General features: G+C 38.1%; 107 protein-coding genes and 1 tRNA gene (2 of these 108 only partly in view). 77 read left to right on the forward strand and 31 right to left on the reverse strand.

Features of this window, described 5'->3' with window-relative positions; all coding sequences use genetic code 11:
* The 17 genes from OC533_RS08345 to dnaA all read right to left on the reverse strand — a co-directional run.
* On the reverse strand, positions 1-25 hold the 5' portion of the coding sequence (locus tag OC533_RS08345) for a 6-phospho-beta-glucosidase (RefSeq protein ID WP_003772707.1). The gene continues 1,409 nt to the left of window position 1, outside the view; only the first 25 of its 1,434 coding nucleotides appear in the window; it begins with the start codon at positions 23-25; the stop codon falls past the left edge of the window.
* A gap of 166 nt (positions 26-191) precedes the next feature.
* The gene (gene qoxD, locus OC533_RS08350) at positions 192-524 is read right to left on the reverse strand and encodes a cytochrome aa3 quinol oxidase subunit IV (protein WP_185501291.1); all 333 of its coding nucleotides are present in this window, start codon (positions 522-524) and stop codon (positions 192-194) included.
* 1 nt (position 525) lies between these two features.
* A complete protein-coding gene (gene qoxC / locus OC533_RS08355) occupies positions 526-1,137 on the reverse strand; it encodes a cytochrome aa3 quinol oxidase subunit III (protein WP_003772709.1) in 612 nt (203 codons plus the stop codon).
* A complete protein-coding gene (gene qoxB / locus OC533_RS08360) occupies positions 1,125-3,104 on the reverse strand; it encodes a cytochrome aa3 quinol oxidase subunit I (protein WP_185505059.1) in 1,980 nt (659 codons plus the stop codon). The genes qoxC and qoxB overlap by 13 nt, the downstream gene beginning before the upstream one ends.
* Positions 3,105-3,121: 17 nt before the next feature.
* Positions 3,122-4,228 carry a cytochrome aa3 quinol oxidase subunit II gene (qoxA, locus tag OC533_RS08365; RefSeq protein ID WP_185323947.1) on the reverse strand — a complete coding sequence of 369 codons (1,107 nt, stop codon included), beginning with the start codon at positions 4,226-4,228 and terminating at the stop codon, positions 3,122-3,124.
* Between the two features lie 342 nt (positions 4,229-4,570).
* The gene (locus OC533_RS08370; RefSeq protein ID WP_003743309.1) at positions 4,571-5,641 is read right to left on the reverse strand and encodes a phosphomevalonate kinase; all 1,071 of its coding nucleotides are present in this window, start codon (positions 5,639-5,641) and stop codon (positions 4,571-4,573) included.
* Complete coding sequence (gene mvaD / locus OC533_RS08375; RefSeq protein WP_185482446.1) at positions 5,631-6,602, reverse strand: diphosphomevalonate decarboxylase; 972 nt, start codon at positions 6,600-6,602, stop codon at positions 5,631-5,633. Before mvaD ends, OC533_RS08370 begins: the two co-directional genes overlap by 11 nt.
* Positions 6,559-7,527: a mevalonate kinase gene (mvk, locus tag OC533_RS08380; RefSeq protein WP_052690306.1), complete on the reverse strand. Its 969-nt coding sequence runs from the start codon at positions 7,525-7,527 to the stop codon at positions 6,559-6,561. Before mvk ends, mvaD begins: the two co-directional genes overlap by 44 nt.
* Before the next feature lie 141 nt (positions 7,528-7,668).
* Entirely contained in the window at positions 7,669-8,187 is a 519-nt protein-coding gene (gene speG, locus OC533_RS08385) for a spermidine N1-acetyltransferase (RefSeq protein ID WP_003725621.1), read from the reverse strand.
* A gap of 27 nt (positions 8,188-8,214) precedes the next feature.
* Positions 8,215-9,717, reverse strand: coding sequence for a cardiolipin synthase (gene cls, locus OC533_RS08390; RefSeq protein ID WP_262265245.1), 1,503 nt, complete (start codon positions 9,715-9,717; stop codon positions 8,215-8,217).
* 134 nt (positions 9,718-9,851) lie between these two features.
* Positions 9,852-12,380, reverse strand: coding sequence for a DNA gyrase subunit A (gene gyrA / locus OC533_RS08395; RefSeq protein ID WP_003772715.1), 2,529 nt, complete (start codon positions 12,378-12,380; stop codon positions 9,852-9,854).
* A gap of 94 nt (positions 12,381-12,474) precedes the next feature.
* The gene (gene gyrB, locus OC533_RS08400) at positions 12,475-14,415 is read right to left on the reverse strand and encodes a DNA topoisomerase (ATP-hydrolyzing) subunit B (RefSeq protein WP_003772716.1); all 1,941 of its coding nucleotides are present in this window, start codon (positions 14,413-14,415) and stop codon (positions 12,475-12,477) included.
* Between the two features lie 48 nt (positions 14,416-14,463).
* Positions 14,464-15,576 (reverse strand): DNA replication/repair protein RecF, encoded by a 1,113-nt coding sequence (gene recF / locus OC533_RS08405; protein ID WP_033533734.1) that lies wholly within the window; start codon positions 15,574-15,576, stop codon positions 14,464-14,466.
* Between the two features lie 6 nt (positions 15,577-15,582).
* Positions 15,583-15,801 (reverse strand): S4 domain-containing protein YaaA, encoded by a 219-nt coding sequence (yaaA, locus tag OC533_RS08410; RefSeq protein WP_010990152.1) that lies wholly within the window; start codon positions 15,799-15,801, stop codon positions 15,583-15,585.
* A 179-nt stretch (positions 15,802-15,980) separates the two neighbouring features.
* Positions 15,981-17,324, reverse strand: coding sequence for an MATE family efflux transporter (locus tag OC533_RS08415; RefSeq protein WP_033533735.1), 1,344 nt, complete (start codon positions 17,322-17,324; stop codon positions 15,981-15,983).
* Positions 17,325-17,432: 108 nt separating this feature from the next.
* On the reverse strand, positions 17,433-18,578 hold the full coding sequence (dnaN, locus tag OC533_RS08420; protein ID WP_003772721.1) for a DNA polymerase III subunit beta: 1,146 nt from the start codon (positions 18,576-18,578) through the stop codon (positions 17,433-17,435).
* Positions 18,579-18,771: 193 nt separating this feature from the next.
* Positions 18,772-20,127: a chromosomal replication initiator protein DnaA gene (dnaA, locus tag OC533_RS08425; RefSeq protein ID WP_003759425.1), complete on the reverse strand. Its 1,356-nt coding sequence runs from the start codon at positions 20,125-20,127 to the stop codon at positions 18,772-18,774.
* Positions 20,128-20,634: 507 nt separating this feature from the next.
* Here dnaA and OC533_RS08430 point away from each other — a divergent pair.
* The 6 genes from OC533_RS08430 to OC533_RS08455 all read left to right on the forward strand — a co-directional run bounded on the left by OC533_RS08430 (position 20,635) and on the right by OC533_RS08455 (position 23,893).
* A complete protein-coding gene (locus tag OC533_RS08430; RefSeq protein WP_033533736.1) occupies positions 20,635-21,105 on the forward strand; it encodes a hypothetical protein in 471 nt (156 codons plus the stop codon).
* 167 nt (positions 21,106-21,272) lie between these two features.
* Positions 21,273-21,407 (forward strand): 50S ribosomal protein L34, encoded by a 135-nt coding sequence (rpmH, locus tag OC533_RS08435; protein WP_003718062.1) that lies wholly within the window; start codon positions 21,273-21,275, stop codon positions 21,405-21,407.
* Positions 21,408-21,496: 89 nt separating this feature from the next.
* Positions 21,497-21,856: a ribonuclease P protein component gene (gene rnpA / locus OC533_RS08440; RefSeq protein ID WP_003759421.1), complete on the forward strand. Its 360-nt coding sequence runs from the start codon at positions 21,497-21,499 to the stop codon at positions 21,854-21,856.
* Between the two features lie 40 nt (positions 21,857-21,896).
* Positions 21,897-22,760, forward strand: a complete 864-nt coding sequence (gene yidC, locus OC533_RS08445) for a membrane protein insertase YidC (protein WP_262265246.1) — start codon at positions 21,897-21,899, stop codon at positions 22,758-22,760.
* Complete coding sequence (gene jag, locus OC533_RS08450; RefSeq protein ID WP_070752151.1) at positions 22,757-23,377, forward strand: RNA-binding cell elongation regulator Jag/EloR; 621 nt, start codon at positions 22,757-22,759, stop codon at positions 23,375-23,377. The genes yidC and jag overlap by 4 nt, the downstream gene beginning before the upstream one ends.
* A 54-nt stretch (positions 23,378-23,431) precedes the next feature.
* Positions 23,432-23,893 carry an ASCH domain-containing protein gene (locus tag OC533_RS08455; RefSeq protein WP_160464666.1) on the forward strand — a complete coding sequence of 154 codons (462 nt, stop codon included), beginning with the start codon at positions 23,432-23,434 and terminating at the stop codon, positions 23,891-23,893.
* A 60-nt stretch (positions 23,894-23,953) separates the two neighbouring features.
* Here the strand turns inward: OC533_RS08455 and OC533_RS08460 are convergent, their stop codons facing one another.
* Complete coding sequence (locus OC533_RS08460; protein ID WP_194323868.1) at positions 23,954-25,366, reverse strand: MFS transporter; 1,413 nt, start codon at positions 25,364-25,366, stop codon at positions 23,954-23,956.
* Positions 25,367-25,520: 154 nt separating this feature from the next.
* Between OC533_RS08460 and OC533_RS08465 the strand changes: the two genes are divergently transcribed.
* The gene (locus tag OC533_RS08465) at positions 25,521-26,063 is read left to right on the forward strand and encodes a GNAT family N-acetyltransferase (protein ID WP_070752156.1); all 543 of its coding nucleotides are present in this window, start codon (positions 25,521-25,523) and stop codon (positions 26,061-26,063) included.
* A gap of 180 nt (positions 26,064-26,243) precedes the next feature.
* Positions 26,244-28,238: a hypothetical protein gene (locus tag OC533_RS08470; RefSeq protein WP_003772733.1), complete on the forward strand. Its 1,995-nt coding sequence runs from the start codon at positions 26,244-26,246 to the stop codon at positions 28,236-28,238.
* Positions 28,239-28,283: 45 nt separating this feature from the next.
* Here the strand turns inward: OC533_RS08470 and OC533_RS08475 are convergent.
* Both OC533_RS08475 and OC533_RS08480 read right to left on the reverse strand, forming a co-directional pair.
* Positions 28,284-28,356: transfer RNA gene (locus tag OC533_RS08475), tRNA-Val, on the reverse strand.
* Between the two features lie 21 nt (positions 28,357-28,377).
* A complete protein-coding gene (locus OC533_RS08480; RefSeq protein ID WP_003764514.1) occupies positions 28,378-29,403 on the reverse strand; it encodes a LacI family DNA-binding transcriptional regulator in 1,026 nt (341 codons plus the stop codon).
* Positions 29,404-29,625: 222 nt separating this feature from the next.
* On the opposite strand from OC533_RS08480, the gene OC533_RS08485 reads away from it, so the two are divergent.
* From OC533_RS08485 to OC533_RS08535, 11 genes are all read left to right on the forward strand, one after another.
* Entirely contained in the window at positions 29,626-31,326 is a 1,701-nt protein-coding gene (locus OC533_RS08485) for a sugar phosphorylase (RefSeq protein ID WP_194330366.1), read from the forward strand.
* On the forward strand, positions 31,323-32,615 hold the full coding sequence (locus OC533_RS08490) for an ABC transporter substrate-binding protein (RefSeq protein ID WP_045553751.1): 1,293 nt from the start codon (positions 31,323-31,325) through the stop codon (positions 32,613-32,615). Before OC533_RS08485 ends, OC533_RS08490 begins: the two co-directional genes overlap by 4 nt.
* 75 nt (positions 32,616-32,690) lie before the next feature.
* Positions 32,691-33,572: a carbohydrate ABC transporter permease gene (locus tag OC533_RS08495; protein WP_003764662.1), complete on the forward strand. Its 882-nt coding sequence runs from the start codon at positions 32,691-32,693 to the stop codon at positions 33,570-33,572.
* Positions 33,559-34,410 carry a carbohydrate ABC transporter permease gene (locus OC533_RS08500; RefSeq protein WP_003727583.1) on the forward strand — a complete coding sequence of 284 codons (852 nt, stop codon included), beginning with the start codon at positions 33,559-33,561 and terminating at the stop codon, positions 34,408-34,410. The genes OC533_RS08495 and OC533_RS08500 overlap by 14 nt, the downstream gene beginning before the upstream one ends.
* Positions 34,411-34,428: 18 nt before the next feature.
* The gene (locus OC533_RS08505) at positions 34,429-35,481 is read left to right on the forward strand and encodes a zinc-dependent alcohol dehydrogenase (RefSeq protein WP_045553752.1); all 1,053 of its coding nucleotides are present in this window, start codon (positions 34,429-34,431) and stop codon (positions 35,479-35,481) included.
* Positions 35,482-35,493: 12 nt separating this feature from the next.
* Positions 35,494-36,288: a sugar phosphate isomerase/epimerase family protein gene (locus tag OC533_RS08510; RefSeq protein WP_194323874.1), complete on the forward strand. Its 795-nt coding sequence runs from the start codon at positions 35,494-35,496 to the stop codon at positions 36,286-36,288.
* Positions 36,289-36,344: 56 nt separating this feature from the next.
* Entirely contained in the window at positions 36,345-37,376 is a 1,032-nt protein-coding gene (locus tag OC533_RS08515) for a Gfo/Idh/MocA family protein (RefSeq protein ID WP_185325184.1), read from the forward strand.
* On the forward strand, positions 37,373-39,550 hold the full coding sequence (locus tag OC533_RS08520; RefSeq protein WP_194323876.1) for a glycoside hydrolase family 65 protein: 2,178 nt from the start codon (positions 37,373-37,375) through the stop codon (positions 39,548-39,550). Before OC533_RS08515 ends, OC533_RS08520 begins: the two co-directional genes overlap by 4 nt.
* A complete protein-coding gene (locus OC533_RS08525; RefSeq protein ID WP_194323878.1) occupies positions 39,547-40,668 on the forward strand; it encodes a glycerate kinase in 1,122 nt (373 codons plus the stop codon). Before OC533_RS08520 ends, OC533_RS08525 begins: the two co-directional genes overlap by 4 nt.
* Positions 40,665-41,327 (forward strand): beta-phosphoglucomutase, encoded by a 663-nt coding sequence (pgmB, locus tag OC533_RS08530; protein WP_003764497.1) that lies wholly within the window; start codon positions 40,665-40,667, stop codon positions 41,325-41,327. The genes OC533_RS08525 and pgmB overlap by 4 nt, the downstream gene beginning before the upstream one ends.
* Positions 41,328-41,449: 122 nt before the next feature.
* The gene (locus tag OC533_RS08535; protein WP_003764496.1) at positions 41,450-41,770 is read left to right on the forward strand and encodes a thioredoxin family protein; all 321 of its coding nucleotides are present in this window, start codon (positions 41,450-41,452) and stop codon (positions 41,768-41,770) included.
* 57 nt (positions 41,771-41,827) lie between these two features.
* On the opposite strand, the gene OC533_RS08540 is transcribed toward OC533_RS08535, so the two are convergent.
* Positions 41,828-42,427 carry a nitroreductase family protein gene (locus OC533_RS08540; RefSeq protein ID WP_003727590.1) on the reverse strand — a complete coding sequence of 200 codons (600 nt, stop codon included), beginning with the start codon at positions 42,425-42,427 and terminating at the stop codon, positions 41,828-41,830.
* Positions 42,428-42,620: 193 nt separating this feature from the next.
* Between OC533_RS08540 and OC533_RS08545 the strand changes: the two genes are divergently transcribed.
* From OC533_RS08545 to OC533_RS08600, 12 genes are all read left to right on the forward strand, one after another.
* A complete protein-coding gene (locus OC533_RS08545; RefSeq protein WP_033533748.1) occupies positions 42,621-42,974 on the forward strand; it encodes a hypothetical protein in 354 nt (117 codons plus the stop codon).
* Between the two features lie 103 nt (positions 42,975-43,077).
* Positions 43,078-43,500, forward strand: coding sequence for a MarR family winged helix-turn-helix transcriptional regulator (locus OC533_RS08550; protein WP_194322782.1), 423 nt, complete (start codon positions 43,078-43,080; stop codon positions 43,498-43,500).
* 13 nt (positions 43,501-43,513) lie between these two features.
* Positions 43,514-44,662, forward strand: a complete 1,149-nt coding sequence (locus OC533_RS08555) for a lmo2826 family MFS transporter (protein WP_194320307.1) — start codon at positions 43,514-43,516, stop codon at positions 44,660-44,662.
* A 370-nt stretch (positions 44,663-45,032) separates the two neighbouring features.
* Positions 45,033-46,124: a 3-phosphoserine/phosphohydroxythreonine transaminase gene (gene serC / locus OC533_RS08560; protein ID WP_033533750.1), complete on the forward strand. Its 1,092-nt coding sequence runs from the start codon at positions 45,033-45,035 to the stop codon at positions 46,122-46,124.
* Positions 46,117-47,304 carry a phosphoglycerate dehydrogenase gene (locus OC533_RS08565; protein WP_003764490.1) on the forward strand — a complete coding sequence of 396 codons (1,188 nt, stop codon included), beginning with the start codon at positions 46,117-46,119 and terminating at the stop codon, positions 47,302-47,304. Before serC ends, OC533_RS08565 begins: the two co-directional genes overlap by 8 nt.
* An 88-nt stretch (positions 47,305-47,392) precedes the next feature.
* Positions 47,393-48,634: a DUF1015 domain-containing protein gene (locus OC533_RS08570; RefSeq protein WP_010991476.1), complete on the forward strand. Its 1,242-nt coding sequence runs from the start codon at positions 47,393-47,395 to the stop codon at positions 48,632-48,634.
* A gap of 7 nt (positions 48,635-48,641) precedes the next feature.
* The gene (locus OC533_RS08575) at positions 48,642-48,965 is read left to right on the forward strand and encodes an arsenic metallochaperone ArsD family protein (RefSeq protein WP_194322781.1); all 324 of its coding nucleotides are present in this window, start codon (positions 48,642-48,644) and stop codon (positions 48,963-48,965) included.
* 128 nt (positions 48,966-49,093) lie between these two features.
* On the forward strand, positions 49,094-51,436 hold the full coding sequence (locus OC533_RS08580) for a helix-turn-helix domain-containing protein (RefSeq protein WP_194323880.1): 2,343 nt from the start codon (positions 49,094-49,096) through the stop codon (positions 51,434-51,436).
* Positions 51,437-51,630: 194 nt separating this feature from the next.
* Positions 51,631-52,833 (forward strand): M20 family metallopeptidase, encoded by a 1,203-nt coding sequence (locus tag OC533_RS08585; protein WP_033533808.1) that lies wholly within the window; start codon positions 51,631-51,633, stop codon positions 52,831-52,833.
* Positions 52,833-54,233 (forward strand): MFS transporter, encoded by a 1,401-nt coding sequence (locus OC533_RS08590; protein ID WP_003768773.1) that lies wholly within the window; start codon positions 52,833-52,835, stop codon positions 54,231-54,233. The genes OC533_RS08585 and OC533_RS08590 overlap by 1 nt, the downstream gene beginning before the upstream one ends.
* A gap of 15 nt (positions 54,234-54,248) precedes the next feature.
* Entirely contained in the window at positions 54,249-55,439 is a 1,191-nt protein-coding gene (locus OC533_RS08595; RefSeq protein ID WP_262265247.1) for a M20 family metallopeptidase, read from the forward strand.
* Between the two features lie 87 nt (positions 55,440-55,526).
* Entirely contained in the window at positions 55,527-56,732 is a 1,206-nt protein-coding gene (locus OC533_RS08600) for an MFS transporter (RefSeq protein ID WP_003772753.1), read from the forward strand.
* A 46-nt stretch (positions 56,733-56,778) separates the two neighbouring features.
* Here OC533_RS08600 and OC533_RS08605 read toward each other — a convergent pair whose 3' ends face one another.
* Positions 56,779-57,510 (reverse strand): SDR family oxidoreductase, encoded by a 732-nt coding sequence (locus OC533_RS08605; protein ID WP_194323881.1) that lies wholly within the window; start codon positions 57,508-57,510, stop codon positions 56,779-56,781.
* A gap of 160 nt (positions 57,511-57,670) precedes the next feature.
* Here OC533_RS08605 and OC533_RS08610 point away from each other — a divergent pair, with 160 nt between their 5' ends.
* The 3 genes from OC533_RS08610 to OC533_RS08620 are packed head-to-tail and all read left to right on the forward strand — an operon-like array spanning position 57,671 to position 59,482.
* On the forward strand, positions 57,671-58,198 hold the full coding sequence (locus OC533_RS08610) for a TetR/AcrR family transcriptional regulator (RefSeq protein ID WP_194322778.1): 528 nt from the start codon (positions 57,671-57,673) through the stop codon (positions 58,196-58,198).
* 19 nt (positions 58,199-58,217) lie between these two features.
* On the forward strand, positions 58,218-58,925 hold the full coding sequence (locus tag OC533_RS08615) for an SMUG2 DNA glycosylase family protein (RefSeq protein ID WP_185520993.1): 708 nt from the start codon (positions 58,218-58,220) through the stop codon (positions 58,923-58,925).
* A 26-nt stretch (positions 58,926-58,951) separates the two neighbouring features.
* Positions 58,952-59,482: a DUF4303 domain-containing protein gene (locus OC533_RS08620; protein ID WP_194323883.1), complete on the forward strand. Its 531-nt coding sequence runs from the start codon at positions 58,952-58,954 to the stop codon at positions 59,480-59,482.
* A gap of 50 nt (positions 59,483-59,532) precedes the next feature.
* Here OC533_RS08620 and OC533_RS08625 read toward each other — a convergent pair whose 3' ends face one another.
* The gene (locus tag OC533_RS08625) at positions 59,533-60,351 is read right to left on the reverse strand and encodes a D-alanyl-D-alanine carboxypeptidase PBPD2 (RefSeq protein WP_194323885.1); all 819 of its coding nucleotides are present in this window, start codon (positions 60,349-60,351) and stop codon (positions 59,533-59,535) included.
* Positions 60,352-60,708: 357 nt separating this feature from the next.
* Here OC533_RS08625 and mnmE point away from each other — a divergent pair, with 357 nt between their 5' ends.
* From mnmE to OC533_RS08760, 27 genes are all read left to right on the forward strand, one after another.
* A complete protein-coding gene (gene mnmE, locus OC533_RS08630) occupies positions 60,709-62,082 on the forward strand; it encodes a tRNA uridine-5-carboxymethylaminomethyl(34) synthesis GTPase MnmE (protein WP_003725840.1) in 1,374 nt (457 codons plus the stop codon).
* A gap of 24 nt (positions 62,083-62,106) precedes the next feature.
* Positions 62,107-63,996, forward strand: coding sequence for a tRNA uridine-5-carboxymethylaminomethyl(34) synthesis enzyme MnmG (gene mnmG / locus OC533_RS08635; protein ID WP_033533759.1), 1,890 nt, complete (start codon positions 62,107-62,109; stop codon positions 63,994-63,996).
* 158 nt (positions 63,997-64,154) lie between these two features.
* Positions 64,155-64,535, forward strand: coding sequence for a DUF1310 domain-containing protein (locus OC533_RS08640; RefSeq protein ID WP_194323887.1), 381 nt, complete (start codon positions 64,155-64,157; stop codon positions 64,533-64,535).
* A 24-nt stretch (positions 64,536-64,559) separates the two neighbouring features.
* Positions 64,560-64,949, forward strand: a complete 390-nt coding sequence (locus OC533_RS08645) for a DUF1310 family protein (RefSeq protein WP_070752200.1) — start codon at positions 64,560-64,562, stop codon at positions 64,947-64,949.
* A 99-nt stretch (positions 64,950-65,048) separates the two neighbouring features.
* The gene (locus OC533_RS08650) at positions 65,049-65,435 is read left to right on the forward strand and encodes a DUF1310 domain-containing protein (RefSeq protein ID WP_194323889.1); all 387 of its coding nucleotides are present in this window, start codon (positions 65,049-65,051) and stop codon (positions 65,433-65,435) included.
* A gap of 127 nt (positions 65,436-65,562) precedes the next feature.
* A complete protein-coding gene (locus OC533_RS08655; protein WP_185484579.1) occupies positions 65,563-65,952 on the forward strand; it encodes a DUF1310 domain-containing protein in 390 nt (129 codons plus the stop codon).
* Complete coding sequence (locus OC533_RS08660) at positions 65,952-67,235, forward strand: DUF2974 domain-containing protein (protein ID WP_194323891.1); 1,284 nt, start codon at positions 65,952-65,954, stop codon at positions 67,233-67,235. The genes OC533_RS08655 and OC533_RS08660 overlap by 1 nt, the downstream gene beginning before the upstream one ends.
* Positions 67,228-67,593, forward strand: a complete 366-nt coding sequence (locus OC533_RS08665) for a hypothetical protein (protein WP_003772765.1) — start codon at positions 67,228-67,230, stop codon at positions 67,591-67,593. Before OC533_RS08660 ends, OC533_RS08665 begins: the two co-directional genes overlap by 8 nt.
* 1 nt (position 67,594) lies before the next feature.
* Positions 67,595-67,861: a hypothetical protein gene (locus tag OC533_RS08670; RefSeq protein ID WP_003764445.1), complete on the forward strand. Its 267-nt coding sequence runs from the start codon at positions 67,595-67,597 to the stop codon at positions 67,859-67,861.
* Between the two features lie 162 nt (positions 67,862-68,023).
* A complete protein-coding gene (rsmG, locus tag OC533_RS08675) occupies positions 68,024-68,740 on the forward strand; it encodes a 16S rRNA (guanine(527)-N(7))-methyltransferase RsmG (protein WP_003772767.1) in 717 nt (238 codons plus the stop codon).
* A 201-nt stretch (positions 68,741-68,941) separates the two neighbouring features.
* Positions 68,942-69,637: an N-acetylmannosamine-6-phosphate 2-epimerase gene (locus OC533_RS08680; RefSeq protein ID WP_070752210.1), complete on the forward strand. Its 696-nt coding sequence runs from the start codon at positions 68,942-68,944 to the stop codon at positions 69,635-69,637.
* Between the two features lie 19 nt (positions 69,638-69,656).
* Positions 69,657-70,658: a Gfo/Idh/MocA family protein gene (locus OC533_RS08685; protein ID WP_033838374.1), complete on the forward strand. Its 1,002-nt coding sequence runs from the start codon at positions 69,657-69,659 to the stop codon at positions 70,656-70,658.
* Positions 70,659-70,691: 33 nt separating this feature from the next.
* Positions 70,692-72,098, forward strand: coding sequence for a PTS mannitol transporter subunit IICB (locus OC533_RS08690; RefSeq protein WP_194330363.1), 1,407 nt, complete (start codon positions 70,692-70,694; stop codon positions 72,096-72,098).
* 62 nt (positions 72,099-72,160) lie between these two features.
* Positions 72,161-72,817: an HAD family hydrolase gene (locus tag OC533_RS08695; RefSeq protein WP_194323894.1), complete on the forward strand. Its 657-nt coding sequence runs from the start codon at positions 72,161-72,163 to the stop codon at positions 72,815-72,817.
* Positions 72,818-72,829: 12 nt separating this feature from the next.
* Positions 72,830-73,276 carry a PTS sugar transporter subunit IIA gene (locus OC533_RS08700; RefSeq protein WP_003764438.1) on the forward strand — a complete coding sequence of 149 codons (447 nt, stop codon included), beginning with the start codon at positions 72,830-72,832 and terminating at the stop codon, positions 73,274-73,276.
* A 24-nt stretch (positions 73,277-73,300) separates the two neighbouring features.
* On the forward strand, positions 73,301-74,206 hold the full coding sequence (locus OC533_RS08705; RefSeq protein ID WP_010991452.1) for an ROK family protein: 906 nt from the start codon (positions 73,301-73,303) through the stop codon (positions 74,204-74,206).
* Positions 74,190-74,996, forward strand: a complete 807-nt coding sequence (locus OC533_RS08710) for a MurR/RpiR family transcriptional regulator (RefSeq protein WP_003772775.1) — start codon at positions 74,190-74,192, stop codon at positions 74,994-74,996. The genes OC533_RS08705 and OC533_RS08710 overlap by 17 nt, the downstream gene beginning before the upstream one ends.
* A gap of 180 nt (positions 74,997-75,176) precedes the next feature.
* A complete protein-coding gene (gene noc / locus OC533_RS08715; protein ID WP_194323896.1) occupies positions 75,177-76,031 on the forward strand; it encodes a nucleoid occlusion protein in 855 nt (284 codons plus the stop codon).
* Between the two features lie 11 nt (positions 76,032-76,042).
* Positions 76,043-76,342, forward strand: coding sequence for a hypothetical protein (locus tag OC533_RS08720; protein ID WP_033838389.1), 300 nt, complete (start codon positions 76,043-76,045; stop codon positions 76,340-76,342).
* Positions 76,343-76,507: 165 nt separating this feature from the next.
* Positions 76,508-77,266 (forward strand): helix-turn-helix domain-containing protein, encoded by a 759-nt coding sequence (locus OC533_RS08725; protein ID WP_077957546.1) that lies wholly within the window; start codon positions 76,508-76,510, stop codon positions 77,264-77,266.
* A gap of 224 nt (positions 77,267-77,490) precedes the next feature.
* A complete protein-coding gene (locus tag OC533_RS08730; protein ID WP_003722150.1) occupies positions 77,491-78,252 on the forward strand; it encodes a ParA family protein in 762 nt (253 codons plus the stop codon).
* A complete protein-coding gene (locus OC533_RS08735) occupies positions 78,245-79,096 on the forward strand; it encodes a ParB/RepB/Spo0J family partition protein (RefSeq protein ID WP_194323898.1) in 852 nt (283 codons plus the stop codon). Before OC533_RS08730 ends, OC533_RS08735 begins: the two co-directional genes overlap by 8 nt.
* A 6-nt stretch (positions 79,097-79,102) precedes the next feature.
* Positions 79,103-79,306, forward strand: coding sequence for a DUF951 domain-containing protein (locus tag OC533_RS08740; protein WP_077904843.1), 204 nt, complete (start codon positions 79,103-79,105; stop codon positions 79,304-79,306).
* Positions 79,307-79,455: 149 nt separating this feature from the next.
* Positions 79,456-80,922, forward strand: coding sequence for a catalase (locus tag OC533_RS08745; RefSeq protein WP_010991449.1), 1,467 nt, complete (start codon positions 79,456-79,458; stop codon positions 80,920-80,922).
* A 147-nt stretch (positions 80,923-81,069) separates the two neighbouring features.
* Complete coding sequence (gene ychF, locus OC533_RS08750) at positions 81,070-82,170, forward strand: redox-regulated ATPase YchF (protein WP_003722138.1); 1,101 nt, start codon at positions 81,070-81,072, stop codon at positions 82,168-82,170.
* A 174-nt stretch (positions 82,171-82,344) separates the two neighbouring features.
* Positions 82,345-82,824 (forward strand): SMI1/KNR4 family protein, encoded by a 480-nt coding sequence (locus tag OC533_RS08755; RefSeq protein ID WP_010991448.1) that lies wholly within the window; start codon positions 82,345-82,347, stop codon positions 82,822-82,824.
* 218 nt (positions 82,825-83,042) lie between these two features.
* Positions 83,043-83,552, forward strand: a complete 510-nt coding sequence (locus OC533_RS08760) for a DUF2545 family protein (RefSeq protein ID WP_194323900.1) — start codon at positions 83,043-83,045, stop codon at positions 83,550-83,552.
* A gap of 131 nt (positions 83,553-83,683) precedes the next feature.
* Here the strand turns inward: OC533_RS08760 and OC533_RS08765 are convergent, their stop codons facing one another.
* Positions 83,684-84,874 (reverse strand): multidrug effflux MFS transporter, encoded by a 1,191-nt coding sequence (locus OC533_RS08765; RefSeq protein ID WP_194323902.1) that lies wholly within the window; start codon positions 84,872-84,874, stop codon positions 83,684-83,686.
* Positions 84,875-85,387: 513 nt separating this feature from the next.
* Between OC533_RS08765 and OC533_RS08770 the strand changes: the two genes are divergently transcribed.
* Genes OC533_RS08770 through OC533_RS08780 form a run of 3 tightly spaced genes read left to right on the forward strand, consistent with a single transcriptional unit; the run spans position 85,388 to position 88,354 of the window.
* Entirely contained in the window at positions 85,388-87,556 is a 2,169-nt protein-coding gene (locus tag OC533_RS08770; protein ID WP_262265248.1) for a bacteriocin-associated integral membrane family protein, read from the forward strand.
* A complete protein-coding gene (locus OC533_RS08775) occupies positions 87,549-88,172 on the forward strand; it encodes an ATP-binding cassette domain-containing protein (RefSeq protein WP_194323906.1) in 624 nt (207 codons plus the stop codon). The genes OC533_RS08770 and OC533_RS08775 overlap by 8 nt, the downstream gene beginning before the upstream one ends.
* On the forward strand, positions 88,169-88,354 hold the full coding sequence (locus OC533_RS08780) for a bacteriocin-like WGxF protein (protein WP_045552755.1): 186 nt from the start codon (positions 88,169-88,171) through the stop codon (positions 88,352-88,354). Before OC533_RS08775 ends, OC533_RS08780 begins: the two co-directional genes overlap by 4 nt.
* A gap of 42 nt (positions 88,355-88,396) precedes the next feature.
* On the opposite strand, the gene gshAB is transcribed toward OC533_RS08780, so the two are convergent.
* Entirely contained in the window at positions 88,397-90,727 is a 2,331-nt protein-coding gene (gshAB, locus tag OC533_RS08785) for a bifunctional glutamate--cysteine ligase GshA/glutathione synthetase GshB (protein WP_194323908.1), read from the reverse strand.
* A gap of 163 nt (positions 90,728-90,890) precedes the next feature.
* Here gshAB and OC533_RS08790 point away from each other — a divergent pair, with 163 nt between their 5' ends.
* The 4 genes from OC533_RS08790 (at position 90,891) to OC533_RS08805 (ending at position 94,498) form a co-directional block, all read left to right on the forward strand.
* On the forward strand, positions 90,891-91,778 hold the full coding sequence (locus OC533_RS08790) for an ATP-binding cassette domain-containing protein (RefSeq protein WP_194321617.1): 888 nt from the start codon (positions 90,891-90,893) through the stop codon (positions 91,776-91,778).
* Positions 91,779-91,806: 28 nt separating this feature from the next.
* Positions 91,807-92,937: an ABC transporter permease subunit gene (locus tag OC533_RS08795; RefSeq protein ID WP_185550858.1), complete on the forward strand. Its 1,131-nt coding sequence runs from the start codon at positions 91,807-91,809 to the stop codon at positions 92,935-92,937.
* An 82-nt stretch (positions 92,938-93,019) separates the two neighbouring features.
* The gene (locus OC533_RS08800; RefSeq protein WP_033533809.1) at positions 93,020-93,664 is read left to right on the forward strand and encodes a DUF1129 domain-containing protein; all 645 of its coding nucleotides are present in this window, start codon (positions 93,020-93,022) and stop codon (positions 93,662-93,664) included.
* Positions 93,665-93,763: 99 nt separating this feature from the next.
* A complete protein-coding gene (locus OC533_RS08805) occupies positions 93,764-94,498 on the forward strand; it encodes a MurR/RpiR family transcriptional regulator (RefSeq protein ID WP_010991441.1) in 735 nt (244 codons plus the stop codon).
* A 39-nt stretch (positions 94,499-94,537) separates the two neighbouring features.
* On the opposite strand, the gene OC533_RS08810 is transcribed toward OC533_RS08805, so the two are convergent.
* From OC533_RS08810 to OC533_RS08835, 6 genes are read right to left on the reverse strand one after another with little or no spacing between them, the layout of a single operon-like run.
* Positions 94,538-94,846: a PTS lactose/cellobiose transporter subunit IIA gene (locus tag OC533_RS08810; RefSeq protein WP_003725346.1), complete on the reverse strand. Its 309-nt coding sequence runs from the start codon at positions 94,844-94,846 to the stop codon at positions 94,538-94,540.
* A complete protein-coding gene (gene bglK / locus OC533_RS08815; RefSeq protein WP_010991440.1) occupies positions 94,839-95,723 on the reverse strand; it encodes a beta-glucoside kinase in 885 nt (294 codons plus the stop codon). The genes OC533_RS08810 and bglK overlap by 8 nt, the downstream gene beginning before the upstream one ends.
* Positions 95,724-95,734: 11 nt before the next feature.
* Entirely contained in the window at positions 95,735-97,087 is a 1,353-nt protein-coding gene (locus OC533_RS08820) for a PTS sugar transporter subunit IIC (RefSeq protein ID WP_003725316.1), read from the reverse strand.
* Between the two features lie 33 nt (positions 97,088-97,120).
* Positions 97,121-97,423 (reverse strand): PTS sugar transporter subunit IIB, encoded by a 303-nt coding sequence (locus OC533_RS08825; RefSeq protein ID WP_003725315.1) that lies wholly within the window; start codon positions 97,421-97,423, stop codon positions 97,121-97,123.
* A gap of 45 nt (positions 97,424-97,468) precedes the next feature.
* Positions 97,469-98,923 carry a glycoside hydrolase family 1 protein gene (locus OC533_RS08830; RefSeq protein ID WP_003772804.1) on the reverse strand — a complete coding sequence of 485 codons (1,455 nt, stop codon included), beginning with the start codon at positions 98,921-98,923 and terminating at the stop codon, positions 97,469-97,471.
* The gene (locus tag OC533_RS08835; RefSeq protein WP_262265256.1) at positions 98,913-99,206 is read right to left on the reverse strand and encodes a hypothetical protein; all 294 of its coding nucleotides are present in this window, start codon (positions 99,204-99,206) and stop codon (positions 98,913-98,915) included. The genes OC533_RS08830 and OC533_RS08835 overlap by 11 nt, the downstream gene beginning before the upstream one ends.
* 234 nt (positions 99,207-99,440) lie before the next feature.
* On the opposite strand from OC533_RS08835, the gene abc-f reads away from it, so the two are divergent.
* The 9 genes from abc-f to OC533_RS08880 all read left to right on the forward strand — a co-directional run.
* A complete protein-coding gene (gene abc-f / locus OC533_RS08840) occupies positions 99,441-101,051 on the forward strand; it encodes a ribosomal protection-like ABC-F family protein (protein WP_194323910.1) in 1,611 nt (536 codons plus the stop codon).
* Positions 101,052-101,108: 57 nt separating this feature from the next.
* Positions 101,109-101,639: an ADP-ribose-binding protein gene (locus OC533_RS08845; RefSeq protein ID WP_070752237.1), complete on the forward strand. Its 531-nt coding sequence runs from the start codon at positions 101,109-101,111 to the stop codon at positions 101,637-101,639.
* Positions 101,640-101,928: 289 nt separating this feature from the next.
* Complete coding sequence (gene guaB / locus OC533_RS08850; RefSeq protein ID WP_003722118.1) at positions 101,929-103,395, forward strand: IMP dehydrogenase; 1,467 nt, start codon at positions 101,929-101,931, stop codon at positions 103,393-103,395.
* Positions 103,396-103,554: 159 nt separating this feature from the next.
* Positions 103,555-105,327 carry a DNA helicase RecQ gene (gene recQ / locus OC533_RS08855; RefSeq protein ID WP_262265249.1) on the forward strand — a complete coding sequence of 591 codons (1,773 nt, stop codon included), beginning with the start codon at positions 103,555-103,557 and terminating at the stop codon, positions 105,325-105,327.
* A gap of 22 nt (positions 105,328-105,349) precedes the next feature.
* On the forward strand, positions 105,350-107,503 hold the full coding sequence (locus OC533_RS08860; protein WP_194323914.1) for a DNA topoisomerase III: 2,154 nt from the start codon (positions 105,350-105,352) through the stop codon (positions 107,501-107,503).
* A gap of 108 nt (positions 107,504-107,611) precedes the next feature.
* Entirely contained in the window at positions 107,612-109,279 is a 1,668-nt protein-coding gene (locus OC533_RS08865) for a CocE/NonD family hydrolase (RefSeq protein WP_194323916.1), read from the forward strand.
* Between the two features lie 176 nt (positions 109,280-109,455).
* Positions 109,456-110,793, forward strand: coding sequence for a D-alanyl-D-alanine carboxypeptidase PBPD1 (gene pbpD1 / locus OC533_RS08870; protein WP_003772811.1), 1,338 nt, complete (start codon positions 109,456-109,458; stop codon positions 110,791-110,793).
* Positions 110,794-111,172: 379 nt separating this feature from the next.
* Positions 111,173-111,619, forward strand: coding sequence for a hypothetical protein (locus OC533_RS08875; RefSeq protein WP_033533772.1), 447 nt, complete (start codon positions 111,173-111,175; stop codon positions 111,617-111,619).
* 20 nt (positions 111,620-111,639) lie between these two features.
* On the forward strand, positions 111,640-115,343 hold the beginning of the coding sequence (locus OC533_RS08880; RefSeq protein WP_194323918.1) for an RHS repeat-associated core domain-containing protein. Its footprint extends 5,536 nt past the window's final position; 3,704 of the gene's 9,240 nt are visible here — the first part of the coding sequence; its start codon is at positions 111,640-111,642; its stop codon lies beyond the right edge, outside the window.

Raw genomic sequence — 115,343 nt, forward strand, 5'->3', positions numbered from 1 at the left:
CTTTAGGAAATTTTGATTCTGTCATTATGTGTAACTCCTCTCACGAATATAATTTACTTCTCCACTATAGAATATGTAATGCATTACATAGCAAGCAATAATTTTAAATTTTTTTTAGAAGAGCTGTTAATCCCTTTAAAAATGCAAAAAAACTGGTACAGAAAATGAATTCCATACCAGTCTTTTTTAAATTATAACAAATGATTCATATGGCCAATTTCCATTACCCAATAAGAACCAATAACTACGACAATCGCAATAAATGCTGCGAATAAAATGTTACCAATTTGAATTTTACCATCGCGGCCTTCAGTCATATGCATGAACATCAGAAGCTGTAGGGCTGCTTGAATGAACGCAAAGATGAAAATAATAACTACCTTAACATTTGTTGTTAGCGTCGAATAAATGGCTACCCAGACTGCTAGAAGCGTCAAAATAATCGATAGCGCGAAACCAACAATATGTTTCCAAGGAATGCCACCTTCAGCATGAGCTGCATTTGATTTATTATTTTGTGTCATATTAGTTCACCATCCCTAGCAAATAGACACCGGTGAAAATGAAAATCCACACAACATCAAGGAAATGCCAGTATAAACTGGAAATAAATACTTTTGATGCTGTTTTTGGCGTCAAACCATGCATTTTAATTTGAATCAGAATAAAACTAATCCAGAAAATCCCGACTGTTACGTGAAGTCCATGTGTCCCTAGTAGAACGAAGAATGCTGACCAGTAAGAACCGATTTGCATTGTAACGCCTTCTGTCACATAGTGTGCAAATTCATAAAGCTCAAAGCCAACAAAACCCGCACCAAGAATCAGTGTGATAATCGAGTAAATCGTCAACATTTTCACATTGCCTTTACGCATCTCACCAATTGCTAGACCACACGTAAAACTACTTGCTAATAGTAAAAATGTCATTATTAGTACAAGCCAAAGTTCGAACATTTCTGCTGGCGGATGACCCGCATTCGAGCCAGCCTTTCTCATAACAAAGTAAGTCGCAAAAAGCGTCGCAAACAATGCAATTTCGGCGCCAAGGAAAATCCAGAATCCAAGAATATTTAATCGACCTTGTTCTGATCTATATTCAATTGGCAGATTTTTGTTTGTTTCTACAGATTCCATGGGTTACCCTCCTTCACACCAGTCGCAAGTTCGCGCGCATTATGTTCTTCTGTTTCTTTAATTTCGTCCACTTCGACGTGGTAACCATCGTTATTTTGGAACGAACGGTAAATCATACATCCTAAAATACCGACTAGACCAAGAATTCCCATCCAATACCAGTAGAAGACTAGTCCGAAACCTGCAATGAAGAAGAAGACAGACATTACAAACCCAACCATGGTATTACTTGGCATATGGATTGGTTTATAATTTTTATCATTTACATATGGATCGCCTTTTTGTTTTCTATTCCAGAAATCATCCAAGTCATTCCATTCTGGTAAAACAGCAAAGTTATATTTTGGAGGAACTGCGGAACTTGTAGCCCATTCAAGCGTACGAGCATCCCACGGGTCACCAGTAACTTCACGTTTAGAGTTTTTATAGCTGTAGTAGATGTTGTAGCAAAGAACTAAGAATGCTACACCCATCAAGAATCCGCCCACTGTGGAAATAAAGTTAAGCGTTGTCCAGCCATCGCCTTGTACGTAAGTGTAAATACGACGCGGCATGCCATCTAGTCCTAGGAAATACTGCGGGAAGAAACAAACGTTAAATCCAACAACGAAAATCCAGAAGAACCATTTACCAATTTTTTCATTTAGTCTGTAACCGACCATTTTTGGATACCAGTATGTAAGCCCGGCAAAGCAGGAGAATACTGTCCCAGCAATTAATACGTAGTGGAAATGGGATACTAAGAAGTACGTATTGTGATATTGATAATCGGCCGCAGCCATCGCAAGCATAACCCCAGTTACCCCACCGACAACAAAGTTAGGGATAAAGGCAAGCGACCAAAGCATTGGCGTTGTAAAGGTTATTCGCCCTTTGTACATTGTAAAGAGCCAGTTGAATATCTTAATCCCGGTCGGTATCGCAATCATCATCGTTGTAATGGAGAAGAAGGAGTTAACAAGCGCCCCTGATCCCATTGTAAAGAAGTGATGGACCCAAACTAGGAAACTTAGTAAAGAAATAACTGCCATCGCGGCAACCATCGCCGGATAACCAAATAATTTTTTCCTTGAGAAAGTAGAAATAATCTCTGAGAAAATACCGAAAGCTGGCAAAATAACAATATATACTTCCGGATGCCCCCAAACCCAGAACAAGTTGGCCCACATCATTGGGAGCCCGCCATTCGTGAGTGTGAAGAATGCTGTCCCAAACAGTCGGTCAAATGACATCAAAGCAAGTGCCACTGTTAAAACTGGGAAAGCGAAAATAATAATCAAACTTGTAATTAATGAAGACCAAGTAAACATTGGCATTTTCATTAACGTCATACCTTTTGTACGCATTCTTAAAATCGTAACGAAAAAGTTAATCCCCGTCATCAGCGTACCAATACCAGCGATTTGAACGCCTAGAAGATAGAAGTTAATTCCATATCCCGCGCTAAAATCTGTCGCAAGTGGCGCATAGTTTGTCCAACCAGCATCTGGTGAACCACCAATTACGAATGATAAGTTAAATAGCATCGCTCCCATAAAGAACGTCCAAAAACTTAAGTTGTTTAAAAACGGAAATGCAACATCACGCGCACCAATTTGAAGTGGTACTGCGATGTTCATCAGTCCGATGATAAACGGCATCGCCATAAATAAAATCATAATTGTTCCGTGCGTAGAAAATACTTCATTGTAATGCTGTGCGTCTAAAAATTTCATATCCGGTAAAGCGAGCTGGGTACGCATCATTAGCGCATCCACACCACCACGGAAAAACATTAAGACAGCAGCAAGCAAGTACATAATACCTATTTTTTTATGATCAACGGAAGAAATCCACTCTTTCATGAGCCACTTCCATTTTTTTGTATAAGTTAGTAACGCAACAACACCAATACTTACAAGTACGATAGAAATCTGCGCACCTAAAATCATTGGGTCGCCAGTTACGATAAACTCATTCCATTTCATGCCTTATGTCCCCCCTTTTAGTTCCCTGCGTCATCCGATTCTTTTTTATTGAATTCATTTGTTTGGATGTCATCTTCCATTTTCTTCATTTCATCTTCGCGGTGTTTATCCTCATGGTAACCTTCGCCGTTTTTAATAATTTGTGGCTTCATATCATGACGCTCAAATTGCGGATTAGTTACTGTCACAGGACGAACCGGAAGCATTGGTTTATCAGAAATGGTTGATTTTGTGTTCGGATTATGTGGATTTGTCATTTCATAACCAAAACGTTTGTAGGCATAGAAAACATACTCTGGATCAGCTGCTACATCAACAAATGCTAAATGCGTACCAGAATAAGTTTTTTTCTTGGAGCTTCCAGGAATTAAAAGACGGTCATATGTGTCTTGCGTAATAACTGGCGAGTTCGCTTTTGTTTCTTTTGCCCATTTTTTGAAATCTTTTTCAGATTGAGCTACTACGTCAAAGCGTTGATCCGCAAAACCTTCACCATTGAAGTTTGCATTACGGCCTTTATACGTACCAACCTCATCTGCTTGTAAATATAAATTCATCGTCATTCCAGACATCGCATATTTTTGTCCACCTAATTGTGGTACCCAAAAACTTGTCATCGTATCTGCTGAAGTTAATTTAAACAGAACAGGACGGTCGGTTGGAATATTTACATAGTTGACCGTTTCAATTGACTCATCTGGATAACTAAAAATCCATTTCCAGTCTGCACTTGTTGCGTAAATAACAATTGGATCTTTATGCGAAGTCACTTTTGGTGCTTCTTCCCCTGCATAAATTGTTTTTACAGTCGGAATAGCCAGAGCAATAACGATAGCAACTGGAATTAATGTCCAAAAAATTTCCAGTTTTCTACTACCATGCATATCTGGCTCATAGTTTGAAATGTCTTTCCGTTCGCGGTATTTAACCAACATAATCGTAAACAATACAAAAATCGTCAAAACAATAACCAGCATAAATATAATCGAATAAATAATTAAGTCCGACTGACCTTTTGCAACTGGTCCTTTTGGATTAAGTACCGTCAAGTCACCACAACCACTTATAAGGCCGGTAACCCCAAGTAGTGCCGTAAGTAGCAAAGATTTAAGTACCTTTGACACCCGAATCCCCTCTTTTCCTTTTGATGTTTTCTAATGTGTATTTTTGCGCAAAAATACCATTACCGGAGTGCTGAAAGAAGCTTTTTAGAACTCCTATGTAACTGAAAAAATGCTTTACTATTTGATTCTTTTAAAAAGCTCACAAACTTTTTTCTGAACTGATTAGCATTTTTAGAATCACTATGTTCATACTCTAACTCATTATATCTGATTTAATACCTTAGTTCAAAAACCTGATATATTAAATATTTCACAAACTTTTATTCTGTTCACTATTCCCTAGATTGTGAAATTTGAAACAAAAAAGCAACAAACTATTTATTTTAGTTTGCTGCTTAAAATTTATTCAGTAATTTGAACTCTCCCTGTATGGAAAGGTAAATGTTTAATACCAAGCTTTTCCCACTCATTGACAAGTTTTTCGGCTAGTTCTTTCGTTTTCGAGAAAGCTATTCCGCAGTCGCCGCCACCAGAGCCAGAAGATTTGCCTGCGCCGCCCATATTTTCAGCTGAGTCCGCGAGTTCTTTTAGCAAGCTTGTTTCAATATTTACGCCAGCTTTTGTTCCAAGTTCTTGAAGAATGCGACGATTTTCTTTAATAGATGAATAAAGCAATTCCTCGTCTTTCGTATGGAAAGCTTGAATTATTTGCTTCATAATCTCATTATTTCTAGTTAAAAAATGTTGATAATTCTTGCTATCTTCTTGCTTAAATGCATGAATTTGCGAAACTAGTTTTCCGGTACTTACCGGTGTGCCCGTCCAACCTACAGAAAAAGTCGGTACTGGTTCTTCTAATGTTTCGATTTGAAGCATTGGCCACGGCTCTTTCATAAACCATTCGAGTGATTTATAAGCTAAACGATGCTTCACCCATTCCTGATCAAAGGTCGTATAAGCAATCCAGCCACCATACATACAAGAAGCAATATCACCACAAGAACCATTACCTTGCACAACTAAATGTGAAAGGGCAGCTAGTTTGAATTTTTTAAGCATTGATATTTCTGGATAAAATTTCGTCATTAACGCGTTGATTACAGCAACCGTTGCCGCTGCGCTTGAACCGAGTCCATACTTTGCGCCAGATTGGTCGATTAGTTCTGTTTCAATGACCATCTTCACAGGAGTTAGTTCTATACCTTCTGATTTTAGGAAAGTTGTCGCGATATTAATTGCTTCAGCTGTAAATGTCCAATGTTCCCCGTCTGGTTTAAGTTCTCCGCCAATTGGCCATGAAACTGGATTTTCATAATGTGGAATCCATAATTCATTGCGTTCACTATCTTCAAGAGTTAGCGTTATATAACGATTAACTGCAGTTAGAATGGCTGTGTGACCGGATTCTACCACCGCATACTCACCAGCAACATATAATTTTCCAGGTATTTTAACTTGTAGTTTATTTTTCATCTGATATAACACTCGCTTCCTTACCAGCGTGGCAAATTAGAACGTTTTTAGCCAAACCTGACAACTTCTCTGCTACAATATTTTCATTTTGACGCTCACAAATAACTTTAACATTTGGACCAGCATCCATTGTGAAATAGGCTGGTATGCCGTTTTCACGCAATTCTCTAACAGCATCCATTATTTCTAGCGACAAAGGTTGAAAATAAGTAAAAGGAGGCTCTGCACCAAGCGTTGTCGCATGCATTTTCATGCCATTTCGTTCTGTGATTTCGCCAACTTTGATGAAATCTTCCTCCAAAATAGCTTGTTTCATTTCTTCCAAGTCTGTTTCAGCAGCAGAAACCCATTTTTCGAAAAACGGAGATGTTTCAACAGTTAGGCGCATTCCATCCCGACTAGAAACTTTCTTTTCTTTATCAGAAACGACTGCGACTACAAGAGACATTTTGTCACATAATTTATTGGTAAAAGGTACGGCAAATGAATCACTACCATCCGCGAGCTCACCTTTTTCCCAAATGACAAAATCGCCGAAAACGGAACGAGAAGCAGAACCAGACCCGAAACGAGCCAGTCTGGAAATGTATTCTTTTGTGTCTTTTCTGCCAGCAGCGCTAGATCCAGCAAGTGCAAGAGCTGCAAATGCAGAAGCCGATGAAGCAAGCCCGGCCGCAGTTGGAACGTGATTTTCGGAAGTAATTTTTGCTTTTGCTGAAATACCGAATTCTTCACGCATTTTATCTATAAAACGAGCTACTTTAGCATCCGTTTTTTGTTCATTATTTAGAATAAATGTATCCTGGGCTAAGTTTTCGTCCCATTCTACCGTTGTTTTTGTATAAAATTTATCTACCGTGAAGGATAAACTACTGTTTGCAGGTAGAATCAAGTGTTCATCGCGTTTTCCCCAGTATTTAATTAGCGCCACATTCGTGTGTGCGATGGCTGTCGCTCTCATAACTACCTTCTCCAATCGTAAAAATCCATTCTTGTGCAGCTCCAGCATTATGAAGCGCCGTCGTTATTTGTTTAGCGATTTCTTGATTTTTTGCTACAGCGATAATACATCCGCCTCTACCGCCACCTGTAAGTTTCGCCCCGTCCGCGCCATTACTTCTAGCTACTTTAATTAATTTCTCTAAACTGCTATCACTAACTGTCAAAGTTTCCAAATAAGATTGAGCTTTATTCATTGCAGCACCTATCTTCACAGTGTCAGCATCGCCTTCTAAATGCAACTTTATTTCCCGGGAAATATCACCGAGTTGGTGGATTATTTTCCCTATTTCAGCTTGATTTTCTTTGTATAAAATTTGCACATCTTTTACTGCATCTCTGGTTTCACTTGGAACGCCAGTATCTGCTACTACAAAAGTAATTTTTTTAGGAAAATGCATAATTTCTAGTTTTCGATCTCGCTCATACCATACGGGCTTTTCACTCACGACTGTAATCGCATCAACTCCACTAGCATTTCCGTGGGCAATTTTTTCTGCTGCATTTACAATTGCTAATAGTTTTTTAGAGTCTAATTCTTGATTGAAATATTTATATAAGCCACGCGCAATACTTGTTGCTACTGCAGCACTTGAACCTAATCCTCGGCCAATCGGAACGCCTGAAGTTACATGAATAGATACATTTTCACCATTACCAATTTCATTTAAAACATCTACTACTAATGCTTTGATTCCTGCTAAGAAATCAGGCATATTTTCTAAATCACCTGTAAAAAATGCCGAAGAAAATTTGGTTTTTGTAGAAGTTTCTACATTTGTCGTTACTATTGCTTGTGTAAATGGGACTGAAATCGCCGGTTCTCCGTATACAACTGCATGTTCTCCGCATAATATCATTTTAGCTGTCCCAATGCCTGTAGCCAATGCACGCCAATCCTTTCTCCATCAAAATAATACAAACTTTAATACTTCATGATACCATAATTTTTTCACTAAAACCTTATTATAGAACTTTTTTTGACCCAAAACAATGACTGGCGCAACTTTTCCCACGCCAATCACCTTTTAAATATCCATTTCTTGATATTGATGTTGAAAAATACACATCCGAATTGCATCGTGGTATGTTCCATCAACAAAAAATTCATCAATTAGCTCGCCTTCACGAATAAAACCAACTTTTTCATAGACATGAATTGCTTTTTCATTTACTTTATCAACTACTAAATATAGTTTATGCAGGTTTAGTACGTGAAAAGCATATTTCATCGCGAGTTTTGTGGCAGAAACAGCGTAACCATGACCCTGAAACTTAGGATCAATAATAATTTGAAATTCCGCTCTCCGGTGAATATAATCAATTTCCATTAACTCAACTAGTCCAACCATTTGACCATCTAATTCTAAAATAAAACGGCGTTCTGACTGATCGTGAATGTGCTTATCATATAGCTCCTGAAGCTCGACGAACGCCTCATATGGCTCTTCAAACCAATAAGACATTATTTTCGCATCATTATTTAACCGGTGAACAAATTTTAAATCTTCTCGTTCAAGCGGTCTAAGTTTTAAATCTCCACTCATTTTTCCACTCCTAAATTATAAAATTGGTTATAATAAACTGGATAGGACTTCTTTTATACGAGTCAATAATGGTTTGTTTTCCATATCTTTCATCGTAAATAGTCGGCTATCTTCAAAATCTTTCTTAAAGTCACGTTTTAAATGAAGCATAGCCTCACTTTCATCATATAAGAATACCATTAATTCATGGTTCAATCTAAAACTACGCACGTCAAAATTAGCAGTTCCAATAGCCGCACGTGTTCCGTCCACAAGCATTGCTTTTGCATGAACAAAAGAGTCATCGGCATAAGCATACATTTTCGCTCCTGCTTCAATCATCGTTTTTACATAAGCATTACTTCCGTGGAATGAAATCCCGCGATCGCCTTTTCCAGGAATAATAACTCGCACGTCGACACCACTCATTGCAACCCGGCGAATAACCGCAAGAGCCTCCTCATCTGGAACAAAATAGGGCGATACAATCCAAACTGATTCTTTAGCGGAATCAATCAAATCAAGCATCGAATCACGAACCCATTTTTCTTTATCATATGGTCCGCCGTATATCACTTGCGCCCATTCATCACCTACATCAACTGGTGAAAAATATTGTTGTAATCCAGCTTCACTAATAAATTGATCAGCAGCCCCAGCCTGATTTTCCATATAAATCCAATCATTTAGAAAAGATTCTTGGAGTTCGATAACAGCCTGTCCTGTGATTTTCATGTGTGTATCACGCCAGACACGAAAATCTGGTGTATTAGAGCGATATTCTTCCCCAATGTTAAGTCCACCTGTAAAGCCAATTTGTCCGTCAATCACAACAATTTTACGGTGATTTCTTAAGTTGGCTGTTCTTACAATCCAAGGGGAGGCAATTGGGTCAAATGCGTGAATACTAACTCCAGCTTCTTTCAAAGGAGCTAAAAAGGCTTTACTCAGTTTGCTTGATCCAAGACCGTCAAACATAAACCTAACTTCAACACCGGATTTCGCTTTTTCCACCAAAATATCACGAATCTCTGTAGAAATCGCATCCGTTTTAAAAATATAATATTGAATGTGAATATGGTTTTCAGCCTTTCTAAGCGCGTCTAGGAGCACTGGGAAAGTTTCCTCACCATTTGTTAATATTTCAATTTTATTTCCCTTAATCGGCTCTATGGACGTTAAATGCGCAATTCTTTTAGAAAGCCTTGGTAATTTTTCATTGGTGTTGTTTGGAATTGCATGAATCGCATTAATTAATTTAGCTTTTTCCATTACTTGAGCTGTACTGAATTTTCTAGTTGCTGGATTTCTACCAAACACAAGGTAACTAATTGTTCCAAGCACTGGCAAAATGAAAATAACGGCAATCCAAGCGACTTTTGAGCTAGTATTCCGCTGATCGAACAGAAGTAGCCGAATTGCGATAATAACCCCGCATAGTTGGATGATTCCACTTGTTATTAAGAATAAGATAGCTGCTTGGTTGATTAAAACATATTCCACTAAAAATAAAACTACTGCTATAAACAGAAATTGGACCAGTTTGCGCATTTTTTCAACTCTTCTCTTTTTTAGACGTATTAAAGATATTATACATAAAATACAGCCAAAAAGCGCTTTTTACTGCTGAAAAAAAGCTGGAAAATCATTCTAATTCATAAATTAGAGTCATTTCCAGCTTCGTTTTATTCTTCTATGTCGCTTCCAGGAGCATCTTCAAAACTTTCATCAGGAACTTGTGTGATTAGAGTTTCGTCGATTTCTTCCTCAAGCTCAACTTCATCTTCTTCTTTTGGCACTTTTGCAACAGTGGCTACTTTTTCATCTTCATCAAGGCGAATTAGTTTGACACCCATTGCGCTACGACCAGTTTGAGAAACAGTATCGATTTCAAAACGAATTAATACTCCACTCACGGTCATTAACATTAAGTCCTCTTCACCAGTAACAGTTTTCATTGCTACTAAATTACCGTTTTTCTCAGTAATTGTAACGGTTTTAACACCCATACCACCACGATTACGTAGCGGATATTGGGAGGCTGGCGTTTGTTTACCATATCCTTTTTCTGTTACAACGAGTACTTTTTCATCGTCTTCTAGTACTTCCATACCGATAACTTCATCGTCTTCACGAAGTCTAATACCACGGACACCGGCAGCTGTACGGCCCATTACGCGGATATTTTCTTCTGGGAAGTAGATAGATTGGCCATGTTTCGTTGCGATAATCATGTTTTTGCTACCATCTGTCATTTGAACAGAGATTAGTTCATCGTTTTCGCGAAGTTCTACAGCACGAAGACCACTTTGACGGATTTTCGCAAATTGAGAAAGGGTGGTACGCTTCACGACACCGTGTTTAGTAGTGAAGAATAGGTAGCTGTCATCAGTGAATTCGGATAGATTTATCACGGCATTCACTTGTTCTTGGCTTTCGATTCCAAGTAAGTTGATGATTGGAATACCTTTCGCGGTACGACCGTATTCAGGTACTTCATAACCTTTTGAACGGTAAACTTTACCCGTGTTAGTGAAGAATAGTAACGTATCATGCGTGCTCGTTGCAACAAGGTGCTCTACGAAATCATCTTCATGAGTAGACATACCTTGAATACCACGACCACCACGACGTTGGCTACGATAAGTTGATAATGGTAAACGTTTAATATAGCCACGTTTAGTTAGCGTAATCGCCACTTCTTCTTCAGGGATTAAGTCTTCATCTTCAAGGCTCACTAAATCACCAGCCAAGATTTCAGTACGACGTTTATCCGCATATTTAACTTTGATTTCTTCTAATTCTTCACGAATAATTTCAAGAATACGTTCATCATCAGCTAAAATGGCTTTTAAATCGTTAATTAATGCCACTAAGTTTTGATATTCTTCTTCAATTTTTTCGCGTTCCAAACCTGTTAAACGTTGCAAACGCATATCTAAAATGGCTTGCGCTTGTTTATCAGAAAGGTTGAATTGAGTCATTAAGCCTTCTTTGGCTACATCAGAAGTTTTTGATCCACGAATTAATTTAATAATCGCATCAATATTATCAAGCGCAATTCGTAAACCCTCTAAAATATGAGCACGCGCTTCTGCTTTACGAAGCTCAAATTCCGTACGGCGACGAATAACTACTTTTTGATGTTCTAAATAGTGATAAAGGATTTCTTTTAAATTAAGTACTTTTGGATGATTGTCGACAAGTGCCAGCATATTAATACCAAAAGTGGTTTGAAGTGCTGTCATTTTGAATAAGTTATTCACGATAACACTTGCGCTAATATCACGACGAACTTCAATAACAATGCGCATTCCGGAACGGTCAGATTCATCGTTTAGAGAAGTAATTCCATCAATTTTTTTCTCACGAGCTAGTTCGGCAATACGCTCAACTAGGCGCGCTTTATTTACTTGGTAAGGAATTTCAGTGATAACGATTGTTTCTTTACCATTTTTCTTTTCTTCAATATCGACACGACCACGAACGGTAATAGAACCACGACCGCTTTCATAAGCACGGCGAATTCCGCTACGACCCATAATCATCCCAGCAGTAGGGAAGTCGGGTCCTGGAATATGTTCCATTAGATCACGAATACTAATTTCTGGATCATGACTAAGGGCTAAAACGCCGTCAATTACTTCACCCAGATGATGGGTAGGAATATTCGTAGCCATACCAACCGCAATACCTGACGAACCATTGACAAGTAAGTTAGGGAAACGTGCTGGCAAAATAACTGGCTCACGTTCTGAACCATCATAGTTATCAGCATAATCAATTGTGTCTTTGTTAATATCGCGCAGTAGTTCCATCGAAATTTTTGACATACGTGCTTCTGTATAACGCATCGCTGCCGCCATATCACCATCGACAGAACCAAAGTTACCATGTCCATCAACTAGCATATTACGATAACTAAAATCTTGCGCCATCCGAACCATTGTAAAATAAACCGCTGTATCGCCGTGGGGGTGATACTTACCAATAACTTCCCCAACAATACGTGCTGATTTCTTATACGCTTTATCAGAAGTCATACCGAGGTCATTCATCGCATATAGAATACGACGGTGAACTGGTTTTAATCCGTCACGAACATCTGGTAGGGCGCGGGCAACAATTACACTCATCGCATAGTCTAAGAATGATGTCCGCATTTCTTTATTCAAGTTTATCTCTGTTATTCGTTGATTTGGTGTTTCTGCCATTGTTAGAGAAACCTCCCTTTCAAAAGTAAGGCTGAATCTAGTTCATACCTTTTAAAAACAATTAATAACCCAATTATTACCCGGGAAATATTTATTAAACATCCAAGTTTTTAACGTATTGCGCGTTGTCTTCAATGAATTTACGACGAGGTTCCACGCGGTCACCCATCAACATTTCAAAAGTTTCATCGGCATCAATAGCGTCTTTGATATTCACTTGAAGTAGTGTACGGTGTTCTGGATTCATGGTTGTATCCCAAAGTTGCTCTGGGTTCATTTCTCCAAGACCTTTATATCGTTGAATGCTGTATTTAGTGTCTCCATCAAGGCTTGCTAGATAATCTTCTAATTGTCCGTCACTATATACGTACTCGATTTGTTTACCATGCTTAATTTGATAAAGCGGTGGTTGTGCAATATAAATATAACCTGCATCAAGCAGAGGACGCATATAACGATAAAATAGCGTAAGAAGTAGTGTACGAATATGTGCACCATCAACGTCGGCATCAGTCATAATAATTAATTTGTGGTAACGAGATTTAGAAACATCAAAATCTCCACCAAAACCAGTACCCATCGCTGTAAAAATAGTTCGAATTTCTTCGTTAGCTAAAATACGGTCTAAACGAGCTTTTTCCACGTTCAAAATTTTACCACGAATCGGCAAAATCGCTTGGAATAAACGGTCACGACCTTGTTTAGCTGAACCACCAGCTGAGTCACCCTCAACGATGTAAAGTTCGCTAATTTCAGGGTTACGGGAAGAACAGTCAGCTAATTTACCAGGTAAACTAGAAATTTCTAGACCACTGCTTTTACGAGCAACTTCACGGGCGCGCTTAGCAGCCAGACGTGCACGAGAAGCCACAACGCCCTTCTCAACGATTTTTTTAGCTACATCTGGGTTTTCCATCATAAATTTATTTAAAGCCTCAGAAAACAGCTTATCCGTGATAGAACGAGCTTCTGAATTTCCAAGTTTTGTTTTTGTTTGTCCTTCAAACTGTGGATCTGGGTGTTTGATAGAAATAATAGCAGTTAAACCTTCACGAACATCTTCACCGGAAAGATTATCATCACTGTCTTTAAATAATTTATTTCGGCGCGCATAGTCGTTAATAACCCGCGTTAAAGCCGTTTTAAATCCAGATTCGTGAGTTCCGCCTTCATACGTATGAATATTATTCGCAAATGAAATGATATTACTTGAGAATCCAGTATTATATTGCATGGAAATCTCAACCATAATGTCATCGCGTTCGCCTTCCAAATAAATTGGTGGCTCATGGATAACGTCTTTTGCTTTATTTAAATGCTCCACGTAAGAACGAATTCCGCCTTCATAGTGGAAATCTTTACGAACTTTGTGCTCTTCACGTTTGTCTTCAATCGAAATAGTTAAGCCACGATTCAAGAAAGCAAGTTCGCGCGTACGAGTACGAAGCGTATCAAAATCAAATTCTGTTGTTTCAGTGAAAATTTGTGGATCTGGCGTAAAGTGAACAATAGTTCCACGATAATCTGTTTCACCTTGTACTTCCATATCCATGACTACATCACCGCGTTCAAAACGTTGGTAATATTTTTGTCCTTCACGGTGAACATATACTTCAAGGGATGTGGAAAGGGCATTAACTACCGATGCACCAACTCCGTGAAGTCCGCCTGATACTTTATAGCCGCCGCCGCCGAATTTACCACCGGCATGAAGAACTGTAAAGATTACTTCTACTGTTGGGCGACCGATTTTTTCGTTAATCCCAGTTGGAATTCCACGTCCGTTATCGCGAACAGTAATGCTGTTATCAGCTTCAATTGTAATTTCAATTTCAGTACAGAAACCAGCAAGGGCCTCATCGATTGCATTATCAACAATTTCCCATACAAGGTGATGGAGTCCACGTTGGCTAGTTGAACCAATGTACATACCAGGTCTTTTTCTTACTGCTTCTAGGCCTTCTAGTACTTGTATTTGATCTTCGTTATAATCTGAAGCACTTTCATGTACATTTGTAATATTTTCTTCTGACATTAATTATTCCACCGCACTTTCTTTTTCATCAAATTATATTAACCTAAATTAGGATTTTTTTACTGTACCTTTTTCTACATAAAATGTTGTTGCTTGTTTAAGCGTATTATGGTCGATCCCGCTCGTACTTGTGGTTGTTACAAAGGTTTGTACTTTTCCTTCAATAGCTCCGAGCAAATGCGATTGACGATAATCATCTAGTTCACTGAGCACATCATCGAGTAAGAGAACCGGATATTCACCAGTTTCTTCATGGATAAGGTCGATTTCCGCTAATTTCACAGAAAGTGCCGTTGTTCGCTGTTGGCCTTGTGAACCAAAATCTTGCACATTTTGCCCATTAATATAAAACAGAGAATCATCCCGATGTGGCCCAATAAGTGTGACACCACGGTCGATTTCTCTTTGTTTGATTGATTCCATTTTTTGAAGTAAATCAGCTTTCCACACTTCGGGATCGTCCCCATTAAGGGTGACAGAAGCTTTATACTCGATTTTAAGTGTCTCTAATCCTCGTGAAATTTGGTGATGAATTGGCGCTGCATATGCCTCTAGTTTTTGAATAAAATCAGCTCGTCTTTTCGTCAAATTAATGGCGACATCTGCAAATTGCTCTGTTAAAATATCAAGCAACATTGGATCAACTTTACGTTTCATTTGCAACATCTTCAAATATTGGTTTCGTTGCTGCAAAATCCGCTGATATTCACTTAAATTATGCAAATAAATCGGCTGCATCTGTCCGATTTCCATATTTAAAAATCGGCGCCTAACTCCTGGAGCACCTTTCACAAGTGATAAATCTTCTGGGGCAAAAATAACCACATTTAAATTACCAACATATTGACTCAATTTCTTTTGTTCCAAATGGTTGACCTTAGCTCGCTTGCCTTTTTGGGTGATAGCAAGCTCTAGAGGCACTGTTTGCCCGCGCTTCACTACTCGCCCTTCCATTTTGGCTTCTTCTTTTTCCCACATAATAAAATCTTTATCATTGGTTGTCCGATGTGATTTTGCAAGAGCAAGCATCAACACAGCTTCCAAAAGGTTGGTTTTACCTTGTGCATTCTCTCCAAGGAAAACATTCACAGACGGGGAAAATTCTAGTTCTAAGTTTTCATAATTACGGAAATTTCTTAAAACAATGCTTTCTAAATGCATCTGCTATTATCCTTGCTCAATTTTCACTTTTCCAACACCAGGAACTAAGATAACATCGCCATTACGAAGCTTTTTCCCCCGGCGATTATCTTGCTCTCCGTTGATGTAAATCGTATTTTCACTAAGGTACGCTTTTGCCATTCCTCCAGTTGAAACTACATCAATCATTTGTAAAAGTTGACCAAGCGTTACGAACTCACTATTTATCTTTACTGTTTCAGCCAAAAATTTCACGCCCAATCTTTTTTTATCACTACCTTCTATTTTACTAAAGTTTTGCTAATAATACAAAGAATATTTTCATATATTCGTTTTTCAGCTTTTTTTAGCAAAACTAATGGGGGGATATTATTTATTAAAAAAAAGAAAATATGAGCTTCTGTGGCGTTTTTTTATTAAAATGGTTATTTTCGCCGAATAACTGCCTTTTTTTGCCAAGCACCTGATTTATATCGCCATACTCCGAGCATTGTCGCGGTGATCCAAGCAACTGGGGTCGCCCACCAAAGCCCAACATAACCAATATAAAGGGATAAAATAAATCCGATAGCAAGCCTTGAAACTAACTCGAAAATCCCCATTGCTAAAGGTACCATCGCATCTCCAGTACCACGTAGCGTTTCCCGCACAACAAATAAAATCCCTACAACGACGTAAAATAGCGACACTATAAGTAAGTAACTCACACCAATATTAATAACTTCTGTCTCGCTAGAATCTACAAATAGTAATAAAAATTGCCGAGCGAAAAGTTGAACTAAAATTGTAATTCCAATACTGATAGCTGTAACTACTTTAATTCCTGACCAAAAACCTTCGCGCACACGATCAATTTTTCCAGCACCGATATTTTGACCAGCAAACATCGAGGAGGCAGCTCCAAAGGCAATTCCTGGTTGATATGTAAGTGAATCAATTCGACTCGCTGCAGTATATGCCGCAACAACGGACGAACCAAAACCATTAATTAAACTTTGAAGTGCCATATTCCCGATAGAAATAAATGATCCTTGTAAACCAGAAGGAAGCCCAATTCGCACCATTTCTTTAAGTAGTGGGGTAGAAAGCTTGAATTTGGCACGCTCTATTCGCATAAAAGGCACGTGGCGATAAGCATAGTAAATAACGGCAATTGCTGCAGCTGTTTGGGATAAAACCGTTGCAATCGCAGCACCGCGAACGCCCATACCCATGTAAACAACAAATAAAAAATCTAATGCAATATTCATTAAAGACGATAAAATCAAAAAAATCAGCGGTGTAATCGAATTTCCAAGAGCTCGAAGTATCGCGGCCATCCCGTTATACAGACTCATCGGTAAAATCCCAATAAAAAGAGTGGTTAAAAAGATAGTAGAATCATCCAAAATATTAGCAGGTGTTCTAAGTAAAATAAGAAGTGGCTTCGCAAGTAAAACGCCAGCAATAGTTAAAATAATCGCCGAAAAAACCACCGCATACGTTGCAGTAGCAATTACATCTTTTAAACGATCATAATCTTTAAAACCAAAATACTGCGCCACCACGACAGAAATACCGCTCATAAGTCCAATAATCAAAGAAATCATAAAAAAATTGACTGAGTTTGTCGCCCCAACAGCAGCAAGGGCATCTACACTTACAAATTTCCCGACAATAACGGCATCAATCATCGTATAAAATTGCTGAAATAAGTTTCCAATCAACATCGGCATCGCGAATAAAAAGATTAATTTTGTCGGGTTACCTGTTGTCATGTCTTTCATCATGCTAAGAATTACCTCCATTTGCATAAATATACATTTTTATTCAAAATCTGTACTATAACAAAAAAAGAATCCGCCTTGAAACCAAGACGGATGTGCTTTTTTGCGAGATTAGTAAGTTCTAACCGGCGTGATTAATTGTAAAATTTCATTTGGATTAGTAGCATCTTTTGGTCGAAGTACGAAAGGTCTCATTGTGCCAGAGAAGGAGATTTGAATATCATCGCCTTCAAATGCGCGCAATGCATCCATCATGTATTTACCGTTAAAGGATATTTTAATTTCTTCACCAGTAAAGCTTTGACTAAAGACATTTTCCGAAACATTCCCAACTTCAGGAGAGTTAGAGGATACTTCAACTTGTCCATTTTCAAGGGTCATTAATTTAATAACGTTATTACGGTTTTCGCGAGCAAGTAGGGAAGCACGGTCGATCGCTTGTAAAAATGCTCTGGAATTAATGACAAGTTCTGATTTAGTATCAGTTGGAATTAAGCGTGATGTATCTGGGTAACTACCTTCCAGTAAACGAGAATAAAATAATAAATCTTTTAATTTAAATAGGATTTGATTGTTTGCGAGTGTCATTTCAATGGATTCACTTGCATCGTCTAAAATTTTATTTAGTTCAGCTAAGCTTTTTCCTGGAATAACAATGTTGTATTCTTCATCAATGTTTGTTTCAAGTGGAATTTCACGTAATGCTAAACGATGGCTATCAGTTGCAACTGCGCTAAGTTTGTTATCTTTAATAATCCAGTTAACACCTGTAAGCACTGGGCGAACTTCGATAGCAGAAACAGCAAAAACAGTTTGTCTAATAATGTTTTTAAGGACATTAATAGGAATTTTAATATTTTTACCATCTGTAACTTCTGGTAATTTAGGGTATTCCATTGGATCTAAGCCGTTTAGTGTAAAGGAAGCTTGGCCAGAACTAATGTTAGTTTGATAATTTGTAGTAACTTCAATTTCGACATTTTCTTCAGGTAAACGACGAACAATATCACCGAAGTACTTGGATTGAAGGACGATACCACCAAAACTTTCTACTTCTACAATTACTTCATCATTTTCGATTAATGGAATAAATGCTTCAATGGAAATATCAGAATCGCTACCAGTTAAAGTAACACCTTCATCATTTACGACTATTTTTATCCCCGTTAAAATTGGAATCGTTGTTCTTGCAGAGATGGCACGAGTAACTTCATTGACTGCTTGGACAAGACGATCACGCTCAATAACAAATTTCATGAGTATCCCCCATTTTTTTATATTTTGTAAAACCTCAAAAACCTTTAATTAATTAATAAAAAATCGTAGTAATAGTAATAGGCACTGTGGATTTGTGGATAAGTATGTTTTAAGCCATGCGACATAAAGTTTTCCACATGTTGATAACTTGTGGGTAAGTATGTTCCAGTTATCCACATTGTACACAGGTCTATTAAAACATATTTTGTGACTTTCTTAAATTTTTTTCAATTTCAGCAAGGTCATTTTTCAACACTTGATCGGTTTTTAGTAGTTGCGATATTTTTTCATGTGCATGGATGACGGTTGTATGATCTCGTCCACCAAATTCATCACCGATTTTTGGTAATGAGGCATCTGTAAGTTCTCTTGAAAGATACATTGCGATTTGGCGCGGGAATGCAATACTTTTCGTCCGTTTTTTTGCTTTAAAATCTTCCAAACGAACGTGGAAATATTCGCCCACTGTTTCTTGAATCCCACTAATCGTAATAACTTGTGATTTAGAAGAGGGGATAATATCTTTTAAAGCCTCAGCCGCAAGACCAGCTGTTATATCTTTATTAACGAGGGAAGAATAAGCAACTACTCGAATGAGTGCACCTTCTAGCTCGCGAATATTCGAATCAATTTGGTTTGCAATATATAGCATGACTTCATTTGGAATATCAAGTCCGTCTGCTTTTGCTTTTTTACGTAAAATGGCGATCCGTGTTTCTAAGTCTGGTGGCGTAATATCAGTAATTAAGCCCCATTCAAAGCGGGATCTAAGCCGATCTTCCAGTGTAGGAATTTCTTTTGGTGGTCGGTCACTGGAAATAATAATTTGTTTTTGTTCATCATAAAGCGTATTAAATGTATGGAAAAATTCCTCTTGCGTTCCTTCTTTACCGGCTAAAAATTGAATATCATCAATAAGTAAGACGTCAACATTCCGGTATTTTGTACGGAATTCTTCGGTTTTATTATCTCGGATGGAGCTAATAAACTCATTAGTGAATTTTTCGCTGGAAAGGTACATTACTTTGGCATTATCTTTATGTTGTTGAACGTAATGGCCAACTGCGTGCATTAAATGTGTTTTACCAAGGCCAACTCCGCCATAAATGAAAAGCGGATTATACGCTTTTGCTGGTGCTTCGGCTACTGCAAGTGATGCTGCGTGGGCAAATCTGTTCCCTGAACCAATGACAAATGTATCAAAAACATAACGCGGATTAAGCATATGTTTTCCAATTTCAATACCATCTTCATCTAACGCTGGATTTGGTTTAATCACAGTGTATTCAAAGTTTTCTTCCTGCTCGCCATCAATAAAGCGGACATCAAATAAGCGACCAGTTATTTCTTGCAAAATGTTAGCGATAAATTGTGTGTAGCTCTTCTCTAACCAATCGCGTACAAAATTATTGGGCGCTGAAATAATAAACGTGTTACCTTCAAGTGAATGAGCGGTTGTTGATTTCATCCATGTATCGTAACTAGGTTTACTCATATTTTTTTTGACGATTTGCAGTGTTTCCTGCCAGATGTCTTCAATTGATTGCACTAGTAACCCCCCTTTTTTATGTAATGTAAATGGATGCTCTAAAGTTATCCACAGATAGAAAAAGCCATGGATAAGGTTATCCAAACACTGTTAAAAAATTATCCACAAAGTGAAAATGTATTGTGGATAACTTTATTTTTCCCCAGCTATATTTCTATTCGACAGGAATTATAATATCAGAAAATCACTCTGATAGCAAGGACTTACAAAATCTATCCACAAAACTGTCCAGATGTGAAAAACGGTTGTCCACAGCCAGTTAACTTGTGTATAACTTGTGTGTAAAGAAATCTGTAACGAAATTGTTAGAATTAATTATCCACAAGTCAATGTGTGTAAATAACCACTAATTGTGTATAAGTTTAAACTTAAATAAAAGGTTATCCACAATAAAAAGCCGTTATTAACTACTTATCCACACTTTCTGGGAAAGGATTTCATTGCGACAATGTGTTAAACTATTTAGCAGAATACGAAAAAAAAAGACAAAAGATGAGGTTGTGAAAAATGATATTTCAACGGCTTTTGAAAACAAGAGATACAGAGTTTTATCGAGTTATACAAAACGGGAACATTGATGACGTGTTTGGTTATTTACTTATTCACGACAAACGGGAACCAGCAGAAATTGATGATTTTAAAGTATTTGCGAAAAGTAATATAAATAAAGAAGCTTTTTCCGTAAATATAAAAAAAAATCATGTTTACACGATGTTTTTTCACTTTACCGATTTAGAAGAAGAACAGGAAATTCCGAAATTTACCAAAGTAATTCGTTTTATAGAAGGACTTCTATCTTTTCAGCCTGAAACGAGCCATTATGTCGATAATTATTTAATAGAGGAAAAACTAATTTTTGAATATCCTGCTGAATTTGAGAAAATTGGTGAGTTTGCGCGATATTTAGTAGAGGTTTCTGGACGTAAAATAGCTATTCCGGATACTACTAGAGAAAAATATATCTATTTGACACAATAAATTTAGAAAAATGGTTTTTCTCTCTATAAAAATATGATATGATAGTGAACGGAGTCTAAATAGAAATTCGTCTAAATAGTATTGACAAAAATGACCAGTTCACGTACAATATCTAAGACTGTCTAATAGATAAATTCGATTGGACCCTTTCATGGGAGGTGTAATTAATGAAAAGAACATATCAACCAAGTAAACGTAAAAGAAAAAAAGTGCATGGTTTCCGTACGCGTATGAGTACTAAAAACGGACGTAGAGTTTTAGCAAGTCGTCGTCGTAAAGGAAGAAAAGTTTTATCTGCGTAGACCACTGAAAACGACTCAGTGGTTTTTTTTTTGAAAAATCTCTGAGTCAAACGGCCTTATACTAAGATATGTAAGAAGATGGAGAATGTATGAAAAAAAAATATAGAATTAAAAAAAATGACGATTTCCAAAAAGTATTCCGAAGAGGAAAATCTTTTGCTAACCGTCAATTTGTTGTTTATACTTTAAAGCAAGAAGAAGCAAGTCATTTTCGAATTGGTTTATCCGTTAGTAAAAAAATTGGAAACGCTGTCTGCCGAAATAGAATCAAACGATACATAAGACAATCTTTCCATGAGCTAGAAAGCCAAATCAATCCTGAAAATGAATATATTATCATCGCCAGAAAACCGGCGGCCAATATGGATTTTCATGAAGTTAAGAAAAGTTTGATTCATGTTTTAAAAGTAGGGCGTGTTTTAAAACAAAAACCAAACAATTCAAAATGAGTGGAAATTTGAAAAAGGCGAAATTGGAGGTTACATCAATTTGAAGAAGAAAAAGCGATTCAAACAGAAGTTGCTCATCGCAAGTCTTGTAATCGGATTAGTAGCTGTACTTTCGGGTTGTGGCTATTCAACTGATCCAATTACAAAAGATTCAACTGGATTTTGGAGTCACTACATCGTGTTTCCGTTATCTTGGGTTATTACATGGTTTTCCGATTTATTCGGGGGAAATTATGCAGTCGGAATTATTGTCGTTACAATTTTAATTCGACTACTAATTATGCCTTTAATGATCAAACAACTGAAAAGCCAAAAAGCTATGACCAGCTTACAACCGAAAATCAAAGAACTACAAGAAAAATACTCGTCTAAAGATAATGAAACAAAACAAAAATTACAACAAGAAACAATGCGCCTATATCAAGAAAATAGTGTAAATCCAATGATGGGTTGTTTACCATTATTGATACAAATGCCTATTTTACTAGGATTTTACCAAGCGATTAGTAGAACTGCTGAAATTAAAACAGATACATTCTTATGGATGCAGCTGGGAAATCCAGATCCATATTATATCTTACCAATCGTAGCAGCACTAACAACATTCTTATCATCAAAAATTTCTATGATGGGGCAAACACAGCAAAATAAATCAATGGCGATGATTGTTTATATCATGCCAGTAATGATTCTATTTATGGGTATCACATTACCTTCTGCACTTGCTCTATACTGGATTATCGGTAACATTTTCACCGTATTCCAAACACTTTTAATAAATAATCCTTTTAAAAACAAACGTGAACAGGAGGCGCTGGCGGTTGCTCAACTTGAAGAAGAACGTTTGAAGAAAAAAGCAGCTAACATGAAAGCTTCCAAAAAAGGAGGTAAGAAAAGAAAGTGAGAGATATAACTGCGCAAGGCTCAAATGTTGAAGAAGCAATCCAAAATGCATTAGCGACTTTAGAAACAACACGCGACAAGGTCGAAGTAGAAGTTCTAGACGAAGGTAAAAAAGGTATTTTCGGAATTGGTTCAAGACTAGCTATGGTAAAAGTAATTGAAAAAGAAGATGGTATCCAAGTAGCGATTGATTATCTTTTAGATGTTGCTACCAAGATGGGTGCAGTAATCACGATTGATGTAGAAGAAGTTGGTAAAGACGTGAAGTTGCAAATTAAAGGTGAAAGTCTAGGAATGCTAATTGGCAAACATGGACAAACTCTTAATGCACTTCAATACTTAACACAATTAATTGCTAATAAAACAACGAGCCAATACAAAAACATTATTGTTAATGTAGGGGACTATCGTGAAAGACGTCATGAAACGTTAGTACTTTTAGCAAATAAAATGGCGGATAAAGCTCTTAAAACGAAGCGCGCTGTTCATTTAGAACCAATGCCTTCTTTTGAAAGAAAAATTATTCATGCTATTTTAAGCGAGAATGAACAAATTGAAACACATTCTGAAGGACGCGATCCTTACCGTTATATTGTGATTAAGCCAGTTCGAAAATAAATTCTTAGACTGAGGTTTTAACGAACCTCAGTCTTTTTTTAGGAGGAGACTTAAATGGCGATTTATAAGGATTCAGTTAATGAAATGTGGCAGAAATACCGGACAGAACACCCGATGATTTCCAATAAATTTGAGGCATGGGCATTTGGTAACTCTGCTCAGATGGCAAATGAACTTGGTGGGCTTGTTATGGATGGGATAAAAACCGGTACGAGCAGCTTGTTCTATTGGTATGATCAAGGCGGAGAAACGATGCCGTCTGTTGGCTCCCATGTTGTACTTTTAGATGGAGAAGAAGAAGCTATAGGAATTATCAAATTAATAAACGTAACAATTATGCCTTTTAATGAAGTACCTGAAACGTTTGCTTATTTGGAAGGAGAAGGTGACAGAACTCTAGAATATTGGCGAGAAGTACATACATCCTTTTTCACTAATGAATGCGACGAGCTTGGAATTCCATTTGAAGAAGATGCTCTAGTGGTTTGTGAAGAATTTGAGGTTGTTTATAAATAGAATGTTTCACGTGAAACATTAAAAGAGACATGACTTTAACGCAAAGTCATGTCTCTTTTTCTAAATATTTTTTGGTAAACGGAATATAAGTAGGAAACAAACTACGAGTAGAAAAATATTAACGTACATACTCATTTGCAAACTATCGGAAAAGGCACTTGCTTTTGAGGTGGCTGTAGTATTACCGAGAGTGCGGAAAAATACTGATCCAACAACTGCAATCCCAAAGGACGAACCAATTCGTTGCGCTGTATTAAACATACCACTAGCTCCGCCACGATCTAGCCCAGTCACGGTGGAAAGGGTAAAACTATTCAATGGTGCAATAGTTAAACCACTGCCAAGCCCTGCAATGAAAAGTGGTAGGAATAAGAGCCAAGCAGAAAAAGCGCCGTCATTGAGATGGAAAACTATAGAAACGGTGCCAAGACCGACAATAACGAGCGAGACCCCAAGCATTAACAGTTTTCTTCCTAGTAACGGTATAAATCGATAGCTATTAGACGCTGCCAGTACGCTACCTAATGCAAAGGGGCTAATTGCAAGCCCAGATAAAATAGCTGAACGATTGAAACCAGTTTGCCAAGTTAGCGATAGAACGAAGAAAATACTAGTAAATGCAGCAAAATATACGAGTGATAAGAGCATTCCTGAGACAAATTGATTGTTTTTAAGTAAGTTTGGCGCAATTAATGGTTGATTGCCTTTCATTTCTTGGTAAACACTCCATTTATAAAGGATGATGAAGAGTGGAATAGAAAGCGCCATTAAAAGGTAATCTATTGGTTTGAAATCATTTGCACCATTTGAAATAAGTGGGAAAAGTAATAGTAAAAGTGCGATTGTCAGTAGGCCAACTCCAGGCAAATCAAAGCTGATTTTTTTCGTGGAGACGGTTCTTTTAGGAAGATAAAGCATTGCTAGGACGAGTGTTACTAACACAAAAGGTACGTTAACGAAGAAAACTGCGCGCCAACCGTTTGTAGTGCCGAACAGTTCAATTAAAAGTCCTCCTGTAAGAGGTCCGATGGCAGTACCAACACCAATAACTGAGCCAAGAATCCCGAAAATTTTCCCAAGGCTTTTTCCGGAATACATATCCATAATCGTCGCATTGATTTGCGGGAAAAATAACCCGGCAGCAAGACCTTGTATTACCCGGGAAATAATTAGGCTATTTTCCGAAGCCGCAAAACCGGCAGTAACACTCATAATTAGAAATAGGGTAATCCCGATAATGTATATGTTTTTCCGACCAAATTTATCCCCAAGTCGTCCCGCTAAAATAAGTACAAGTCCAAATGCAAGAGCATAACCTGAAATAACCCACTCAATTGTTTCGCTTGTAGCATGTAGGGCTGTCGTAATATCAGGCAAAGCCACATTAACGATGGTTGTATCTAATAATGAAATAAAAGCTCCAAGCATTATTGAAATAAGTGCTAAAGTTTTACGTTTATCCGTCTGTTCCATGAATCATTCTCCTTTTTGAAGCTTTTTGAGATATTTTTCATTATAAACCTAAACGTTACTATATTAAAGAAAGAGCCAATGTTTCACGTGAAACATTTTACTTTGAGGGCAAGATTTGATAAGCTTTTTTTATTAACAATACGGGGGTAAACGTATGGAAAATCGTAAACAAATGATAAAAACCGAACGACTTTTTTTAAGTGAAATGACGTTGGCTGATACGGAAATTTTATTTGGATACTGGTCAGATGATTCAGTTACTAGATATATGAACATTGAGCCTTTCCAAAGTTTACAGCCTGTAGAAGAAATGATTCGGATGCTAAGGCAACTAGAGATAGAAGGAAAAGCACTTAGATGTGTAATTATTTTGCAAGCAACAGGAGAAATTATTGGTACATGTGGCTTTAACTATATTGATCATGAAAATCACCGAGCAGAAATCGCTTATGATTTAGGGACACGATTCTGGAAACGAGGATATGCTACAGAAGCTGTAAAAGCCTTGATGGAATGGGGAAGAGAATCCTTTAAATTACACAGGATTGAAGCAAAAGTAGACCCGAGAAATGAGGCGTCAATTACTTTGCTAGAGAAGCTTGGTTTTTTAGAAGAAGGATTACTTAGAGATTATGAAAAAATTGGCACGGAATATCAAAGTTTGAAGTTATTTTCTTGGTTAGATACAGGTAAATAGCTACATTTAAAGAGCGCTGTATAGAGCTCTTTTTTTGTACATAAGAATGATAAATGTGTCGAATTTTTTACTAAAAAATGGAAAGATAGTAATCATATAAGATTATTTCTTGTTTATTATATTTAGTTATTGCTAAAATAAAAGGAGCTATAAAAAATACAAACTCAAGGAGATTATCCAATGACAAAAGAATATTATTTTATAAAACCTGAATTAAGCTCTCCTGAAACAAAGCAAGAAAACATTTCTTCTTGGTTAGATACCCAAGATACAGATTTTTATAATGCTCAAATTGCCCAAGAACGGGATTATTGTTTTTGGTGCGATATTGTAGAAACGGCTAAAACGAATTCACGGGAAAGTTATACTTCTATGGCTTATACTTTGAATGATCCTAATATGCTCAACTCCGCTGCAAAAACCAATTTTATTTTGGCAGAAGATGAAGTGTTATATATACACACTCTGTCCGTCATTCGCGACGGTAAAGTTATTGATAAAATAAATGATATTAATGTGAAAGTCTTGGATTATGTTCGTGATGAAAATCAAGCTAGTTTTAATGATGAGAAAAAAGTAACGGTTCTAATTCGTGATTTACATTTAAATGATATTTTCTTAATTGAAACAACTATTGAACGTAAATATGAAGAAAGCAGCATTCGTAACCAATTTTTCCGCTGGATTTATTCGGCTCCAAATTCATACTGGGCTTACGGAAAGTATCGTTTTGAATTGAAGAACGAGACAGGACAGAATTTAGAAACGAATTTCCATTATTTCCGCGATGAAGCAGGGGCAATTTTAGATAAAGAAAAAGTTATTATTGAAAATAGCCAATCTTATACAATCGAAAAAGAAGACTATATTGGAAATGATCCAAAAGAGTTTGAACTTACGCCATTTATTGATTTTGTTACTGAAAAGACTTATCCAGAAATTACCAAAGCAATCAGTGACGTTTATCAGAAATTCTATCAAGTGGATTTAGCCAGTTTTGCTGGTGATTTGGTTTCCGAATTAGATGCATTACCTTCTTTAAAACATAAAATTAGGCATGCGATTGATTTTGTTCAAAAAGAAATATACTATTTGTATAATGAAACGGAAATGGATGGACATGAGCCTCAAGCGGCAGAAGTAACTTATCAGACGAAACAAGGTGATTGCAAGGCGAAAACGGTTCTTTTAAAAGTTATTTTAGATTATTTAGAAGTCGATTCAGAGCTGATTTTGGTTAATTATGGCAGTGATGTCTTTTTACCGGTTTATACGCCGTCACCATTTAATTTTAACCATGCGATTTTAAAAGTAACAGATGATAATCAAGTTTATTTTATTGATGCCACAATGAGTAGTGACCAAGGCTTTTTAGCTAACCGCCAAAGAAATAGTTTCATGTATTATTTGGAAATTAAACCAGGAACCGAATTACAAAAACAAGAGCCTTTTCAAGATAGAACGCCTTCTGTTGAAGAAATTTTCCGATGTGATGTTAAAGGAAATGAAGCCGAGGTTGTTTTTGAAAGAAAATTACGCGGTGGAATGGCAAACGGATCACGTGAAATGTTTAAAAATGAATCAAATAAAGATATTGTTAATCGCTATAACTTCGCGATTTATAGCAATATGACTTTATATAAAAAATATGAAGAAAATGAGATTGATAAGCACTTTAATAACACGTCCATTCAAATTGTGGAAGATAATAAGGAAATGAATGAGATTTCGCTAGTTTATAAAGCAACAATAACTGACCCATATATTGTAGAAAACAAAAAACGCTTTTTACATTTTTGGAGTTGGGGTAATTTTATTGATGATGGCGCGGAAAAACATTTCCATAAAGATTTCCCGTATTGGGTTGATCGAAATATCATCAAAATGGAGATTCATTTAACGACTGACCACTCGATAGATCAGACGGATTCCTATACACGTCAAGAATGTGACATCAAGTCTAAGTATTTAAATCATCGTGTGACGAAGAAAATTCACAAAAACGGTGCTTCGTGTTATTTAGAGTATCGTCCATATCACAACCTTACTATTTCTGGGAAAGATTTAGAAGAATATATTAAAGCTAATAAAAAAGTTCTAGATAGTAACTGGGGAATTGGTATTGATATCATTGAAGATGGTCTGTTTAAGAAATTAGGTAAGCTATTTAAATAAACGTAAAAAAAGCATCCCTTTCTATAAGGGGTGCTTTTTTATAAATGGTCCCGACTGGTCTCGAACCAGCGACCCCCACCATGTCAAGGTGATACTCTCCCAACTGAGCTACAGGACCAAGTAAACTCAGAAAATAAGCTTAATCGTTTATTTTCTGAATGGATTCACGTTCAATCATTTCGGTTTTAATGATGGTTGTTTTTGGTACGTTTTTATCTTGGTGGATTAAGCGAAATAATAAGTTAGTCGCTTTTTTTCCTAGTTTATTAATTGGTATATCAATAGAAGTAAGTGGCGGTGACAAGAAAGATGATGCTACTTTATCATTATAGCCGATGACAGAAAAATCTGCAGGTATTTGTAAATTTTTATCGGCTGCCATTTTATAAATACTAAGTACTTTTAAATCGTCGGTTGCGAAAACTGCGGTTGGTTTATCGGTGCTTTCCATTAGGCGTAATGCGGCTTTGTAACTGTCTTCAATGCTATAACCGCTATCAATAATCCAGTCATTGCGAAGGTCTAATTGGTGGTCAAATAGGCAGCTTCGAAAACCAGCAAGGCGATCAATCGAAACATGATAATCAAGTGGCGCGTGGATACAAGCAATTTTCTTATGACCTTGCTTGATTAAATGTTTAGTTAGAGCATAACTATCACCAAAATTGTCTGTGTCAACGGAATAAATATTTTTGTAATGTCCTTCTACTTTTCCGGTAACGACAATGGGGATATTATACGGGTCTAATTGATGGAAAAAATCTTCATCAGCCGGGGAACTTAGCATAATTATACCTTTAATCATTTTTTCTTGGATTTTTGAGAGGCATTTTTTGAGTTCGTCTTCGCTGTTTTTGGCGGTCTGAAGAATAAGGTCGAAATTTTCCAACTCAGCTTGAGTGGAAATGGATTGAATTATTTCGGAAAAAAATGGATTTCCTGTTGTTGTGGTTGTGGAGCGATTTGAGATAACCATGATAGCATCAAAGCCTGAAGAAGTAAGTGCGCGAGCTAGTTTGCTGGGCTGGTAGTTGAGTTCATCAATCGCTTCTAATACTTTTTGTCTTGATTCTTTGGAAATATTAGCTTGATTGTTTAGTACTCTGGATACCGTTGATTTTGAAACTCCCGCGTGTTTTGCTATGTCATAAATGGTAGCTGCCAAGGTAATCTTCCTTTCTCTATTGTTTCCGGTATCGGTTCCGGTCATTATCATCCATGTTTATATTACTCAATTTTACCCTAAATGTCCAACTAGATGTTATATAGGGATAAAAACTCAATACTGTCAACATGTTAGGAAATTCCTTTTAAAATGTGTTTGACAGAAAGCGCTTTCCATACTATAATTCTTTTTGTGGGAGCGCTCCCGGTTAGGAGGTAAATGATGACGAATTTAAGAAAACGACTTTCGCGGTTATATTCTGAAGATGTAGTTGAGAGTTTAGCAACGAGAATTGAAGCCCGGGTAAACCAAACGAAACAAAGAAAGTTAGTACGAAAAGACAAATGGGACGAGAAAGATATTGTTTTAATTACATATGGAGACCAATTTAAAGAGGAATCCAAAAAAACTTTACCAACCTTTAAGAAAATGTATGATCGTTATTTAAAATCGACTTTTGAGGTAGTACATTTCCTACCTTTCTATCCTTATTCCTCGGATGATGGGTTTTCGGTTATTGATTACAAAGCGGTTAATCCGGAGCTTGGTGATTGGGAAGATATTAAGGAAATGGAAAAGTCGGCGCGATTGATGTTTGATTTTGTTTGTAATCATATGTCGGCGAAAAGTGAGTGGTTTAAGCGATATTTAGCGGGTGATAAGGAATTTCAAAACTTTTTTGTGGAAATGGATCCTGATACTGACCTTAGTTCGGTTACAAGACCACGTGCAACACCAGTGCTCACGCCGTTTCAATTTGCTTCTGGTAAAGAGGGTTATATTTGGACGACGTTTAGTGAGGATCAGATTGATTTAAACTTTGCTTGTCCGGAAGTGCTTTACAAGATGATTGATGTTTTGATGTTCTATTTAGAAGAAGGTGCGGAATATGTGCGACTTGATGCGGTTGGCTTTATGTGGAAAGTGCCGGGAACGAGCTCGATTCACTTAGATGAAACGCATGAAATCGTGAAATTATTTAGAGATTTAGTAGACATGGCAGCACCAGGGACGATTATTATAACCGAAACCAACGTGCCGCATGTTGATAATATTAGTTATTTTGGAAATGGTGAAAAGGAAGCGCATATGGTTTATCAATTCCCGCTTCCACCACTTGTGCTCCATGCGATACATCATGGCAATGCGGAGTTTTTAAGCAATTGGGCGAAAGGTTTAGAGCTCCCAGAAGGCAAGCGCACATTCTTTAATTTCCTCGCTTCACATGATGGAATTGGCTTAAATCCAGTGCGCGGAATTATTCCAGAAGCAGACATTTTAGCATTGGTAGATGATTTGGAAAAAGAAGGAGCACTCGTTTCTTATAAACAAAATCCAGATGGTACGAAAAGTCCGTATGAAATTAATGTGACTTACATGGATGCGTTAAGTAAACAAGCGGATACTGATGACTTGAGGCTGGCGAGATTTCTCGTCGCTCATGCAGTACTAATGTCTATCCCAGGCGTTCCGGCTGTTTATGTTCAAAGTATTTTAGGAAGTCGCAATGATTATTCAGGCGTAGAAACAACGGGGCATAATCGCTCTATTAATCGAAAAAAATACGACTTGGCGGAAATTACAGCAGAGTTGAATCAGGCTGACTCCTTACGAAAAGAAACCTATGATGCGCTAACGAAATTAATTAGCACACGAAAAGCGGAATCACTTTTCCATCCAGAAATCGCGATGGAAGTTTTAGAATCTACGGCGGAATTGTTTGTTGTCAAACGTTCATCCGGCGCGGAATCGATTATATTGATTCATAATTTATCAGAAAAAGAAGTGCATTATTCACTAGACAGCGGTGTTTATACAAATCTTTATACGGGCTCTGCAGTAACTGGGAGCGATTCCATAAAGCTTAGAGGCTATGAATTCTGCTGGCTAAAAACCAAAAATTACAGGGAGGAACAAAAATGAAGAAAAAAAGTCTTGTATTACTTGTTGTTGTGTTGGTTCTAAGTGCGGTATTAGCTGCATGTGGAGGAAAAGAGTCTGGTAGTAAGGAAGTAACAATTGAATTTATGCATTCATCTGTTGAAAAAGAGCGTTTAGATGTTATTAATAAATTAATTGCTGATTTTGAAAAAGAAAATCCAACTATTAAAATCAAACAAATTCCAGTTGAAGAAGATGCTTTTAATACAAAAGTTGTCACACTTGCTCGTTCTGGTAAACTTCCAGCAGTTATGGAAGTAAGCCAAGATTTTGCCAAAGTAATGGATAAAGATGAGTTAATTGACCAAGATGCAGTGAAAGAAGTTATCGACTCGGTTGGAGAAGATAAATACTATGAAGGTGCAACAAACTTAGTGCGTTCTGAAGATGGTAAAAGCTATATCGCAGCACCATTAAGCGGTTGGGTTCAAGGTATTTGGTACAACAAAAAAGCTTTAGCCGATGCTGGTTTTGAAGAACCGAAAAACTGGGCGGATATTGAAAAAGTAGCGAAAAAATTCACGAATAAAGCTGATAAAAAATACGGTATTGCAATTCCAACAGCAGAAAGTACGATGAGTGAGCAAGCTTTCTCTCAATTCGCACTTTCTAACAAAGCCAATGTTTTAGATGCAAAAGGAAATGTAACGATTGATACACCAGAAATGAAAGAGGCTCTTCAGTATTACAAAGATCTTTCAGCGTACACAATGCCTGGTTCAAATGATGTAACTGAAATTAAAGATGCGTTTATGAATGGTACTGTTCCAATGGCAATGTACTCTACGTATATTCTTCCATCTGTATATGAAGAAGGCGACCCATCTAACATCGGATTCGCTATTCCAGAAGAAAAAGAAAAAGCAGTTTATGGAACAGTTTCCGGATTGACTATCTCTGCTGGTTTGGATGATGACCAAAAGAAAGCAACGAAGAAATTTGTTGAATACTTGTCTCAACCAGAAAATATGGCAACGTGGGTATTAATGTCTCCAGGTGGCGCACAACCAGTAAATAAAGAAGTAGTAGAACAAAAAGCATACAAAGAAAATGAAGTAATTAAATCATTTGGTGAACTTCCAAACGAAATCGCTGCATCTTTCAACGACATCCAAGTTTTCGGACTTGTTGATGGTAAAAACCTAACAAAAATGGGTGATATAACTAGTTCAGGTATTATCGCACAAATGGTTAACAACGTAACTGTTGGCGGTGGCGATGTTTCAGCGGACTTAAAAGCAGCACAGAAAAAGGCAGAAGAAGGTAAATAATCAAATAGCGGGGAGGTGAGTCTCCCCGTCTTTTTATACAGTTTAGCACGTCGCTTTTTGATTTAAGGAGGCATTATGAAAACAAAAGTATATAAAAGGTCCGACTTTAAGTTAGCAATGATTTTACTTGCGCCAAGTTTTGTTTTACTGGCAGCACTTGTGTTATATCCGATGATTTCAAATATCCAGATTAGTTTTTTAGATATGCCGCTAAATCCGAATATTAAATCGGTCTTTATCGGTTTACAAAACTATATAGATATTTTGAAGGATCCAGAGTTTTATAAATCACTAGGTCTTACCGTGGCTTATACAGCACTTGTAGTAATTGGGAGTACGGGGATGGGGCTACTTGTAGCGATTTTCTTTAATCGTGAATTTCGTTTTAGAAGAACGGCTCGGTCGCTTATTATTTTGTCGTATGTAACACCATCTATTTCTCTTATTTTTGCATGGAAGTATATGTTTAATAATGGTTATGGTGTGATTAATTTTATGACTGTAGATGTGCTTCATATGTTTAAAGAAGCACCACTCTGGTTTGATAATCCAGTTTCTAGTTTCTTTTTAGTAACCTTTTTTGCGATATGGCGTTATTTCCCGTATGCATTTATTTCGTTTTTGGCGATTTTGCAAACGGTCGATAAGTCGCTTTATGAGGCGGCTGATATGGACGGAGCGAACATTTGGGATAAATTCAAAATTGTTACTTTGCCAGCGATTATGCCGGTACTTGCTACAGTTATTACGCTTCGTGCGATTTGGATGTTCTATATGTTCACCGATGTATACTTACTCACGAATAAAGTAAATATCCTTGGAGTTTATTTATATAAAACAGCATTCGCATTCAATGATTTAGGAAAAGCAGCAGCGATTTCTGTCATATTATTTGTCATTATTTTTGTTGTGATTATTTTTGCAAGAAAGCGGGTGGATTTGAATGGCGGTAAGTAGTAAAAAGTCAAAAAGAACAAAGAAAATCGCGTTTTACGTGACGATGGTTGCATTTTTATGTATTACATTGTTCCCATTTGCGATTATGTTAATGACTTCATTTAAGAGCAGCAAAGAAGCCATTTCTACGCATCCAACATTTTTCCCGAAAGATTTCACTTTCCAGCATTATATCGATATTTTTAATCCAGATATTTTTCCGTTTTTAACGTATTTTAAAAATAGTTTGGTTGTTTCGGTTTTTGCGGCGGGAATTGCGGTCGTTTTGGGGATTTTAGGAGCTTATGCGTTGTCTAAATTACGCTTTAAAGGGCGAATGACGATTAACGCGAGTTTTTACACGGTTTATATGTTCTCCGGAATTTTGTTAATTGTTCCGTTGTTTAAAATAATTTCGAGTTTGGGGTTATATGATACAGAAACAGCTTTAATTATCACGATGGTTGTACAAACACTACCAACTGCGGTATTTATGCTGAAAAGTTATTTCGATACGATTCCAACTGATATTGAAGAAGCCGCAATGATGGATGGGCTAAATCGCTTCCAGATTATTTTACGAATTATTGTTCCGCTTGCGATTTCAGGTATTGTATCTGTGTTTGTATATTGCTTCATGGTGGCTTGGAATGATTATCTGTTTGCATCGATTTTCCTATCTAGCTCAGAGAAATTCACGTTACCAATCGGCTTAAATACACTATTTAGTACACCAGATTATATTTGGGGTAGAATGATGGCGGCCTCGCTAGTTACGGCGCTTCCGGTTGTTATTATGTACGCAATTTCAGAACGATTTATCAAAGGAAACTTAACAGACGGTGGAGTTAAAGGATAAGAAAGGAAGTTTTTTAAAATGAAAAAATTAGTTGCGACTGCCCCTCGTGTGGCGGAATTAGTAGAATATCATGATCGTGAAGTTGTAGAAGATGAAGTAAAAATTAAAGTACAGTTCGCTTCTCCAAAACATGGAACAGAAGTAGTTGATTTTAGAGGAATTAGTCCTTTTATTGATGAAGAATTTTCTCCTGAATGGAATCTATTTGTTTCACGTGAAACAAATAGTGCGCGAGGCATTGTATTTGGCGAGTTTCAGCTAGGCAATATGGTCGTTGGTGAAGTAGTTGAATGTGGGAGCAAAGTGACAGAATACGAGCTTGGAGATATCGTTTGTACTTACGGGCCGATTATGGAAACTGTTATTGTAAAAGCTGTCGATAATTATAAACTACGTAAATTGCCAAAAGGTGCTAATTGGAAAAATGCGGTGTGCTATGATCCGGCTCAATTTGCGATGAGTGGCGTGCGAGATGCACATGTTCGTGCGGGGGATTACGTTGTCGTTGTCGGACTTGGCGCGATTGGCCAAATTGCGATTCAACTGGCGAAAAAAGCTGGTGCTAGTGTTGTTATCGGGGTGGATCCTCTTAGTCACCGTCGTGAAATTGCTGAAAAACACGGAGCAGATGCTACTTTTGATCCGATTACGACAGATGTTGGTTTAGAAGTAAAACGTCTGACTGGTAAGCTGGGTGCGGATTCGATTATTGAAACAAGCGGGAACGCGGCAGCACTTCAAGCAGCACTACGCGGAATAGCTTACGGTGGAACAATTTCTTATGTAGCCTTCGCGAAACCTTTCCCAGAAGGATTTAACCTTGGTCGGGAAGCTCATTTCAACAATGCGAAAATCGTCTTTTCACGTGCGGCTAGTGAACCAAATCCGGATTATCCGCGCTGGGATCGTAAGCGTATCGAGGAAACGTGTTGGGAACTACTGATGAACGGTTACTTGGATTGTACGGACATCATTGATCCAGTTGTTCCATTCGCTGATTCTGCTGAAAGTTATATGAAATATGTCGACCAACAACCTGATTTAAGTATTAAAATGGGGATTACCCTTTAAGGAGCGATAATAATGAAATTAGGCACACAAAATCAAGCATTTTTCCCGGAAAATATAGAAGAAAAATTTGCTTATGTAAAAGAAATGGGCTTTGAAGGTTTTGAAATTGATGGTAAATTACTTGTTGAAAATTTGGACGAAGTGAAGAAAGCTATCGAAAAAACAGGGCTACCTGTTAGTACTGCATGTGGTGGCTATGACGGCTGGATTGGTGACTTCATTGAAGAGCGCAGACTGAACGGTTTAAAAGAAATTAAGGCGATTTTAGAAGCTTTAGCAGAAGTTGGTGGGCAAGGGATTGTTGTTCCAGCGGCGTGGGGAATGTTCACTTATCGTCTTCCACCAATGGTTTCGCCGCGTAGCCAAGCCGGAGATTTCAAAGCAGTGAGCGAGTCGTTAATTTATTTGGATAAAATTGCTGGTGAAACTGGGACGAAGGTTTATCTTGAGCCACTTAACAGATACCAAGATCACATGATTAATTTGCTAAGTGATGCGCAGAAATATATTGATGAAAATGAACTTAAAAATGTAGAAATTATCGCTGACTTCTATCATATGAATATTGAAGAAGATAGCATTCCAACTGCGCTTGAAGAGCATAAAGATTCCATCGGTCATATTCATGTTGCTGACAATCATCGCTATCAACCAGGAAGCGGCAGCCTTGATTTTAAAACAAGTTTTGATCAACTGAAAAAGAATGGTTACAGCGGATTTTTAACTTTTGAATGTCGTGTTCGTAGTGAGAATCCAGAACAAGCTTATAGAGATGCGTTGGCACATTTAAAAAGCTGTTTAATTTAAAATAGAAAATCCGTCCCAATCAAAGCGGACGGATTTTTCTAAAAGGAGTTTCGGATATGAAGAAAAGAGTTGCAATCATAGGAGCAGGACAAGTCGCTGAGAAGGTTCATGCTGCATATTATAAGACAAGAAATGAGTTAGAACTTGTGGCAGTTTGTGATCCTAGTATGGAACGAGGCGAAGAGTTTCGTTTGAACAATGGTTTTTTGAAGCATTATGCTACGGCGGAGGAAATGTTTGCTACAGAAAAAATTGATATAGTTAGTATTTGTACGCCTAATCGGTTTCATTTTGATAATGTGATGTTGTCTCTTAGGCACGGGGCTGCGGTTATGTGTGAAAAACCACCCGCAATGAGTGCAGCAGAAGCGAAGGCGATGTGGGATCTTGCTAAGGAAAAAGAAGCTATTTTAGCGTATGATTTTCATCATCGTTTTTCTAGTGAAGCACAGTTTTTAAAGAAAAATTCGGCGCTTTTAGGTGAAATTTATTGTGTGAAAGCAACCGCGCTTCGTCGTTCTGGTGTGCCAGGTTGGGGAACTTTTACGAATAAAGAAATGCAAGGCGGAGGTCCGCTGATTGATATGGGAATTCATATGCTCGACGCGGCGATGTTTGTCCTTGGCTTTCCAAAAGTGAAGAAAGTAACGGCAAAAAGTTTTCAAAAAATCGGAACAAAGAAAAGCGCGGGAACATTCGGGTCATGGGATCCAGAAAAATATACAGTCGAGGATGCTTTATTTGGTTTTATTGAACTGGAAAATGGCGGTTTAATTGAGCTGGATACTTCTTTTGCGTTACATATTAAACCAGAGAGCGCATTAAATGTCGACTTTTTTGGGGATTTGGCTGGTGGAAGTTTATATCCGGCTGAAATTTATACGGATAACGCAGGGGAATTTCAGTTGTTGGAAAGCTTAGGTCAACTGGAGGAAAATAAACACGATAACAGCATGAAAGCATTTGTTGATAGCGTTCTTGGCGAGGGGGATTTAGAACTTGCTGGCGCTGAACAAGGTTACAGAATACAAAAAATCGTTGAAAGTTTATACGAATCGGCAGAAAAAGGTGAGAGTGTTTTTTTATGAGGAAAATAATCGAGAAGGAATTTGCATTAAATTATCTAAATAAATATGGGAGCCAAATGACTGTCGGAAACGGCTATTTGGGTGTGCGCGGTGCTCTTGAAGAAGAATATCCGGAGCAAGTTCGTGGTATGTATGTGGCAGGAATTTACAATCGTCCGAGCGGTTCAGTGAGTTCGGAGCTAGTGAACTTGCCGGATGTGACACGGTTCCAAGTGACGCTTGACGGGGAAGTTTTTTCGATGCAAGCAGGGAAAGTCCATGGATATGAACGATTTTTAGATATAAATACAGGAGAATTAGTTAGGAAAATCATTTGGGAAAACAGCGCCGGCGACAAGTATCAACTAAATTTTTATCGATTTGCTTCAAAGGTTGTGAAACATGTTATCGCGGCAAGAGTGGAGATAACGCCTTTAAGTGGATGTGCGAAAGTGAAAATAAAAACGGGTATTGATGCACAACAAACCAATTTTGGAACGCAACAGTTGGCAGAATCTAGCTTACGGATTTTTGACGAAGAGCTGATGGTTGGTGAATATGAAACGATTGAAAGCAAACAGCGAATTACAGTGGCAACAAAAGTCAGTCAAAAAGGGGTTTTCACTGCTAAAAATCGCCAATTAATGACTGAAGTTGAGCAAGAAATCGCAGTTAATCAAACATTTGCTTTGGAGAAAATAAGCCTGGTTAAAACATCTCTTGATGAGGTGGACGTGGAGTTTCCAAATGCAACCTATGCTGAACTGAAAGCAAATTCAGAAAAAGCTTGGGCAGATTTTTGGGAGCATGCGGGCGTTCGCGTTGAGAGCACGAATGATTTTGACCAGTTTGCACTAGATTTTGCGTGCTATCATTTAGAAATTATGACGCCGAAAGATGATTTTCGTTGTAGTGTTGGTGCGAAAGGGCTGACCGGGGAAGGTTACAAAGGACACGTTTTTTGGGATACGGAAATTTTCATTATGCCATTTTTCCTTTATAATAAGCCGGAAATTGCCAAACAACTGCTAGAATATCGTTATCTTCATTTGAAAGAAGCGAAAGAAAAAGCGGTGAAAAATGGATATAACGGAGCGCTTTACCCGTGGGAAAGTGCCTTCTCTGGTGAGGAAGAAACGCCGGAATTTGCAGCGATTAACATTCGGACTGGAACGCGGCAAAAAGTAGCTTCTGCCATCTCAGAGCATCATTTAGTGGCGGATATTGCTTATGCCGTTTGTGAATATGAAGCTGCAACAGGGGATGCTCAGTTTATGAGTGACTGTGGTGCTGAACTGCTCCTCGAAACAGCAGAATTTTGGATAAGTCGAGCAACTAACCGCAACGGTCGACTGGAAATTCTCGATGTGATTGGGCCGGATGAATATACAGAGCACATCGATAATAATACTTACACCAACTACATGGCGCACTATAATGTGAAAATGGCGCTGGAATGGAATCGCGATAATGAAGCTTTTGAGTCACGTGCGAAAGCGTTTCTTAAAAACTTATATTTACCGGTCGCAAATGAAACAGGCTTAATTCCGCAAGATGATACTTTTTTACAAAAAGATTGGATAAATTTAGATAAATATAAGGCTGCGCAAGGAACACAAGGGATTTTACTAGATTACTCGCGGCAAGAAGTGAATGAATTACAGATTTTAAAGCAAGCTGATTTAGTGATGTTATTTTATTTGTTTCCTCAGATGTTTGCGCCAGAAACTGTGAAGAAAAACCTGAATTATTATGAAAAACGAACCATTCACGATTCATCTTTAAGTAAAGCGATTCATGCCATTGTGGAAAATCGTACGGGAAACCGCGAGCAAGCCTATCAATTTTTCCAAGAAGCGTGTTTAATTGATCTTGGGGACGAACCACATTCATCAGATGACGGGCTTCATGCGGCTTCACTGGGGGCAATTTGGCTGGCAGTGGTTTTTGGGTTTGCAGGCATTGATACTAGTGGAGAATTATTAGAAATAGCGCCAGATTTGCCAGATGCTTGGCGATTTGTGAAATTTGAATTCATGTGGAAAGGTGAAACAATTCTAGTGGAAATAGCGCCAAACACATTACAACTTTCAAAAAACACAAAAAGCATGCTAGAATTAGTTATCTACGGAGAAAAACAGCAATTAACGGATACATTAACGATTAAGATGGAACAAAAGGATGTGTCTTTATGAAAATTGTCATTGCACCGGATTCATTTAAAGAAAGTTTGACGGCGCACGAGGTGGCAGAGTATATTAAAGAGGGCTTTCAAGAAGTTTATCCGCATGCAGACTACCATTTACTCCCAGTTGGCGATGGGGGCGAGGGTACGCTTGATGTTTTAAGTAGAGCCTTGGATGCGAAAACGACGAAAATCAATGTTTCTGGACCGTTTGGCGAGCCTGTTTCAGCAAAAGTTGCCTTTACAGAGGGCAATAAAAAAGCGCTGATCGAAATGGCTGAGGTTTGCGGTTTGCATCTAGTTCCAGCAACTAAACGTAATCCACTTCAAGTGAGCACAAAAGGAGTGGGCGAACTAATTTTGCACGCAATGAAAAAAGGTGCGACCGAGGTTATCATTGGCATAGGTGGAAGCGCTTCAAATGATGGCGGAATTGGTATGGCTAGCGCGCTTGGCTATGAATTTTTAGATTTAGAAAACAATGTCGTAAATCCAATCGGCGCAAATTTAGCCAGCATCGCAACCATCCGCTCTGAAAATGTTCCTACTGAGCTCAAAAACAACACGATAAATATAGTAACCGACGTTGAAAATCCGCTTTGTGGAAAAGAAGGCGCATCCTATGTATTCGGCCCACAAAAAGGGTTAGCTGCCACTGATCTCGCAAGCGCAGACGAGGCAATGCATCATTTTTATCAGCTGGCCAATCCAGCGATGATAACAATGGCACGAGCTGGTGCTGGAGGAGGAATTGGCGCTGGACTTGCAACGTTTGCAGAGGCGAATTTGCTGTCTGGCATTGATTTTGTAATCGAGGCGCTTCAAATTAAAGCAGTTTGCAAAGATGCCGATTTAGTCATCGTTGGTGAAGGGAAAATGGACGGACAAACTGCTCAAGGAAAAGCACCAGTGGGCGTGGCGAAAGAAGTACCTGATGGAACACCTGTTTTTGCAATTTGTGGAAGCGTAGGAGAGGGTCTTGAAGCTGTCTATAAGGCCGGAATCCACGCGGTATTTCCCTCAATTGCGAGTCCAACAACTTTAGAAAAAATACTTAAAGAAACCCCAAATAATCTAAGAAGAACCGCACGAAATGTTGCGGCAGTTTGGAAAGGACGAGTAGAATGACAACAGCATTAAAAGGAGTAGTATTCGATTTAGATGGTGTCATCACAGATACAGCGCATTACCATTACTTGGCTTGGAAAAAAACAGCAGAGAGCATTGGAATTGAATTCGATGAAGCATTTAATGAGAATTTAAAAGGAGTGAGTAGAATTGACTCCCTACTTCTTATTTTAAAGAAAGACGGCCGCGAAAATGACTTCACACAAGAACAAATCGAAGCACTTGCAGCAGATAAAAATGAATTCTATGTGAGCTTGCTCGAAGAAATTACGCCGGCAGATGTTTTACCAGGAATAAAAGAACTTATAGTAGCTCTTAAAAAGCAAAATCTTAAATGCGCGATTGCATCTGTTTCAAAAAATGCTCGTACGGTATTGAGTGCGCTTGAAATGGAACAAGAATTTGATTACATTGTTGATGCTGCTAAAATTACTAAATCAAAGCCTGATCCAGAAATTTTTGTGGAAGCATGTCGCGGTTTAGGCTTAGAACCATCAGAAGTAGTTGGAATTGAAGATGCCCAAGCTGGAATTGAAGCAATTAACGCAGCTGGAATTATAAGCGTGGGTGTTGGTTCTGGACTTCGTGATGCGGATATGACAGTGAAAAATACTGGTTTGCTAGATTTACGTATTTTAGAGATATTACATAGCAAATAAAATGTTTCACGTGAAACAAAAGTGTCAAAAAGTGAACAAAAAGCAAGATATATTGCTATTCTAAAACCCTTTGCTTGACCACGATACAACTTTGGAATATTCTGAATGTGAGGTGGATATGTATGGCGATTATTTTTGCAAAAGAAGAGAACTTGGAAGAGATTATTAGTAGCCATCCTAAAATATTACTTAATTTTTGGGCAGAGTGGTGTGCTCCGTGCCGCTGTTTCTGGCCAACGCTTGAGCAATTCTCTGAGGTGGAAGAAGGTAATGTCCAAGTTGTGAAAATTAATGTAGATAAACAACGTGCATTAGCTCAAAAGTTTGATGTAAAAGGAATACCAAATTCGCTTGTTCTTGTTGATGGAGAAATTAAAGGCGCAATTGCTGGTATTGTCAGTTGTGATGAACTTAGAAGTAGGTTTAATAGTCTAGCAAAATAAAAATTCCGCGATCCAATTTAATGGTCGCGGAATTTTTTGTTTCACGTGAAACATTTATTATTTGAAAACGCGGAAACGGTCAGCGTCATCGATGAATTCTTTTTCGCCAGCTTCTTGAACGATGTTACCAAACGGCATTTGAGCGCGTAAGTTCCAGCTTGCAGGAATATTCCATTCAGCTTTAACAGCATCGTCAATTAGTGGGTTGTAATGTTGTAGAGATGCACCAATTCCAGCGTTTGCAAGAGCAACCCATACTGAATGTTGTGCAATACCTGAAGATTGTTCAGACCATACAGGGAAATTATCTGCATATAGTGCAAAGTTTTCTTGTAGACCTTCAATAACAGCAGTATCTTCAAAGAAAAGAACTGTTCCGTATCCAGCGCGGAAAGAACCAACTTTTTCTTCAGTAGCTGCAAAGTTTTCAGCAGGTACGATAGCGCGTAATGTGTCTTCTACGATATTCCAAAGTTTATCATGGTTTTCTCCTAAAAGAATAACAGCGCGAGAACTTTGAGAGTTGAAAGAAGATGGGCTGTATTTAACTGCGTCTTTAATGATTTCTTCAATTTTGGAATCCTCTACGGAAACGTTTTTATCTAGTGCATAAATGGAACGACGAACTTTAATAGAATCTAAAAATGTATTAGTCATAATAATAAAACTCCTTTGTTAATGTTATTTACTTACATAAGTATAGCAACTATTTATTAATTTGCAAGTGTTTTTGTCGGAAAAAGATTATGTAAGCGCTAAACCGATTACAGCCCATATAAAAAAACTTTTTAAGTAAAAAACTTGCTTTTAAGAACATTTGTTCGTATAATAAAATTAAGAGGTGATAATTATGGTTACGGCAATTCAGAAAGAGCAAGTGCGGACAGAGAAGAATGCTGCTTTTTTAACGAGTCGGCCAGAAGTGGATTATTTAGAACGCGAGAGCTTCTTTATCACATTAAAAGACGCCATGAAGCGAGAATGGGTCGTTCGACTAAAATTTTTTCAAGAAGCAGATGTTTCTTCTTTACGTCTAGCACCATTTGAATATCCTTCCGCCTTTCTTGGGCTAGGAGAAATTGAAAAACAAGATTTGGTGCCACTTGAAATCGACATGTTAACGGAAGAAGTTATTTTTACAGATATTGTTGGACATGAATATGTAATTGAATTTAGAGATATTATAGATGTTGAATTATTATAGAAGCAGTCGTTTATTCGGCTGTTTTTTCTTGTCAAAAAAGGAATCCATATGTATAATGGTTGTTATGACAATTATTGTTACGACAATGGAAAAGAGGTTGGAAATGCGCGGATATTATGATGAAATCTCATTTGATGTGAATACGACTGCGAAGAAAATGCACTTATTTTTGATGCGTTCTATTGCAAGCTATGATGTAACGCCTGAGCAGTGGTCAGTTTTGGAGGGGATTGAGGCCAACGAACCGATTTCTCAAAAAGAAATTGCGCTTTGGACAAAAAAAGACACGCCCACAGTGAACCGGATTGTCGACGTTTTGCTTCGAAAAGAGCTTATTTTGAGGGAAATTAGCACAGAAGATAGACGAATTTCGCTTTTGTCATTAACGGATAAAGGGAGAAAAGAAACGACAGAACTTCGGGATATTGTGGAGGCGAGTTGTGAAAAAATGTTTGCTGGGATTACTCGCGCGGATTTGGAGCAATTCACGGCTATTTTAAAGAACATTTCTACTAATATAGAGTAAAGAGGGGTAAATTTTGGAAAATAAGACAAGACTTTGGACGAAGGACTACGTATTTTTATTATTAGGCAGTGTGCTTTTATATATTGGGTTTATGGTGTTTATGCCAACGTTACCAGCCCGAATTATTGAACTTGGCGGAACACAAATGGAAGCTAGTTTAGCGGTGGGGCTATTTTCAATTGTCGCCTTACTTATGCGGGCGATTGCTGGAAGTTGGAACGACAAATTTGGACCTAAAGTATTAATTATTGCAGGTTTTTTGATTTTAATTTTAACGACTGTGAACTTTTATTGGTCGACGGCGGTTGCGGCTTTGCTTATATTACGGCTTTTTCACGGGGCTGGCTGGGGTATCGGCACGACGTCAATTGCGACAGGGGTGTCTAAATTAGTACCGCCGAGCAGAACGGGAGAAGGAATTGGCTTTTACGGGCTTACGACTGCGCTTGGAATGTCACTGGCGCCGATTATTGCTATTTTAATCATGAATTATTTTTCTTTTGATGTTTTAGTGACTTTTTCGCTTGTTTTGATGGTGTTTATTTTACTTTTAATGACACAAGTGAAAATTCCAAAATCAGAAAAGATCGTCCATCAAAAAATGAAATTATTCGAGAAAACGGCGCTACTTCCGGCAGGGCTATGTTTGCTAATGGCTATTCCGCTTGGTGGTATTCAGACATTTATGATGGTGTACGGGACGGAAATTGGGATTTCGACAACTTGGGTTTATTTTATCGGGCAAGCGATTATGGTGCTTATTAGTCGGTTGTTTGCTGGGCGTCTTTATGATACAAAAGGACATCGTTTTGTTATTATTCCGGGTGCGCTATCCATGATTATTGGAATATTAATTCTTTCTTTTGCAACCGGGGCAATCAGCTTATTTATCGCATCACTGTTTTTTGGACTAGGTTACGGGATGGCACAACCTGCACTCCAAGCACTTGCTGTTGACCGAGCTGCGCCACATAACAAAGGAACTGCGAACGGTACTTTTCTTTCGGGAATGGACATTGGGATGGCTGTTGGTAGTTTTGGTTTAAGTATTGTGGCGACTTACTACAATTATGCTATTATGTACCGCACAGCAATTATTGCGCTTGTCATATTTTTTGTGGTTTATTGGTTAACTTTAGGGCGAAAAGTGAAAAATAGCTGACATCTCTTGTGAAGCTGTTTTCAAATTTTATATGTGCGAGAATCGCTTTAAATAGCGGATTCTCGCACTTTTTTAATGTCAGAATGTTTAAACATCACATTTATTTGGAGATTTAGTATAAATTTTCTGAAAAACAGCTCTATTTCTGCTATAATATACAAAAGTACAAAAGGCAGTGTTTACTTTTAAGCGCTGAAAAATCCGAATATTGTGTAGAATATCACAGGTTCGGCTTTTTTATTTCTTAAGAACAGAACTTCGAAAAGCATAAGTGTAACGAGGAAGGCTCATATCCGGCCAGTAGTTATGAATTACTGGTGAAAAATTTTTGTAAGTAATTGGGGAAATTTGATGACAGGAGAGATGTTGAGTGGAACGTGTTTATAATTTTTCGGCAGGTCCGGCAGTTTTACCAGTACCGGTACTTGAAAAGGTTCAAAGGGAGCTACTCTCTTATAATGGTTCAGGAATGTCAGTAATGGAGCTGAGTCATAGGTCAGAATTATTTCAAAACATCATAGACGATGCGGAGAGTTTAATTCGAGAATTGATGGGGATTCCAGAAAATTACAAAGTACTATTTTTGCAAGGTGGCGCGAGTTTGCAGTTTGATATGGTGCCGATGAATCTTGCAAATGGTAAAAAAGCAGTCTATGTAAACACTGGATCTTGGGCGAAGAAAGCAATTTCTGAAGCTAAAAAAATTCAGGGTGTTGAGGTGGAAGTAATTGCCTCATCGGAAGACCGTAATTTCAGCTATATTCCTGAAATTCCTACAGTTTCAAATGATGCTGCTTACTTACATGTAACAACAAATAATACAATCGAAGGAACAGCAATGTTTGATGTGCCAGACTCAGCTGTCCCGGTCGTTGCAGATATGTCCTCTAATATTTTATCAAGCGTTTATGATGTGAAAAAATTCGGTTTGATTTATGCAGGAGCGCAAAAGAACATTGGTCCTGCTGGGTTAACGCTTGTCATCGTGCGTGAAGATTTAATCGGGCAAGTAGAGGGACTTCCTTCTATGTTAGATTTTAAAGTACAGGCCGAAAATGGTTCCATGTACAACACACCACCAACTTTTGCTGTTTATGTAGCAAAATTAGTATTCGAATGGATTAAAGAACAAGGTGGCGTTGCTGGAATTGAAGCGTTAAATCGCAAAAAAGCGGCATTATTATATGATTATATCGATCAATCGGATTTCTTTTCTTCACCGGTCGAACCTTCTGCAAGATCGCTTACGAATATTCCTTTTGTGACGAATTCTGCAGAGTTTGATAAAGCTTTTGTTAAAGAAGCTGAAGCAAATGGTTTTAAAAACTTGAAAGGACATCGCTCCGTGGGCGGTATGCGAGCAAGTCTTTACAATGCATTTCCAATTGAAGGGGTAGAAGCACTAATCGCCTTTATGGAAAAATTTGCAAATGCAAGAAAAGGGGGAGAAGTACGTGTTTAATATCCAAACGTTTAATGCTATCGCTAAAGAAGGCTTAAAGACATTTGATCTTGAGAAATATGTGATCGATGCGAACCAGCCAGCAGACGGGATTTTACTACGGAGTTATAACTTACACGATTTTGACTTTCCAGAAACAGTGAAGGCAGTTGCTAGAGCTGGTGCAGGAGTTAATAATATCCCAGTAGAAAATTGTTCTGAAAAAGGTATTGTTGTATTTAATACGCCTGGCGCGAATGCCAATGCTGTAAAGGAACTGGTTCTTGCAAGTTTATTCGTTTCGGCGCGTCCAATTTTGGAAGGTACGGAATGGGTGAAAGAACTACCGGCCGAAGATGATGTGGAACAAAAAGTTGAAGCTGGGAAGAAAGCTTTCGCGGGAACAGAACTTGCTGGCAAAAAACTTGGAATTATTGGCCTAGGTGCAATTGGAGCTTTAGTGGCAAATGATGCGCTATCTCTTGGGATGGACGTGGTCGGTTATGATCCATTCGTTTCCGTAGATACTGCTTGGAGAATTTCTAAAGAAGTGGAACGCGCGATGACGATTGAAGAAGTTTTAGCAACATGCGATTATTTAACGGTTCATGTGCCATTAACGGATAAAACTCGTGGCATGTTCAATGCAGAAACGTTACAATTAGTGAAGGATAATGCGGTCTTACTAAACTTTTCACGCGGTGAGCTAGTGGATTCAGCCTCTGTGAAAGAAGCTTTAGATGATGGACTTTTACGTTTATATATTACAGATTTTGCGACAAAAGAATTATTAAACCATAAAAAAGTGCATGTATTTCCTCATTTAGGCGCATCAACGGAAGAAGCCGAAACCAACTGTGCTAAAATGGCTGCAAAAGAATTACAATATTACCTTGAAACTGGTAGCATTAAAAACTCTGTTAACTATCCAAATGTGGAAATGCCTTATAACGGGCATCCGCGAATTGGTATTTGCCACAAAAACATTCCGAACATGGTCGGGCAAATCACGACAGAGCTTGGGAAATATTCCCTAAATATTTTAGATATGATCAACCGTAGTAAAAATGAATATGCCTACACATTAATTGATATTGATAAGGAAACGCAAGCTAATTTGGAACAACTGAAAAGTGATTTATTGGCTGTCCAAGGGGTTTTGCGTGTTCGAGTTATTGAACCATTAGGTGTGACAGTTTAAAATTATTACCCGGGAAATAATTAGAGCATGAAACTTTATGGTAATTGCCAGACGGGTTCATGCTCTTTTACTAAAAAGGAGGATAACAATGGTAAATATACGTCCATTTAAAGCATTACGTCCAATTAAAAATCTAGCGGAAAAAGTGGCTTCGTTGCCATATGATGTACTTAATTCGGAAGAGGCGCGCGAACTTGGCGATGCAAATAAGTATTCTTTTTTACATATTGATAAGGCGGAAATTGATTTAGATCCGGCAATTTCCCCTTATGACCCAGCTGTTTATCAAAAAGCGGCTGATAATTTGGAGCAATTTGAGCTGGATGGTTGGCTTGGAAGAGAAGCAAACCCGGCATTTTATATTTATCAACTGACGATGGATGGTCGTCCGCAAACAGGGCTGGTTGTTTGTACGTCGATTGATGATTATTTGAACGGCAAGATTAAGAAACATGAGCTGACTCGGGAAGAGAAGGAGTTAGACCGGATTCGCCACGTAGATGTTTGTGATGCGAATACAAGTCCAATTTTCCTTACTTATCGTGGAAAAGAAGCGATTAATACCCTTATTGAGTCTTGGGTGAATGAAAATGAACCTGAATACGACTTTGAGAGCTTCCACGGGGTCACTCATAAGGCTTGGGCAATTACGGACGCTCATATTCTAGAAGACCTGTCAGCGGCGTTCTCGGAAGTCCCAGCACTATATATCGCAGACGGTCACCATAGAACGGAATCTGCTGTAAAAGTTGGTTTGAAACGGCGCGAAGAGTTTCCAGAGGCTGGACCAGAAGCAGAATTTAATTTCTTCTTATCGGTTGTTTTTCCAGAAGAGCAATTAGAAATTCTTGATTATAATCGGGTTGTGAATGTGCCAATTGAAGCGGATTTCCTTAGTAAAGTAGAAGCTAGTTTTGACGTGGAGAAGGTTGGGAAAGAAGCATTTAAACCAGAGAAGCCAAAACAAGTTGGGATGTATTTAGATGGAAATTGGTACAAACTTACGGCGAAAAGCGATGTGATTCCAAGTGATGTTATCGGTCAGCTGGATGTTTCGATATTACAATCGCAAGTTTTAACGCCGATTTTTGGAATTGAAGATATTCGTCGCGACAACCGCATTGATTTTGTCGGCGGAATACGTGGCTTAGAAGAGCTAACTCGTTTGGTGGATAATGGCAGTCATTCGGTGGCATTTGCGATGTACCCGCCGACAATGGACGATTTACTTGGTGTAGCGGATGCTGCGGAGATTATGCCACCAAAATCGACTTGGTTTGAACCGAAATTATTAAGTGGGCTGTTTGTCCACGATTTAGAAAGTAAGTAGTTTTAAGATGAAGCGAATTAGTTACTATTATTCTGCGGAAAATGAGTCTGAGATTAACCTAGAGATATGGAAAATGTTTATGAATAAAAGTGAAGCTGAGCGAAAACTCCATTTTGATTATACAGGTATTGTGTTTGATATTCAGCTAGGAGAAGTCGGGAAAGTGGACTTGCCAGAGCGGGTTCAAGCGCTAATTGATAAGAATGGAATGGAAGCTTTGCCGATTTTAGTTGTAGATGAAGCGATATACAATTATGGGGAGTTTTCTGTGATTGATGCGGTTGAGGAATTACTGGATGTGGGTGTTTCTATTCAAGTGGAAGAAGATTGAGATTAGGAGCCAGTCGGAATTAGTTTCGGCTGGTTTTTTGCCTGAGTAAATTAAAACAAACCAATCAATTTCCGCTATTTATGATAATATAAAAGTGCCCGATTAAGTTAAACGAAGGAGTGAATCGAGTGTCTCATTTAAAAGATTATACGATTGGTATTCAACACATAAAGCAGCTGACGTCGGAAATTTCACTTGGAACTAAATTGGTATTTGATATTTCTGGACAAATAACAATTAAGATTTCTGAGCAAAAATTTTACTTGCAGGAAGGCGATATTTTAGTCCTTGATCGCAACACTTTTTATACAATTGAAGGAAATGAAGCTAACTTAATTATTGATTTAACGATTTCAGATACATTTTTTGCGCATTATTATGAGGATTATTTTCAGCATTCTTTTAAATTTTTCTCGAAGGAGAGTGACCCTGGGAGAGAGCGGGTTGTTGGGTCGTTGAGGAAGTCGGTGAGTGAGCTTTTGATTGCTTCGGCGACGAAGAAACGAGCGAATAAATTAGAAGCGCAATCGGCGTTGTTCCAAATCTTATTATTACTTACGCGTTTTTTGAAAAAAGGGATTCCATCTTCTGCTAGGAAAGAAGTCAATGATAAACGGATTTCGCGCATTATTCGAGAAGTGGAGGAGCGGTTTGATGAAGCCTTGTCGCTTCGTGAGTTTGCACAAAAAGAGTTTTTAAGTGAGGCGTATTTATCACGTTATTTTAAAAAGACGACTGGTCTTGGGTTCTTGCAGTATTTGACAGAAGTTCGATTGAAGCATGCGATTCAAGATTTACTACATTCGGCGGAAAGTATTACGGAAATCGCGTTAAAAAACGGTTTTTCGAGTCAAAAGCATTTTTCGGAAGTGTTTAAGTTTCATTTTGAGCTAACGCCAAGTGAGTACCGATCCGAACATCATGTGGAAACGAATTTGTTACTAGACAATAAGACATCTGAGCTGGGCGCTAGTATAGAGCAAATTGTGCCATCTCCGGAAATTTTAGTGAATTTGTCGCGGCTTTATCATGATGTGGAGCCGGGTAAGGAATTAAATAAAGCGCCATTTGAGAAAAAGAAAATTGATATTACGGAAAAGGCGGCTCGTTGCCTTAGCGAGAATATGAATATTTTAACCATTGGTGAGCTTAAAGAAGTGCTTAAAGCTAACGTGCAAAAGCAGATTATTACGACACGCGATGAAATTGGGATTAATTATATTGGCATTCGTCATTTGTTTAGAGGTTCGACATTCTTGCCTGAAACGGAAACGGACGAGCTAGTGCCGACATCTTCGCCATACGCTAATGCGGATTTGGCGCTCACGTTTTTAAAACAGCAAAATTTACAGTTGTTCATTCGCATAGAGTATCAAGATATTGTAGGTGAGGAAGCCGCTGTTTTTGAGCGCTTGGATCATTTTTTAAAGCATTGTATGCAAGTTTTTGGGCGGGAATTTGTTTCTAAGTGGCATTTTATGTTTTTTGAACCGAAAAATACATATGCTGATAAAGAAGAACTGAAAAAAATTTATTTGAAAATACATCATATTATAAAATCGCGTTTTCCAGCTATCCGAGTCGGAAATTTTGTCCCGTTTTCACTTTCTAAAAATGAAGTTCCAGAACGGCATACGTGGTTTTTAGATATGGCTGATGAAATTGATTTTGTGGCCTATAATGCGAATCAAAATGAAGCGGTGGATTTTTCGAAAGAAGATATGAAGTCGTTTATGATTTCCGAAGATTATTGTTTATCTAAAACGCGGAAGTTGAAGGCTTTTTTGAAACATCATCATATTAATAAACCTCTTATGCTGGTGAACTGGAATACGCTAACGGGAAATACGCGGTATACGAATGGTACGTTTTTCCGAGGTGCGTTGGTTTTAAAAACAATGCTAGATTTGGCGCCAGAAGTGGATGCGTTAGGGTTTTGGATTAATACAGAACTGCATGAAGGTGATGACAGCCAGTTAAATATTAGTTTAGATGGGATTGAAATGTTCCACTTTTTTGACGGAAAAAGACCGGCGTTTTATGCGGTGAAGTTTTTGAGGAGGCTTAAGGGTGTTGTTGTTGCTGAGGGTGCGGATTTCATTATGACGAAGCATACAGACGGATACCAACTTATTCTGATGAACTGTGCGAATATTAACCCGAGATATTCTGTGGAAGAGAGATTTACTAAGGAAGAGCAGAAAGAAATGCATATTCGAATAACGGGGCTTCAAGCGGGTGAATACCAAGTGTGCAAATGGCAATTCGACCGCGATAATGGGGCACTTTATTCGAAGTATTGGCAGCTTAATAGTAAGTATGGACTGGATAAAGAGATTTTGGATTATATTGTTGATGCTTCTCAGCCGACACTTACGGTGAGTGATGAGACGATTACGGAAGATTGGTCGTTTTATGCGTATTTGGATATTAATGCGATTCACTTTTATGAGTTTAGAAGTACGATTTAAAAAGTTCAACTCTTGCAGTTGAGCTTTTTTTATGCCCTGAACACCGAATTTTTGACATTGGTTGACGCGGTTTAGAAAAGAAGAAAATTTCAAGCTAAAACTAAGCAAAAAAGCAAACTTCTTTTAGTTTGTTTTTTTTTATAATAAAGGTGTAGTTAAAAATACGGATGTTCTGGCCAGCAGATGTATTAAAAATGGAGGTTTGGATAATGAAAGAGAAGTTATTTCAAAAACTAGACGAAAAACGAGATCGAATGATAGAAATTCGTCGTTACTTACACGAACACCCTGAACTTTCTTTTCAAGAGGAGAATACGGCGAAGTATATTGCGGATTTTTATAAAGAAATGGACTGCGATGTGCGGACGCATGTTGGCGGGAATGGCGTTGTAGTAACGATTGATACAGGCAAGCCGGGCAAGACACTGGCAATTCGCGCTGATTTTGATGCACTTCCTATCCAAGAAGAAACTGGCTTAGCTTTTGCATCTAAAAATCCTGGTGTAATGCACGCTTGTGGTCACGACGGTCATACTGCTTATATGCTTATTTTAGGCGAAACACTTATTGAAATGAAAGAAGAATTAACAGGAAAACTTGTTATTTTACATCAGCATGCGGAAGAAACTCCTCCTGGTGGCGCGATTCAAATGATTCAAGACGGGGCGCTGGATGGTGTGGATAATGTCCTTGGAATTCATGTGATGTCTACAATGAAAACAGGCGAAGTTTTCTACCGTGAGGGTGCGATTCAAACTGGGCGCTCTTATTTCAAACTTAAAGTACAAGGTCAAGGTGGACACGGCTCATCTCCGCATTTAGCGAATGATGCTATTGTTGCAGCAAGTGAATTTGTAGTAGCTGTGCAAACTGTTATTAGTCGCCGTTTAAACCCATTTGATGTTGGCTCGATTACGATTGGTTCTTTTGATGGAAAAGGTAGTTTTAATGTTATAAAGGATGCGGTTGAGCTTGAAGGCGATGTGCGCTCGATGTCTGAAGAGGCACGCAACATTATTCAAAAAGAAATTACCCGTATCGTTAGCGGCATAGAAGCAATGTTTGGCGTTACTTGTGAACTTGATTACAAAAATGATTATCCGGTTTTAAATAATGACGAAGCTTTGACTGATTTCGTTGTTAAATCTATTAAAGGGGCGAAAATCCCTGAAATCACGGATGTTGTGCGTTGTGAACCGCAACCACCTTCAGAAGACTTTGCTTATTATGCAAAAGAACGCCCAAGCTCATTTTTCTATGTGGGAGCAATGCCGGCAGATGGTCATTTTTATCCGCATCATCATCCAAAATTCGACATCAATGAAGATTCATTATTAATTGCATCAAAAGCAATGGGAGCTTGTGTTGTAGATTACTTAAAAGGAGAGAATAACTAATGACTTCAACAGCGTATAAAGGTACAAATAAACTAATCGTTGGGATTGTTTTTGGGGTTATCACGTTTTGGCTTTTTGCTCAATCAATGGTGAATATCGTTCCGGCCGTGCAATCTGACCTTGGAATTTCCTCTGATTTACTTAGTATTGCCATCAGCTTAACCGCGCTATTTTCAGGTATTTTTATTGTTGTAGCGGGTGGTATGGCTGACAAATTTGGTCGCGTGAAATTAACTTATATCGGACTTATTCTTAGTATCATCGGTTCACTGCTACTTGTTGTTACTCAAGGGTCGACGCTACTTATTATCGGCCGGATTATTCAAGGTCTTTCAGCTGCTTGTATTATGCCAGCAACTCTTGCCTTAATGAAAACTTATTTTGATGGGGCAGATAGACAAAGAGCACTTAGTTACTGGTCAATTGGCTCATGGGGCGGATCAGGTATTTGTTCGTTCGCAGGTGGCGCAATCGCAACATACATGGGCTGGCGCTGGATTTTCATTATTTCCATCGTATTCGCACTACTTGGAATGCTACTAATTAAAGGTACTCCAGAAAGTAAAGTCGTTCAAAATACAAAAGCAAAATTTGATTCATTTGGTCTTGTTCTTTTTGTTATCGCAATGGTTTGCTTAAACCTTATCATCACTCGTGGGGCTACATTTGGTTGGACAAGCCCAATTACTATCGCGATGCTCGTTGTTTTCCTTATTTCTGCGGGATTATTTTTCCGAGTGGAACTACGACAAGCAAATGGATTTATTGATTTCTCGTTATTTAAAAATAAAGCTTATACAGGCGCGACACTTTCCAACTTCTTGTTAAATGCAGCTGCTGGAACGCTTGTTGTTGCAAATACTTATGTGCAAATTGGTCGCGGTTTTACAGCATTCCAATCCGGTTTACTTTCTATCGGTTACCTTGTCTGTGTGCTTGGAATGATTCGGATAGGTGAAAAAATTCTTCAACGTGTTGGCGCGCGTAAACCAATGATTTTAGGTTCTGGGATTACGGCGGTTGGTATTGCTTTAATGGCGCTCACTTTTATTCCAGGAACATTGTATACGGTGCTTGTGTTTGTTGGATTTGCTTTATTTGGTATCGGACTTGGTATGTATGCAACTCCTTCAACAGATACAGCTATCTCTAATGCTCCAGAAGATAAAGTCGGAGTAGCTTCTGGTATTTACAAAATGGCAAGTTCGCTAGGTGGCTCATTCGGTGTGGCAATTTCCGCTACGATTTATGGTGTAATTGCACTTTCTGGAAATATTGATTTAGCTGCAATGGTGGGGCTTTTAACTAACGTCGGTTTTTGTGTCGTTTCACTTATTTCCGTCGCTGTAACAACTCCATCAGCGAAAAAAGCGCTCGAATTAAAAGCCGCAAAAGAATAGGAGGTTGTATTTATCATGCGTACTCAGTTAATGAATATGCTTCAGGAACGAAAAGATGAAATCACTCAGATTAGACGGCATTTGCACGAACATCCTGAATTATCGTTTCATGAAACAGAAACAACAAAATACATCCAAGATTTTTACAAAGGAAAAGACGTGGAAGTGGCAACTGAAGTGGGTAATGGCCATGCGGTTGTTGTAACGATTAAAGGCGGGAAACCGGGGAAAACAATTGCGTTACGTGCCGATTTTGATGCCCTTCCTATCGAAGAACAAACTGATTTACCATTTAAATCTAAAAATCCTGGCGTAATGCATGCATGTGGTCATGATGGACATACTGCTTATTTACTCGTTTTGGCAGATTGTTTAATTCAACTAAAAGAAAATATCCCTGGAACGATAAAAATTATTCATCAACATGCTGAAGAAACACCACCCGGCGGAGCAAAAAGCGTTGTTGAATCTGGTATTTTAGATGATGTGGATCAAATTTTTGGTATTCACGTATTTCCATTTGGTGAAAGTGGGCAAGTTTATTATCATAGTGGCTACGCGATGGCTGGTCGCACTTATTTTAAACTTAAAATCCAAGGTGTTGGTGGGCACGGTTCATCCCCGCATATGGCAAATGATGCGATTGTCGCGGGTGCTTATTTTGTGACAGCCATTCAAACAGTAGTGAGCCGCCGTTTGAACCCATTTGATACTGGCGTTATAACGATTGGTTCTTTTGACGGTAAAGGTAGTTTTAACGTTATTAAGGATGCGGTTGAGTTAGAAGGCGATGTGCGTTATATGAACACGGAAAATCGTGATAAAATAGACGCAGAGATTCACCGTATTGTTGCTGGTATTGAGGCGATGTTTGGCGTGAGCGTGGAACTCACTTATACGAACGATTACCCGCCGCTATACAACGACCCAGTAGTAACAGAACAAGTTGTCGCTAGTTTGCAAAAAGGTCTAGGAGAGTACTTAACAGACATCTCCATGTATGATATGCTTTCAGGGTCAGAAGATTTTGCATATTATCTACAAAAAATCCCGGGTGTCTTTTTCTATATTGGTGCGAAACCGAAAAACACCCCGCACGCTTATTTTAATCATCATCCGAAATTTGATATTGATGAAGATGCGTTGTTAGTTGCTGCTAAATCAGTTGCCGACGTCGTTTTAGATTATTTTAAATTGAATGGATAATAGCTTTGAAAAGAGCATAGTCAGAAAATGAATCTGGGTATGCTCTTTTTTTAGTAGTGGGACTATAGAAGAGTGGAGTGAGGTCAAATGAATCAGGTAAAAGGAGAAAAGCATTCGTTAATGGTATTACTTGTTCTATTTATAGGCTATACCAGTGTATACGTGGATAAATATACTATCGGAATTTCACTTGTGACTGTTTCTCAGGATTTAGGATTTGATCCAAGTCAAAAGGGGTTGATTTTAAGTGCCTTCTTTCTTGGTTACACGCTTTTTCAAATTCCAATGGGGTATTTAAATAATCGGATTGGTGCGCGTCCTGTTCTTGCTATATCGATAATTATCGTTGGGCTGTTTCTTATTATTTTTGGTTTCGGCTATTCCTTGCTGTTTTTGGTTGTGATTCGTTTCTTGTCTGGAGCGTTCGGGCATGCGGGTTATCCGCCATCTGTTAGCAACTATATTTCTCTTCATATTCCATTAAACAAGCGAGGTTTTGCGCAGTCAGCAATGCTCGCTTCCTCTGGTTTTGCGGCATTTATTGGTCCACTTTTGATTGCGCAACTATTGCTATCAGTTGGCTGGCGTAATACTTATTATTGGATTGGTATTGTGGTGATTTTCATTGGATTATTAATTTTATTAGTAGTTCCAAAAGCGCCAAAAATAGATAAAAGTACGCAAAAAGAAAAAATTAAAGTACCTTTCTCAGAGCTTTTAAAGGATAAACAGTTGTGGATTCTTTTATTATCTGCACTCTTTATAAATGCAGCGAACTACGGTTTAACAAGTTGGCTTGCTTCTTATTTGAATGAGGCGAGGGGAATTTCTATTAGCGAAGTGAGCTATATTAGTTCTTTAGCTGGACTTTGTATTTTAATTGCGGGTGTTATTGGTGGCTATTTTATTAGTCGTTTCTTCAAAGGGAAAGAGCCAATCGTCATTTTTACATTTAGTGTGCTCGGAGCGTTTACGGTTTACGGGGTGTATTTGTTTGATCAGTTGATGCTTTCGATTATTTGTTTGTGTTTATGTAATATTTTTCTAATTATGGCCTTTACGACTTTAATGGGGTTGCCGCATAAATTATTTAAACAGAGCCACATTGCGACAAAATACGCTGCTATTAACTCGGGCGGGGTTTTAGGTGGCTTTTTCGCACCGATGATTATTGGGGATTTAGTAAATGCGACGAACTCTTATCAATCAGCTTTTCTCTTCTTGGCGCTCACTTTCTTAGTATCAGGAATTATTGTTCTAGCGATAAAAAAACGTTCGGTAATCAGTGAATAAAAAATGGGAGGAAGACCAGATAGACTAGGTTTTCCTCCTATTTTTATTAAGCTAATCCGCCATTGGTGAAAATTGTTTGGCCATTTACCCAGCGTGCCGGTCCAGCTAAAAAAGCCACTGTTTCAGCAATATCATCAGGTTGTCCTAGACGTTCTAGCGGGGTGGCTTTTGCTAAGTTTTCAATTGTTTCATCATCTTTTCCGGTTAAAAATAGCGGGGTTGCGGTTGGTCCGGGTGCGACGGTGTTAACGGTAATATCTTTCCCACGAAGCTCGCGCGCTAAAATTAAAGTGAGCGACTCGACTGCGGCTTTACTAGCAACGTAAGCCCCATATGCCGGAAAACTGGTGCGCGTTACCGAAGTGGAGAAATTAATAATCGCGCCCCCTTTTCGAACGCTTAGGGCAGCTTGTTTGGAAACGACGAAAGTTCCTCTTACATTGGTACGATGAATCAAATCGAAATCTTCCATATCCAAAGTAGCAATGGGACTTAATTTCATAATACCTGCCGTATTTATTACAACATCTACGCCACCAAAATGGGCTGTAATTAATTCAAATGCGTCAATCATTTGCGCTTCGTCAGCCACGTCACCATCAACGCTAATCGCTTCACCACCAGCTTTTACTATTTCCTCGACAAGTGTTTCTGCTTTTACTTTGTTACCTGAATAATGAACAGCAACCGCAAAGTTTTGCTCGACTAACTTTTCGGCAATAGCTTTCCCAATACCGCCAGATCCCCCTAAAATAAATGCGACACGTTTATTAGTCATAATTTATTCGCTCCTTCAATTGCAAATTAGTTACTTTTTTTGTTTTAAGTAACTTTATAGTTGGAAGTATACTCCTTTTGGTTACTTTGTCAAGGATTTGTAACTTTTTAATTTTCCTGTATAATTAGAAACAAAGAATGAGTGGAATCGAGGTATTACAATGGCGAGATTATCCCAAGAAATTATTTTAGATATGGCTGAACAAATTATTTATGAAAAAGGGATGGAAAAAACGACGCTTTATGATATTGCGGGAAATTTGAACGTCACGCATGCGGCGCTTTATAAGCATTATCGAAACAAGGAAGATTTATTTCAAAAGCTGGCGTTACGGTGGCTAGAGGAGACCTCGCGGGAGATTTTTGCTTGGACGAAAGAAAAAGATGCTTCCCCGGACGATGCGCTCCACGACTGGTTATGGCTCTTAGCTGACACCAAGAAAAAACTGTATAAAACCGACCGAAAAATGTTTTTACTTTACACAGATTATATTGAACAAAAGGAAGAATTAGTGAAAAATCATATTGAACATCTCGCGCAAAAAGCAGAGGAAGTTAGCGGCCGGGTGAACCAAGGTGACGCGATTATTACGGCATTTATTTATTTTCACAACCCTTATTTTGCGAGCCGCTGGGAAAAAGCGGGATACGTGGAATTATTCGAGCGTGTTTGGCAGGTTGTGAGATAGTAAGAGAGGAGAGTGCTACATGACAGAAAAAGCAACTTTGGCTAAACAAATATTACATTTTAACGAAACACTTTCGAGTAACTCAATGGATTTGCCGGCCGGTTATCGCGTAATTAACCCATATGAGGGCGATCAAAAAGAACTAGTGCGAAATATAACGACTAGGTTTTATCAGAAATACTACAATGATACAAAACCACGCCGGATAATATTCGGAAGTTCACCTGCTCGCCGAGGTTCTGCTGTGACAGGCGTTCCTTTTGAAGATGCCAAACATCTCCAAAGTGAAACAGGCATTTTTATTGATACATTTTATATAAATCAGTCTTCATCAGATTTTTTATATGATGTTATGAATGAATACGGGGGTTGTGAGCAATTTTATAGTGATTTTTATATGAATTTTGTCTGTCCGCTAGGGATCGTTCGTATAAATGCAAAAGGTAATGAAGTCAATTGTAACTATTACGAGAACAAGCAATTACGAGAAGCGCTAATGCCGTTTATTTTAGAGTCGATTCGTAGTCAGATAGACTTTGGAATGGATACTTCGGTTTGTTACTGCATTGGTAGCGGAGAGAATTTTAAATTTTTATCAAGAATAAATGAAGAACATCATTTTTTTGAGACGATTATACCTTTAGAACATCCACGTTTTATTATGCAATATAATTCTAAAAATAAAGATACGTACATGGAGAAGTATCTTTGTGCTTTAAAAATCTAACAACAAACAGAGAGGACGAGAGCAACATGAAGATTGATACACAAAAAATCGTTAATTTCGCGATTGAAGGGGTGGAAAAATTCCTGCAAGAAAACCCTGAGTTAACATATTATGCTTTTGCATTCGATTGTAATGCTGAATATGCGGAAATCAATTTATGCGTAAATACGGAAGAAGCTTTTGCTGAAATACTGGCATATTATCAAAGTGGCAAGTATGGTGAAAACTATCAAACGGAAGAAAATATTCAAGACTTGAAATTTAATACAGGCGACTGGAAATACCAATGTTTTGATACATTTTATGTTTTTACTGAAGAAGAACTGAGCGAGATATTTAATAAAATATACCCTAATGAAGTCGATGATGATTATCAAGCATGGAAAGCATTTGTAAATGAGCTGCTAGATGCTTTTACAGAAAGTATAATTCAATTTTCGGAGACAAAAACCTTCCAAAAAATCAATAAAACAGCGGATTTTAAATTTTTCTGTATAGATCATGACGAAGAATTAGCGGATTCAATGACGCGAATGCAACTTTTTCAAAAAAAATAAGCCATCAAAAAAGGGATTTTGCTAAAAAGCCGAATCCCTTTTTTGTGTGACTAAAGTCCTTTAAACCCAATCCCCATCAATTTTTCCGTATCCTTAAAACGTTTCTCCGCAGTATCCGCATCCAAAACAATTGAAATAACACGCTTTCCATCGCGCTTTGCTGTTCCGATAAAGCAATAACCAGCTTCATCCGTAAAACCAGTTTTCAGTCCATCTAAACCTTGTATTGAACCGATAGAGTCATTGGTTGATTCAAGGGTTGCTCCTTCTTCGGTTATGATGCTAGATTTGGAAGTTGTCTCTAACACTTCAGGATGAGTGGAAATTAATTTAGATGATAGCAAAAATAAATCCTTTGTGGTAGAAACAGCCATTTTACCGTCAACATCGAGTCCGCTGGCACTGACAAATTTGGTTTTACTCGATAATCCTAATTTTTTAGCTTCATTATTCATTTTTTGGGGGAAATTAGCATCATCTAAACGGTTGCCTAGTGTCTCTGCGGCATCATTTGCTGACATAACGAGCATAGCGCTATATAAATCCCTGACTGACCATGTTCTTTTTTGTGTAATTGCGTAAAGTGAAACCGCGGAAGGATCATCCAGACGAATGAGATCTAACTCCTCATCCCAAGATAATTTTTTGTTATCCACAGCCTCAAGTACTAAAAACGCCGTCATTAATTTTGTTAAACTCGCGATTGGCATAACTTTATCGGCATTTTTTTCGTAAAACGCCTTACCATTTTCGGTCGAATAAACCGCAGCGGCATTTGCTGATAAGTATACATTCGGTTGCTTCGTGGAACACGCTGAGAGTAGTAATAGCCCCATTAGTAGTATCCATGTTAGCTTATGTAGTTTCATTATTTCTCCTCCTTTTGACTTTAGTATAGAGTAAAAGAGTTGAGTTAAATCCAAGGAAGTGGAAGGATATGTTAAAGCTTTAACGAGAAAATTTAAGTTTTCTTAACTAGTAGAGATAAAACTATTGTTATTCACATGTGGATAAGTTAAAATAGTAGGGATGAATTTTTATTAATGGTTTTTCTGTGGATATGTTAATAAATCTATGGATAACCTTCAAAATACTAACAATTTAATTGCTTTGGTCAAAGCGGAGCGTAAGTTGTTGAAAATGCACAAAATCACGTGCCAAAATTTATTCAAAATAGGATAAGGCTTATTTGAGCTGAACTTCTAATGAGAAAGGATGAGTAAAGAATGGAATTTGATACTATTGCTGCAATCTCAACACCGCCGGGAGAAGGGGCCATTGCTATTATTAGATTAAGCGGTCCAGAGGCGATTCAGATAGCGGATCGTATTTTTTATGCCAAAAATAGCTTAAGTGAAGCAGAAAGTCACACAATTCACTACGGTCATATAAAAGAAGACGGCGAAGTAATTGAGGAAGTAATGGTCACGGTTATGCGTGCTCCGCGTACTTTTACACGAGAAGATGTGGTGGAAATAAATGCACATGGCGGAATCGTTTCGGTCAATCGCGTCTTGCAACTATTACTAAGAAATGGTGCCAATTTAGCTGAACCAGGTGAATTCACAAAGCGGGCATTTTTAAATGGAAGAATTGATTTATCGCAAGCAGAGGCTGTGATGGACTTAATTCGCGCCAAGACAGACCGGGCGATGGGTGTGGCAATTAGACAAATGGACGGGAATCTTTCACGGTTGATTCGCAATTTGCGCCAAGAAATTTTGGATGCATTAGCGCAAGTCGAAGTAAATATCGACTATCCGGAGTACGATGATGTAGAGGAAATGACCCAGCGAATGCTACTGGAGAAAACAGAGCTAGTTCGCGCTTCCGTCGAGCAACTTTTACAAACAGCAAGCCAAGGGAAAATTCTACGTGAAGGCCTTGCAACAGCCATTATCGGTCGACCAAATGTCGGGAAATCATCCTTGCTTAACCAACTAATTCAAGAAGAAAAAGCGATTGTCACAGATATTGCTGGGACGACGCGAGATATTATAGAAGAATACGTCAATGTTCGCGGCGTACCACTGCGTTTGATTGATACAGCTGGAATTCGTGAGACAGAAGATATTGTGGAAAAAATTGGTGTAGAACGTTCAAGAAAAGCCTTGGCGGATGCCGATTTTATCCTGCTAGTATTAAATCAAAACGAAGAGCTGACAGTGGAAGATGAAGCGTTATTTGAAGCAGCTGCGGGTCATAATTATGTGGTCGTTTTAAATAAAACAGATTTGGAAACAAAGCTTGATATAGATAGAGTTCGTGAACTTGCGGGAGAAAATCCAATTGTCTCTACTTCGCTAGTAAACGATGAAGGTTTAGAGGCTTTGGAAGAAGCAATTAAAACACTATTTTTTGCTGGTGATATTGATGCGGGTGATGCAACTTATGTCTCGAACGTTCGACACATTGCGCTCCTTCATCAAGCACTTGAAGCTTTAAATGGCGTTACAACAGGGATTCAGCTCGGCATGCCAGTGGATATTGTCCAGATTGATATGACTCGTGCATGGGATTTACTAGGTGAAATTACTGGTGATTCTGTCCAGGATGAATTACTCGATCAGTTGTTCAATCAATTTTGCCTTGGAAAATGATTTTTTAGGAGATGTTTTTATAAAATGCAAACCTATGATGCAGGAACTTTTGACGTCATCGTTGTTGGTGCAGGCCATGCGGGAGTAGAAGCAGGTCTTGCCAGTGGTCGAATGGGCGCCAAAACGCTGATGTTAACGATAAATTTAGATATGGTCGCTTTTATGCCATGTAATCCTTCTGTTGGAGGCCCAGCAAAAGGAGTAGTTGTGCGCGAAATTGATGCACTTGGCGGAGAAATGGGCCGTAATACAGACAAAACTTACATTCAAATGCGGATGCTAAATACAGGTAAAGGTCCCGCTGTTCGCGCATTACGTGCCCAAGCAGACAAATGGGATTACCAACACGAAATGAAACACACAATTGAAAAAGAAGAAAATATCACTTTGCGCCAAGGTCTTGTTGACCGTTTAGTGATTGAAGATGGCGTGTGTAAAGGCGTTATTACAAACAGTGGCGCAATTTACTACGCGAAAACAGTCGTTATTACTACCGGAACTTTCTCACGTGGCGAAATTATTGTCGGTGAACTGCGCTATTCAAGCGGTCCAAACAACCAACAACCATCTGTGAAACTTTCAGAGCACTTGGAAGAACTAGGTTTTGAACTGCGCCGCTTTAAAACAGGAACACCACCGCGTGTAAAATCAAGTACGATTGACTATTCAAAAACAGAAGAACAACCGGGTGACGATCATCCGCGCGCATTTAGTTTTGATACAGTAGAAATGATGCTAGAACAATTACCGTGTTGGTTAACTTATACAAACGAAACCACTCACGAAATAATCCAAGCAAATTTACACCGTTCACCAATGTTTACAGCAACGAAAAAAGGCACTGGCGCAAGATATTGCCCGTCCATTGAAGATAAAATTGTTCGTTTCAGCGACAAACCAAGACACCAAATCTTCCTTGAACCAGAAGGCAAAAACACCGAAGAAGTATATGTCCAAGGTCTTTCCACCAGTTTGCCAGAAGAAGTGCAACGCGAAATGCTAAGAACTATTCCGGGACTTGAAAATGTAGAAATGATGCGTGTTGGCTACGCTATCGAATATGATGCAGTTATGCCAGACCAACTGTGGCCATCACTTGAAACTAAATTAGTTGAAGGACTTTTCACAGCCGGCCAAATTAATGGTACAAGTGGTTACGAAGAAGCAGCCGGACAAGGCTTAATGGCAGGAATCAACGCAGCACGCAAAGTTTTTGAAAAAGAACCAGTTATCCTCGGTCGCGATCAAGCTTATATCGGCGTTTTAATTGACGATTTAGTAACAAAAGGAACCGAAGAACCATATCGTTTACTTACATCTCGCGCCGAATACCGTTTACTATTACGTCATGATAATGCAGATTTACGTTTAACAGAAATCGGTCACGAAATCGGCTTAATTAGCGACGAACGTTATGAACGCTTTTTAGCAAAACAAAGAGCGATTGAAGCAGAAAAAGAAAGACTACAAAAAACACGCATTAAACCAACTGCTGAAGTTCAAGCAATGCTAAAAGAAATCGGCTCAGGTGAACTAAAAGACGGAATTCTAGCAGCAGATTTACTTCGCCGCCCAGAAATAACTTACGACAAAATCGCCCAAATTGTTTCACGTGAAACATTTGTGACCGACGAAATCGCTGAACAAGTAGAAATTCAAATTAAATACGAAGGCTACATCCAAAAATCAAACCTTCAAGTAGAAAAAATGAAACGCATGGAAGACAAAAAAATCCCAGAAAACATCGATTATGATGCAATCAGCGGCCTCGCAACAGAAGCCCTAGAAAAATTAAAGAAAATCGAACCCCTTTCCATCGCCCAAGCTAGCCGTATCAGCGGGGTAAACCCAGCCGATATATCTATATTGCTAGTTTACATCGAGCAAGGGAAGATAGCGAAAATAAGTAAATAAGAACACGGATTACTATAATAACTGAAACCACATGTTCACGGAAACTTCAAACTTGCCGTTTAAGTTGAAAGTTTCCGTTGAATAATGTGGTTTTTTCTTGTTTTTAATTAAGGTAGAATGGGATTGCATAGAAGAAGACATACTGCAGAGGTGAATGTGTGAAAAAGAGAGGGATAATACTATTTGGAATTGCAATAATGATTATTTTTGGTTTAGGGGTAAAATTTTATATGGATGAAGAGAAATTAAATAAAGAAATGTTGAAAGTAGTCTATAGTGATGAAGCGAAAAGCGTTTTTAAAAATGGGTTGAAAAATTTGGATGCTAAAGCATTGACTGGGAATGGTGTAATTAACACATATGAAATTGATGAGAAAAGTATCAAACAAAACCCTATGGGAGGAATAAATGTTACTTTGCATGTTAATGGAGATTCTGAGTTATATGTTTTTTTTACATTGAATAAAGCTGATGATAAAAAACTAATTGATGATGGTGGCGGAAATTCTGCAAAATTAGAAAAATTATTAGACAACTAAGAAAATAAAAACAGAGGTGAAGGTTTGAAAAAGAGATGGATAGTACTATTTGGAATTGCAATAATGATTATTTTTGGTCTAGGGATAAAATTTTATATGGATGAAGAGAAATTAAATAAAGAAATGATAAAAATAGTCTATAGTGATGAAGCAAAACAAGTATTCGAAAAAAGATTAACAAATCTGGATGCAAAAGCATTTACTAAAGAAGGCATAATTCAATCGTACAAAATTGATGAGGGAAGCATAGAATCTAATCCAATGGGCGGGATAGAAGTTGCGTTAATAATAAATAATAATACAGAAATGAATGTATCATATACTATGAGCAATTCTAATGGAGAATTAAGTGGTGGTGCGTCAGTTGTATCTGAAAAGCTTTCTAAACTATTAGGTCGTTGGGAACAAGAATGATTTTGATTAAATAATTACCAAAAACTGAAAAAAAGTGGAAACTTCTAACATGTATAAGATTGACCTACAAATAAAAAGTCATACAACAGAGGTGAAGGTTTGAAAAAGAGATGGATAATACTATTTGGAATTGTAATAATGATTATTTTTGGTTTAGGGGTAAAATTTTATATGGATGAAGAGAAATTAAATAAAGAAATGAAGCAAGTGGTTTATAGTGATGAAGCAAAAGAAGTATTCGAAAAGAGGCTGACAAACTTGGATGCAAAAGCATTCACGAAAGAAGGTATAATTCAATCATATGAAATTAATAAAGAAAGTATAGAGAGAAATCCAATGGGAGGAATAAATGTTACTTTAATTATAAATAAGGATTTAGAGTGGTATATTACCTATACTTTAGGAAAACAGAACGGCAAATTAGACGGTGGTGGCGCTAGCATATCTAAAGACCTTACAAAGAAATTAGAACTTAAAGGGAGTTAAGATAGTCCAGCCAATACTAACTAAGAAATTAAACAAACTTTAAAAGACTGAAAAAAAAGAAAGTGAAAATTTCTAACATGTGATAAAATAGACCTACAAATAAAAATCATACAACAGAGGTGAAAAGTTGAAAAAGAGATGGATAATAGTAGTAGCAATTACAGTAATAACCATTTTTGGTTTAGGGGTGAAATTCTATATGGATGAAGAGAGATTAAATAAAGAAATGATGAATATAGTTTATAGTGATGAAGCGAAAAATGCTTTTTACACAGACTTAAAAGATTTAGATACAAAAGCATTTACTGAAGAAGGCGTAATTCAATCATATGAAATTTATGAAAAAAGCATTAATCACAATCCTATGGGAGGTATTAATGTTACAGTAATCATAAACGAAAATCCAGAATTGTATATAAAATACACTTTGGATAAATTTAATGGCAAATTAGAGTGTGGAAGCGCAAGTATAGCTGGAAAACTTTCCAAGCTGTTAGGTCGTTGGGAGGAATATTAATGAGTCTACCGAATAACGATTACGAAAGAATGAAACTGGCGCGAAAAGAGTATGATGATCTATACCTTACAGAAGAAGTAACTATCTCAAAAAACAATGAAGAAAGGAAGTCAATCGGAATCGTATCCCAAACAATCAACAACAAAGCAGCCGGACAGCAAACCTATATCATCACAGAAAAATACACGCCACCCACAGCTTCCCATACTGAGAGAAGCAAAGTAAAAGAGTTAACAATTCTTTACAGAGGTTCCACTGCGCCCACTCTGGCAAGTGGTCTTACGCCGTTTCATAAGGATAGTCTTGATGTGTGGACGGATTGGGGCTTAAATGATATTCCAACCGCAATCCAAATTACACATGGCGGAGGATCCACAGTAACACCCCAACTAAAATCCTCCTCAGAAACCTTAAAACAAACAATGAAACTCTACCCAAACGCCCAAATCTATGTATACGGCCATTCTTTAGGATCCATGAACGCCCAGTACGCTATCGCAGACTTAGATAAAAAAGACATCAAACGCATCAGCGGCGGTTTCTTCTACCAAGGTCCGAATATCTACTCCAACCTAACGCCAAAACAACAAGACACAGTAAAAGCAATAAACGCTTTAGATAGATTATTTAATTTTATTGATAGGAAGGATTATGTGGCAATTGGTTATGGTATTGGAGACCCGACAATTGGTCATTTAATAGAGGTTGAGTCGAAAAAAGCTGGTTTGGTTGAGCGGCATATGTGGGGTGGTTATCAGTTTGACAAAGAAGGAAACATCCTAACAAATAAAGAAGGCAGCCTTCAATTAGCCAAATACGCAACAGCTCAACAATTAGCAGCAATCAACATCATGCGAACCAGTTTTACAAAAAGCGGTGGTGGCTTATCCTCATCCGAAGAAATATTCTTGGATGCAGCGGAAGCACTAGCAATTACGCAAGGGATGAAACAAACGATTCAAGGCGAAATTAGAGCTTTAAAAGATGTTTTTGATAAAGAAATCGAGAATGCTGAAGAGTTGTGGCGCGATACGCTTTCAGATGCAAGGGATATCGGCTCCAATCTATCTGAGTCAGAAATACTCGCCGCCCTTGCTTGGGGCGGGGCGACTGAGCCGAAAATTGTGATAGACACAGTGCAAGATTGCGAAAAATCCTTAGTCGAAGCAACCAAGATAGAGCAAGAATATGATAAATTACTAGAACAAATCAACGAAGCGATAAAAAGCCAGCTAAAAACCGACCAAGAATTAGCCAAACAGATAGGGAGCATGTATGGATAAACAAAGACAACTACTGCTAAAACTAGAAAATTTGGACGATGAGTTTAATAGAAAAAGACGTCAATTGGATGAAGCGATGGACGATGCATCCCAAGAAAAATGGCGGTTTCACCAAGAACTAGAAAACCTTTCTGAACAAATCAGGTACATCCATCAAAAAAGAGCTTACGAAACATCTGAAGACTTGCAAAAAGCCTACCATTTAATCAGTTCTATCCAAGAAGAAGGCGATTGGACAGTAAAAAACACTTTAACAAAACTAGAAAATGAACACGAAGAGCATCAAGCACTTTATAAGAAACAAGCGAATTCTTATGAAGAAGAACTACATCAGCTAAAAAAGGATCGTGATCTATAACATGATAGATAAACTAAAAGCAGAATTATTAGAGTCACGCAGAAATCTAGAAAAAAATCTTATTGGGATGTTTGTGGCGAGTCAAACTCATGCAACATCAGAAAATCGCAAACGGATGTTAAAAATGATCAAGCGGGACAAAATAGCCGATATCAAAAGCAATTGTCAGGGTTACATAGATGGACTTTCCACCACAGCAAAAGGAAAATGGGTAAATCAAGCCAAAAAAAGTTTTAAAGAGAATGCCAACAAGTTTGATAATTGTTAAACGTAATACGAGCTTGCTAAATAGCACGAAAATATTTATACTTGAAAATAATGAGCTAAAAATATAGAAAATCAACGGTACAAGCCTGTTTAAAAGTATAAACCAAACCCGTCTATCATCCTAAACACGGCAAAAATCGCGAAAATAAAGTGAGGAAAAAATATGAATCCAGAGCAATTCCAAATGGCGCTCGCTGAAAAAGGAATAGAACTAAGCGACGACCAAATGAAACAATTCCATGATTACTTCGAAATGTTAGTAGACTGGAATGAAAAAATGAATTTAACAGCTATTACCGACGAAAAAGAAGTATATTTAAAGCACTTTTACGATTCTATTTCTGCCGCGTTTTATGTAGACTTTACTAAATTCGATACTATTTGTGATGTCGGGGCTGGCGCTGGTTTTCCAAGTCTCCCAATTAAAATCTGCTTCCCACATCTAAAAGTAAGCATCGTAGACTCCTTGAAAAAACGCATGACTTTCCTTGACGCGCTAGCAGAAAAATTAGGCCTAACCGATGTGCATTTCTACCATGATCGCGCCGAAACATTTGGGCAAAACAAAGCGCACCGCGAAAAATACGACCTTGTAACCGCACGTGCCGTAGCAAGAATGAGCGTATTATCCGAACTGTGCATGCCACTTGTAAAAAAAGGCGGTTCATTCCTAGTAATGAAAGCAGCCCAAGCCGAACAAGAGCTGCAAACAGCCGAAAAAGCCATCAAACTATTCGGCGGAAAAGTCGAGGAACATTTCGCTTTCGCATTACCAGTAGAAGAAAGCGAACGAAACATCTACGTCATCACTAAAACAAAAGAAACCCCTAATAAATATCCGCGCAAACCCGGAACACCCAACAAATTACCAATCGAATAAACTAACAAAGTCCTTTCAAACGAAAGGACTTTTTATTTTTAACAGCAACGTCATTTTTTAAAGCTAGTTTCCATAAGCAACCACACCCAAATATGAAAATCATTTTCATTTAATCGATATTGATAAAATCATTTTCTTATGATATAGTCTGTTTGAAAACGCATACTTTACACTGAAACACAGTATAGAGGAGGAGTATCAGTGGGTAATTCTGTTATGGAAAAAATTAAAGGCGGGTTAGTGGTTTCCTGCCAAGCTCTAGAAGACGAACCACTTCATAGTGCATTTATTATGTCGAAAATGGCTCTGGCCGCAGTTCAAGGTGGTGCTGTTGGTATCCGAGCAAATACCGCAAAAGATATTCGGGCAATTCAAAGCGAGGTGGATGTCCCAATGATCGGTATTTACAAAAAAGATTACGATGATTCCGACGTATTTATCACACCAACCTTAAAAGAAGTCAGAGAAATATGTGAAACGGGAGCAGAAATTGTTGCGATGGATGCGACAACGAGACAAAGACCACATAACGAAGACCTCAAAGACATACTAAGCGCCATTCGAAAAGAGTTTCCAAACACGCTTTTCATGGCAGACACAGGCAGTATTGAAGACGTTTATTACGCTGATTCCCTTGGCTTTGACTTAATTGGCACGACACTTTACGGCTATACCGAGGAAACAGCGAATAAAAATATCAGCGACGACGATTTTTCCCATATGAAAGAAGTATTGAAAAGTACGAAGCGCCCAGTAATTGCAGAAGGGAAAATCGATTCGCCTAGTAAAGCACGACAAGTTCTTACGTTAGGTTGTTATGCCGTCGTTGTTGGCGGCGCAGTAACTCGGCCACAGGAAATAACCACCCGCTTTACAAATGAAATTAAAAAAATCTAAGAAGAAAGAGGTAAGTGACATGACAAAGCAAATCAAAGTTGGCGTAATTGGTGTTGGACAAATGGGGCAGTATCATGCAGAAATTTATCAAAAACTTCCGCAAGTTGAGTTAGTGGCAATTTGTGAGTTTAACGATGAAAGACGCGCAGAAATGGCAGAAAAATTTCAGTGTAAAGCATATAAAGACTACCACGAACTCCTAGCAAATACTGAGATTGAAGCTGTGAGCATTGTTTTACCTGATAATATGCACCGTGATTGTGTGGAGGAAGCTGTAAAACACAAAAAACATATTTTACTTGAAAAACCACTTGCAAAAGAACTAGAAGATGGCAAAGCAATGTATGAACTGACAAAAGACTACGATAAAGTATTTACAGTTGGATTTTTACTCAGATTTGATCCTCGTTTCAATATGATTAAACAGCGCCTCGATAACGGCGAATTAGGCGATATTATTCATCTTTATTGTCGTCGTAACAGCCCAATTACTGGACCAAAGCGTTACATAGGTGCTTCTGATTTAAGTATGCACGTAATGATTCACGATATTGATTATATTAACTGGTACATGGATAGCGAGCCAGTCAAAGTTATCGCCAAAAGCCGCAGTGTTTTACTTAAAGAATACGGCATGAATGACGTAATCTATGCCATTGTTACGTACGAAAATGGCGCAATTGCTTGTCTTGAAGCTTGCTGGGTGCTACCAGAAAACTCGCCAACCATCATTGACGACAAACTTGAATTAGTCGGAACAAAAGGCGTAGCATATGTAGACTCATGTGATCACGGCGTTCGTTTTGTTAGTGAAAAAGGGGTGTCTTATCCGGATTCAAGACACTGGTATTATACAAATGGCGAAGTTTCCGGCGATTTGGCAGAAGAAGTGATGGCATTTATTAATAACGTTGCGAATAACACAAAATCAATCATTACACCAAAAGAAGCGTATGATTCCTTACGAGTAGTAGATGCGATTGAACGTTCCATTGCTGAAGGAAAAGAAGTATCACTATAAAATAGCGCCACACATATGATTGGAGGGGGAAATATGTCTATTCGGGTACATGTACAGAAGTTTGGGAGTAAGCTAAGTGGTATGGTCATTCCGAATTTGGGAGCTTTTATGGCTTGGGGGATTTTAACGGCGATTGGGGTCGCAACAGGCTCTGAGATGTTAAAAGGCTTTATCGCACCAATGCTTAATTACTTGTTACCACTGCTTATTGCCTTTGCTGGAGGTCGAGCGGTTCACGGTTACCGAGGAGGAGTTATTGGTACCGTTGCAACAATGGGAGCAATTATTAGTTCGGATATAACCATGTTTATCGGCGCAATGATAATGGGTCCGCTTGCTGCTTGGGTACTTAAAAAATTTGATGAACGTATTGATGGAAAAATTCCAGCTGGATTTGAACTATTAGTTAACAACTTTTCGATTGGGATAATTGGAGCGGGATTAGCACTATTTTCTTATGTGGCAATTGCTCCAATGGTCGAAGCTGTAACAAAAGTATTAGCAAGTGGCGTGGATGTGTTAATTAACAATCATTTGCTCCCACTAACGGCTTTAATTATTGAGCCAGCTAAAGTCTTATTTTTAAACAATGCGATCGGTCAAGGTATTCTTAGTCCGCTAGCAACCTTGCAACTCGCCGAAACAGGAAAATCGGTGCTTTACTTACTAGAATCAAATCCTGGACCAGGTCTTGGAATTTTACTCGGTTATATGTTCTTTGGTAAAGGAAACTCCAAAGCATCTTCCTACGGGGCAAGTGTTATTCACCTATTTGGTGGTATTCACGAAATTTACTTCCCATTCGTTTTAATGAATCCAATTCTTATTTTACCGCTAATTCTTGGTGGGATGACAGGAACATTTATTTTAACAATGACAAATGCGGGACTTGTTGGTGTGGCCTCTCCTGGTAGTATTATCACAATCATGATGATGGCAGCACCCGGCGATCATATTAAAATCATTATCGCGGTGCTATGTGCGGCGCTTGTTACATTCATTACCGCCATACCATTTATTAAACGCATGGGGAACAAAGATTCAGAACTACAAGACGCGGCGAAGAAAATGGAAGGTCTTAAAGGCAAAAAAAGTAGCATTTCCTCTGTTTTCGAAACTCCAGTAGATGATTTTAATTTTAAAAATGTTAAAAGAATCGCTTATGCTTGCGATGCTGGGCTTGGATCCAGTGCGATGGGCGCGACCGTGCTGCAGAAAAAAATCAAAAACGCTGGCTTAGACGATATTAAAGTGTTCCACATCGCCATCCACGAATTGCCGACCGAATGCGATGTGGTCGTGACGCATAAATCCCTTATCGACCGAGCCAAAGAAAAGCAACCAGATGCGTATTATGTGGAAATAACGGATTACCTCGGCGCACCAGAATATCAAGAACTAATAGATAAAATAGTTGCAGACCGAGAACAAAAGAATTAACTTATTTGTAAGCGCTTCTTTTTAGGAGCGCTTTGAATAGTAAAGTGGGTAGGAGGAAAATGATGTTAAAAGCAGTTGTAATGGATTTTGATGGAATTGTTATTGATACAGAAGTAGTTTGGTACGAAATTTTTAAAGATTGGTTTAAAACAAAACAACATTATGATCTTTCTATTGAGGAATTTTTACAGTGCGTCGGATCTAATGTGGACGATTTATTCCGTGAATTAAATGAGACGCAGCAAATGGATATTAATCGCCAAGTATTCGAAGCAGAAACACAAGCAACTTTCATTGAAAATAGTAAAAGCTTACCAGCCAAAGAAGGCGTGGAAAGTTTTATTCGTGGATTAAAAGAGCGCGGCTTAAAGTTAGCGCTTGCGACATCATCGCAGCGACCAAAACCGCTCTATCATTTGGAACGACTAGGTTTACTCGAATATTTTGACGCAATTATTACAGCCGAGGATGTTACACGAATTAAGCCGGAACCAGATTTATTTTTAGAAGCTTTAAGAGCGCTTAATGTAAAACCCTCGGAGGCGCTTATCGTAGAAGACTCGCGCAATGGCCTTTTGGCGGGGAATAGTGCAGGTGTAAATGTTCTTGTCATCCCAAATGAAGTAACGAAACATAGCGATTTAACGCCGAATTATATGGAACGAGAGTCGCTGGCGGATGTAGATTTAACAGAAATAATAGCTAAATATAATAAATAAGGGGGCACGAGCATGTTATTGGACCGAGTAACTTTGGAAGATATTGAGGTAAATTTAAAAGCAAAAGATTGGCGTGAAGCCATCCAAACGTCCGCGAGACTTCTACTAGAGCGAGGTGCCATCAAAGAAAGCTATATCGACGGAATGATTCAAAGTGTAGAAAATAATGGACCATATATAGTGATTGCTAAACATATCGCCCTAGCACATACGCGACCAGAATTTGGCGTCATTCGCGGCGGTTTAACCTTCGCAACACTTGCTGACGGCGTGGATTTTGGGAGTGAAATGTTCGACCCAGTGAAACTAATTATTACGCTCGCGGCAACAGATTCAGAAAGCCATTTAGAAGTATTGTCGGAGCTTGCTGAAGTACTCATGGACGAGGAAAAAGTAGCTCGTTTGATTGCAGCGAACTCAGAGCAGGCATTTTACGAGGAGTTAACAAAAGAAGGATAATAATTTCACTAAAGAGGTGAAGAAATGGAAAATTATCTTTGTGTTGATATTGGCGGAACTAGTATTAAATATGCCAAGTTTAACCAAGCAGGCAAGCGGATAGGTGAGCTTATGTCTTGTGCGACCCCTATAAGCGACGGAGCGAATCAAATCATGCCGGCGCTTATTCAGATTGTCGAACAGGAAAAAACGGGCATAGCGGGCGTCTGTGTTGCTTCAGCGGGTGTTGTAGATCCTCTGAACGGCAATATCATTTATGCGGGCTATACAATTCCCGAATACACAGGGACAGAAATAAAAGCAGAATTAGAGCACCGATTTAACCTTCCGTGCGCAGTAGAAAATGACGTAAACGCGGCCTGTCTTGGCGAGTTTTGGTTAGGCGGAGCACGGGGACGAACGAGCGTGCTCTGTTTGACAATTGGTACTGGTATCGGTGGAGCAATGCTTTTAAATGATGAACTAATAAATGGCTACTCTTTTACAGCGTGTGAAGTGGGCTATATGCAGCTTTCGCAAGGAAAATTCCAAGATGTGGCTTCAACAAAAGCATTAATTAAACAAGTTGCCTCGCGAAAAAATATCGAGGAAAATGCGTTAAATGGTCGTCAAATCATGGAATGGGCTTATAGCGGAGATGCGGTTGTGCTGACCGAAATAGAGCAATGGATTGAGAATTTAGTCGAAGGTGTAGTAAACTTAATCTATATTTTCAACCCAGAAGTGATTGTGCTTGGTGGGGGATTAATGGAAGAAGAGTCATTCTTCAAACCTCGCCTAAAAAAAGCTATTTCAGCTAAATTAATCTCACCAATGTTCGATACAGCAGATCTTACTTTCGCAAAGCTGGGAAATGAAGCAGGGATGATTGGTGCGCTCTATCATTTCTTAAACCAGAAAGAGGCCAAAAAAGATGACGATTTTAAATGAAATTCAGCAAAATTACAATCGATTACCGAATAAAGAAAAGCAAATCGCGAAATATATTTTAGAAAAAAGTGATGAACTCAAGAATATTAATATTAAAGAGCTAGCTGAAGAAACCGGCACATCCATTTCGACGATAACGAGATTTTGTCGCCATGTGCGTTGTGATAGTTTTGTGGATTTGAAAATGCGGGTTAATACGGCAGCGACAATGGTTCCGTCACTTGGTTATGATGACCTTTTTGAAGAGGTTTATTCGTTTTACCATAAAGTGATTGATAATACGGTGAAGCTGATTGAACCAGCGAAGATTCGTGAAGTGGTGCAGTATATTCAAGAAGCTAAGCGTGTCTATATTTGCGGCGTCGGAAGTTCGGGGCTCACAGCTGTTGAGATGTCACAGCGACTTATTCGGATGGGGTTAAATGTTATTAGTGTTAACGATCCGCATATGATGATTATCACCAGCTCGATTACAACAAAAGAAGATTTCGTTATCGGTATTTCCAATTCAGGGAATACCCCAGAGCTAGTCACGGCGCTAAAAATCGCTAAGAAAAACAAAAGTAAAGTAGCTACATTTACAAGTTTTGAAAATAGTGAAATGACCGAAATCAGCGACGTAACTATCCCGGTTTACAATACTTTATTCGTAAGTAAAAGATATTTTGCCAACAGCCAGTTTTCGATAATGTATGTGATGGACATTATTTCGATGATGCTACTACAAAATGAATCTTACCGAGAAAATATGGAAAAAACTATCAATACGGTAACGGACGAATTTCATTAAGATAAATTAGGAAAATAGATGGAACTGGGGAATTTTAGCAGCTCTGTCTATTTTTTCGCATTTAAACTGTAGAATAAGCGTGTTTTTCTCTGACATTTCTGCTAAAATAGTTTAAGAGACTTGCGGATAAGTAACATATTTAAAGAAGCGCCCAAGATTTTCCGGAAAGGAAGGACCCAGATGCCTTTTTCACGTTTATTTGGAAAAAAAGATAAGAATCAAATGGATGATATAGTAGAAGAAGGAGTACAACGCGTACTAGAACTTCCTATGGATAAAATATTCCCGAACCAATTCCAACCACGGACAGTATTTGATCAAGATAAAATTGATGAGCTTGCTCGCACTATCCGAATTCACGGTGTTATTCAGCCGATAGTGGTTAGAGAAATGGAACCGGATTATTATGAAATTATTGCAGGAGAGCGCCGTTTTCGTGCTGTACTTTCTTTGAAATTGGAAAAAATCCCAGCAATTATTCAGAATTTAGATGATGAAGAAGTAGCTGCGATAGCGTTAATTGAAAACTTGCAACGTGAAGAATTAACGCCCATTGAAGAAGCAAAAGCATATCGGAGCTTGCTAGACATGCAGGACGTGACACAAGAAGCCCTTGCGCAACGTGTCGGGAAAAGCCAGTCTGCCATCGCAAACAAAATGCGTCTTCTAAAACTACCAGAAACTATCCAAGAAGCCGTTCTTAACAAACAAATTTCAGAGCGCCATGCTCGTTCTTTATTAGCTTTAGAAACGGAAGAACAGCAAGTGAGCCTTTTACAAGAAATAGAAGAAAATCACTGGAACGTCAAACAAACCGAAGCAAGAATTCAAGAAATTTTAGGCGTGAAAAAACTAGTAGCTACTAAAAAAACCAAACCAAAACGCCAAGCTATTAGTCGTGACGTACGTATCGCTATGAACACGATTAAACAGTCGGTCACAATGGTTAAAGATAACGGAATGGACCTAGATTTCACCGAAGAAGAGACAGATGATTTTTATCAAATTACCATTCAAATTCCTAAAAAGAAATAAGAGGTGTAGCAGTGAGGTTTTTGAAGATAATTGGACATGCAGTTGGTGTCATTAGTTGTTTGATGGTACTTCCATCTTTCGTAATAGCGATTACAAGTGCTATTATAAGTTTTAATCCATTATATATTACCTACTTTTTCACCAGCCCCTATGCCCGAGCAGTAGCCGTAGCAGAAGAGTCTGGATGGGGAAGTGGCTTCAATATTCTATTAATTAATTACGGGGCATATCTCATCGCGTTTGGCTATACGTTCTTTGCGATCGTGAAGATTTACAGTTGGTACCAAATCGCGAAAGAAGCGAAAAAATAGTTACGAACCTTGCTTACTAAAGCAGGGTTTTTCTTTTTTAATTTAAACCAACTCGATTTGAGTGGAATATAAACTTTCTTACGGTTTTACAAAAATTAGAGAAAATAAGTGCAATTTTGAGCAGAAAAAAGTACAATAGAATTAGGTAAAGTTGTAAAGGAGGGAGTGATTCACTCAACTCTGGGTGGAATCACGAAACGAATGGCAAAGATCATTTTTGTGAAAGATGAACAAAATGAGTTCCAAGCGTATGATTTCTTACAAAATTTAATTGTGGAAGAACCACTAATGGCCACTTTAGTATTTCAAGGCCTGTTACAACTAGAAACAGCAGAAACAAGAAAACTCAGCACTGGTAAGCAAATTCTCCCCGATGTCCATTTAATTATCGGTAAAAGTCAAGCTTACTCACTGCAAACAACTCGAGTGGAAACAACTGTAGACCAACCGATTCAAGAAATGAAAGCACATTTTAAAGATAAAAATTGTCGTTTAATTTACTTCACTGCATTTAGTGGAGATGAAACATATTATTGCTTCGTTAAAGGCTATTTTAAAGATAAAAACCCGTTCACTGATCAAATGAGCGCTTACCGCGAAGAAGTCAAACGCGTATTCTTACGTCGTATCGAAGCAGAAACAAGTATTGGTCACGCAGACTATCAATTCGAAACACTAAAAAATAAAGCTTTAGCAAATGAAGGCATTGCTCATTACTTAGATAGTTTTTCAGCAAGCCTAGGTAAATATATTTTCTCTAAGCGAATGGAGAAGAAATGGTCGCAACTAGATTTGGCACTTAAATCAGATTTATCTCCTGTTATTATTGGTCGTTTAGAAGCAGGGGATCCAGATTTGACTCTGCGAATGTATCAAAAAGTCTGCACGGTTCTAGGTGTTAAGACAACATTCTCTGTAGATTGAAGATAGAAAAGTAATCAGCTTAGGTTGGTTGCTTTTTTTATTTTAAAATGTTTCACGTGAAACATTTCTAGGTTTTGAGAATATCATTTTCACCATTTTTAAGCTTTCAAAATACGAATTTCAATTTATTTTTACTTTTTGTAAGACTAAATGAAAATCTTTTGGTAGAATAGAAGATAAAAGAACCGGAAATCTCGGTACAAAATAAGGGTTGGTGAAAAAGATTGAGCAAAGTGATTGCACTAGCAAACCAAAAAGGTGGGGTTGGTAAAACGACATCATCCGTTAATTTAAGCTCTAGCCTAGCTTTTTTAGGTAAAAAAGTATTACTAGTAGATATTGACCCACAAGGAAATGCGTCAAGTGGTGTTGGTGTAAATAAAGGTGAAATCGAACACTGCATTTATGATGTATTGGTTGATGATGTGGCGATTCAAGATGTGTTGCAAAAAACAGATTTAGATAATCTAAATGTTATCCCAGCTACAATTCAACTTGCAGGGGCTGAAGTAGAGCTAGTTCCAGCTATCTCACGTGAAATTAGATTAAAAAAAGCAATCGACTCAATTCGTGATGATTATGACTATGTAATTATTGATTGTCCGCCATCACTTGGGCTTTTGACTTTAAATGCTTTAACAGCCGCAGATTCTGTTTTGATTCCTGTTCAATGTGAGTATTACGCGTTAGAAGGGTTAAGCCAGTTACTAAATACAATAAGAATCGTCCAAAAGCATCTTAATGAGGATTTACAAATTGAAGGTGTTTTACTAACAATGCTTGATGCTAGAACAAATCTAGGTATTCAAGTAATAGAAGAAGTGAAAAAATACTTCCAAAACAAAGTATTTAATACAATCATCCCACGTAATGTTCGTTTAAGTGAAGCACCTAGCCACGGAAAACCGATTTTGTTGTACGATGCAAAATCAAAAGGGGCAGAAGTTTATTTAGAATTAGCAAAGGAAGTGGTTGCACATGGCTAAAGGTCTAGGTAAAGGAATTAATGCGCTATTTAACAATGTCGATACGAATGAAGAAACAGTACAAAATATCGCTATCAAAGAAATTAAGCCAAATCCATATCAACCACGTAAAATTTTTGATACGAAAGCAATCAATGAATTACGTGATTCCATTAAAATCCACGGTGTTTTACAGCCAATTATTTTAAGAAATACAGATAAAGGATATGAAATTGTTGTTGGTGAACGCAGATACCGCGCAGCAAAAGAAGCTAAATTAAAAGAAATCCCAGCGGTTGTACGTGATTTAACCGAAGAAGAGATGATGGAGCTTTCCGTCATTGAAAACTTACAACGTGAAGATTTATCTCCACTTGAAGAAGCTGAATCATATCAGTTCCTTATGAAAAAATTGGGCTTAACGCAAGCCAAATTAGCAGAACGCGTTGGGAAAAGTAGACCATATATCGCTAACTTTGTACGTCTTTTGACATTGCCTGAAGAAGTTCAAGTAATGTTACGCGATGGCTCGTTGTCAGCCGGACATGGCCGAGTGTTGCTAGGTTTGAAACTTAAGAAAAATATTATCCCAACAGCTAAAAAGGCTGCGACTCAAGGTTTAACAGTTCGCCAACTGGAAGATATTGTGAACAACTTGAACGAAAATGTTTCACGTGAAACAATTAAGCCTGCCAGAGTGCCTATTTTTATTCGTGAAAGTGAAAGTCAATTACGTGATAAATTTGGTACGGCTGTCTCGATTAAACGTCGTGATAAAAAAGGTAAAATTGAAATTGAGTTTTTATCAGATGATGATTTGGATCGTATTTTAGAGATTTTAGATATTCAGTTTGATGATGAATAGGTTGTGATGTTTATGGAAAAAAAGCATTTCGATTTAAATGATATAGTAGAAATGAAAAAGCCTCATCCTTGTGGTACCAATCGATTTAAGATTATTCGTATGGGTATGGATATTCGGATTAAGTGCGAAGGTTGCGGACATAGCGTCATGATTCCTCGACGTGAATTTGAACGAAAAGTAAAGAAAATTTTAGTTAAGGCTGAAGAGTAATAGAGAGCAGACGATTTATACAGTCGTCTGCTCTTTTTTTTAAAGCCTTTTAGTTGAAGTTTAGTATTTTCTTCTTTAAAATATAAATAGTATCATTTAATAATTATTATAATTAAAATGATATAGTATTTTATTGGAGGTATTTACATATGACAGAGAGAAAAAATTTAACAACGAACCAAGGCACGCCAGTTGGCGATAACCAAAATTCGATGACTGCGGGACTTAAAGGACCAACTTTATTAGAAGATTATGTTCTAATTGAGAAATTAGCGCATTTTGATAGAGAACGTGTACCGGAGCGAGTTGTGCATGCTCGAGGTGCTGGTGCGCACGGGAAATTTGTCACTAAAAAAAGCATGAAAAAATATACTATCGCTAATTTTTTACAAGAAGAAGGGACAGAAACAGAGGTTTTTGCTCGTTTTTCAACGGTAATTCATGGTCAACATTCACCAGAAACTTTACGTGATCCGCGTGGATTCTCTGTTAAGTTTTATACTGAAGAAGGAAATTATGACTTTGTCGGAAATAACTTGCCGGTATTCTTCATTCGTGATGCGATTAAGTTTCCGGATGTTATTCATTCTCTGAAACCTGATCCACGCACGAATATTCAAGATGGTAACCGCTACTGGGATTTCTTTAGCTTGAGTCCTGAAGCTACAACTATGATTATGTATTTATTTAGTGATGAAGGAACTCCGGCTTCTTACCGCGAAATCCGTGGCTCTAGTGTTCATGCGTTTAAATGGATTAATGAAGAGGGGAAAACTGTTTACGTAAAACTACGCTGGGTACCAAAAGCAGGAATTGTGAACCTTTCCACCGAGCAGGCTGCGCAAATTCAAGCAAAAGAATTTAACCATGCGAGCCGTGATTTGTATGAAGCAATTGAAAATGGGGACTACCCTGAATGGGATTTATATGTGCAAGTGCTAGATCCGAAAGACTTAGACAGCTTTGATTTTAACCCATTAGATGCAACAAAAGATTGGTTCGAGGACGTTTTCCCATATGAACATGTAGGGACAATGACACTTAATCGAAATCCGGATAATATTTTTGCAGAGACTGAATCTGTTGGGTTTAATCCAGGGGTACTTGTTCGTGGTATGCTTCCTTCTGAGGACCGTTTACTTCAAGGGAGATTGTTCTCTTATTCCGATACTCAAAGACACCGCGTAGGTCCTAACTACTTGCAACTGCCAATTAATAGCCCGAAAGCACCTGTTGCCAACAACCAACGTGATGGCTATATGCCGTTTAAACAACAAACGAGTTCAATTAATTATGAGCCAAATAGTTACGAGACTGAACCAAAAGAAAATCCAGCTTTTATTGAACAAGAACAAGAAATTCGTGGGGATATTTCTGGCCGACTTATTGCTGAAAAACCAAATAACTTTGGGCATGCAAAAGAAGTATGGGACCGCTATTCAGATGCTGAACGTGCGGCGCTTGTGAAAAATATTGTTGATGATTGGTCTGGCGTTCGCGATGATATTAAAATCCGCAATTTGCGAAACTTCTACCAAATAGAACCAGAATTCGCTAATCGAGTGGCTGATGGGACTGGTATTAATCTTGAGGAACATGTAGCAGATTTAAAATGAGTAAGCTTAAAACGAAAATCCTTTTAGGGTTTTCGTTTTTTGGTGGGTGGCTTTTTATTTGAAAAACCTTTATAATATACGTTAGTGAAAAAATGTCCATTTGACGGGCGTTTCAAAATGAAGTTAATGAAAAGGAGTTTATATATAATGGCACTTACAGCTGGTATTGTCGGGCTTCCTAATGTTGGGAAATCGACACTTTTTAATGCAATCACAAAAGCAGGAGCAGAGGCTGCGAATTATCCGTTTGCAACGATTGACCCGAACGTAGGAATTGTTGAAGTTCCTGACCACAGATTAAATAAACTAACGGAACTTGTAAAACCGAAAAAAACCGTTCCAACTACTTTTGAATTTACAGACATAGCTGGAATTGTAAAAGGTGCTAGTAAAGGCGAAGGACTAGGAAACAAATTCTTATCTCATATTCGCCAAGTGGATGCAATTTGTCACGTAACTCGTTGTTTTGATGACGAAAACATCACCCACGTAGAAGGCCGAGTAGACCCTCTGGATGATATTTCTACGATTAACTTAGAACTTATCTTAGCGGATTTAGAAACAGTAGAGAAGCGTATTGGGCGTGTTGAGAAGCTTTCTAAACAAAAAGATAAAGACGCGGTCGCTGAATATAATGTTTTAGTTAAATTACGCGAGGCTTTCGAAAATGATAAGCCAGCTCGTGCAATTGAATTTAATGAAGAAGAAGAAAAAATCGTTCGTAACCTTTTCTTGCTTACAAGAAAGCCTGTTTTATATGTAGCTAACGTAAGTGAAGAAGACGTTTCTAGCCCGGACGATAACAAATATGTCCAACAAGTGCGTGAATTCGCTGCGAGTGAAAACTCCGAAGTTATCGTTGTTTGTGCTCGTGCTGAAGAAGAAATTGCTGAGTTAGAAGATGAAGACAAGCTTGAGTTTTTAGAAGCGCTTGGAATTGAAGAATCCGGTTTAGACCAATTGATTCGTTCTGCGTATACATTACTTGGCTTAGCGACTTACTTCACAGCAGGTGTTCAAGAAGTTCGCGCTTGGACTTTCATCAAAGGAATGAAAGCTCCACAATGTGCCGGAATCATTCATACTGATTTCGAACGTGGATTCATTCGTGCTGAAGTTGTTGCCTATGATGCATTACTTGAATACGGTTCAGAACAAGCAGCAAAAGAAGCTGGTAAAGTACGCTTAGAAGGTAAAGAATACGAAATGAAAGATGGAGATGTCGTTCATTTCCGCTTTAACGTTTAATATGTTTCACGTGAAACAATCTTTTGATGAGCAGATGCGTCAAAAGATTGTTTTTTTATAGAAATAGTGCGATTCTTGTAATATTTTTCGCGAATTCTACAAGCTTTATAAACACCTAGAGTGATATAATAAAAGTATCTTAAAACAATAAAAGTTCGTTTAGGAGTGTATATGATGGCTAGTAGTTTTCTTGAGGAAGTAGATCGGTTAATAACTTTAAGTGGAATAACGTTTCATGCTAGTGGTACTGGAACACCTGAATTAATTAAAATTTACCAAGATGCTTTAGGAAACGAATTTCCAGAGACATATAAGCTTTTTTTAGAAAAATATGGGACGTTAACTTTTAATGGTGTATCTTTTTATGGTATCTCTAAACGAGGCTTGAGTGCGGCATCCATACCTGATGTCAAGTTTGCAACAGAGCAGGCGCGTACATTTGGGGATATAAATAAAGAGATGATTATGATAAAAAATTCAGGATATGGTTCGATTTTCTCGATAGACACTTCAATTATTGGGAGTGAGGGCGAGCCTGTAATAGTTGAAACTAACTTATCATTCAAAGACAATACAGAAAAGAAAGTTGTTGCTAATAGTTTTGGCGAATTTTTACTGGAAGAAATAGAACTATCTTTAACTGATTTGGGGTAAGAGTGTCAATTTACGGATGAAACGCTAGGTTACTTTAGTGATGCCAAAATTAAGAACTAAATGTTTCATGTGAAACAATTACAGTATAAAGTTGCTTTGTCAAGAGTTTATTTACTTCTATAGAGTTCCTCGCGATAATTAATTCACAAAATATACAATTTGCCAGGGGCGTAATAATGCTATAATTAACTATAAATTTTTATTATAGGAGTGTTATTTTGATACAATTAATGGTTATAGCATTTTTAATTGTTCTTCTTGTCATTATGCCAAAGAATAACAAAGAGGAGAGAACAGCAGCGCATTTACTAATTGATAGATATGGTATTCAAGTTGAAAAGAAAAATAACCCAATTCGTCAAATGGCTTTGCTGGAAAAAGCTCTAGGTATTTCTACATATAGAGGTAGCCGTAAAAAGACTTTTGCTTTTATCGGTAGTTTCTTTGTAGTAGCATTTATTTTAGGCTATCTAACGTACTTTTTTGCAATAAACCAAAATTTCCCAGCTACAATCATTGTAGGTATTTTTTTAGTTCTGTTTTTAATTGCCGGAACAATAATAATGTTTGTAATAGCGATTCGCCAAGCATCTTCATTACGTACAGACGCTTGGGCTAAAATCCTAAATACAATCGATCCCCAGTTTCCAATTGAATTCCTTAACGAGAAGAAATGGCAAAAAGCCTTCCTTGCTCAAATGGAAAGCATGGATGGAGAATTAGCTTAATCAAAGAAGTATTAGACTTTTAGGAGTTTAATACTTTTTTTATTCCCCGGGAAATATAAAATATTTTTAAATTGGGATGACATTTAAAATAAAACCGGAACCGCTTCAAGTTAGAAACGGTTCCGGTTTTTTTAGCGAGAATTTCTAGTAGCTATTTTTATACAAAGCAAGGCAATTAGAAGTAATACTAGGCAGAATGCGGGAAATACAAGCATTGACCCCGAATGCAAAATGCCAATGAAGAAAGTACAAATACTGACAATTACATAATAACCTAAGCTTAAAAAGGCACCAGCCGTACCTGCAACTTCTTGAAATTTTACTAGTGCTAGACTTAAACAATTTGGTAAAGCCATGCCGATTCCTGCCAAGATAATAGAGATGAAAATAATATACAATACAACTTGGCTCATTAGCGGAAAAATCGCGACCATACTAAGAGCTAGTGTGCCGATAAGGGCTAATAAAATACCTTCTTGAATGATTTTATGAGGTGAGTTCTGCTTTAAGCGCCAGTTCGATAGCCAAGCACCTAATATAGTTGAAACGGCCACTGCGCAACCCATAAAGCCATACTGACTCTGATTAAAATGAAACCTCTCAATAAAAATAGTGGGAGCTTCAGCGTAGTAACTAAATAATATCCCGTTAAAAATCCCAATTAGCACCCCAAAAGCAATTGTATAGCGGTCAAATATCATTTTTTTACCAATTACTGCCATTTTCTGTACACTAAAGGAGGTAGCGTTCGCTGTCTTTGTTTCTGGTAATCGTTTTAAGCTCCAGAACAGCAATACCATTCCCATAACTACTAAAAATAAAAATACCACGCGAAAGCCGTAATATTGTCCGATAAACCCACCAATTAATGGCCCAATTGCTGGTGAAAATGCCAAAGCGGCCGAGATTTTTGCAAATAAATGGTGGCGATCATTGCCGTGATAGTTGTCGCGCAAAATCGTCTGTGTTGTAACAGAACCCGTACTTGCCCCAAATGCTTGAACAAATCGGCCAATAAAAAGCATAGTAATATTATTTGAAAGAAGGCAAACTAAGCAACCAAGAATATAGATGAATATCCCATAATTCATTGCTTTGCGTCGTCCTAAATAATCCGAACTAACACCCCAAAAGAACACGCCAACTGCAAAAGCAAGAAAGTAAATGCTTAAAGTCATCTGAGCCAGGTTTAACGATACCCCGTAGCCCTTAGCAATTTCGGTTAAAGAAGGTGTATAAATAGTTTCACTAATTTGCGGAAACCCTACAAGACAAACAAGTAATGCCAAATTGATTTTCTTTGTTTCGATGTTTTTTTCCATAAAAAACTCTCCTGAATAATTTATTTATCTGGGAAAAAAACATCCTTCACAGGGAAATGGTGGGACCATGATTTTTATTCGCTCATAAAAAAGCATGCAGTCACCCCTTTCTATTTTAAACGGAGATGGTTCCGTTTTTTCGTTAAAGTTTATTGTAGTATATATGGGCGGAAAGATAAAGGGGTGGTTGATAGTTTGGATAATTATACATAAAAATTACCGAAATTTGAGTATTTATGTTAAAAATTTAAATTAAATACTTATGAAAATGCGCGTAAATCGAAATTTTTGTGACTAATTGGTTTTGCGATGATTAGAAAAATGAATAATGAGCTAATTCAAAGAAAATCTATTAAATTTCTGCTGCTTTTTACACAATTTGAGCAGGAATAATAATAAATTGTTTTGATTTAAGCTATTAATGATGAGAATAAGGCATTTCATTACCATTTTGGTTATACATTGTCCATTCATGATACATTAAAAGAATAGAATTAAGATAAGGATGATGTGATGAAAAAGTTTCTTTCCACTATTATTTTAGTAACACTTGTCATTGGTAATGTAATGTTTTTAAATTTTATTACTAATACCTTGTCGCGTGATTTTCTTTTTAAAGACCAGACAGAAGTGCAGTTTAAATATAAAGATGACTTTCAGGTTTTAGAAATTAATAATTCTATAAAGCAATTTTCAAAAGCTAAAAATATTAACATAGCGCAGTATACATTTTTAGATGAACGTGATTTGAATATTTATGCCTCTAATTCCCAGTATTCGCCAAATATAAAGCTTAAAAAAGGAGATTATCCCGATAAAAACCGTTTTTTGGCGAATCGGGAAAGTGGCGATGAAAAACAATCGGGTGTGATTTATCATCCTTCTAAGTATTGGTCTTTAAAGGTTTATGACTTTGGACAAATTAAAAATGTGGGTCTAAGTGATACTTTTTATGTAAGTGGCTTAGATAACCAGGATACTTATCAGGCTTTTTTAAAGGAATTTGAGCAGTACGGGGAAATAACTACGAAAAGTGTTGACGTGAGCTGGTGGAAATATATTAATATCCCGTTACTTATGACTTTGATTTTATGTTTTGTCATTTTATTTATTTTTACATATTACTATTTAAGATACTCCAAACAGCGGTTATTTGTTAATCGTATATGGGGGAATTCTAAGTTAGTTACATTAAAGTCTTTGTTCAATAAAACTATTAAATTTACATTGTTTAGTGAGTTAGTGATTTTGGTGGTTTTTGTTGGCATAGTTTTAGTAAGAGGGCTATCCGCATACTCAGTAGAAATAGTATGGAAGTTGCTTTTGTTTAATGTATTTTTGTTGATTTTTATTCTGTTTCCGACGTATTTCTTTGGATTACTTAGAATACAGAAAATCGATCAACCAAAGTCTGACCAACATATGCAGTCGGCTAAACAACATTTGGCTATCAATTTAGTTATTAAATTTGCTCTGCTTTGTGTATTTATTGGTACGATTATAGCTTCCTATCAATCGCTGCAGATGTTAAATACAAGACTAGCTAATATGGACGTGTGGAATGATGCAAAGAACATTTTTAAAGTAAATGTAGGAGTTTTACCCGAGAATATTGAAGACGATTTAAAAGCTGATAGAAAATTAAACGATAAGTTAAATGCTTTTTATAAAGAAGGAACAGCTAAAAAAGAGATGTTTTTAATGTATTCGAATAATTTTACGCGGGTTGAAAATGATGTTTTTTTTTATGAAACCTATTTGAATAAGGACTCTGAAATAAATTCGCCTGAAGGGAACAGCGTAGAGATTGATTTTAATTACTTAAAATTAAACCCGATTAAAAGTGTACAAGGACAGAACGTGGAAAATGAAGCAATAATCAATGATAAAGTTTTGAATATTATAGTTCCTATAAGCAAAAAGGAATTCGAGAAAGACATAAAAAAAGCTTATCTTGATCACTTCTATTTTCAAAAGGTAGAGCTAGCTAATATGTACAATGAGGCCTTGAATCGTCCTGTTTTAGAGCTAGGTAAGGACGACTTAAGTATCAATATTATTTATGCTCAAAATAACCAAGACTATTTTTCCTATGATAGTAGTGCGGGGGATTTACGAACGGGGAACATCACAGATCCAATAGCGATTATCTATACAGGGAACATTGATTCATCTAGTATTGGCGCTCTTGTAACTTCTTCTGTATATTTTGTTGATAAAACGAAGGGTGATGCGTTTAATGCTATTTTGCCGCTTATTAATAATTCAAATGCAAGAGAAATTACCAATGTAACGAGTGTTTATCAAGAAGTATCAAGCGAATTAACTGCTTTAAAATGGCAAATATATCAGCAATCGATAGGTACGATTATTTTAGCGATAAGCTCCTATTCTTTTATGATATTGCTTGTATTATCATATTACCGGGAGAACTTATATAAACAACTTATTTACCATGTATTTGGATATTCGTTTTGGAAAAGTAGTAAATGGTTTATTATAAGTAATTTGGCCGTGTGTGCTTTTTCGGAAGTCGTTACTTTCATTATTACTAAAGAACCAATTGCTTTATATTTTAGTGTAGTTATTCTCCTCATAGAGCTATGTGTTATTTACTTCTTAAAGGAAAAAGTAATTAATAAAGATTTTAAAGCCATACTAAAAGGTGAAAAATATGATTGAGTTAGTTAATGTTAGTAAAAAGATACAAGATAAATTGATTTTGGAAAAAGTCTCTCTTTCTATTGGAGCTGGTGAATTTATTGCAGTCCTCGGCGAGAGTGGTAGTGGGAAGACAACGCTGCTAAATGTTATCGGACACCTAGATTCAAAAGATAGTGGGCAAGTTATTATTAACGAGATGGAATATCAGACGAAAAAAGAAGTTATGACTCTAAAAAAAGAGGTGTTAGGTTTTATATTCCAAAATTATCTATTGATGGAAAATGAAACAGTGTTTGAAAACTTATCCATTTCAGGTGGGGAAAATCGCAAGCTGATGATAGAGCATTTGGAAGAAGTAGGAATGGATGAGAGCTATTTAGCAAAAAAAGTATACCAATTAAGTGGTGGAGAAAAACAACGGATTGCTATTGTGCGCATTTTACTCAAACCATTTCAACTTTTACTTGCGGACGAACCAACTGGCAATTTAGATGATAAAAACAAACAAAAAATTATTGAATTATTTCTAGCCTTGAAAAAGCAAGGTAAGACTATCGTTTGTGTCACGCATGACCCGGAAATATCCGGAAAAGCAGATCGGGTCATTTATATTGAGAAGGGAGAAATAAGATGAAAATTATCGGTATTTCTTTAGTAAATAGCCTTTTAATACTCTTAGTGGTACTTATTCATAAAGTTTTCTTTAGAGTTTTATTGCTTGGATATGAAAACTTGTTTATCTATTGGGGCTCCTTTGTATTAATTTATTTTATTTTGAATTTAATTACGAATAGGCTGCTGTTATCTAGGGCTTAAATAACAAAAATCCCAGCTACGAGTCTCGTAGCTGGGATTTTTTTATTCAAACAAGAAATCTAAAATCTTATCACCAATTTTTTTCTTCTCCCCTTGATAAGGGAAGCAGTGCATGTGCATTGCTGGGTTGAAGTTTAGCTCGATGATAGCGTGCTTATCGCGGTCAATTGTTTCACGTGGAACAATTATGTCTACGCCGCAAATTTTGGCGTCAAGGACTTGGGTGGCGCGAATAGCTATTTCTTTGAAGTAATCGTCCATTTCTTCGGTATAGTCAATGCTGTCGCCGCCTGTGCTGACGTTGGAATTTTCGCGAAGGTAGATGATTTCTTCTGCTTTAGGAATACTATCCCAAGAAAGATTTTGCATGGATAGCATTAAAGTTTCTTCAGGGCCAGTACGGATTTTTTCAAGTGGTTTTAAATGGTCCGTTCCGCGCAATGGATCGGTGTTTTTTTCTTCAACCAGTTGGCGCACTGTATGGATTCCGTCGCCAGTTACGTTAGCTGGTACGCGTTTTAAAACAGCCTCAACTTTGTCGTTAATGACTAAGAAACGGAACTCGTCGCCAGGAATGAACTCCTCGATAATGACGGAGCTATCGTAACTGAATGCGATATTTAAAGCTTCTTGGTAATCTTCTAGCGTAAATTTGTTTTTGAAAATGCTGATACCCCAACCATAGTTGGTGGATTTTGGTTTAACGACGATTTGCTTATCTTTAAATAAAGAGAAAGCTTCAAGTGCAAGCGCTTGAACGCTAAAACTATCGCCAAATGGTACGCGAATGCCGTGCTCTGCTAGTACAAGCTTGGTGACAACTTTATTTTCCATCATTAACACAGATACATAGTTGTCTTTAGAAGTTTTGCTGGCTTGTTTCACATACTCCACATGGTCGCCTTTTTGGAAGCGAAGGAAGTTTTCTGCCCGGTCTAATACGTCAACTTTGATGCCGCGTGCGATGGCGTCTTTCCAAATGATTTGTGTGGAAAGTTCCATGTCTTCTGCGCCAACGAGTTTATAAGCTAGCGCCTCTGTTTCTTCCATATAAATTTTTGCTTGGTTTAAATGGAATTCGACGTAACCTTCTTTAGCTGATTGTGCTTGTACTTGTGCAGCAATCGTTTTTTCAGGGTGTAGCAGGCGTTCTTTTTGTTTTTCGATGATTGCTTGGAAATGGTTGTCGTTAGGAATTAGACTTTGGATGAAGTCGCTCATTTTGTCTAATTCTAAAAGTCCTGCATCAGCAAGGGACATTTCCTCGTTATCACAGTTTTTAATTGCGGGCTGTGCAAGGCCGTTTAACGCGATATTATTTTCGTTTTCGTCGGCTAGTTGTTGGTTGTTCGCGCATAGCTCACGATCTTCCGAAAGCAAACCTTTGATTAAAAATAGGTGGATAAAAATAAGTTCATCTTTGGAAATTCCGTTTGGTTCAAGTGGATTTAAGTCAATCGAGCGAATTTCTAAATATTCTACGCCATGCTTAGCTAAACTTTCAACAGTTTGATCAGTATGGGCATTTTTTAAACGGATTGGGTTATAAAATTCGCGCATACTTTCGATTTTACCAGCTTCAATGTAGTTGGAAATACTCGAAATATAAGCGTCAAATGAATTGTAATCGACGAAAAGTGATTCTTTGTTTTTATAGCCGGCATTACTATTGCGAAGGGAAATCCCGCGCTGAAGAGCTTTGCTACCATCGTTTAGTACTTCTTCGCTTTTTGTTTTTGTAAAATCAGCGAGATAAACTGGACTCGCGCCAGTTAAATAAATAAGCAACCAACGATTTTTCATGAAATATTTAGCTACTTTTAAATATAAGCGATTTTTAAAGTCGCGTTTAGATTCGTTAGGATGGCTGATTTCGGCATAAAGCCCGTCAATTAGCGCTTCAGGAAAAGAGAAATTATAGTGAATTCCGGATAATAATTGGATTTTCTTACCGTAGCCTTTAGCCAAGTGCTCGCGATATTTTCTATCAGGGCTGTCAGGCGTTTTGTATTCTGCGATGGGAATATCTTCTTCTGCTGGTAAAATTGGCGGATTGCTAGAAGGCCAAAGCAGTTCGTTTTCTGCGCGTAGTGAAACGATATTATGAAGATTTTCAAGCCATTCATATACAGCGTCAATCGAGTCGGTCACTGGCGTAATCATTTCAATTTGGCTTTCCGAAAAATCGGTTTTAATATAGGGGTTATCTTCTTTTGGGCCAAAAATTGCTGGATGAGGCGTAAGAGCCAAGTTTCCATCAGAAGTTACGCGTATATTCTCTTTTTCCAAACCAAAATGACCAGAAAATAAGTATTTCCGGAGAGCTTCGTTTTCTTTAAAAGAATCGAGCATCGTCATATCAAGTTTTATCATGTTTTCACCTCAGGGGTTTTAAATAAGTTCATATAGAGATATTTTACCGCAATATGTGAAATTAGTATAATAATTGATTTGTGATTTACAATAGTGCAGAAAATTTTAAAAAATGTAGAAAAAATACTACTGAACTTATATAATGAGTGCAAGAGGTGAAAAAATGGAGATTCGGAACTTAACTAAAAAGATGGAAGACAACTTGGTTTTGAAGGATATTTCATTTGGTTTGAAAGCAGGAGAGATAACAGCACTTATAGGAAGAAATGGTGTTGGGAAAACGACGCTTTTTTCCACAATGACGGGAATTTATTTGCCTGATGAGGGAGATGTTTTTTTAGACGGGAAAAGTATTTTTGAACATCCTGAAGTCAAGCAGCAGTTGTTTTTCTTGGAAGACAATATGAATCACTTTAATACATATAGTGTACAAACCGTCGTCAAGATTTATCGGAAAATTTATCCGACTTTTGATGAAACTTTTTTCAATGATTTAATGCGACAATTCGAATTACCAATGAAGGCGAAATTAATGTCTTTTTCGAAAGGGCGAAAAGCTTTATTTTTCATTATTTTAGCTTTTTCTTTAGATGTTCGTTATTTATTACTAGATGAACCTATGGATGGGCTAGATGTTATTATTAAAAAGCAAATTTTAGCGATTATAAAAGACACGGTGAAAAAGCGCGAAATGAGCGTGGTAATTGCTTCTCACCGTTTGGATGAACTAGAAGCTATTGCGAATCGGGTCATTGTTTTAAAAGGGGCTCATTTGGAGCTTGATTATTATTTAGATGACATGCGAAATGATGCAGTGAAAATCCAAGTAGCTTTTAAAACAAAGAAAATACCTGATTTCGTAAAAAACAATGCGCAATTATTATATCGAAATGGGAGAATTTACACGCTTTTAGTTACAAAAAATGCCAGTGAATTTGTTCGGAAATTGCGATTAGAGGAACCAGTTTTATTTGAAGAAATGGCTATTTCTATAGAGGATATTTTTACGGTGCATTTAGCGAATGACAAGATTGATTATTACGAGATTTAAAGACATATAAATGAGGATGAAGCGAATAATGTTTAATCGAGGGTTATGGTATCGAGAGTGGCGTAATATGAGATGGATGCTTCTAGGCGTAGCGATATTGTTTTTTCTGGGGATTGCTTTAGGGCTCGTTTCAGATGCAGAACGGTGGCAAAGTCAAAAGGATTTTTACGAATCTAGTGACTTTATAAAACAACAAAAAGAAAACCCGGAATTTAAAACTTCTGATGAAGAAATGAAAACGAGTTTGACTGTAGCTTATTTAGCTATTCCGATGTATACAAATTTTGTGCAAGAAGAATATGTTGAGTACATGCCTTTTATGTTTTATTTTCAATTAGAGATGTTTTTTACTTTAATTAAAGCAAGTGTGTTTATTCTTGGGGTGTTAGCGGTTATCTTTGAGCGATATACTCGGGCAAATCGATTTACGGCATCTTTGCCATATAAGCGGACGCATATTATTGGCGTTAAAATGATTATGGGGATAGCTACGATTACGCTTAGTTATCTTGTGTCTATTGGAATTGGTTTAACTTACTTTTTCAGGCATATACCAACAGAGTATATACAGTTAGAAATGGCGAAATTTTGGACAGATATTGTGGGTGGTTTATTTACTTATATTCTTATCTTTTTAGTCGCTATTTTAATTGGACTACTAATTGGATCGCCTATTGCAGCTGCTGTGGTGGCGTTTGGTGTAATGTTACTACCAAATGTGTTGAATCCAACTTTGGATAATCTATATAAATATATTTGGCCACACGGAGGAGAAGCTGGTATGACTAATCTCCTTAGATTTGAGGACTATGTGAACGTCTTTTCTCCATTTTCTTTTGAATCGGCCTCGCTCGGAGCGGTTATTTTTAGCGGGGTGTTAAGCGTTTGTATGGTCCTTGCTATTTTAGTTCTATACAAAAAACAACATATCGAGCGTAATGGTTATTTATTTGCTTTTTCTTGGGTGAAATGGCCGTTTCTTATCTTGTTCTCACTGTTTATTGGTATGGCAACAGCTAATCTAGCGGTGGCTGATACAGAATTAAGTTTTATTGGTTATCTTTCGTGGGGAATCGGGGCGACGATTGCTAGTTTTGCTTTAGCACTTTACATTTTAAACAAAATGCGCGGACTTTTCCAAATGTCTAAAACGAATTAAAAAAATAGCTTTTTTATAGTAGGTAAGTCCGGTATAATAGAGGGTAGAATAAGTGAGGGAGGATTTAGCATTGACCACAGAAATGAATAAACCGCCAGTAGCTGATTTAAAGGCTAGTTTAACAAAGCGGAATTTGCAATACGTAATGGAAGTTGAAAAGCATTTGCGAGGAACTCATTACGATGAAGAGCAACAAGAAATCATTATTTACGAAATGTGTGAAAAGATTTTAGCCGAACAGAAAAAAGGTATAACAGCGCGAAAATTATTTAATTTAACACCAACAGAATATGTTGTTTCTTTAGATGTAAAAGCTGCACCAGTTGAGCAAAATACAGACAAATGGTGGCTTGTACTTGACGGCGGACTCCTTGTACTTGGAGCGATGATGCTGATTTCTGGAATTAGTGCTTATTTCCAAAAAAATGCACAAACTTTAGGAATTATTGTCTTAGTAATCACTGCTGTTGTCGGTGGTTTTGCAATGCTTATCTTACGTAAATACGCATCTAATATGCGTGCAGGCCAAAAAGGTGGAACGATAAAATACTTACTAGTAGCAGTTGGAGTCATTGCGGTATGGATGTTTGTAATGACAATTGTTCAAGTGACAATTCCTCCAAATATCAATGTAGCGTTAAGTCCGATTGTTAACACAGTTGGTGGTGCAATTATTATTGCCCTACGTTTCTATGTGAAGAAAAAGAAAAATATTCCATCCTTATAAGAAGATGGACACGGACAGGTGACCTAAATTGCATATTGCGAGGTGGTCACCTGTTTTTATTTCCCGGGAAATACTGATACAGATGAGGTGAATAAATTTATGTTTTCGTATGAAGTGATTAGGCAATTTACAGAGACAGAACACCATTTATACCGTTACATAATGGACAATCGGGACAAAGTTATGTTTATGAGAGTGCGCGAACTTTCGGAAGTAACGCATGTTTCGCCAGCTTCCATCGTTCGTTTTACTAGAAAATTGGGCTGTGAGGGCTTCTCGGAATTTAAAGTGAAGCTAAAACAAGAAGCGACACGCGAGGTAAAGAAAAAAACAGCAGATACAGTGGAAGTTTTAGAGGAATTCTTTGAACGGACAATGAATCGAGATTACGATCATGTACTAGACGCGGCGGCGGAAATTATTAATGAAGCCGATTTAGTCGTTTTTTTCGGAATCGGAACCTCAGGAATTTTAGCAGAATATGGCAGTCGTTTTTTCTCCAATATGAAGAAGCGAACTTTTTATATTAAAGATCCATTTTATCCTAACCCGGGAGAGCAATTTAAAAATAAAGCAGTGATGATTATATTATCTGTGTCTGGTGAGACGGACCAGGTTCTTGAACAGGCGCAAAATATGCAGCAATATGGCAGTCGGATTATTAGTATCACCAATACGAGCCATAATACGCTTGCCGAGCTATCTGATGTCAATATTCCGTATTATGTCACGCAAGAAATGGTTGATAAGACGAATATTACGACGCAAATTCCGGTGTTGTTTTTACTAGAAGCGATGGCGAAGAAAAATTATAATCAAGAACAGCTAGAATAATAAAAAGCGTGTAGATTTTGTCGTCTACACGCTTTTTTATTAGCTTATTTTCTTGTATACGTGAACAAACTCAGTGACAACTTCTCTTAATGTTTCTGTTGTGATGAGTAAGTCTTCTGCATGAATTAGCAATAACTGAATTTCCACTTTTTCACCGGAAGCTTCTTTTTGGATTAGCTTATGATGCTCGTGGTGACCGTTTGCAAGAGTTTCGCTGCCTTCTTGTAGTTTTGCTTCCGCTTCCTCGAAATTGCCTTCACGAGCTGCACGAAGCCCTTCTAAGTAACTGCTTCTCGCAGAACCAACTTGACTAATCATGCCAAAAATTACTGTTTCCATTTCATTCATGTCTATTTTCCTCCTGTAAAAAGTGATACACTGCGCCGAGTAGGCCAGCTTGGTTTTTATGGGTTGCTGTTTCGATAATCGTGTCACGAAGCCCAAAGCTCGCCATATGATGCTTTAGCTCCGTGATAAAAGTAGGGCGACTTGTAATTCCGCCACCAATAAAGATATGCGTTGGATCGAACAGGTAAATTAAATTATAAAGTCCCGTACAAATTCCGGTATAAAACTCATTAATAAGTCGTTCTGAGATAGGATCATGCGCATCATAATTTGCAAAAATCTCTTCTCCAGTAATTTCTTTCAACGGTCGTCCGGTTAGCTGGGCATATTGTCTGCGAAGAACGAGCATAGTAGTAGTTTCATTTAATGTATATTTTCCAGGACGAAAAGCACCTGGGCGTTCACTAAACATATAACCAAATTCACCAGCCCGGAAACGACCACCACGAACTAATGCGCCATTAGAAAAAATGCCGCCACCAATCCCAGTTCCGATAGTTAAACAAAGAAAATCATCCAAATCTTGTCCTTTTCCAAGCCATTTTTCAGCAAGTAGGGCGCAGTTGGCGTCATTTTCGATGGCAACAGGAAGACCGGTTTCCGCTTCGAGCCATTCTTTCAAATTAAAGTTATCAAATCTGCGGATAGCGCCGCCCATTGTGATGAGTCCGGTTTTTGGGTTGACGTAGCCGGGTGCGCTAACGGCAATCCCTGTCACGTCCGTATTTTCAGCAAGAAACAGCTTCATTTCTGCTAAAATCTGGTCACCATCACTAGCGATTATTTCGGCTGATTTTGTTAATATAATTTCACCATGCGGCAAAACGACCCCCATTTTAAGGGCCGTTCCACCAATATCAAATGCTGCAATTTTCATTTTGTCACATCCTATTGTTCCGTTGAGGCTGTTGCATTTTTATCCATTGCAGCATCACTCGCGGCAATTTTGTTAGATACAAGTACGAATGGTAGATAAATGACTGTTGCGACGGCTAGACAGAGTAAGCCGACCAGAAGCGCGAGCCAGTTTCCTCCTGTACCAAGGAATGGAATCAGTGGTCCTGGAGTTGTCCAAGGCACTTGATAGGCGACAGGTGGAATAAGTTTTGTTGAGATAAAGAAGTAACCAATTAATGTATTGATTGCTGGTGTAATGATGAAAGGAATAACCATAATTGGGTTTAATACGATTGGTAAACCGAAAATTACAGGTTCGTTGATGTTGAAAATCCCTGGTGCAAGAGAAAGTTTTGCAATATCGCGGTAGTCTGCACGACGAGAAGCAATAAAGATAGCAATCAGTAAACCTAGAGTCATACCAGATCCACCATAGTTTGCAAATCCGTCATTTAAACCAGCCCATGTTGCAGGGTAAGGTGCGCCCCAAGCAGAGCCGTGTTGTGCTACGTAAGATAAGTTATCTAAGTTTGGTTCAGTGAAGATGGTGTCACGAATAGCCGCAACTGTGTTAGGTCCGTGAATACCAAGAACCCAAAGTAAGTTAGAAACAAGTCCAATGATAATTACAGAGAATACGTTAGTTCCCATGTCTTTAAGTGGCGCTTGAATAACTGTGTAAACAAGGTCATTTAAACCTTCAGGAGCGATTAATGTGATTAAGTAGTTAATTACAGAGAAAAGAATCGTGATGATAATAACTGGAATTAATACTTTAAAAGAACGAGCAACTGCTGGTGGTACTTGGTCAGGCATTTTAATCATTAAACGAGGGGATCTAGCTAGACGACTAAATACTTCCCCAGTAATAATCGCTACGATAATAGCAACGAAAAGCCCTTGTGCACCTAAGAATTTGATTGTCATGTAAGATGCGTTATCAACAACTGTATAAGGCGTATAGACGATAAAGAATGCACCTATCGAGGTAAGCCCACAGAGCAAATCATCCTGTTTAAAGAAGATGGCGAGATTCCGTGCGACTAAGAATACAATCAGAATCGCCATAATATTGGTAGAACCTTGCATTACCGGCGAAAATACAGCCTGTGCATCGGCTAAATTAGGGAAGATTTTCCCTAGGAATAAAATTTTTGCAATAAAGCCATCTGGTGATAACACTGCGAAGTTAATCAAAGTGATAATTGAACCGGCCATAATTAATGGGAAAACTAAAATAAATGCATCACGAATTGCTGCAATATGGCGTTGTGAGTTCAATTTATTCGCTACTGGTACTAAAACACGTTCCATGCCGTGTTCGAATTTTGACATTATACTCATTTTAAAACCTCCCTATTTTTAAATGAAAATTCCTTACCCAATCTCCGCGAAAGCTTTTTCAAGAACGGCTTTCCCATTTAACATACCATAATCTTTCATATCAATTACAATAACCGGAATACGTCCCTGTACGAGTTCGTCTACTTGCGGTTTTTGGTAACGGACTTGAGGTCCAAGCATAACAATATCCATTTTATCTACCACGCTGCTAGCTTCTGATACTGGCAATGCTTCAATTTCAATTTCTTCCCCAATAGAGGTTGCGTGCGCTTTCATTTTAGTTACGAGCAAACTTGTCGACATTCCGGCCGCACATACAAGTAATATTTTTTTCATTAAAATTTCCCTCCCAAAATGGTTGAAGCAGAGAGAGAACAAGGCTTATTTGCCCTGTTCTTCTACTAAATTAGCTCCGTTTGCTTCGATTGTCTTTTTATACCAGTAAAAACTGTCTTTTTTATAGCGTTTCAATTCTTTTTCATCGTTTTCGTCGCGGTCAACATATACGAAACCGTAACGTTTTTGGTAGCCGTTTAGCCAGCTTAGTAAATCTGTGAAGCTCCAAGTGCAGTAACCTAGCATTTCTACACCGTCAGTGATTGCTTCTTGGATTGCTAGAGCATGGGCGCGAATGTATTCAATCCGGTACTCATCATGGATTTTGTGGTCTTCCGTCAAGCTATCATACTCACCAAGACCATTTTCTGTAATCATGATTGGTAATTTATAGCGGTTAGTAATTCTACGTAAGCCAATGCGCAAGCCAGTTGGATCAATGTCCCAGTCCCAATTCGTTTTTTCTAAGTATGGATTATTGGTGTTTTTGTATAACCCCGGTACACCAGTTTCCTCGGAAGTGCCTTTTTCGCCAGTTGTATTCATTTTCCCAGAACCAACGCCGTCTTTCCCATTAAATGCATGAGTCATTGAGCGGTAATAGTTAACTCCCATGAAATCAGGTTTCCCTTTTTTCAGAAGTTCGGTATCGCCTGGTAAGATTTCCGGTGCAAGACCGTGCTCTTCCAGCCAGTTCCAAGTAGCGGTAGGATATTCACCCCATGTGTAAACATCCATCCAGAAATGGGCATTGAATTCTTCGGAGTTTTCAGAAGCTAACACGTTCGCGGGGTTGGCATCAATAGAATAACTTGGTCCGTAAGCAAAACTTGGTCCAATTTTTCCAGAAATACCTAACTCGCGGAATTTAGCAATTGCAGAAGCATTCGCCAAGTTCGCATTGTGATTTGCCGCAAACATACGCTTGTCGTCAGAAACACCAGGTGGGTGATACGCTAATTTATAACCGTGTGAGATAAATACGTTTTGTTCATTAAGTGTTACCCAGTATTTAACTCGGCCGTTAAAGCGTTCGAATAGAAGGGCGGAGTAGTTAGTGAAATCTTCAATAACTTGGCGCGACTCCCATCCACCATATTCGTCTTGCAGCCCTTGCGGAATATCCCAGTGGTAAAGTGTAACGACTGGCTCAATTCCATAAGAAAGAAGTTCATCAATCAAATTATCATAGAATTTTAGTCCAGCTTCATTAACTTCCCCGTTACCATGCGGGATAACGCGACTCCATGCGACAGAGAAACGATATGCTTTTAGGCCCTGTTCAGCCATTAGCGCGACATCTTCTTTATAACGATGATAATTATCCACCGCTACGTCTCCGTTTGTTTCTTTGAATGTTGTTCCAGGAATACGAACAAATTCATCCCATACAGATGGTCCTTTGCCATCTTCATCCCAGGCACCTTCTACTTGGTACGCTGCAGAAGCTGATCCCCATAGAAAATCTTTTGGGAAAGGTTTCAACTTATTATGTTCCATTATGGCACCTCCAAAAATTATGTGCGATTAGTCTGTTTTTTGTTTTGCTTGCCTTATTAATGTAAACGGTTTCGACTAATTGGTAAATAGATTTTGATGCTTTGGGTTCGTGTTTCATATCAATGGTATAAGTTTCTGAGTTGAAACGCTGTGTTTCGTGCATGTGATTGGGAGAACAATTGACATTTGAGGCAGCATCCCTTATTCTATATGTATTAATGAAAAGAGGTGAGATGACATGTTTCTTTTGAATGCGCGAACTAGTATAGCTAAATTTTTGTATATTGTCCGTGCAATTTTTTCCGGTATTGCAGTTACATTGGTGAAGTCTGCCAAAAAAACTGTATAACTAGAAAAAATGAGAGAAGCATGGAGTCACGCAATCGGTTTGTATAGTGCTAAATTAGTATTATACTTATAATTGGCGTCGGGCGCTTGTCTGACGCTTTTTTGTTGTCTAAAAAAATGTTTCACGTGAAACATTTTGCCATGCTTCCTTGGATAAATGGAGGATAAAATGACAATAGTAGCAATGAATGATGTAGTTAAAAGTTTTACCGGAGATATTATTTTAGAGAAAGTATCTCTTCAATTAGAGGAAGGCGAGCGTGTCGGTTTAATTGGTCGTAATGGCGAAGGGAAAAGTACTATTTTGAAGATTTTAAAAGGAACTGAGGGCGTTGATAGCGGGATTGTAACCAGCAAAAAGGGTGCGAAAATTGGGCTGTTAGAGCAATTATCCACGGTGGATCCTAATATAATAGTAGAACAATATTTACGAACTAGTTTTGGCGAGTTAGAGGATTTGGAAAAAGAATTACGAGCATTAGAAGAAGAAATGGCAACAAATTCAAGCGAAAAATTAATGAACCGCTACGGAGATAAAATGGCTTTGTTTGGTGAGCTTGGTGGATATGAAATGGATGCTAACTTGAGCAAAGTGGTCAATGGACTTGGTATTGGAGCATTACTGCCTCAAAAATGGGGCGATTTAAGTGGCGGTGAGAAAACAAAAGCAGCATTAGCCCATTTATTATTGCAGAAAACGGACTTGTTACTTTTGGATGAGCCAACAAACCATTTGGATTTAATGGCAGTAGAGTGGTTGACGACATATTTACAACATTATGCTGGAACTGTGTTGGTAGTTTCCCATGATCGCTACTTTTTAGATGAAGTAGTTCAGAAAATGGTAGAGCTCGAGAACCGCGAGTTAATCGTTTATCATACGAATTTTTCCGGATATTTAAAAGAACGGGAAGAACGACTATTACGCGAATTCCAAGACTATAAAGATCAACAAAAGAAAATTAAAAAAATGCAGCAAGCTATAAAAAGATTGCGCCAGTGGGCTATGCAAGCCAATCCGCCGAACGACGCCATGTTCCGCCGGGCAAAAAATATGGAACGAGCATTAGAACGGATGGAAAAAGTGAAGCGCCCTGTATTAACACAAAAACAAATGCAATTACAATTTGACGAAGCTAGCAGAAGTGGACAAGACGTAGTTGTGATGGAGAATTTAAATAAATCTTTTGGAGAAAAAGAAATTGTGCAGGATGTTTCTTTACAAATTAGACAAGGCGAGCGAGTGGCGATTATTGGTGAAAATGGTGCCGGAAAATCCACTTTACTAAAAATAATAGAAGGAAAAGTGGAGCCGGATAACGGAATAGTGAAGGTCGGAGCAAGTGTGAAAATCGCCTCGCTGTCACAACAAATGGAAGAGTTGAATGAAGAAATGACAGTACTTGAAGCATTTCGAGATAAGGTTGCAGTGACAGAGGGAGAAGCAAGGCAAATGCTAGCTGGCTTCATGTTTTACGGGGAGATGGTTTTCCGAAAAGTGGCGAATATTAGCGGCGGCGAGCGGATGCGACTTAGATTAGCTCAATTTATTAATATGCCTGTGAATACACTTATTCTTGATGAACCGACCAACCACTTGGATATTGCATCTCGTGAAGTGTTGGAAGAAGCAATCCGGACTTTTACCGGGACAATTATTACTGTGTCACATGATCGTTATTTTATTGATCAGCTCTGTTCTAAAGTAATTTGGCTCGAAAATAAGCAATTAACAGTGTATGAAGGTAACTACAGCTATGCCATTAGTAAACGAGGATAATCGCCTTGCTGGAAATCACTCTTCAAATAAATTAGAATGAAGAAAAGAGGTGATGGTATGGAGATAACAGTTGTAAAAGGCGATATTACAGAACAAAATGTGGACGTCATTGTGAACGCTGCTAATCCAGGACTCCTAGGTGGGGGCGGAGTGGATGGTGCTATCCATCAAGCAGCTGGTCCTGATTTATTAAAAGAATGCCAAGAAGTTATTAATCGCATTGGTTCTTGTCCAGCGGGTGAGGCGGTAATCACTTCTGCAGGTGATTTAAAAGCGCATTTTATCATTCATGCAGTGGGACCGATTTGGAAAGACGGTGAGCACCAAGAAGCTAACAAATTAGCATCTTGTTACTGGAAAGCATTGGATTTAGCGGCCGGAAAAGACTTAACTACGATTGCTTTTCCTAATATTTCTACCGGTGTATATGGTTTTCCTAAAAAACTAGCAGCTGAAGTCGCGCTTTATACCGTTCGCAAATGGGCGGAAGAAGAGTATGACTCAAGTATAAAAGAAGTACGATTTGTTTGTTTTGATGAAGAAAATCTAACATTATACAACAAATTAATAAACAGTGAAGTCGTTTAAGATAACAATCTTAGACGGCTTTTTAAAATGTTTCACGTGAAACATTTTTTACTATATTTTCTGAATAAAACAACAACGGAAAACCTTCTTGACATAGCCCCTAGCTTCTTGTAACATCATATTCAATAACTAAAAATATACATTGGCTATTTCAACATGATTATAGAAGACAAGTCGCATGATGTGGATATTTTCCACCATTTTTTCTTTATACAAATAAAGAGAAGATGATGCGTTTTTTCTATATAAAAAAAGCTAATACCAATAAAAAAAGGAGTGTTTGCGACCCATGTGGGAAACAAAATTTGCAAAAGAAGGCTTAACATTTGATGATGTTCTACTCGTTCCAGCGAAATCGGACGTATTACCCAATGATGTAGATTTAAGTGTAGAAATGGCTCCATCACTCAAATTAAATGTACCAATTTGGAGTGCCGGAATGGATACAATTACGGAAGCTAAAATGGCGATTGCAATTGCGCGCCAAGGCGGAATCGGTGTTGTTCATAAAAATATGAGTATTGAACAACAAGCAGAAGAAATCGAGAAAGTTAAACGCTCCGAAAGTGGCGTTATTATTGATCCATTTTATCTGACTCCAGATCACCAAGTTTTTGCTGCAGAGCATTTGATGGGTAAATATCGTATCTCAGGTGTTCCAATCGTCAATAACGAGAAGGAGCGCAAACTAGTTGGGATTTTAACTAACCGTGATTTACGTTTTATTTCAGACTATTCTACAGTCATTAAAGATGTTATGACAAAAGAAAACCTAGTGACAGCACCAGTTGGCACTACTTTAAAACAAGCTGAGCAGATTTTGCAAAAACACCGCATCGAGAAATTACCACTTGTTGACGAAGCGGGCATCCTAAAAGGTCTCATCACTATTAAAGATATTGAAAAAGTAATTGAATTCCCGAACTCTGCTAAAGACAAGCATGGTAGACTCCTTGCAGCAGCTGCTGTTGGGATTACAAATGATACTTTTGTTCGTGTTGAAAAATTAATCGAAGCTGGTGTAGATGCGATTGTAATTGATACTGCGCACGGACATTCAGCAGGCGTTATTAATAAAATATCTGAAATCCGTCAAACTTTTAAAGATGTAGTAATTGTTGCCGGAAACGTTGCAACAGCTGAAGGAGCACGTGCTCTATTTGAAGTTGGCGTTGATATTGTTAAAGTTGGTATTGGTCCTGGTTCGATCTGTACGACACGTGTTGTTGCAGGGGTTGGGGTACCACAAATCACAGCTATTTATGATTGCGCGACTGTTGCACGCGAATTTGGTAAAACGATTATCGCTGATGGCGGTATTAAATACTCTGGCGACATCGTAAAAGCGTTGGCTGCTGGAGGAAATGCAGTTATGCTAGGAAGTATGCTCGCTGGAACTGATGAAAGTCCTGGTGAAACAGAAATTTTCCAAGGTCGTCAATTCAAAACTTATCGTGGTATGGGTAGTTTGGCAGCTATGGAGCACGGTTCTAAAGATCGTTATTTCCAAGCTGATGCAAAAAAACTTGTTCCTGAAGGTATCGAAGGGCGTGTTCCTTACAAAGGTTCCGTGGCAGATATTATCTTCCAATTAGTTGGCGGTATTCGTTCAGGCATGGGCTACACTGGCTCACCTGATTTAAGACATCTTCGTGAAGAGGCGGCGTTCGTTCGTATGACTGGTGCCGGACTACGCGAGAGTCACCCACATGATATTCAAATTACAAAAGAAGCACCGAACTATAGCATTTCTTAAGGTCGAAAAAGCAGAAATCTCTTCCAAAAGAGGTTTCTGCTTTTTAATTTCTTCTATAAAATAAGAAAACGCTGAGAAAAAACGAATTTCCTCAAAAAGCTTCAATTAAGTTCTTAAAACCGCTATACTGTTTCTATAGAGGAGGCGTGAAAAAAGATAATGATAGAACAAGCAAGAGCTATTTTACAGCAAAATTTTGGTTATCAAGACTTTCGAGATGGACAGATAGATGTTATATCGAAACTTTCAGCTGGTGAAGATACGCTCGCAATCATGCCAACTGGCGGCGGGAAGTCACTTTGTTACCAAATACCAGCACTTCTTTTTGACGGTTTAACCATTGTCGTTTCTCCGCTAATTTCACTTATGAAGGATCAAGTAGATGCGCTAGTCTCAGATGGCATTGCAGCTACTTTTATTAATAGTACACTTACTAATAGAGAAATAGATATTCGGTTAGATGCTGCGTTTTCTGGGGAGCTAAAGATGCTTTATATTGCTCCAGAACGAATTGAAACGCCAGGTTTTCAGCGATTAATCGAGCAAGTGCCTATTGCGTTATTTGCAATTGATGAAGCGCACTGTATCTCTCAGTGGGGTAATGACTTTAGACCAAGCTATCTGAGCCTTTGCGATAGTTTAGATAAAATGACTCGGCGTCCGCTTGTTATCGCGCTTACTGCTACAGCAACTCAAGCTGTTTCAGACGATATTTGCCGTCTTTTAAAAATAAAACCAAATTCTGTTATCAAAACTGGATTTTCCAGAGATAATTTAGCATTTCAAGTAGTAAAAGGTCAAGATAAAGACAAATATTTAATTGATTATTTAACGAAAAATTCGACGGAATCAGGTATTATTTATGCGTCTACACGAAAAGAAGTAGAGCGGATACACAATTTCTTGCTTAAAAAAGGCGTGGAATCTGGTATGTATCACGGCGGAATGACTGATATAGCTCGAAAAGATTGGCAGGAGAAGTTTCTATATGATGATATTCGCGTAATTGTAGCAACGAATGCTTTTGGAATGGGCATTAACAAATCCAATGTGCGCTTTGTCATTCATTATAATATTCCCCGCAATATCGAGGCGTATTATCAAGAAGCAGGCAGGGCTGGTCGAGACGGCGTTCCAAGCGATTGTATTCTGCTCTTTTCTCCGCAAGATAGTCGTATTCAACAGTTTTTAATTGAGCAATCCGAAATGGATGATGAACGTAAACAAAATGAATTCGCTAAGTTACGCCAAATGACGGGTTATGGTTATACAGAAATTTGTTTGCAGAAGTATATCGTTCAGTATTTTGGTGACGACGAAGAAAACTGCGGGAAGTGTAGCAATTGTTTAGATACGCGAGAGACAACAGACATTACAATTTTAGCGCAACAAGTTTTTTCATGTATAAAAAGAATGGGCGAACGTTTCGGAAAAGTATTAATTGCCAAGGTTCTAACAGGTTCTGCTGACCAAAAAGTGAAAGACTGGCGATTTGAAGAACTTAGCACCTATGGATTAATGAAAGATGCATCGCAAAAAGATGTATTGCAACTAATCGATTACCTTACAGCAGAAAAATATTTACAGCCTACAGATAGTCAATTTCCTTCGCTTAAACTTACTGATAGGGCAATATCTGTACTACGAGGCGAGTTAAAGGTAGAGCGTAAACAAGCAAAACGTGCCGAAAAAGTTAAAATGGATGTAAGTAGTGAGCTTTTCGAAAAATTACGAGAGGTCCGGCGCGAACTAGCAGCGAAACACAAAGTACCGCCTTATATCATTTTTTCAGACGAAACCTTACGTGAAATGTGTGCGTATATGCCACAAACGGAAGATGCGCTGCTTGAAGTTAAAGGGATTGGTGCGATGAAACGTGATAAATATGGTGCTGAATTCTTGGCAGTATTGCAACAAGAGGCAGCAAAATAAGATAGAAGAGAGGGTTTGACAGATGACAAAAACACTAGTGCTGGCAGAGAAACCGTCTGTCGGTAAAGATATAGGCCGCGTGCTCGGGGCTAAGCAAGGAAAAAATGGCTATTTAGAAGGCGGAAAATACGTAGTAACATGGGCGTTAGGACACTTAGTAACACTGGCCGATCCAGAACGCTACGACCCAAAATACAAGAATTGGAACATGGAAGACTTACCAATGCTTCCAGAAAAAATGAAACTAGAACCAATTAAACAAACAAGAAAGCAATATGAAACAGTTAAAAAATTGATGAACCGTACTGATATAACTACCATTGTTATTGCAACAGATGCAGGGCGAGAAGGAGAACTAGTAGCTCGCTGGATTATTGATTATGCGAAAATCAAAAAACCTCTAAAAAGATTATGGATTTCCTCCGTAACAGATAAGGCGATACGAGAAGGATTTGAACATTTAAAACCAGGAAATGCTTACGAAAACCTGTATCACTCTGCTGTGGCGCGCTCTGAGGCTGACTGGGTAGTAGGGATTAATGCTACACGCGCGTTAACAACCAAATACAATGCACAACTATCCTGTGGTCGCGTGCAAACACCAACGCTTGCAATGATTCAGCATCGTGAAGAAGAAATACGAAACTTTAAACCGCGTGAATACTACAGAATTACCGCGTTAACAGAGCAAGAAAGTTTCACGTGGAACAATGGACAAACCTTTGATAAGGATTTAGCTGAAAAACTAGTAAAATCTTTACAAGGCGAAACGGCGTTAATTACAGACGTTGCTATGAAAGAAAAGAAAACTTTTTCACCCGGGCTATATGATTTAACCGAATTGCAACGTGATGCCAATAATAGATATGATTTTTCAGCGAAAGAAACGCTTAATATTATGCAAACCTTGTACGAACGGCATAAGGTGTTAACTTATCCGCGAACTGATTCACGCTTTATTTCAACTGATATTGTCCCTACTCTAAAAGAGCGTTTAGAAGCTTGTGGTGTGGGCGAAAATGCCAAAGCTGCCCGCCAAATCAGTGGTAAACCAATTAAAGCAAATAAATCGTTTGTAGATAACAGCAAAGTAAGTGACCATCATGCCATTATCCCGACCGAGCAACCCGTTTCACTCGGAGATTTAAGCGATAAAGAACGGAAAATTTATGATTTGGTAGTTAAACGTTTCTTAGCAGTACTTTCGGACCCATATATTTATGAAGAAACCTCTGTAAAAGCGAAAATCGGTCAAGAAGACTTCACTTTAAAAGGTAAGGTTGTTAAGTCCCTAGGCTGGAAAAGCATATACGGTGAGGCGCGTGAACCCGATCAACTGACTAAAATGAAAAAAGGCGACAAAATTCCTGTTAAGCGTGTAAATTTAGAAACAGGAAAAACAAAGCCGCCAGCAAGATTTAATGAAGCAACTTTACTGTCAGCAATGGAAAATCCGTCAAAATATATGGAAACAACGAGTAAAGCACTGGCCAAGACTCTTGGCGAAACAGGTGGTCTTGGAACAGTTGCTACACGAGCAGACATCATCGAAAAACTTTTCAATAGTTTTGCCTTAGAAAAACAAGGCAAGGAAATTCACATTACATCTAAAGGACGGCAATTACTCGAATTAGTTCCAGAAGATTTAAAATCCCCTGAACTAACGGCGCGATGGGAGCAAAAGCTATCCAAAATCGCAAAAGGAGAACTAGATTATCGTAAATTTACTGCGGAAATGCGGGATTATGCTAAAAAAGCAGTAACAGAAATAAAGCAAAACGATAAAAAATTCCGTCATGATAACATTTCATCACAAAAATGCCCGGATTGCGGTAAGCCTATGCTAAAAGTGAAAGGCAAGCGCGGAACGATGCTCGTTTGTCAGGACCGTGAATGTGGTCATCGTGAATCAGTTTCAAGAACGACTAATGCGCGCTGTCCAAACTGCCATAAACGTATGGAATTGCGCGGCGAAGGGGATAAACAGATTTTTGTATGTGTTTGCGGACATCGTGAAAAGCTAACTGCCTTCCAAGAGCGCCGTAATAAACAGAAAAACAAAAATGTATCCAAAACAGATGTGGCCAAGTTTATGAAAAAACAAAACAAGCAAGATGATGAACCTTTTAACAACCCAATGGCCGAAGCTTTAGCAAAATTAAAGCTAGATAAATAAGCACAAACAAAGCGACCCACTCATATCGAGTGGGTCGCTTTGTTTGACATAGTCTGCTGTATACGAAACAATAAAATGGCAATCAATATTAAAAAGGAGATGTTTCACGTGAAACATAATCAATTAATAATAGAAACAGATATTCCAGCCAAAATGCGAGATGGGGTGACTCTCTACGCAGATATATATCGTCCAGCCGATGAAGGAAAATACCCAGTTTTGCTTACAAGATTGCCTTATAGCAAATCATATGGGCTCCATTTTCTCCGTCCTAATATTTTGGCAGAGCAAGGTTATATTGTGATAGTTCAAGATGTTCGTGGTAGATACACATCAGAAGGCGAATTTGTACCTTACATAGCAGAAGTAGATGATGGATATGACACAATTGAATGGGCAGCAACTTTGCCTTATTCTAATGGGGATGTCGGAATGTTCGGGTTGTCGTACTATGGTTATACGCAAATATTAGCTGCGATAAGCGGTAATAAGCATTTAAAAACTATTGCTCCAATTATGGCGCAAAATAGTATGACTGACGTGTTTAACGACCATGACGGTGCGCTCGAGCTTGGTATGTGGGAAACGTGGAATTTAGAATCAATGCTTCCAAACATGCTGACTCGCAAATACAGTACACGTGAAGAGCAAGAACAAGCAGCAAATACATTAATGAAAAACTTAGATAATCTCGAATCATTATATAAATTTAAACCATACAAAGACTGGCCAGCAATTGGGCGGGAAGAAATGCCTTATTTTTCAGAGTTACTTAATTATGAACCAACCCACAATCACTGGCAAAAAATCGATGCGAAAAGCAATTACGATAAAATCAATGTTCCAGGGCTTCATGTGGCCGGTTGGTACGACTGCTTTTTAGATAAAACGATCACTAATTTCCAAAATGGTCACAGCCGTAAGCTTGGCGATAAATTAGTCATCGGACCATGGACTCATGCCAATTTTGCACAAATGATTGGAGATAGAGACTTTGGCATAGCTGCTACTAAATGGGGCGAGGCAAGTATGCATGCAAGACATATAGAATGGTTCAATCACTGGCTAAAACAAGAGCCACTACCTGAAATGGCGGCAGTTAATTATTTTGTTATGGGCTTAAACGATTGGAAAACAGCTGAAACTTGGCCACCCGAAAATACAGTTTCGACACCACTTTATTTTAAAACAGGCACAGTAAGCGCAGAATTCACTCCGCCAACCAAAGAGTCAGAAGCAAAATTCAGTTATGACCCGGAAAATCCGGTGCCTTCAAACGGCGGCGGAACTTTACACAAAGAGCTACATGCGGATGGTCCCAGAGATCAACAACACCTAGAGTTGCGCAACGATATTCTTTGCTATTCAACTGCTCCACTTGAAGAGTCGCTAGAAATTACAGGACCAATCCAAGTAAAACTATGGGCGAAAACAGATGCGCCAAACACTGATTTCACCGCTAAATTAGTCGATGTTTTCCCGGATGGGACAGCCTTTAACCTAGCAGACGGCATTATCCGGGCTAACAAACAACACGGCGATAATGTGCAAAACAAAATTAATGAATATACAATTGATTTATGGGCAACAAGTAATCTTTTTGAAAAAGGGCACCAAATTCGCGTTGAAATTTCTTCAAGTAACTTCCCTAGATTCGATCCAAACCCAAATACGGGCGGTAGTTTTATTAATTCAACCGAAAGCCAAATTGCGAGCCAAACGATTTATCATAGTCCTGAATTTCCGTCACATATTCTTCTGCCAATCGTTCGCTAGAAAATTTGGTTTTTGGGCGAAAAGTTTTATATACGGCACTACTAAATCATGGTAAAATATGAAAGTATCCGTCAAAAAAATGAAACTTATTCAAAAAGGGAATTTTAAAATAGGTTTCTTGATTAAAATATAGATAAAATGAGTCAATAATTTGCTCAAATGAAGGAGAAGTTGCAGTGAAAAACATAATTAAAAAAACAGGGATCGTAATCATGGCAGCATCCCTTGCAGTAAGTGGCTTTTTAGTAAGTCCGAAAGCAGCACAAGCCGCGGAAGCACCAAATGTAAATGCAAACGCAGCAATCGCGATTGAAGAGAGTACTGGTAAAATTTTATATTCAAAAGATGCTGATAAGCTAATGGGAATCGCATCCATGACGAAAATGATGGATGAATACTTATTACTTGAAGCTATTGATAAAGGACAATTGAAATGGGACGATAAAGTAACTATTTCTGAATATGCCTACAAAGTTTCTCAAGATACTTCCTTATCGAATGTTCCACTTAGATTAGGTGAAGAGTATAGTGTTCAAGAATTATATGAAGCTATGGCGATTTATTCCGCGAATGGGGCTGCAATTGCCATTTCTGAAAAAATAGCGGGTTCTGAAAAAGAATTTGTTGATTTAATGAACAAAAAAGCAGAAGAATTAAAACTAGGCGATCACCAATTTGTTAACTCGACTGGACTTAACAATGAAGATTTAAAAGGTGGCCAGCAAGTGGGCGGTCCAACAGATGAGAACAAGATGACGGCTCGCGGGATGGCAAAGCTTGCGAAACACTTAATTGATGATTATCCTGATGTTCTTAAAACAGCTAGTACAACGAAAAAAGAATTCCGTAAAGGCACATCTGACCAAATTGACATGTCGAACTGGAACTGGTTACTACCAGGATTAATTTACGGTCGTAAAGGTGTCGATGGCTTGAAAACCGGAACTACTGATTACGCTGGAATGTGTTTGACTGCAACAGCTGTACAAGACGGCATGCGAGTTGTTACCGTGGTACTTCATGCTAACGGCGGTGGTAAAGGTGAACATACGAGTGCTCGTTTTGACGAAACAAACAAAATGCTAGATTATGCATTTAACAATTTCAAAGTAAAAGAAGTACAAAAAGCAGGCTCGAAAGTGAAAAATCCTTCTACAATCGCTGTAGATAAAGGTAAGGAAGACACAGTTGGACTTATCACAAAAGATGCTGTGAAGCTAGTTGTACCAAAAAACGACAATGAACCTAAATTAAGCACTAAAGTTAAACTGAAAGAAAAAACCTTAGAAGCACCAGTTAAAAAGAATACGGAAGTTGGCGAAATGGAAGTATCCTTAAAAGATGGTGACAAATTAGGTTATCTTGATGGAACACAAACAGAAAATATTAAAGTACTAACTGCTGGCGATGTCGAAAAGGCAAACTGGTTTGCACTTTCCGCTCAAGCAGTAGGTTCTTTCTTTAAAGGCATTGGAAGCTACGTTTCTAATGGTGTGCAAGGTTGGTTTAGTTGAAAATTTATAGATAGCAGTGATTTTGTGAATTATAAATCTAAGCAAAATGACATAATTCTAGTGATGAAATGATTTTTTTATGATTTTAAATAGCTTTACTAATAGAGATTTTTCCATATTTTTTATGATGATATGGATAAGAAAGGTAGCATTCTACGGAGTGCTACCTTTTTTTGTGTGGTGAAAAAGCCCGCCAAAAAAAGGTTTTGAAGCATATTTACTTTGCTTCAGCTGATAGATTGATGGGACTTTTTTGAGGGGAGCTATGGCTGGGATAAAACGCAAATGTGACAGAAAATCGAACGTTGCTTCAAGCACACAAAATCAACTTGTTTTTATGATATACTTGCTGAGATTGTGAAAAACGGGAGGATATGGGATGAGAAATTTATCAAAAAAGAAGAAGCTATGGATAGTCTTAGCAATGCTTTTAGTGTTGATTGGGATACTTTTATTCGTGCTTCAAGATTGTGCACATGATGAAAAAGGAACAGGACCGTTAAAAGTAGAACTAGACTTCAAACGAAATTACGCAAAATGGTCGGATTTAAAGTTGAATGGGGACATTTGTAATCCACTGTATTTAGCGGAGTTAAGGGAGATGGAAAAGAGTTTCGGAACAGTTTATGTAGAGGCTAAAAAACCGAAAATATGGGATGGCTTATCGAAAAAGGACCAGGCCATTTATACTGCATATGGTGATGTGGCTTCAGAGCTAAAAGTTATGAATGATGCGATTGAGGCCGAGGATTTTAAACAAGCCAAGCAAGTTCTGACAAAGATTTTAGAGATAGAGAAAGGTGTAAAGAAAGAAACTGAGATATAAAAGGGAGACGGGGATTACATATGAAAAAGGGCATAAAAATTTTACTGGTGACGTTACTTTTATTTCCACTGTTACCGTGGCAATTTGTGCAAGGAGCGGTTAATGTTGAGAGTGAGTTTGGAAATTATTATGGAAAGCAACTTTCTACGCAAGATAAAGTGACTGTGGCGGACTTAAATGAGGATGCGCAGGAGCAATTAAAGGATAAGAGTACACCGAAAGATACAACGCTTGATGAGGATTTAAGTGATAAGAATGCGGATGCTGTTCGTTTGTTTGAAGCAGAGACGCCGAATGTGACAGATACTTTAGCAGAAGATGCATCAGCTGCTGGCATGACGGAGGTTGTTTCGGAACGGACGGAGAATACGAAAACTTTTGTAAATGAAAATACGGGTGAGGGAGAGACGTATTATTTTACAGAGCCTGTGCATTTCAAGGATGATGCGGGCAAGTGGACGGACTTTGATGCAACGCTAGTGAAAGATGGCGAGAAGACTTGGGCTGCAAGTGAGACGGCGAAAGAGATTACGACGCCAAAAGTGGTGACGGAAGATGCGATGCCAACACTTAGCTTAGACGGCGCGAATGTGGCTGTTCGTCCGAGTGGTGAGGCTGATTTGACTCAGGTTGTAGCCAAGGATAACCGAATCATGTATGCGAGTGAAGATGATAAAGCGGAGCCGTTCACGTTGCAAGCTGATAGTTTTGGTATGGAGCTCGGGCAGTACGTGAAGCCGGGAGAAGATACGGAACAACAGGTTACATTTGATTTGACGGTTCCAAGTGACGTGACCTTGAAAGACGATGCAAAGCGCGCGGCAACATTAATTTATCGTGGCGAAGATTTGATTGGCGCGATTCCAAGTCCAGTTTTAGAAGATGAGACGGGCTCGATTCTGGATACGTTAACCGCGAAAACGGTGAAGACGGAAACCGGGTATCTGTTGCAGGTCGCGAAGTTTAATACGACAAACCTTAAAGGTAATTTGGCCAAGGTGGCTGTTTCTTTTGTGAGCACAAAAATTACAAATGGAATTCAAGCTACTAGTTTACGTCAATATCGAGATGATGTGGCGTATTCTTTCCAACCATACATGTATATTGGTTACGATGATGGGAATAACTCGGGGACACTTGGAGCAGCACATTTTATTACCTATGGTGTTGTAAAAGTGCCAGATAGCGAGATTAAAAAAATTGGCACAAACCGTGAAATTGAATCAGCAGAGTTGTCTCTTTTTAGAAGCGGTACGGAAGGCTTTTGGGGAGACCGGGCAAAAGATAGTAAAGGAAGCGTTGTGAAACGTTTATTTGAAGTGCATGGAATTACGAAAGATGTTGGTAATATTGCCGATTTAACATATGGTAAATTTAAAAATCTTGGTTTTCCGTATGGTCCGCCTGCAAATGTAGACGGAAAAGAAACGTATATTGGAAAAATTGATGATGCGAATCGCCGAGTTTCTTTTGATATTACAAATGTTGCGAAGGACTGGGTGAATGGCGGTAAAAACAACGGTGTAATTGTGAAAACAGCAAAAGTGAATGGATTTGAACTACCATATTCGCAAGCTGATGTATTTGCTGCGCCTAAGTCTGGGGTGACGAGCGAGTCGCCGTATGTGGTATTTAAACACCGTGAGCGTCCGCCGATTGATGCGGACATGCCACTGAAAGATACAAAGCTTTATTTGCGTCCGTTTGTAAGTGCGAATAATGATGGGAAATTGGATTTTACAGCGCTTGGAATGGACGGCGTTGGTCGACCAGATGCGAAAATTAATTATAAAATTATCGATACATCGGATAAAAACAAGGTAGCATTTAGCGGAACGGATCCTTCAATTGGTCGAGACTATTTATTCCCGAATTATCCGAAACTAAGTAGTGAAACACAGGAATATCGTGAGTTAATGAGTAACTGGCAGACAAACACGCTACTTTTAAAAGGCGCTTTGAAAGAAAATCATTTGTATCAAGTAGAAGCGGAGATTAAAGATGGAAACGAATCTGTAAGTAAGAAATACGATACGTTTCAGATTTATAAAGTGACAGGTCTAGACTCGTTGCCTCGCCTTTTGAAATTCTACGGGATTGCAAATAAACGGTCGCAGTTTATGCTGGATAATAATATGAAGGATGAATTGCTCGTTCAAGGAAACGTTGTGTTTATTCGGAATCCGCAAAAGAATGCTGGTAAAGCCTACCAATCGGGAAATTACGATACAGCGGAGAAAATGCGGCTTGATGCGCTTGCTATAGGGCGTGGTAAGCATTGTACATTCGGATATGAACCAATTAATTTTGATAGTGGGAACTTGCTTTATAACATGGAGGATGCGAAATGGTTTGATTTCGATGAGGAACAGACGATTACGCGGACCTATAATTCGATGGCACAAGGCAAAGATAGCCCAATCGGACGGAATTGGACATTTAATTTAGCTGATCAGCTAGGTTTCTTAGAAGACGGCACCGTTATGTTGACCCGCTCAGATGGCGGAAGTGTGTTTTTTGAGAAGCAGCCGGATGGCACTTTTGAAATAGAAGAAGATGAGCCACTAGCACTTACAAAAAAAGTGAACAAAAACGGCGCGCGTGAATTTGAAATTGTAGATTCAAAAACAGGCAAAATCTCTCTTTTCGCTGCAAACGGTCTGCTTTTAAAAGTGACAAGTAAGGATGGAAATGTAACGAACTATACGTACAATGCTGATGGGGAATTGGTGAAAATGGTCACTGGCTCTGGGAAGGTGTTGCAGTATACGTGGGATGCAGATGGGCACTTGAAAGAAATTGTGTTGCCTGATGGCGGGAAATTGGCTTATTCATATGATGACGATGGAAATCTGACAAAACTAGTGGATCAAACTGGAAAAGTGATTACATATCAGTATGATTCAGAACATCATATGACATCGTATAAAGACCATAACGGAAAATTATTGATTAAAAATACATTTGATGCGGACGGTCGTGTGACGGAACAAACGGACGGAGAAGGCAATACTGCCACACTGAAATATGAGGAAGGTAAAACAACGACAACAGACTTCAACGGTAATAAGAAAGTGGTTTATTTTAATGAGCGCTTCCAAACAACGAAAATTGAGTATGCCGATGATACAACGACTGAAAATAAATATGACGATAAACATCAATTAGTCGCTTCTATAGACCAATTGGGAAACACGACAACTTTTGAAAATGATGCAAACGGAAATCTAACAAAAACCGTATATCCAGATGAAACAACAGAAACGAACGAATTTGACGCGAAAAACCAACTGATACGCGTGACGGATAGCCGTGGAGGCGTAACGAGCTATACCTATGATTCTAATGGAAATGTCGTACAAATAACGGAGCCAAACGGTGGTGTGAAGAAATTTACGCATAATGCAGATGGTCAGGTGGTTACAGAGACTGATGCAAATGGTGCGGTAACAAAGACCGCTTATGATGCGAAAGGAAATCCGACAAAAGTAACGGACGGCCGCGGTAATGAGACAACCTACGCCTATGATAATTTGTCGATGTTGAGTAGCATTACAGATGCAAATGGTAAGTCGGAAAAATATGAACGAAACGCGCGCGGTGAGCTTGTGCGCGAATGGAATGCAAATGGAGCAGCGACAACATATTCCTATGATTCAAATGGTAATAAGACTTGCGAAACCGATGAGAACGGGAATAGCACTACTTTTGAATATGATGCTTT

It is taken from the genome of Listeria sp. Marseille-Q6474 (genome assembly GCF_946902005.1).
Lineage (GTDB): Bacteria > Bacillota > Bacilli > Lactobacillales > Listeriaceae > Listeria > Listeria innocua.

What these genes read in the sequence shown, in the direction of transcription:
- qoxD (WP_185501291.1), bottom strand. Translation starts at nt 524, where the DNA reads ATGACACAAAATAATAAATCAAATGCAGCTCATGCTGAAGGTGGCATT.
- qoxC (WP_003772709.1), bottom strand. Translation starts at nt 1,137, where the DNA reads ATGGAATCTGTAGAAACAAACAAAAATCTGCCAATTGAATATAGATCA.
- qoxB (WP_185505059.1), bottom strand. Translation starts at nt 3,104, where the DNA reads ATGAAATGGAATGAGTTTATCGTAACTGGCGACCCAATGATTTTAGGT.
- OC533_RS08370 (WP_003743309.1), bottom strand. Translation starts at nt 5,641, where the DNA reads ATGAAAAATAAACTACAAGTTAAAATACCTGGAAAATTATATGTTGCT.
- mvaD (WP_185482446.1), bottom strand. Translation starts at nt 6,602, where the DNA reads ATGAGAGCGACAGCCATCGCACACACGAATGTGGCGCTAATTAAATAC.
- speG (WP_003725621.1), bottom strand. Translation starts at nt 8,187, where the DNA reads ATGAGTGGAGATTTAAAACTTAGACCGCTTGAACGAGAAGATTTAAAA.
- cls (WP_262265245.1), bottom strand. Translation starts at nt 9,717, where the DNA reads ATGCGCAAACTGGTCCAATTTCTGTTTATAGCAGTAGTTTTATTTTTA.
- gyrA (WP_003772715.1), bottom strand. Translation starts at nt 12,380, where the DNA reads ATGGCAGAAACACCAAATCAACGAATAACAGAGATAAACTTGAATAAA.
- gyrB (WP_003772716.1), bottom strand. Translation starts at nt 14,415, where the DNA reads ATGTCAGAAGAAAATATTACAAATGTACATGAAAGTGCTTCAGATTAT.
- recF (WP_033533734.1), bottom strand. Translation starts at nt 15,576, where the DNA reads ATGCATTTAGAAAGCATTGTTTTAAGAAATTTCCGTAATTATGAAAAC.
- OC533_RS08415 (WP_033533735.1), bottom strand. Translation starts at nt 17,324, where the DNA reads ATGATGAAAGACATGACAACAGGTAACCCGACAAAATTAATCTTTTTA.
- dnaN (WP_003772721.1), bottom strand. Translation starts at nt 18,578, where the DNA reads ATGAAATTTGTTATTGAGCGTGATCGTCTTGTCCAAGCAGTCAATGAA.
- OC533_RS08430 (WP_033533736.1), top strand. Translation starts at nt 20,635, where the DNA reads ATGATATTTCAACGGCTTTTGAAAACAAGAGATACAGAGTTTTATCGA.
- rpmH (WP_003718062.1), top strand. Translation starts at nt 21,273, where the DNA reads ATGAAAAGAACATATCAACCAAGTAAACGTAAAAGAAAAAAAGTGCAT.
- rnpA (WP_003759421.1), top strand. Translation starts at nt 21,497, where the DNA reads ATGAAAAAAAAATATAGAATTAAAAAAAATGACGATTTCCAAAAAGTA.
- OC533_RS08455 (WP_160464666.1), top strand. Translation starts at nt 23,432, where the DNA reads ATGGCGATTTATAAGGATTCAGTTAATGAAATGTGGCAGAAATACCGG.
- OC533_RS08460 (WP_194323868.1), bottom strand. Translation starts at nt 25,366, where the DNA reads ATGGAACAGACGGATAAACGTAAAACTTTAGCACTTATTTCAATAATG.
- OC533_RS08465 (WP_070752156.1), top strand. Translation starts at nt 25,521, where the DNA reads ATGGAAAATCGTAAACAAATGATAAAAACCGAACGACTTTTTTTAAGT.
- OC533_RS08470 (WP_003772733.1), top strand. Translation starts at nt 26,244, where the DNA reads ATGACAAAAGAATATTATTTTATAAAACCTGAATTAAGCTCTCCTGAA.
- OC533_RS08485 (WP_194330366.1), top strand. Translation starts at nt 29,626, where the DNA reads ATGACGAATTTAAGAAAACGACTTTCGCGGTTATATTCTGAAGATGTA.
- OC533_RS08490 (WP_045553751.1), top strand. Translation starts at nt 31,323, where the DNA reads ATGAAGAAAAAAAGTCTTGTATTACTTGTTGTTGTGTTGGTTCTAAGT.
- OC533_RS08495 (WP_003764662.1), top strand. Translation starts at nt 32,691, where the DNA reads ATGAAAACAAAAGTATATAAAAGGTCCGACTTTAAGTTAGCAATGATT.
- OC533_RS08500 (WP_003727583.1), top strand. Translation starts at nt 33,559, where the DNA reads ATGGCGGTAAGTAGTAAAAAGTCAAAAAGAACAAAGAAAATCGCGTTT.
- OC533_RS08505 (WP_045553752.1), top strand. Translation starts at nt 34,429, where the DNA reads ATGAAAAAATTAGTTGCGACTGCCCCTCGTGTGGCGGAATTAGTAGAA.
- OC533_RS08510 (WP_194323874.1), top strand. Translation starts at nt 35,494, where the DNA reads ATGAAATTAGGCACACAAAATCAAGCATTTTTCCCGGAAAATATAGAA.
- OC533_RS08515 (WP_185325184.1), top strand. Translation starts at nt 36,345, where the DNA reads ATGAAGAAAAGAGTTGCAATCATAGGAGCAGGACAAGTCGCTGAGAAG.
- OC533_RS08520 (WP_194323876.1), top strand. Translation starts at nt 37,373, where the DNA reads ATGAGGAAAATAATCGAGAAGGAATTTGCATTAAATTATCTAAATAAA.
- OC533_RS08525 (WP_194323878.1), top strand. Translation starts at nt 39,547, where the DNA reads ATGAAAATTGTCATTGCACCGGATTCATTTAAAGAAAGTTTGACGGCG.
- pgmB (WP_003764497.1), top strand. Translation starts at nt 40,665, where the DNA reads ATGACAACAGCATTAAAAGGAGTAGTATTCGATTTAGATGGTGTCATC.
- OC533_RS08535 (WP_003764496.1), top strand. Translation starts at nt 41,450, where the DNA reads ATGGCGATTATTTTTGCAAAAGAAGAGAACTTGGAAGAGATTATTAGT.
- OC533_RS08540 (WP_003727590.1), bottom strand. Translation starts at nt 42,427, where the DNA reads ATGACTAATACATTTTTAGATTCTATTAAAGTTCGTCGTTCCATTTAT.
- OC533_RS08545 (WP_033533748.1), top strand. Translation starts at nt 42,621, where the DNA reads ATGGTTACGGCAATTCAGAAAGAGCAAGTGCGGACAGAGAAGAATGCT.
- OC533_RS08550 (WP_194322782.1), top strand. Translation starts at nt 43,078, where the DNA reads ATGCGCGGATATTATGATGAAATCTCATTTGATGTGAATACGACTGCG.
- OC533_RS08570 (WP_010991476.1), top strand. Translation starts at nt 47,393, where the DNA reads ATGGTAAATATACGTCCATTTAAAGCATTACGTCCAATTAAAAATCTA.
- OC533_RS08575 (WP_194322781.1), top strand. Translation starts at nt 48,642, where the DNA reads ATGAAGCGAATTAGTTACTATTATTCTGCGGAAAATGAGTCTGAGATT.
- OC533_RS08585 (WP_033533808.1), top strand. Translation starts at nt 51,631, where the DNA reads ATGGAGGTTTGGATAATGAAAGAGAAGTTATTTCAAAAACTAGACGAA.
- OC533_RS08590 (WP_003768773.1), top strand. Translation starts at nt 52,833, where the DNA reads ATGACTTCAACAGCGTATAAAGGTACAAATAAACTAATCGTTGGGATT.
- OC533_RS08595 (WP_262265247.1), top strand. Translation starts at nt 54,249, where the DNA reads ATGCGTACTCAGTTAATGAATATGCTTCAGGAACGAAAAGATGAAATC.
- OC533_RS08600 (WP_003772753.1), top strand. Translation starts at nt 55,527, where the DNA reads ATGAATCAGGTAAAAGGAGAAAAGCATTCGTTAATGGTATTACTTGTT.
- OC533_RS08605 (WP_194323881.1), bottom strand. Translation starts at nt 57,510, where the DNA reads ATGACTAATAAACGTGTCGCATTTATTTTAGGGGGATCTGGCGGTATT.
- OC533_RS08610 (WP_194322778.1), top strand. Translation starts at nt 57,671, where the DNA reads ATGGCGAGATTATCCCAAGAAATTATTTTAGATATGGCTGAACAAATT.
- OC533_RS08615 (WP_185520993.1), top strand. Translation starts at nt 58,218, where the DNA reads ATGACAGAAAAAGCAACTTTGGCTAAACAAATATTACATTTTAACGAA.
- OC533_RS08620 (WP_194323883.1), top strand. Translation starts at nt 58,952, where the DNA reads ATGAAGATTGATACACAAAAAATCGTTAATTTCGCGATTGAAGGGGTG.
- OC533_RS08625 (WP_194323885.1), bottom strand. Translation starts at nt 60,351, where the DNA reads ATGAAACTACATAAGCTAACATGGATACTACTAATGGGGCTATTACTA.
- mnmE (WP_003725840.1), top strand. Translation starts at nt 60,709, where the DNA reads ATGGAATTTGATACTATTGCTGCAATCTCAACACCGCCGGGAGAAGGG.
- mnmG (WP_033533759.1), top strand. Translation starts at nt 62,107, where the DNA reads ATGCAAACCTATGATGCAGGAACTTTTGACGTCATCGTTGTTGGTGCA.
- OC533_RS08660 (WP_194323891.1), top strand. Translation starts at nt 65,952, where the DNA reads ATGAGTCTACCGAATAACGATTACGAAAGAATGAAACTGGCGCGAAAA.
- OC533_RS08665 (WP_003772765.1), top strand. Translation starts at nt 67,228, where the DNA reads ATGGATAAACAAAGACAACTACTGCTAAAACTAGAAAATTTGGACGAT.
- OC533_RS08670 (WP_003764445.1), top strand. Translation starts at nt 67,595, where the DNA reads ATGATAGATAAACTAAAAGCAGAATTATTAGAGTCACGCAGAAATCTA.
- rsmG (WP_003772767.1), top strand. Translation starts at nt 68,024, where the DNA reads ATGAATCCAGAGCAATTCCAAATGGCGCTCGCTGAAAAAGGAATAGAA.
- OC533_RS08685 (WP_033838374.1), top strand. Translation starts at nt 69,657, where the DNA reads ATGACAAAGCAAATCAAAGTTGGCGTAATTGGTGTTGGACAAATGGGG.
- OC533_RS08690 (WP_194330363.1), top strand. Translation starts at nt 70,692, where the DNA reads ATGTCTATTCGGGTACATGTACAGAAGTTTGGGAGTAAGCTAAGTGGT.
- OC533_RS08695 (WP_194323894.1), top strand. Translation starts at nt 72,161, where the DNA reads ATGTTAAAAGCAGTTGTAATGGATTTTGATGGAATTGTTATTGATACA.
- OC533_RS08700 (WP_003764438.1), top strand. Translation starts at nt 72,830, where the DNA reads ATGTTATTGGACCGAGTAACTTTGGAAGATATTGAGGTAAATTTAAAA.
- OC533_RS08705 (WP_010991452.1), top strand. Translation starts at nt 73,301, where the DNA reads ATGGAAAATTATCTTTGTGTTGATATTGGCGGAACTAGTATTAAATAT.
- OC533_RS08710 (WP_003772775.1), top strand. Translation starts at nt 74,190, where the DNA reads ATGACGATTTTAAATGAAATTCAGCAAAATTACAATCGATTACCGAAT.
- noc (WP_194323896.1), top strand. Translation starts at nt 75,177, where the DNA reads ATGCCTTTTTCACGTTTATTTGGAAAAAAAGATAAGAATCAAATGGAT.
- OC533_RS08735 (WP_194323898.1), top strand. Translation starts at nt 78,245, where the DNA reads ATGGCTAAAGGTCTAGGTAAAGGAATTAATGCGCTATTTAACAATGTC.
- OC533_RS08740 (WP_077904843.1), top strand. Translation starts at nt 79,103, where the DNA reads ATGTTTATGGAAAAAAAGCATTTCGATTTAAATGATATAGTAGAAATG.
- OC533_RS08745 (WP_010991449.1), top strand. Translation starts at nt 79,456, where the DNA reads ATGACAGAGAGAAAAAATTTAACAACGAACCAAGGCACGCCAGTTGGC.
- ychF (WP_003722138.1), top strand. Translation starts at nt 81,070, where the DNA reads ATGGCACTTACAGCTGGTATTGTCGGGCTTCCTAATGTTGGGAAATCG.
- OC533_RS08755 (WP_010991448.1), top strand. Translation starts at nt 82,345, where the DNA reads ATGGCTAGTAGTTTTCTTGAGGAAGTAGATCGGTTAATAACTTTAAGT.
- OC533_RS08765 (WP_194323902.1), bottom strand. Translation starts at nt 84,874, where the DNA reads ATGGAAAAAAACATCGAAACAAAGAAAATCAATTTGGCATTACTTGTT.
- OC533_RS08770 (WP_262265248.1), top strand. Translation starts at nt 85,388, where the DNA reads ATGAAAAAGTTTCTTTCCACTATTATTTTAGTAACACTTGTCATTGGT.
- OC533_RS08775 (WP_194323906.1), top strand. Translation starts at nt 87,549, where the DNA reads ATGATTGAGTTAGTTAATGTTAGTAAAAAGATACAAGATAAATTGATT.
- OC533_RS08780 (WP_045552755.1), top strand. Translation starts at nt 88,169, where the DNA reads ATGAAAATTATCGGTATTTCTTTAGTAAATAGCCTTTTAATACTCTTA.
- gshAB (WP_194323908.1), bottom strand. Translation starts at nt 90,727, where the DNA reads ATGATAAAACTTGATATGACGATGCTCGATTCTTTTAAAGAAAACGAA.
- OC533_RS08790 (WP_194321617.1), top strand. Translation starts at nt 90,891, where the DNA reads ATGGAGATTCGGAACTTAACTAAAAAGATGGAAGACAACTTGGTTTTG.
- OC533_RS08795 (WP_185550858.1), top strand. Translation starts at nt 91,807, where the DNA reads ATGTTTAATCGAGGGTTATGGTATCGAGAGTGGCGTAATATGAGATGG.
- OC533_RS08800 (WP_033533809.1), top strand. Translation starts at nt 93,020, where the DNA reads ATGAATAAACCGCCAGTAGCTGATTTAAAGGCTAGTTTAACAAAGCGG.
- OC533_RS08805 (WP_010991441.1), top strand. Translation starts at nt 93,764, where the DNA reads ATGTTTTCGTATGAAGTGATTAGGCAATTTACAGAGACAGAACACCAT.
- OC533_RS08810 (WP_003725346.1), bottom strand. Translation starts at nt 94,846, where the DNA reads ATGAATGAAATGGAAACAGTAATTTTTGGCATGATTAGTCAAGTTGGT.
- bglK (WP_010991440.1), bottom strand. Translation starts at nt 95,723, where the DNA reads ATGAAAATTGCAGCATTTGATATTGGTGGAACGGCCCTTAAAATGGGG.
- OC533_RS08820 (WP_003725316.1), bottom strand. Translation starts at nt 97,087, where the DNA reads ATGAGTATAATGTCAAAATTCGAACACGGCATGGAACGTGTTTTAGTA.
- OC533_RS08825 (WP_003725315.1), bottom strand. Translation starts at nt 97,423, where the DNA reads ATGAAAAAAATATTACTTGTATGTGCGGCCGGAATGTCGACAAGTTTG.
- OC533_RS08830 (WP_003772804.1), bottom strand. Translation starts at nt 98,923, where the DNA reads ATGGAACATAATAAGTTGAAACCTTTCCCAAAAGATTTTCTATGGGGA.
- abc-f (WP_194323910.1), top strand. Translation starts at nt 99,441, where the DNA reads ATGACAATAGTAGCAATGAATGATGTAGTTAAAAGTTTTACCGGAGAT.
- OC533_RS08845 (WP_070752237.1), top strand. Translation starts at nt 101,109, where the DNA reads ATGGAGATAACAGTTGTAAAAGGCGATATTACAGAACAAAATGTGGAC.
- guaB (WP_003722118.1), top strand. Translation starts at nt 101,929, where the DNA reads ATGTGGGAAACAAAATTTGCAAAAGAAGGCTTAACATTTGATGATGTT.
- recQ (WP_262265249.1), top strand. Translation starts at nt 103,555, where the DNA reads ATGATAGAACAAGCAAGAGCTATTTTACAGCAAAATTTTGGTTATCAA.
- OC533_RS08860 (WP_194323914.1), top strand. Translation starts at nt 105,350, where the DNA reads ATGACAAAAACACTAGTGCTGGCAGAGAAACCGTCTGTCGGTAAAGAT.
- OC533_RS08875 (WP_033533772.1), top strand. Translation starts at nt 111,173, where the DNA reads ATGAGAAATTTATCAAAAAAGAAGAAGCTATGGATAGTCTTAGCAATG.